Origin of the sequence: Pseudomonas sp. FP2254, from assembly GCF_030687695.1 — a bacterium.
In the GTDB taxonomy this organism is placed as follows: Bacteria; Pseudomonadota; Gammaproteobacteria; order Pseudomonadales; family Pseudomonadaceae; genus Aquipseudomonas; species Aquipseudomonas quebecensis.
On sequence record NZ_CP117444.1, the window covers coordinates 2,783,111 to 2,898,453 of the forward strand.

The 115,343-nt window shown below is 61.4% G+C and carries 97 protein-coding genes and 4 pseudogenes (2 of these 101 running past the window's edge); 61 read left to right on the plus strand and 40 right to left on the minus strand.

The window, feature by feature from the left end; translation table 11 throughout:
- The 4 genes and pseudogenes from PSH94_RS12795 to pgm all read left to right on the plus strand — a co-directional run.
- On the plus strand, window positions 1–344 hold the 3' portion of the coding sequence (locus PSH94_RS12795) for a zinc-dependent alcohol dehydrogenase family protein (RefSeq protein WP_181079495.1). The gene continues 679 nt to the left of window position 1, outside the view; only the last 344 of its 1,023 coding nucleotides appear in the window; the start codon falls outside the window, past its left edge; its stop codon occupies window positions 342–344.
- Between the two features lie 708 nt (window positions 345–1,052).
- Window positions 1,053–2,477 (plus strand): annotated as a pseudogene (locus PSH94_RS12800) (hypothetical protein).
- Window positions 2,474–3,880, plus strand: coding sequence for a PLP-dependent aminotransferase family protein (locus PSH94_RS12805; RefSeq protein ID WP_181079493.1), 1,407 nt, complete (start codon window positions 2,474–2,476; stop codon window positions 3,878–3,880). The pseudogene PSH94_RS12800 and the gene PSH94_RS12805 overlap by 4 nt, the downstream one beginning before the upstream one ends.
- A 97-nt stretch (window positions 3,881–3,977) precedes the next feature.
- Window positions 3,978–5,621: a phosphoglucomutase (alpha-D-glucose-1,6-bisphosphate-dependent) gene (pgm, locus tag PSH94_RS12810; protein ID WP_253507557.1), complete on the plus strand. Its 1,644-nt coding sequence runs from the start codon at window positions 3,978–3,980 to the stop codon at window positions 5,619–5,621.
- Between the two features lie 66 nt (window positions 5,622–5,687).
- Here the strand turns inward: pgm and PSH94_RS12815 are convergent, their stop codons facing one another.
- Window positions 5,688–6,383 carry a pirin family protein gene (locus tag PSH94_RS12815; RefSeq protein WP_305437700.1) on the minus strand — a complete coding sequence of 232 codons (696 nt, stop codon included), beginning with the start codon at window positions 6,381–6,383 and terminating at the stop codon, window positions 5,688–5,690.
- Between the two features lie 219 nt (window positions 6,384–6,602).
- Between PSH94_RS12815 and PSH94_RS12820 the strand changes: the two genes are divergently transcribed.
- Window positions 6,603–9,053: a UvrD-helicase domain-containing protein gene (locus tag PSH94_RS12820; protein WP_305437701.1), complete on the plus strand. Its 2,451-nt coding sequence runs from the start codon at window positions 6,603–6,605 to the stop codon at window positions 9,051–9,053.
- Between the two features lie 37 nt (window positions 9,054–9,090).
- Here PSH94_RS12820 and PSH94_RS12825 read toward each other — a convergent pair whose 3' ends face one another.
- Window positions 9,091–9,363, minus strand: coding sequence for a DUF1652 domain-containing protein (locus PSH94_RS12825; protein ID WP_181079489.1), 273 nt, complete (start codon window positions 9,361–9,363; stop codon window positions 9,091–9,093).
- A 256-nt stretch (window positions 9,364–9,619) separates the two neighbouring features.
- On the opposite strand from PSH94_RS12825, the gene PSH94_RS12830 reads away from it, so the two are divergent.
- From PSH94_RS12830 to PSH94_RS12885, 12 genes are all read left to right on the plus strand, one after another.
- On the plus strand, window positions 9,620–10,429 hold the full coding sequence (locus PSH94_RS12830) for an AraC family transcriptional regulator (protein WP_181079488.1): 810 nt from the start codon (window positions 9,620–9,622) through the stop codon (window positions 10,427–10,429).
- A gap of 51 nt (window positions 10,430–10,480) precedes the next feature.
- A complete protein-coding gene (locus PSH94_RS12835; RefSeq protein ID WP_253507569.1) occupies window positions 10,481–11,887 on the plus strand; it encodes an FAD-binding oxidoreductase in 1,407 nt (468 codons plus the stop codon).
- 25 nt (window positions 11,888–11,912) lie between these two features.
- Window positions 11,913–12,254 carry a cupin domain-containing protein gene (locus PSH94_RS12840; protein WP_305437702.1) on the plus strand — a complete coding sequence of 114 codons (342 nt, stop codon included), beginning with the start codon at window positions 11,913–11,915 and terminating at the stop codon, window positions 12,252–12,254.
- Window positions 12,255–12,314: 60 nt separating this feature from the next.
- Complete coding sequence (locus PSH94_RS12845; RefSeq protein WP_253507575.1) at window positions 12,315–13,394, plus strand: polyamine ABC transporter substrate-binding protein; 1,080 nt, start codon at window positions 12,315–12,317, stop codon at window positions 13,392–13,394.
- Between the two features lie 442 nt (window positions 13,395–13,836).
- Window positions 13,837–15,270 (plus strand): serralysin family metalloprotease, encoded by a 1,434-nt coding sequence (locus PSH94_RS12850; protein WP_181079484.1) that lies wholly within the window; start codon window positions 13,837–13,839, stop codon window positions 15,268–15,270.
- Between the two features lie 49 nt (window positions 15,271–15,319).
- On the plus strand, window positions 15,320–15,688 hold the full coding sequence (locus tag PSH94_RS12855) for a protease inhibitor Inh/omp19 family protein (protein WP_285428242.1): 369 nt from the start codon (window positions 15,320–15,322) through the stop codon (window positions 15,686–15,688).
- Window positions 15,689–15,792: 104 nt separating this feature from the next.
- A complete protein-coding gene (locus PSH94_RS12860; protein WP_305437703.1) occupies window positions 15,793–17,544 on the plus strand; it encodes a type I secretion system permease/ATPase in 1,752 nt (583 codons plus the stop codon).
- Window positions 17,541–18,842, plus strand: a complete 1,302-nt coding sequence (locus PSH94_RS12865) for an HlyD family type I secretion periplasmic adaptor subunit (RefSeq protein WP_181079481.1) — start codon at window positions 17,541–17,543, stop codon at window positions 18,840–18,842. Before PSH94_RS12860 ends, PSH94_RS12865 begins: the two co-directional genes overlap by 4 nt.
- A gap of 2 nt (window positions 18,843–18,844) precedes the next feature.
- A complete protein-coding gene (locus PSH94_RS12870) occupies window positions 18,845–20,188 on the plus strand; it encodes a TolC family outer membrane protein (protein ID WP_181079480.1) in 1,344 nt (447 codons plus the stop codon).
- An 18-nt stretch (window positions 20,189–20,206) separates the two neighbouring features.
- Window positions 20,207–23,164 carry an autotransporter serine protease gene (locus PSH94_RS12875; RefSeq protein WP_305437704.1) on the plus strand — a complete coding sequence of 986 codons (2,958 nt, stop codon included), beginning with the start codon at window positions 20,207–20,209 and terminating at the stop codon, window positions 23,162–23,164.
- A gap of 43 nt (window positions 23,165–23,207) precedes the next feature.
- On the plus strand, window positions 23,208–26,252 hold the full coding sequence (locus PSH94_RS12880; RefSeq protein WP_305437705.1) for an autotransporter serine protease: 3,045 nt from the start codon (window positions 23,208–23,210) through the stop codon (window positions 26,250–26,252).
- Window positions 26,253–26,354: 102 nt separating this feature from the next.
- Window positions 26,355–27,779 (plus strand): lipase, encoded by a 1,425-nt coding sequence (locus PSH94_RS12885; RefSeq protein WP_181079478.1) that lies wholly within the window; start codon window positions 26,355–26,357, stop codon window positions 27,777–27,779.
- An 89-nt stretch (window positions 27,780–27,868) separates the two neighbouring features.
- Here the strand turns inward: PSH94_RS12885 and PSH94_RS12890 are convergent, their stop codons facing one another.
- Window positions 27,869–28,093: a YgdI/YgdR family lipoprotein gene (locus PSH94_RS12890; RefSeq protein WP_181079477.1), complete on the minus strand. Its 225-nt coding sequence runs from the start codon at window positions 28,091–28,093 to the stop codon at window positions 27,869–27,871.
- Between the two features lie 187 nt (window positions 28,094–28,280).
- Between PSH94_RS12890 and PSH94_RS12895 the strand changes: the two genes are divergently transcribed.
- The gene (locus PSH94_RS12895; protein ID WP_181079476.1) at window positions 28,281–29,930 is read left to right on the plus strand and encodes a VRR-NUC domain-containing protein; all 1,650 of its coding nucleotides are present in this window, start codon (window positions 28,281–28,283) and stop codon (window positions 29,928–29,930) included.
- A complete protein-coding gene (locus tag PSH94_RS12900) occupies window positions 29,927–32,185 on the plus strand; it encodes an ATP-dependent DNA helicase (protein WP_305437706.1) in 2,259 nt (752 codons plus the stop codon). The genes PSH94_RS12895 and PSH94_RS12900 overlap by 4 nt, the downstream gene beginning before the upstream one ends.
- Window positions 32,186–32,267: 82 nt before the next feature.
- Here the strand turns inward: PSH94_RS12900 and PSH94_RS12905 are convergent, their stop codons facing one another.
- Together PSH94_RS12905 and PSH94_RS12910 are read right to left on the minus strand one after the other, a co-directional pair.
- Window positions 32,268–33,218, minus strand: a complete 951-nt coding sequence (locus PSH94_RS12905) for an alpha-E domain-containing protein (RefSeq protein WP_285428236.1) — start codon at window positions 33,216–33,218, stop codon at window positions 32,268–32,270.
- Between the two features lie 3 nt (window positions 33,219–33,221).
- A complete protein-coding gene (locus PSH94_RS12910) occupies window positions 33,222–34,631 on the minus strand; it encodes a circularly permuted type 2 ATP-grasp protein (RefSeq protein WP_285428235.1) in 1,410 nt (469 codons plus the stop codon).
- Between the two features lie 394 nt (window positions 34,632–35,025).
- Between PSH94_RS12910 and PSH94_RS12915 the strand changes: the two genes are divergently transcribed.
- The 3 genes from PSH94_RS12915 to PSH94_RS12925 all read left to right on the plus strand — a co-directional run bounded on the left by PSH94_RS12915 (window position 35,026) and on the right by PSH94_RS12925 (window position 36,021).
- Window positions 35,026–35,571: a hypothetical protein gene (locus tag PSH94_RS12915; RefSeq protein ID WP_181079472.1), complete on the plus strand. Its 546-nt coding sequence runs from the start codon at window positions 35,026–35,028 to the stop codon at window positions 35,569–35,571.
- Window positions 35,572–35,653: 82 nt separating this feature from the next.
- Entirely contained in the window at window positions 35,654–35,866 is a 213-nt protein-coding gene (locus tag PSH94_RS12920) for a hypothetical protein (RefSeq protein ID WP_181079471.1), read from the plus strand.
- Window positions 35,867–35,877: 11 nt separating this feature from the next.
- Window positions 35,878–36,021 carry a hypothetical protein gene (locus PSH94_RS12925; RefSeq protein ID WP_181079470.1) on the plus strand — a complete coding sequence of 48 codons (144 nt, stop codon included), beginning with the start codon at window positions 35,878–35,880 and terminating at the stop codon, window positions 36,019–36,021.
- Here the strand turns inward: PSH94_RS12925 and PSH94_RS12930 are convergent.
- The gene (locus PSH94_RS12930) at window positions 36,018–37,364 is read right to left on the minus strand and encodes a sodium:proton antiporter (protein ID WP_285428234.1); all 1,347 of its coding nucleotides are present in this window, start codon (window positions 37,362–37,364) and stop codon (window positions 36,018–36,020) included. The genes PSH94_RS12925 and PSH94_RS12930 overlap by 4 nt on opposite strands.
- An 85-nt stretch (window positions 37,365–37,449) precedes the next feature.
- Window positions 37,450–38,301, minus strand: a complete 852-nt coding sequence (locus PSH94_RS12935) for an AraC family transcriptional regulator (RefSeq protein WP_181079468.1) — start codon at window positions 38,299–38,301, stop codon at window positions 37,450–37,452.
- A gap of 142 nt (window positions 38,302–38,443) precedes the next feature.
- Here PSH94_RS12935 and PSH94_RS12940 point away from each other — a divergent pair, with 142 nt between their 5' ends.
- From PSH94_RS12940 to xylB, 6 genes are all read left to right on the plus strand, one after another.
- Entirely contained in the window at window positions 38,444–39,244 is an 801-nt protein-coding gene (locus tag PSH94_RS12940; RefSeq protein WP_253507605.1) for an alpha/beta fold hydrolase, read from the plus strand.
- A 240-nt stretch (window positions 39,245–39,484) separates the two neighbouring features.
- The gene (locus PSH94_RS12945) at window positions 39,485–41,017 is read left to right on the plus strand and encodes a sugar ABC transporter ATP-binding protein (RefSeq protein ID WP_305434660.1); all 1,533 of its coding nucleotides are present in this window, start codon (window positions 39,485–39,487) and stop codon (window positions 41,015–41,017) included.
- 13 nt (window positions 41,018–41,030) lie between these two features.
- The gene (locus PSH94_RS12950) at window positions 41,031–41,999 is read left to right on the plus strand and encodes a ribose ABC transporter permease (RefSeq protein WP_253511844.1); all 969 of its coding nucleotides are present in this window, start codon (window positions 41,031–41,033) and stop codon (window positions 41,997–41,999) included.
- Window positions 42,000–42,033: 34 nt separating this feature from the next.
- The gene (locus PSH94_RS12955; protein ID WP_181079465.1) at window positions 42,034–42,966 is read left to right on the plus strand and encodes an ABC transporter substrate-binding protein; all 933 of its coding nucleotides are present in this window, start codon (window positions 42,034–42,036) and stop codon (window positions 42,964–42,966) included.
- Window positions 42,967–42,987: 21 nt separating this feature from the next.
- Window positions 42,988–43,980, plus strand: a complete 993-nt coding sequence (locus tag PSH94_RS12960) for a LacI family DNA-binding transcriptional regulator (protein ID WP_305434662.1) — start codon at window positions 42,988–42,990, stop codon at window positions 43,978–43,980.
- A 16-nt stretch (window positions 43,981–43,996) separates the two neighbouring features.
- A complete protein-coding gene (xylB, locus tag PSH94_RS12965; RefSeq protein WP_253507613.1) occupies window positions 43,997–45,457 on the plus strand; it encodes a xylulokinase in 1,461 nt (486 codons plus the stop codon).
- 4 nt (window positions 45,458–45,461) lie between these two features.
- Here xylB and trxA read toward each other — a convergent pair whose 3' ends face one another.
- The 5 genes from trxA to fabF form a co-directional block, all read right to left on the minus strand.
- Entirely contained in the window at window positions 45,462–45,785 is a 324-nt protein-coding gene (gene trxA / locus PSH94_RS12970) for a thioredoxin (protein WP_253507616.1), read from the minus strand.
- Entirely contained in the window at window positions 45,782–46,042 is a 261-nt protein-coding gene (locus PSH94_RS12975; RefSeq protein WP_305434664.1) for a co-chaperone YbbN, read from the minus strand. Before PSH94_RS12975 ends, trxA begins: the two co-directional genes overlap by 4 nt.
- Before the next feature lie 277 nt (window positions 46,043–46,319).
- Entirely contained in the window at window positions 46,320–48,299 is a 1,980-nt protein-coding gene (locus PSH94_RS12980; RefSeq protein ID WP_305434665.1) for a U32 family peptidase, read from the minus strand.
- 70 nt (window positions 48,300–48,369) lie between these two features.
- On the minus strand, window positions 48,370–48,750 hold the full coding sequence (locus PSH94_RS12985; protein ID WP_034097850.1) for a RidA family protein: 381 nt from the start codon (window positions 48,748–48,750) through the stop codon (window positions 48,370–48,372).
- Between the two features lie 72 nt (window positions 48,751–48,822).
- Complete coding sequence (gene fabF, locus PSH94_RS12990; protein ID WP_305434667.1) at window positions 48,823–50,091, minus strand: beta-ketoacyl-ACP synthase II; 1,269 nt, start codon at window positions 50,089–50,091, stop codon at window positions 48,823–48,825.
- Window positions 50,092–50,200: 109 nt separating this feature from the next.
- On the opposite strand from fabF, the gene PSH94_RS12995 reads away from it, so the two are divergent.
- A complete protein-coding gene (locus PSH94_RS12995) occupies window positions 50,201–50,713 on the plus strand; it encodes a helix-turn-helix domain-containing protein (protein ID WP_305434669.1) in 513 nt (170 codons plus the stop codon).
- Between the two features lie 119 nt (window positions 50,714–50,832).
- Window positions 50,833–52,188 (plus strand): PAS domain-containing methyl-accepting chemotaxis protein, encoded by a 1,356-nt coding sequence (locus PSH94_RS13000; protein WP_305434671.1) that lies wholly within the window; start codon window positions 50,833–50,835, stop codon window positions 52,186–52,188.
- Window positions 52,189–52,248: 60 nt separating this feature from the next.
- Here PSH94_RS13000 and PSH94_RS13005 read toward each other — a convergent pair whose 3' ends face one another.
- Together PSH94_RS13005 and PSH94_RS13010 are read right to left on the minus strand one after the other, a co-directional pair.
- Window positions 52,249–53,118, minus strand: a complete 870-nt coding sequence (locus PSH94_RS13005; protein ID WP_305434672.1) for an oxaloacetate decarboxylase — start codon at window positions 53,116–53,118, stop codon at window positions 52,249–52,251.
- 154 nt (window positions 53,119–53,272) lie between these two features.
- Window positions 53,273–54,178 carry a membrane dipeptidase gene (locus PSH94_RS13010; protein ID WP_305434673.1) on the minus strand — a complete coding sequence of 302 codons (906 nt, stop codon included), beginning with the start codon at window positions 54,176–54,178 and terminating at the stop codon, window positions 53,273–53,275.
- Window positions 54,179–54,444: 266 nt separating this feature from the next.
- On the opposite strand from PSH94_RS13010, the gene PSH94_RS13015 reads away from it, so the two are divergent.
- On the plus strand, window positions 54,445–54,870 hold the full coding sequence (locus tag PSH94_RS13015) for a cupin domain-containing protein (protein WP_181079454.1): 426 nt from the start codon (window positions 54,445–54,447) through the stop codon (window positions 54,868–54,870).
- Between the two features lie 18 nt (window positions 54,871–54,888).
- On the opposite strand, the gene PSH94_RS13020 is transcribed toward PSH94_RS13015, so the two are convergent.
- The 7 genes and pseudogenes from PSH94_RS13020 to cyoA form a co-directional block, all read right to left on the minus strand.
- Window positions 54,889–55,440, minus strand: a complete 552-nt coding sequence (locus PSH94_RS13020; RefSeq protein WP_253507634.1) for an ATP-dependent Clp protease proteolytic subunit — start codon at window positions 55,438–55,440, stop codon at window positions 54,889–54,891.
- 84 nt (window positions 55,441–55,524) lie between these two features.
- Window positions 55,525–55,785 (minus strand): hypothetical protein, encoded by a 261-nt coding sequence (locus PSH94_RS13025; RefSeq protein WP_305434676.1) that lies wholly within the window; start codon window positions 55,783–55,785, stop codon window positions 55,525–55,527.
- 58 nt (window positions 55,786–55,843) lie between these two features.
- A pseudogene (locus PSH94_RS13030) lies at window positions 55,844–56,014 on the minus strand (general stress protein); the annotation flags it as partial.
- Window positions 56,015–56,243: 229 nt separating this feature from the next.
- Window positions 56,244–56,582 (minus strand): cytochrome o ubiquinol oxidase subunit IV, encoded by a 339-nt coding sequence (cyoD, locus tag PSH94_RS13035; RefSeq protein ID WP_266249366.1) that lies wholly within the window; start codon window positions 56,580–56,582, stop codon window positions 56,244–56,246.
- A gap of 1 nt (window position 56,583) precedes the next feature.
- Entirely contained in the window at window positions 56,584–57,198 is a 615-nt protein-coding gene (gene cyoC, locus PSH94_RS13040) for a cytochrome o ubiquinol oxidase subunit III (protein ID WP_094065695.1), read from the minus strand.
- A 2-nt stretch (window positions 57,199–57,200) separates the two neighbouring features.
- On the minus strand, window positions 57,201–59,174 hold the full coding sequence (gene cyoB / locus PSH94_RS13045) for a cytochrome o ubiquinol oxidase subunit I (protein WP_181079450.1): 1,974 nt from the start codon (window positions 59,172–59,174) through the stop codon (window positions 57,201–57,203).
- A gap of 2 nt (window positions 59,175–59,176) precedes the next feature.
- Window positions 59,177–60,106: a ubiquinol oxidase subunit II gene (gene cyoA / locus PSH94_RS13050; RefSeq protein WP_305434680.1), complete on the minus strand. Its 930-nt coding sequence runs from the start codon at window positions 60,104–60,106 to the stop codon at window positions 59,177–59,179.
- Window positions 60,107–60,419: 313 nt separating this feature from the next.
- Between cyoA and PSH94_RS13055 the strand changes: the two genes are divergently transcribed.
- Window positions 60,420–60,734: a hypothetical protein gene (locus tag PSH94_RS13055; RefSeq protein ID WP_094065698.1), complete on the plus strand. Its 315-nt coding sequence runs from the start codon at window positions 60,420–60,422 to the stop codon at window positions 60,732–60,734.
- A gap of 54 nt (window positions 60,735–60,788) precedes the next feature.
- Here the strand turns inward: PSH94_RS13055 and PSH94_RS13060 are convergent, their stop codons facing one another.
- Window positions 60,789–61,958, minus strand: coding sequence for a zinc-dependent alcohol dehydrogenase (locus tag PSH94_RS13060; protein WP_266249373.1), 1,170 nt, complete (start codon window positions 61,956–61,958; stop codon window positions 60,789–60,791).
- Window positions 61,958–62,791, minus strand: a complete 834-nt coding sequence (locus PSH94_RS13065) for an SRPBCC family protein (protein WP_305434684.1) — start codon at window positions 62,789–62,791, stop codon at window positions 61,958–61,960. The genes PSH94_RS13060 and PSH94_RS13065 overlap by 1 nt, the downstream gene beginning before the upstream one ends.
- A gap of 363 nt (window positions 62,792–63,154) precedes the next feature.
- On the opposite strand from PSH94_RS13065, the gene PSH94_RS13070 reads away from it, so the two are divergent.
- Window positions 63,155–65,338, plus strand: a complete 2,184-nt coding sequence (locus tag PSH94_RS13070) for a PAS domain S-box protein (protein ID WP_305434686.1) — start codon at window positions 63,155–63,157, stop codon at window positions 65,336–65,338.
- Window positions 65,335–65,697: a response regulator gene (locus PSH94_RS13075; protein ID WP_181079445.1), complete on the plus strand. Its 363-nt coding sequence runs from the start codon at window positions 65,335–65,337 to the stop codon at window positions 65,695–65,697. The genes PSH94_RS13070 and PSH94_RS13075 overlap by 4 nt, the downstream gene beginning before the upstream one ends.
- 130 nt (window positions 65,698–65,827) lie before the next feature.
- Here PSH94_RS13075 and PSH94_RS13080 read toward each other — a convergent pair whose 3' ends face one another.
- Window positions 65,828–66,577, minus strand: coding sequence for an SDR family NAD(P)-dependent oxidoreductase (locus tag PSH94_RS13080; RefSeq protein ID WP_253507682.1), 750 nt, complete (start codon window positions 66,575–66,577; stop codon window positions 65,828–65,830).
- Window positions 66,578–66,675: 98 nt separating this feature from the next.
- Between PSH94_RS13080 and PSH94_RS13085 the strand changes: the two genes are divergently transcribed.
- Window positions 66,676–67,035: a helix-turn-helix domain-containing protein gene (locus PSH94_RS13085; protein ID WP_285428222.1), complete on the plus strand. Its 360-nt coding sequence runs from the start codon at window positions 66,676–66,678 to the stop codon at window positions 67,033–67,035.
- 68 nt (window positions 67,036–67,103) lie between these two features.
- Here the strand turns inward: PSH94_RS13085 and PSH94_RS26135 are convergent, their stop codons facing one another.
- Together PSH94_RS26135 and PSH94_RS26140 are read right to left on the minus strand one after the other, a co-directional pair.
- Window positions 67,104–67,967, minus strand: a complete 864-nt coding sequence (locus PSH94_RS26135) for a methyl-accepting chemotaxis protein (RefSeq protein ID WP_370694776.1) — start codon at window positions 67,965–67,967, stop codon at window positions 67,104–67,106.
- Between the two features lie 42 nt (window positions 67,968–68,009).
- Window positions 68,010–68,717: pseudogene (locus PSH94_RS26140) on the minus strand (MCP four helix bundle domain-containing protein); the annotation flags it as partial.
- A gap of 158 nt (window positions 68,718–68,875) precedes the next feature.
- On the opposite strand from PSH94_RS26140, the gene PSH94_RS13095 reads away from it, so the two are divergent.
- A complete protein-coding gene (locus PSH94_RS13095; protein WP_305434693.1) occupies window positions 68,876–70,084 on the plus strand; it encodes a multidrug effflux MFS transporter in 1,209 nt (402 codons plus the stop codon).
- A gap of 100 nt (window positions 70,085–70,184) precedes the next feature.
- Window positions 70,185–71,042, plus strand: a complete 858-nt coding sequence (locus tag PSH94_RS13100) for an SDR family oxidoreductase (RefSeq protein WP_181079440.1) — start codon at window positions 70,185–70,187, stop codon at window positions 71,040–71,042.
- 6 nt (window positions 71,043–71,048) lie between these two features.
- Here the strand turns inward: PSH94_RS13100 and xerC are convergent, their stop codons facing one another.
- Entirely contained in the window at window positions 71,049–71,963 is a 915-nt protein-coding gene (xerC, locus tag PSH94_RS13105) for a tyrosine recombinase XerC (RefSeq protein WP_181079439.1), read from the minus strand.
- Window positions 71,964–72,071: 108 nt separating this feature from the next.
- Window positions 72,072–72,884 (minus strand): M949_RS01915 family surface polysaccharide biosynthesis protein, encoded by an 813-nt coding sequence (locus tag PSH94_RS13110; protein WP_181079437.1) that lies wholly within the window; start codon window positions 72,882–72,884, stop codon window positions 72,072–72,074.
- Between the two features lie 309 nt (window positions 72,885–73,193).
- Between PSH94_RS13110 and arnC the strand changes: the two genes are divergently transcribed.
- The 12 genes from arnC (at window position 73,194) to PSH94_RS13170 (ending at window position 86,238) form a co-directional block, all read left to right on the plus strand.
- Window positions 73,194–74,225 (plus strand): undecaprenyl-phosphate 4-deoxy-4-formamido-L-arabinose transferase, encoded by a 1,032-nt coding sequence (arnC, locus tag PSH94_RS13115; protein WP_305434697.1) that lies wholly within the window; start codon window positions 73,194–73,196, stop codon window positions 74,223–74,225.
- A complete protein-coding gene (arnA, locus tag PSH94_RS13120; RefSeq protein WP_305434700.1) occupies window positions 74,222–76,213 on the plus strand; it encodes a bifunctional UDP-4-amino-4-deoxy-L-arabinose formyltransferase/UDP-glucuronic acid oxidase ArnA in 1,992 nt (663 codons plus the stop codon). The genes arnC and arnA overlap by 4 nt, the downstream gene beginning before the upstream one ends.
- Complete coding sequence (arnD, locus tag PSH94_RS13125; protein WP_266249390.1) at window positions 76,213–77,097, plus strand: 4-deoxy-4-formamido-L-arabinose-phosphoundecaprenol deformylase; 885 nt, start codon at window positions 76,213–76,215, stop codon at window positions 77,095–77,097. The genes arnA and arnD overlap by 1 nt, the downstream gene beginning before the upstream one ends.
- Window positions 77,094–78,749, plus strand: a complete 1,656-nt coding sequence (arnT, locus tag PSH94_RS13130; protein ID WP_305434705.1) for a lipid IV(A) 4-amino-4-deoxy-L-arabinosyltransferase — start codon at window positions 77,094–77,096, stop codon at window positions 78,747–78,749. The genes arnD and arnT overlap by 4 nt, the downstream gene beginning before the upstream one ends.
- On the plus strand, window positions 78,746–79,093 hold the full coding sequence (gene arnE / locus PSH94_RS13135; protein WP_266249392.1) for a 4-amino-4-deoxy-L-arabinose-phosphoundecaprenol flippase subunit ArnE: 348 nt from the start codon (window positions 78,746–78,748) through the stop codon (window positions 79,091–79,093). Before arnT ends, arnE begins: the two co-directional genes overlap by 4 nt.
- Complete coding sequence (gene arnF / locus PSH94_RS13140) at window positions 79,090–79,491, plus strand: 4-amino-4-deoxy-L-arabinose-phosphoundecaprenol flippase subunit ArnF (protein WP_181079428.1); 402 nt, start codon at window positions 79,090–79,092, stop codon at window positions 79,489–79,491. The genes arnE and arnF overlap by 4 nt, the downstream gene beginning before the upstream one ends.
- A complete protein-coding gene (locus PSH94_RS13145; protein ID WP_181079426.1) occupies window positions 79,488–80,867 on the plus strand; it encodes a UDP-glucose/GDP-mannose dehydrogenase family protein in 1,380 nt (459 codons plus the stop codon). The genes arnF and PSH94_RS13145 overlap by 4 nt, the downstream gene beginning before the upstream one ends.
- A gap of 3 nt (window positions 80,868–80,870) precedes the next feature.
- Window positions 80,871–82,493: a glycosyltransferase family 39 protein gene (locus PSH94_RS13150; protein ID WP_305434709.1), complete on the plus strand. Its 1,623-nt coding sequence runs from the start codon at window positions 80,871–80,873 to the stop codon at window positions 82,491–82,493.
- Window positions 82,494–82,699: 206 nt separating this feature from the next.
- Window positions 82,700–82,933, plus strand: a complete 234-nt coding sequence (locus PSH94_RS13155) for a type VI secretion system contractile sheath small subunit (protein WP_370694729.1) — start codon at window positions 82,700–82,702, stop codon at window positions 82,931–82,933.
- Between the two features lie 170 nt (window positions 82,934–83,103).
- Window positions 83,104–83,814, plus strand: a complete 711-nt coding sequence (locus PSH94_RS13160; protein WP_253507713.1) for an HPP family protein — start codon at window positions 83,104–83,106, stop codon at window positions 83,812–83,814.
- 165 nt (window positions 83,815–83,979) lie between these two features.
- Window positions 83,980–85,083 (plus strand): enoyl-CoA hydratase/isomerase family protein, encoded by a 1,104-nt coding sequence (locus PSH94_RS13165; RefSeq protein ID WP_181079421.1) that lies wholly within the window; start codon window positions 83,980–83,982, stop codon window positions 85,081–85,083.
- 3 nt (window positions 85,084–85,086) lie between these two features.
- Complete coding sequence (locus tag PSH94_RS13170; protein ID WP_305434712.1) at window positions 85,087–86,238, plus strand: acyl-CoA dehydrogenase family protein; 1,152 nt, start codon at window positions 85,087–85,089, stop codon at window positions 86,236–86,238.
- Window positions 86,239–86,495: 257 nt separating this feature from the next.
- On the opposite strand, the gene PSH94_RS13175 is transcribed toward PSH94_RS13170, so the two are convergent.
- Genes PSH94_RS13175 through PSH94_RS13195 form a run of 5 tightly spaced genes read right to left on the minus strand, consistent with a single transcriptional unit; the run spans window position 86,496 to window position 92,056 of the window.
- Window positions 86,496–87,269 (minus strand): enoyl-CoA hydratase, encoded by a 774-nt coding sequence (locus PSH94_RS13175; protein WP_181077644.1) that lies wholly within the window; start codon window positions 87,267–87,269, stop codon window positions 86,496–86,498.
- Between the two features lie 11 nt (window positions 87,270–87,280).
- Window positions 87,281–88,408, minus strand: a complete 1,128-nt coding sequence (locus tag PSH94_RS13180) for an acyl-CoA dehydrogenase (RefSeq protein ID WP_181077646.1) — start codon at window positions 88,406–88,408, stop codon at window positions 87,281–87,283.
- A 12-nt stretch (window positions 88,409–88,420) separates the two neighbouring features.
- Window positions 88,421–89,605, minus strand: a complete 1,185-nt coding sequence (locus tag PSH94_RS13185; RefSeq protein WP_181077648.1) for an acetyl-CoA C-acyltransferase — start codon at window positions 89,603–89,605, stop codon at window positions 88,421–88,423.
- A 12-nt stretch (window positions 89,606–89,617) separates the two neighbouring features.
- Window positions 89,618–90,385, minus strand: a complete 768-nt coding sequence (locus PSH94_RS13190) for an SDR family NAD(P)-dependent oxidoreductase (RefSeq protein WP_266249398.1) — start codon at window positions 90,383–90,385, stop codon at window positions 89,618–89,620.
- Between the two features lie 21 nt (window positions 90,386–90,406).
- Window positions 90,407–92,056 (minus strand): AMP-binding protein, encoded by a 1,650-nt coding sequence (locus tag PSH94_RS13195; RefSeq protein ID WP_285428212.1) that lies wholly within the window; start codon window positions 92,054–92,056, stop codon window positions 90,407–90,409.
- A gap of 241 nt (window positions 92,057–92,297) precedes the next feature.
- Between PSH94_RS13195 and PSH94_RS13200 the strand changes: the two genes are divergently transcribed.
- The 5 genes from PSH94_RS13200 (at window position 92,298) to PSH94_RS13220 (ending at window position 101,618) form a co-directional block, all read left to right on the plus strand.
- Entirely contained in the window at window positions 92,298–93,191 is an 894-nt protein-coding gene (locus PSH94_RS13200; protein ID WP_305434716.1) for a bestrophin family protein, read from the plus strand.
- Window positions 93,192–93,267: 76 nt separating this feature from the next.
- Window positions 93,268–94,326, plus strand: coding sequence for a tetratricopeptide repeat protein (locus tag PSH94_RS13205; protein ID WP_181077656.1), 1,059 nt, complete (start codon window positions 93,268–93,270; stop codon window positions 94,324–94,326).
- Between the two features lie 146 nt (window positions 94,327–94,472).
- Window positions 94,473–95,975 (plus strand): ATPase domain-containing protein, encoded by a 1,503-nt coding sequence (locus tag PSH94_RS13210; protein WP_305434719.1) that lies wholly within the window; start codon window positions 94,473–94,475, stop codon window positions 95,973–95,975.
- Entirely contained in the window at window positions 95,972–97,642 is a 1,671-nt protein-coding gene (locus tag PSH94_RS13215) for an ATP-binding protein (protein WP_305434721.1), read from the plus strand. Before PSH94_RS13210 ends, PSH94_RS13215 begins: the two co-directional genes overlap by 4 nt.
- Window positions 97,643–97,913: 271 nt before the next feature.
- Window positions 97,914–101,618, plus strand: a complete 3,705-nt coding sequence (locus PSH94_RS13220; protein ID WP_305434723.1) for a hypothetical protein — start codon at window positions 97,914–97,916, stop codon at window positions 101,616–101,618.
- Between the two features lie 309 nt (window positions 101,619–101,927).
- Here PSH94_RS13220 and PSH94_RS13225 read toward each other — a convergent pair whose 3' ends face one another.
- The 5 genes from PSH94_RS13225 to PSH94_RS13245 form a co-directional block, all read right to left on the minus strand.
- On the minus strand, window positions 101,928–102,305 hold the full coding sequence (locus PSH94_RS13225; RefSeq protein WP_181077663.1) for a response regulator: 378 nt from the start codon (window positions 102,303–102,305) through the stop codon (window positions 101,928–101,930).
- A 79-nt stretch (window positions 102,306–102,384) separates the two neighbouring features.
- On the minus strand, window positions 102,385–103,578 hold the full coding sequence (locus PSH94_RS13230; RefSeq protein ID WP_181077665.1) for a hybrid sensor histidine kinase/response regulator: 1,194 nt from the start codon (window positions 103,576–103,578) through the stop codon (window positions 102,385–102,387).
- Window positions 103,572–104,171 carry a chemotaxis protein CheB gene (locus PSH94_RS13235; RefSeq protein ID WP_305434725.1) on the minus strand — a complete coding sequence of 200 codons (600 nt, stop codon included), beginning with the start codon at window positions 104,169–104,171 and terminating at the stop codon, window positions 103,572–103,574. The genes PSH94_RS13230 and PSH94_RS13235 overlap by 7 nt, the downstream gene beginning before the upstream one ends.
- Complete coding sequence (locus PSH94_RS13240; RefSeq protein WP_370694730.1) at window positions 104,168–104,998, minus strand: protein-glutamate O-methyltransferase CheR; 831 nt, start codon at window positions 104,996–104,998, stop codon at window positions 104,168–104,170. Before PSH94_RS13240 ends, PSH94_RS13235 begins: the two co-directional genes overlap by 4 nt.
- Window positions 104,999–108,496, minus strand: coding sequence for a response regulator (locus PSH94_RS13245; protein ID WP_266249409.1), 3,498 nt, complete (start codon window positions 108,494–108,496; stop codon window positions 104,999–105,001).
- Between the two features lie 135 nt (window positions 108,497–108,631).
- On the opposite strand from PSH94_RS13245, the gene PSH94_RS13250 reads away from it, so the two are divergent.
- The 6 genes from PSH94_RS13250 to PSH94_RS13275 all read left to right on the plus strand — a co-directional run bounded on the left by PSH94_RS13250 (window position 108,632) and on the right by PSH94_RS13275 (window position 113,637).
- A complete protein-coding gene (locus PSH94_RS13250) occupies window positions 108,632–108,835 on the plus strand; it encodes a hypothetical protein (protein ID WP_181077673.1) in 204 nt (67 codons plus the stop codon).
- Between the two features lie 147 nt (window positions 108,836–108,982).
- Entirely contained in the window at window positions 108,983–109,348 is a 366-nt protein-coding gene (locus PSH94_RS13255) for a response regulator (RefSeq protein ID WP_181077675.1), read from the plus strand.
- A 153-nt stretch (window positions 109,349–109,501) separates the two neighbouring features.
- On the plus strand, window positions 109,502–110,902 hold the full coding sequence (locus PSH94_RS13260) for a DUF1254 domain-containing protein (RefSeq protein ID WP_305434726.1): 1,401 nt from the start codon (window positions 109,502–109,504) through the stop codon (window positions 110,900–110,902).
- Between the two features lie 154 nt (window positions 110,903–111,056).
- Window positions 111,057–112,289, plus strand: coding sequence for a J domain-containing protein (locus PSH94_RS13265; RefSeq protein WP_305434727.1), 1,233 nt, complete (start codon window positions 111,057–111,059; stop codon window positions 112,287–112,289).
- Window positions 112,286–112,624 (plus strand): hypothetical protein, encoded by a 339-nt coding sequence (locus PSH94_RS13270; protein WP_258197648.1) that lies wholly within the window; start codon window positions 112,286–112,288, stop codon window positions 112,622–112,624. Before PSH94_RS13265 ends, PSH94_RS13270 begins: the two co-directional genes overlap by 4 nt.
- Entirely contained in the window at window positions 112,624–113,637 is a 1,014-nt protein-coding gene (locus PSH94_RS13275) for a DUF3829 domain-containing protein (RefSeq protein ID WP_305434731.1), read from the plus strand. Before PSH94_RS13270 ends, PSH94_RS13275 begins: the two co-directional genes overlap by 1 nt.
- Here the strand turns inward: PSH94_RS13275 and PSH94_RS13280 are convergent.
- Window positions 113,634–114,305 carry a DUF3313 domain-containing protein gene (locus PSH94_RS13280; protein WP_181077679.1) on the minus strand — a complete coding sequence of 224 codons (672 nt, stop codon included), beginning with the start codon at window positions 114,303–114,305 and terminating at the stop codon, window positions 113,634–113,636. The genes PSH94_RS13275 and PSH94_RS13280 overlap by 4 nt on opposite strands.
- A 161-nt stretch (window positions 114,306–114,466) precedes the next feature.
- On the opposite strand from PSH94_RS13280, the pseudogene PSH94_RS13285 reads away from it, so the two are divergent.
- Window positions 114,467–114,997, plus strand: a pseudogene (locus tag PSH94_RS13285) (tetratricopeptide repeat protein); the annotation flags it as partial.
- Window positions 114,998–115,001: 4 nt separating this feature from the next.
- On the opposite strand, the gene PSH94_RS13290 reads toward PSH94_RS13285, so the two are convergent.
- Window positions 115,002–115,343 carry the 3' portion of a hypothetical protein gene (locus PSH94_RS13290; RefSeq protein WP_181077681.1) on the minus strand. The gene runs 153 nt beyond the window's last position, so 342 of the gene's 495 nt are visible here — the last part of the coding sequence; its start codon lies beyond the right edge, outside the window — the gene reads right to left on this strand; it ends in the stop codon at window positions 115,002–115,004.

The following is a 115,343-nucleotide window of genomic DNA, read 5'->3' on the forward strand; positions in this document are numbered from 1 at the left end:
TGTCGTTGCTCGGCGATGTGCTGGCACCGCGCGGCAGCCTGGTTCTGTATGGCCTGCAGGGGGGCAATCAGACGCCGTTCCCGGCCTGTGCGGCGTTTCAGAAGAACATTCAGTTCTTTGTGCACTGCATCGGTAATTTCACCGGTAAGCCGGAACTCGGGATTACCCAGGACCACATTGCCCTGCAGCGTGCCCTGCGTGATATCAATCAGTTGACCGCCGACCGCGTGCTGGTACCGCTGAAAACCACGGTGTTCGCGTTCGATCAATTTGTGGAAGCGCACCGCTATATGGACGAATGCCCGTGCCGTGAACGTGTGGCGCTGCAGGTTGAAGCTGTTTAGCGCGTAGGAAGATTCGTAAACGGCTGGCACTGGCCAACGGCGCATGGGGCAAATGTGCCATTTGTGAGGGCTTAACCCGTGCCTCTCCTGAAGTGACCGCAATAGCGCTTCAGCCCCTGATTCCTGCCCTTGCCCCCCGACGCCGCGCTGATTTCCAGCGCGGCGTTGTCGTATCTGCGCGGTCGACTCGCTGTTTGTAGGCTATCTGCACTGGTTTTCGCCCAGCTTCTGTATCTATTAATCATTGTTCAAGCACTGATAATTGCGACTTCAAATGCATCTCAAGGATTGAGCAATGATTGAATTCATGAAGCGACAAACGAGGGTGGCAGAAACTAGGTGCGTGTTATTGGACGTGACTTTTGCACACGCGAGTTTTGATCAAAAGTCTCAGGCCGCTGCGGGATCAAGTTGCTTTGACTTGTTTGTCGGACGCTTCTTTAAATGTTCGGTTAAACATGCGTAGGACATTGTCAGAGTCTTCCTAAGACGAGCGCGGCCAGGTGGTTTTTCCACTGATTTCATAAGCTTGCAAGCGTGTGGAACAGCGTTAATTGCGCTGGGTGAGTCCTGTCATTTTGTCGCGCGGTGCTAGTGTCTATTCATCGGCGTACGGCGCGAAGTGCGAATTTCCTACACGCGCAGAGGGTCAAGCACACACTGTCGGCAGTTGCTTGAAACTGATATTTCAACTCAGGTAGTAGAACTATGAGCACTATTCACGAACAGGCTATGAATCATGTTTATCAGCAAGTTCTGCAACGATTGATCGGGCACTTTACGCGCTCGGGCAGGACGGCACTTCAGTTATTGGTCCAGCGCATTGTCGTGGCCGCCGGAGGCATGGAGCAGGTCGGTGACTACAAAGTGTTGGTGGCCCATGGAGGGGGTGAAGTCAGCAGTTACACCCTGGCACTGTTACGTGCCGCCCAGCTGACCATTGCCGGCCGCGCGCCGCGCACCTTTCAGTTGCGGGTCGCGACGTTGCGCCATGCTGGAATGACCGAGGGCCAGCTGGAAACCCTCAATCAGGGCTACAGCCGTCTGTTTCTCCACGACGACCCGCGTGTCGAATTGCTGATGGTGGAAAGCCAGGAAGTCCAGCCCTTCAATCACCTGCGCCCGGCGTCAGCCCTGGGCCGTGCGGTCAGCCAGCGCAACATGTTGATGGTGGGGCACTTGAGCTCCGGCGATTGCCGCGCAACCTTGTGCAATGACACCTATCTGGCCCTCGGTGATTTTTACCTGCGCGCTACCACGTGGGGCGGCGGCGTGCACGCGGTGGTCAGCGGCGACTCACCGCGCAAGCAAAGCCAGTTTCTCGCCTGGCTGAAAAAAACCGCAGAAGGGGCAGGGGTGGCCATGCCCAAAGCCCGCGCGCGCTCGCTCAACGAGTTGTTCGCGCGCATGGACGAGTGGAGCGCCGGCTATTATCGCGACGTGTACGGCGATCACTATGTGGTGCACGAGAACCCCAACCCGCCGGGGCACAGGCACCTGGCCTATATCGGTATCGCCGACCTGCTCAAGGATGTCGACCTGGAGTCGAGCACGCTGCTGACTGAATTCATGGCCTACACCCCCGATCCGTTGGGTTTTCATTTCAGTCATCCCAGCTATTCCAACCCGCTGCTGATGGCACATTTGCGCGGCCTGCAGGCCGAGTGCCTGCGCGACCTGCGCTATGAAGACGGCGTCGACGGGTTTATCCAGCAGGCCACCCAATACATGCAGCGTCTGCACATGCCCGAGCAATTGCTCGCCGAGGCAGGCTCCAGCGAAGGGCGCGTGCTGTCGAGCACCTTTGCCCAGCAATTCTTCGGGCTGGATGAAACCCAGCTGATCTGCCTGTTATTTTCGCCGTTTATCCATCACGGACAACGGTTGGAAGGGTATCTGCGCCAATGCCATCCAGGCATGCTGGTCGCACTGCCCGAGCTGCACAAGGCGCTGCAGGGCAAGCCCTGCGCCGAGATGCTGCAACAATGGGTCAGCGACACCAGTGGTTTACCGCTGCCCTTGCTGCAGCACCTGTACCGTAAGCGGCCGTTGACCGACGCCCACGGCTGACAGCGCAACGCGCGAGCCATGGCGCAAGGCGCGATACCGGCCTTTCAACTGTCCGGGCGATGACCCTGCGCAGCGAGCGCCAGGCCGACTTCGCGTACCAGGCGGTCTATCGCTACATGATCAACCTGATTAACGAAGTCAGCACCGACACGCGGGTCAAACTGCCGTCGCTGCGGCAGCTGGCGGCGCGCCTGAACGTATCGATCTCGACCATCCAGTACGCCTACTCGTTGCTGGAGAAGGAAGGACGCGTCTACTCCGTAGCCAAATCCGGCTATTACGCCTGGCCGATGTCGGCCAATCCCATGGCCTGGATGGGTGGCGACCTGCTCGACCGGCTGTACGCCGCCGCCCGGCGTCCGGACATGCTGGTGCTGAGCGGCGATGAGCCGGCTTTGCTGGGTGCTCTGGATGCCACCTTGCTGCGTCTGGAGCGCGAACTGGTGCGCCAGTACCCTGGTCATCTGCAGCCCTGGTCGCAGCCTTGCGGTGTCTGGGAACTGCGCGCGGCGCTGGCGGCACGCTACACCTCATCGCCCACCCATTGCTGGCACGCCGATGATGTCTATATCGGCGCCGATGTGCGCGGGGTGCTGGATATCCTGATCGAAGTGCTGGGCCTCAGAGGCACCGCCGTGGTGGTCGAATCGCCGTGTGACTGGCTGATCCTGCGCCTGCTGCAAGGCGCGGGGGTGCGTGTCATCGAGCTGCCCTGGACCGCGCAAGGGCGCCTTGACAGCGCGGCGCTTGAGCGACTGTTGCGCGAAGAGCCGGTGCACCTGGTAATGCTGTCGTCCACGGTCAGCCTGCCTTCGGGCGTGGCGATGCCGGTGGAAGATCGCCTGGATGTTGCGCAGCGACTGAACCAATACGGCTGCTGGCTGCTGGAGAACGACAGCCTGGGCGAGTTAAGTCTCGATGCAGCACCTGCTCCGTTGCGCGATCTGGTCAACCCGGAGCGGCTGATCGTATTTTCCTCGTTCGAGAAAACCCTCGGCTCGGAAGCCCCCTATGGCTATCTGTTGAGCCGGCGCATGGGTCGCGAATTGCAGCGCCAGTTCCTGCTGCGTTCGTTCCGCTTATCGTCGATCCGCCAGCGCGCCATTGCGCGGCTGTACCACAGCGGCCGTATCGACCAGCACCTGGTGGCCCTGCGCGAACACCTGCGCGCACAAGCCCTGCAGATGAGCCAACGCCTGACGCAGCACTTGGGCGGGCAGGTGACATATCAAATGCCCAGGGCCGGCGCCACGTTCTGGCTGGCGTCCACGCGAGCGGTGGACATGCGCAAAGTGTTCCAGCAAATGCTGGTGCGACAGGTCGTCATTGCCCCCGGCGAACTGTTCAGCGTCAGCGGGTTGCATCACCAGCATCTGCGCTTAAGCCATACCTTCCCCGGTCAGCCCAATCTGGACATCGCGTTGATAGCCCTGAGCGAAGCCCTGCGCCAAGCGAAGACTGGTTGAAATTTCTATTGCTGCTGTAGGATCGATCCCGTCGCGCAGTAGTCCAACTCTCAGTAAACTGGCATTTTTTCCGAATTCTTCTATCCGAGGTTTATGCATGACAATCAGTCCTTTTGCGGGCAAACCGGCGCCGGCGCAGTTGCTGGTGGATATCCCGCGACTGGTCACGGCCTATTACACCGGCCAGCCTGATGCAGCAATCTCCACCCAGCGCGTCGCGTTCGGCACCTCCGGGCACCGTGGTAACTCGTTTGAACTGAGCTTCAACGAGTGGCACGTGCTTGCGATCAGCCAGGCCATCTGCCTGTACCGCGAAGCCCAGGGTATCAATGGCCCGCTGTTCGTCGGCCTGGATACCCACGCGCTGTCCACTCCCGCCGGCGCGAGTGCCCTGGAAGTCCTGGCCGCCAACGGCGTGCACGTCATGCTGGCCGAAGGCGATGAATACACGCCGACCCCGGCGATTTCCCACGCCATCATCTGCTACAACCGCGGTCGCACCAGCGGCCTGGCTGACGGCATCGTGATCACGCCGTCCCACAACCCGCCGCAGAGTGGCGGCTACAAATACAACCCGCCCAACGGTGGCCCGGCGGACACCCACGTCACCAAGTGGATCGAGGCCAAGGCCAACGAGCTGTTGGCCAACGGGCTCGCCGGCGTCAAGCGCATCAGCCACGCCCAGGCGCTCAAGGCTGACACCACCCATCGCCATGACTACCTCAACAGCTACGTGGCCGACCTGGTCAATGTGATCGATATGGATGCCATTCGCAGCGCCGATCTGCGTCTGGGCGTCGATCCGCTGGGCGGAGCAGGGGTGCGCTATTGGTCGGCGATCGCCGAGCATTACCGCTTGAATCTGGAGGTGGTGAACACCGAAGTCGACGCCACCTTCCGTTTCATGAGCGTCGACTGGGACGGCCAGATTCGCATGGACCCGTCCTCCAGCTACGCCATGCAAGGCTTGATCGGCCTCAAGGAACGCTTCGACGTGGCCTTCGCCTGCGACCCGGACCACGATCGCCACGGCATCGTCACCCCGTCCGGCGGCCTGTTGGCGCCGAATAACTACCTGGCCGTGTCCATCGATTATCTGTTCCAGAACCGACCCGGCTGGCGCGCCGATGCGGCCGTAGGCAAGACCGTGGTCAGCAGTGGCCTGATCGACCGCGTGGCCGCGCGTATCGGTCGCCGCCTGTACGAAGTGCCGGTGGGCTTCAAATGGTTTGCCGACGGCCTGTTCGAAGGCTCCCTGGGCTTTGGCGGGGAAGAAAGCGCCGGGGCGTCGTTCCTGCGCAAGGACGGCACGGTCTGGAGCACCGACAAAGACGGCTTGATCCCGGCATTGCTCGCGGCGGAAATGACCTCGCGCAAAGGCCAGGACCCGAGCCAGATCTACCGTGGCCTGACCGACGCCTTGGGCGAACCGTTCGCGATTCGTGTCGATGCCAGGGCCACTCCAGCGCAGAAAGCGCTGCTGGGTAAGCTGTCGCCGGAACAGGTGACCTCCACCGAACTGGCCGGGGAGCGCATCCAGCAAATCCTCAGCCACGCGCCGGGCAACAACCAGGCGATCGGCGGTTTGAAGGTGATGACCGAAAACGGCTGGTTTGCCGCACGGCCATCGGGCACGGAGGATATCTACAAGATCTACGCCGAAAGCTTTGTGGGTGAAGACCACCTCAAGCAACTGGTCGAAGAAGCCCAGGTGCTGGTGGACGGCGCCATCGCCGAATAACAGTGCGCGTCCCTTGTGGAGGGGGCTTGCTGTGGCAAGCCCCTATGGTTACCGGAGGCTCGGTTCTCAAGCCAGATCGACCAGTACGATTTCGCTGTCCTCGACCGCCGTAACCCGCAGCACCTGTTCATCCTCGATCGCCACCCCGTCACGGGCGTGTGCACGCACACCATTGACCTCAATCACCCCGGTGGCCGGCACCAGGTAGGCACGGCGCCCGTGCTCCAGGCGGTACTCGGCGGTTTCTCCGGCTTTCAGGTTCGCCGCTACCAGGCGGGCGTCGGCACGAATGCGCAGGCTTTGGTTATCGCCCGCCTTACCGCTGGCCAAGGTCACGAAACCCTCACGCCCCCCTTTGGGAAACGGCTTGGCGCCCCAGGAAGGCGGCAGCCCGGCTTCATTCGGGATGATCCAGATCTGGAAAATCTTGGTCGGGGTAGCTTCCAGGTTGTATTCGCTGTGGGCGATCCCGGTGCCCGCGCTCATTACCTGCACATCGCCGGCCTCGGTGCGGCCTTTATTGCCCAGGTTGTCGGCATGGCTGATGGCACCCTCGCGCACGTAGGTGATGATTTCCATGTCGCGGTGCGCGTGCTGCGGGAATCCGGTACCGGGCGCGATGATGTCGTCGTTCCACACCCGCAGGTTGCCCCAATGCATGCGCTTGGGGTCGTGGTATTCGGCGAATGAGAAATGGTGATGAGCGTCGAGCCAGCCGTGGTGGGCGCCACCCAGGGCATTGAAAGGTCTGAGTTCAAGCATGATCGTCTCCTGTGGATGCGGCCCATGATCCCAATATGGATAATCGATAAAAAGCGTAAAAAGTGCCTTATTCCTATCGGTTTAGTCGATTGAAATGCTGCGACGCAACGTTCATTTCATCGCCTAACTGCCTGACGGCACAGCAATTGGCTGGCACTGTGCGGCGATTCCGGCGACCATGGTGCACTGCTCAAAACCCAGCCCACCGCAGGAGTCCGCGTGTCGCAACAACAGCCTGATCTGCCCCCTGAACTGCTACCCCTGGCCCAAATGCCCTGGCTGAAACGCCTGGCGGCGCGTCTGTTTGGCCATGGCCTGACCCGTCTGCGCGCCCAGCACCGGTTCTCGTGGTTGCATGGGCAAGCCGACGGGTTTCGCAGCGGGCATGAAGCGGGCGTCGAGTACGGTTACCGCGAAGGCAAGGCCGATGGACTCGAGGAAGGGCGCCAGGTCCTGTTGATTCGCGACTTTCGCACCGATGCTCACCGCGCTCCGGGCATTGACGACAACCTCTTCGATGACTGGCGCCTGCCGTTGACCGCTGACCTGAAAAAACGCATCAAGGCCGACGTGGCCCGCCTGCTGCCGGCGCATGCCCAGCCCAGCGCGGCGCAGTGGAAGATGATCTTCAGCGATACGCCTTCCACCTCAGTGATCGCCGGTGCCGGTGCGGGCAAATCCACGTCGCTGGTGCTGCGCATTCTGCTGCTCACCCATTACCTGGGCTTTGAACTCAGCTCCATCACCGTGGTGACGTTTACCCGTGAATCGCGCAAGGACTTCATCCACAAGCTCGTGGAAATCATGAGTCTGTGGGGGCAACCGCTTGATATCAAAGCGGCCCAGGCGGTGGTACGCACCTTCCACTCGCGCATCCTGCCGATGGTCCGCAGCCTGCCGGGCTTCGAGCGCCTGCAAGCGTTCGAGAACCTGCATACGGGCTTGGACGACGAGGCCGACACTAACCCCTTCGACCTGCGCATCAACGAGGCCCAGCGTCGGCAACTCAACGCCTGCTATCACCGGCTGTATGGCGAGCATCCACGTTTTCGCGAGCTGATCGCCCCGTTGATGCGCCATGGGTTGCAGCTCAAGGAGCTGGAGCGCGATCACCCTGACGTGCAAAAGCGCGTGGCGGTGACGGAGCTGGCGGCCCAGCGCGACGAAGAGCTGTGTGACCTGATCGAGGATTTGTGGTTTCGCGCCGGCGCCTGGCCGATCAAGGGCGTCGAGCCCGATCGCCGCACGGTGCAGATCAACGGCGCGCACTTTCATTGCCACGGCTATATTCCCGAGCTGGATGCGTGGGTGGTATTGGGTTTTGATTCAAGCGAAAACCCGCGGCTCAGCCGGCCGAATGCGAAGCTGTCGGTGCGCGCCGAATGCGCGGTTAAGCGAACTCTGTTTCAAGCTTTCTGCCGTAAACCGCTGATTTGGATTGATAATTACCAGGACTCAAAGCGCCTGCTCAGTAGCCTGGCCGGCGACGCCAGCGCCGGCCCTGGGTTTGAGTACAAGGTCAAAGGAGAGCTGGGATCGGCACCGCTGCTCGATTGTTTTGTCACGGCTGCCGGCTTCATCGAAAACCTGGGGCTGGACGTTCCCGACGCCGTGGGCCGCATGAGTTTCACCAAGGATGATCCGGATCGCCTGTTCTTCGAAGCCCTGAGCATTTTCTGGAAAGCCCTGGAAGACCATTTGCTCGACCAGAAGCCGCCGATCATGACCTATAACCGCATGTTCTCGCTGTTCGGCGAAAATACCCCGGAAAACCTCAAGCTGCTCAGCGACCCGTTGCTGCGGCCGATGTCGCACCTGATGATCGATGAGTTCCAGGATGTTTCGCCGCAGATCGTCTCGTGGCTCCGCGCCAGCCTGCGCGAGATCCGCAGCCGTGGCCCGGCCATGCATGTGGGGCGCGGCGCGCAGCATTCTTCGCTGCTGTGCGTGGGCGATGACTGGCAGTCGATTTATGGCTGGCGCGGCAGTTCACCGAAATACTTCATGGCCTTCGACAAAGAGTTCCCATCACCGGCAACCACGCGGGTGATGCTCGGGGAAAACTACCGCAGCCATCAACACATCATCGACGCCGCCGAACACATCGTGCGCGCCGCGCCGGCAATCGCCGGCAAAAAGGCCAAGGCCAGCGGTGCGCCAAAGGCATTGGTGCCAGTCAAGGTGATGGAGCGTGACGACGCCGCGCTGGGGCGGCAGTTGGTCGAGCATTACCAGAAAGGCGATTCGGTGTTAATGCTGTATCGAAAAGGTAGCGATAAGTTATTGATTCAAGAGCATATTCAGTCTGCAGTTAATGCGGATTCGAGCTTGCCTCCCGCTACGCGCAGGCTCAAGCAACTGACCTATCACAGTGCCAAGGGCTTGCAAGCCGACGCGGTGTTCCTGCTGGGCGATTGCCAGCACGTCACCAGCTCGCCCTATAAGAACCAGGTGTACCGCATGGCCGGCCTGGGCCAGGACGGCGACAGCGAGCCCTATGACACCGCGCAGAAAGAGGAAGTATTGCGCCTGGCCTACGTAGGGATCACCCGCGCGGTCAGTCATTGCTACTGGTACGTGGAAAAGCCCGAGGGCCAGGCGGTAAATATGCCCAGGGCGTCGGAGCGGGTGGATGGCAGGAAGGCGTTTTTCGACGATCAACGTCACTGATGGCCGAGCGATCGGCCTTCAGCGATGTCGAGCAACATCACGCCCGCAACGATAAGGGCGGCACAAAGGATGCCAGTTCGATTTCCACCGCCTCGATCATGCGCTCCACATCGGCGGCGTTCATCACGGTGGCGCAGGGAATGCCGGCAATGGCAATCAGAGTCTCGCCACTGGCACGGTCGAACAGGCGGGCGACCATACTGCCGGGAGCATCCATGCTGCCTTCAAAACCCATCGGGTGAAAGTGCCAGCGCATCAATTGGCACGCGTTGGGGAATGTCACTTTGTTCATGTTGCCCACCTGGTTCATTGAGCGCTTCCTTTAGCTCGCGGCAGGGTGCCGGGACCGTCACTGGTCGAGGCGTGTAGAGCTTAAAAATAGCATTCGTTCGCAACCGCAACGTGACTTTTTTCCGCCCGTTCGGCGGTTGTTTTCGATTCGATTGACCTGGGTCATCTCCTGTCGGGGAGTTGGCATAGTGCCATTACGCGACCGAAGTGATTGCGCGCATTGAACAGCGTGGCGAATTTCGTCAATCTCCAGGCTTTATCCGCCAGAGCCGCCCATGCCCGACATTGCTCCCGACTCCGACAGCCAGCTCACGCACGCCACTGGCGAGCTGGTGCTGCGCCACCACCTATGTTGGCGCCATCGCGACCTGGACGGGGTTATGGCCTACTACCATCCGGACATCCAGTACCACGATTTCTTTCAGAACCGTGTGATCCGGCATGCCGAGCTGCGTGAGTATCTGCGCGCGAGCATGCCACGCGCGGCGGATGAGGCGATTGAACACACCGATCGCATTCGTGCTGACGGCGACACTGCGTTTATCCAATACCGTATTACTTTGCGCGGTGGTCATGGGTTGGTGTCGTTCCGCACCAGCGAGGCCATCACCGTGCGTGACGGGTTGATCTGGCGCGTCAATGAGTACGCCTCACTGGTGCACGAACAACCCGCGCAAACCCTGCGCCCCACGGTGAGCCGCCTGGGGCTTTCGCCTCAGCAATTGGGGCATATGGCCAACGATCTGCAGCAGTATTTCGAAAGCCGGCAACCGTACCTGGACCCGGAACTGGACCTGCAGCGCGTTGCCAAGGAGTGCGGCTACAGCCGCAATCAGATTTCCTACCTGCTCAACCAGGTGCTGGGGCAAAGCTTCTACCGCTACGTCAACCAGGCCCGGCTCCGGCACCTGCTGGCCGCACTGAATACCGCGGCAGCGCCGATCAAGGTCGACGAACTGGCATTCGCCGCCGGTTTCAATTCGTTGTCGGCGTTCTATAGTGCATTTCGCCAGCACACGGGGCAGTCGCCCAAGGCCTACGTCAAACAAATTTCTCTGCGTGCACGCGCGCAAGACAACCCCTGATACGGCGCTCTAGGATCCCGTCTATCGAAACGCGGTAGAGGGAAACCTGGCATGGCGGCATGGCGCAACATCAGCTTGTGGATGGATCAGTTGGACGACCCGCTGATCGCGCGGCCCTGCCTGGAGCACGACCTGGATGTGGATGTGGCCATCATTGGCGCCGGCTATACCGGGTTGTGGACCGCTTATTACCTTAAACGTCAGGCGCCGCAACTGAACATTGCCCTTATCGAAGCGCAAACCGCCGGCTTCGGTGCTTCGGGCCGCAACGGCGGCTGGTTGATGGGCAACCTGTTGGGCGAAGACCGCCTGCTCGCCGGGCTGTCTGCCGAACAGCGCCGTGCTTCATTTGATTTACTGCATGGCATTCCGGACGAAGTGGCTCAGGTACTGGCCCGAGAGGGCATCGATTGCGACTATCGCAAGGGCGGCGCGCTGTATTGCGCCGCGCGCTACCCCGAGCAGGAAATCAGCCTGCGCCGCTATCTGAACAAACTCTACGCCCAGGGCCTTAGCGAAGCCGATTATCGTTGGCTGAGCCCGGAACGACTGGCCGAGCAACTGCGTATCGCCAAACCCTACGGCGCGATCTACGCCCCCCATGTGGCAACCATCCAACCCGCCAAACTGGTGCGCGGCCTGGCGCGCGTGGTTGAAGGCATGGGGGTAACGCTCTATGAAAACAGCCCAGTCACGCACTGGCAGTCCGGCAGCGTGCGCACCGATAAAGCCTGCGTACGGGCGACGTGGGTGGTGCCGGCGGTGGAAGGCTACGCTACTACCTTGCCCCCGCTGGGGCGCTACCAACTGCCGGTGCAAAGTTTGATCGTCGCGACCGAACCACTGCCGGCCAGCACCTGGGAGCAGATCGGTCTCAGCGAGGGTCAGGCGTTCGGCGAAAGCAGCCGCCAAGTCACCTACGGCCAGCGCTCCGCCGACAACCGGCTGGTATTCGGTGCTCGGGGTGGTTACCAGTTCGCCGGTAGGCTGCGCCATGACTTCGATTTGACCGACAGCGAAGTGCAACTGCGTCGCTACTTGTTCGGCGAACTCTTCCCACAGCTCAAGGACGTACGGATCACCCATTCCTGGGGCGGCAACCTGGGGATGTCGCGCCAGTTCCGACCGCACATGCTGTGCGATCGGCGCGCCGGCATCGCGGTATCCGGCGGTTACGGCGGGGAGGGCGTCGGTGCGACCAACCTGGGCGGGCGCACCTTGGCCGACCTGATCCTGGATCGTGATACCCCGCTGATCCACCAACCCTGGGTGATCCGCGAGGGGGGCTTGGACGCGCTCAAGGCCTGGGAGCCCGAGCCGTGCCGTTGGCTGGGTTACAACGCGATCATTCGTAGTTTTGTCCATGAAGACCAAGTATTGGCTAACCCCAATACCGCACCCTGGCGTCGCAAGCTCGCCACGGGGTTGGCGGGGTTCATGGAAGGTTTCATGCACTAAGTCGTTCACACATACGGGAGCTCCCATGAGCATCACTCAGTTCAAAGACACGCTGAATGCGCACTTGCCGGACTCGTCCCCGGTCGCTGCGCCCCTGGGCGAGCCGATCGCGGTGGCGTCCACCTTGAGCGTCGAGCGTAACGACGGCGTCGAGACGGGCATCTGGCAATGCACCCCGGGCCGCTGGCGGCGCCAGATCACCGCACAGGAGTTTTGCCACTTCATCCAGGGGCGCTGCACCTTCACCCCCGACGACGGTGAAACCTTGCACATCCAAGCCGGCGATGCACTGATGTTGCCGGCCAACAGCACCGGTATCTGGGATATCCAGGATACGGTGCGCAAGACCTACGTCTTGATGCTGTAACGCTTTGATCCTTGATCGCCTGCCATAACAACAGCCCTAAAACCGCCAGGAAATCGAACCATGAAAGCCATCGCCCTGTTGCCATTGCTGTGGGTGGCCTGCGCCAGCCACGCCGCCGAAACGGTGAAAATCTACAACTGGTCGGACTACATCGCACCGAACACCACCAAAGACTTCCAGAAAGAGACCGGCATCGGTTTTACCTACGACGTCTACGACAGCAACGAAACCCTGGACGGTAAGTTGATGACCGGTAAATCCGGCTATGACGTGGTGTTCCCGTCCAACCACTTCATGGCCCGGCAGATCCAGGGCGGGGCGCTGAAAAAACTCGACAAGAGCCAGTTGCCCAACTGGAAAAACCTCAACCCGGTGCTGCTCAAGGCCCTGGAAAACAACGATCCGGGCAATGCCCACGGGTTTCCCTACCTATGGGGCAGTACCGGTATCGGTTACAACATCGATAAGGTCAAGGCCGTGCTCGGAGAGGGCGCTCCCGTGGATTCCTGGGACCTGATCTTCAAGCCCGAAAATATGGCCAAGCTGCAGAAGTGCGGGGTGGCGATCCTCGACAACGGCCCGGAACTGCTGCCGGCGGCGTTGAATTACCTGGGCTTGCCGCACCACAGCAAAAAGCCCGAGGACTACAAACAGGCAGAGGCCCTGTTGATGAAAGTGCGACCGTATGTGGCTTACTTCCATTCCTCGAAGTACACCGCCGACCTGGCCAATGGCGATATCTGCGTGGCCGTCGGCTTCTCCGGCGACATCCTGCAGGCCGAAAGCCGCGCCAAGGAAGCCAGGAACGGCGTGAACATCGGCTACAACATCCCCAAGGAAGGCGCCGCGATCTGGTTCGACATGGTCGCCATGCCCGCCGACGCCCCCAACGAAAAAGCCGGCTACGCGTTCATGAACTACCTGTTGCGCCCTGACGTGATGGCCAGCATCACCAACTACGTTCACTACGCCAACGGCAACCAGGCGGCTGACAGCCTGGTCGACCCGGCGATCAAGGCCGACACCAAGGTTTACCCGAGCGCGGAAATGATGGGCAAGCTGTTTGCGCTTGAAGCGATGCCCCTGAACATCGACCGCGTGCGCACACGGGTCTGGAATACGGTTCGTACGGGTCGTTAAGGACGTGCTGTGGCGAGCGGGCTTGTTGTGGTGAGCAGGCCTGCTGGTTAAACCTGTTAGATCCCTGTCCCGGTAAAGGGGGACATATGAAATTATTTATCTAAGTAGTGGCTGTTTAATGTCGCCAATGACACCATGACAATATATTCCCTCGCCCTCTGAGTGCATGACGCTACTTGGGTGGAGTTAACACTATTTAATATTTAAATAACGCTGTACTGCTTTTTGTCCGACAAAATCCAATGCGGCCAGCAAACACGGCCTTCGACTTGCGCCGATTGTTTGACAGGCACTTATTCACCCGGCAAATAGATGTAGACGGAAGATTTCAAGTTGTGTCAGTTTTCTTACGCCTTCAAAAGAGGCGAGTGATAGGACGATCTCGCCAGCGGGGTTCCTATCGATCAAAGACTGATGCACTTGCAAACAAGGAAGTACGTTTATGTCAAAAGTAAAAGACAAGGCTATCGTGTCAGCGGCGCAAGCCAGCACCGCTTACTCGCAAATCGATAGCTTCAGCCATCTGTATGACCGTGGCGGCAACCTCACGGTCAACGGCAAACCGTCCTACTCCGTTGACCAGGCAGCCAACCAGCTGCTGCGCGACGGTGCCGCGTACCGCGACTTCGATGGTAACGGCAAGATCGATCTGACCTACACCTTCCTCACCTCGGCCTCCTCCAGCACCATGAACAAACATGGCATCTCGGGGTTCAGCCAGTTCAACACCCAGCAGAAAGCACAGGCCGTACTGGCCATGCAATCGTGGGCAGACGTGGCCAACGTCAACTTCACCGAGAAAGCCAGCGGTGGTGACGCCCACATGACCTTCGGCAATTACAGCGGTGGCCAGGACGGCGCGGCGGCCTTCGCCTACCTGCCCGGCACCGGCGCAGGCTACGACGGCACCTCGTGGTACTTGACCAACAGCAGCTACACGCCGAACAAAACCCCGGACCTGAACAACTACGGCCGGCAGACCCTGACCCACGAAATCGGCCACACCCTGGGCCTGGCCCACCCTGGCGACTACAACGCCGGGAACGGCAACCCGAGCTACAACGACGCGTCCTACGGACAGGACACGCGCGGCTACAGCGTCATGAGTTACTGGAGCGAAAGCAACACCAACCAGAACTTCAGCAAAGGCGGGGTAGAAGCCTATGCCTCCGGCCCGCTGATCGACGACATTGCCGCGATCCAGAAGCTCTATGGCGCCAACTACAGCACCCGTGCCGGCGATACCACCTACGGCTTCAACTCCAACACCGGGCGTGATTTCCTCAGCGCCAGTTCCAACGCCGACAAACTGGTGTTCTCGGTATGGGACGGTGGCGGTAACGACACCCTGGACTTCTCCGGTTTTACCCAAAACCAGAAGATCAACCTCAATGAGACCTCGTTCTCCGACGTTGGCGGCCTGGTGGGCAACGTGTCAATCGCCAAGGGCGTGACTGTCGAGAATGCGTTCGGCGGCTCGGGCAACGACCTGATCATCGGCAACAACGCGGCCAACCTCATCAAAGGTGGGGCCGGCAACGACCTGATCTACGGTGGTGGCGGCGCGGACCAGCTGTGGGGCGGCGCAGGCAGCGACACCTTTGTGTTCGGCGCCAGTTCCGATTCCAGGCCTGGCGCTGCGGACAAGATCTTTGACTTCGCCTCCGGCTCGGACAAGATCGACCTCAGCGGCATCACCAAAGGCGCGGGCCTGACCTTTGTCAATGCGTTCACCGGGCATGCCGGCGACGCGGTGCTGAGCTACGCGGCGGGCACCAACCTGGGTACTCTGGCGGTCGACTTCTCCGGGCACGGCGTGGCGGATTTCCTCGTCACCACCGTCGGCCAGGCAGCGGCCAGCGACATCGTGGCGTGATGCACGGGCGCGGCGTTTCGGCGCCGCGCCTCCAGGAGGAAGCGTAACGATGCAGCGTTTTGTTACTTTGATCGCCTGCGCTGTGCAGGTGATGTTCGTGTCGGCAGGAGCCCACGCAATGGCGAGCAGTCTTGTTTTACCCACGCATGCCCAGTTGGCCGGCCATTGGCAATTGCGCCAGCAGGACCGGGTATGCGCCTTGGACCTGTTGGAACAGGCCGGCGCCCTTGGCGGCGATGTGGCCTGTGTGACGCAGTGGCTGGGGGACAAGCCCCTGAGTTGGTCGCCGACACCGGACGGCATCTGGCTGATGAATGCCGAAGGCACCGGAATTACCCATTTGAACCGCCAGGCAAAAGACCGTTACGAAGGTAAAACGCCAAACGGCTCAGTGGTGATATTGCAACGTAAACCTTAGTTGCAGTTATAACGCTATAACCGGAACTTATTAGTTGGCCGTACGCCTGCGCAGGGAGCGGGTCAACTCGTGCATGCAGTTTGATTCAAGGAAGATCAGAAGATATGGCAAAGCCCCATGCCGTCGCGCCGTTATTCAAAGCGCTGGGTGAATATAAGAGCATCCTGATCAGCATCGGCTGTTTTACCGCGTTGATTAACCTGCTGATGCTGGTGCCGTCGATTTATATGCTGCAAGTGTATGACCGCGTACTGTCCTCCCAGAATGAAACCACTCTGGTGATGTTGACGCTGATGGTCGTCGGCTTCTTCGCGTTTATCGGCACCCTAGAAGTGATCCGCAGTTTTATCGTGATCCGTATCGGCAGCCAATTAGAGCGACGGTTCAACTTGCGCGTATATAAAGCAGCGTTCGAACGCAACCTGCAACGCGGCCAGGGACATGCCGGGCAATCCCTGGCGGATTTGACCCATATCCGCCAATTCATCACCGGACCCGCGCTGTTCGCGTTTTTCGATGCGCCATGGTTTCCCATTTACCTGTTCGTGATTTTCCTGTTCAACGTGTGGCTGGGGGTGCTGGCCAGCGCCGGGGCGCTGCTGTTGATCGGCCTGGCCTGCCTGAACGAATACCTGACCAAAAAACCCTTGGGCGAGGCCAGCGGCTTCTCTCAGCAATCGACCCAACTGGCTACCAGCCATTTGCACAACGCCGAAACCATCCAGGCCATGGGCATGCTGGGCGCGCTGCGTCACCGTTGGTTCGCCGTGCACGCGCAATTCCTGGGCCTGCAGAACAGTGCCAGCGATACCGGTTCGGTGATCACTTCCCTGAGCAAATCCCTGCGCCTGTGCCTGCAATCGCTGGTGCTGGGCCTGGGCGCGCTGTTGGTGATTCGAGGCGACATGACCGCCGGCATGATGATCGCCGGTTCCATTCTGATGGGCCGGGTGCTCAGCCCCATCGACCAGTTGATTGCGGTATGGAAGCAATGGAGTTCGGCCAAGCTGGCGTATCAGCGCCTGGACGAGTTGCTGCGCGAATTTCCGCCTGAGGTCGAGCAGATGGCCTTGCCGGCGCCCAAGGGTCAGGTGAGTTTCGAGCAGGTCAGCGCCGGCCCGCCGGGCAAACGCAATCCGATCCTGCATCACGTCAGTTTCACCCTCGGTGCCGGGGAGGTGCTGGGCGTGCTCGGTGCGTCGGGCTCCGGCAAATCGACCCTGGCCCGCGTGCTGGTGGGCGTGTGGCCGACCCTGGCCGGCACGGTGCGCCTGGACGGTGCGGATATCCATCGCTGGGACCGTGACGACCTTGGCCCGTATATCGGCTACTTGCCCCAGGATATCGAATTGTTCAGCGGCAGCATCGCCGACAACATCGCGCGCTTTCGCGAGGCCGACCCCGAGCAGGTGGTGCGTGCCGCACAACAGGCCGGTGTGCACGAGCTGATCCTGCGCTTGCCCCAGGGCTACGACACCGTGCTGGGTGACAACGGCGGCGGCCTGTCCGGCGGGCAAAAACAGCGCGTGGCCCTGGCGCGTGCCTTGTACGGCGGACCCCGGCTGATCGTGCTGGACGAACCCAATTCCAACCTCGACACCGTCGGCGAAGCGGCGCTGGCCAGCGCCATCATGCAAATGAAGGCACAGGGCAGCAGCGTGGTGCTGGTCACCCATCGCTCATCGGCGTTGGCCCAGGCCGACAAGTTGCTGGTGCTCAACGAAGGGCACCTGCAGGCGTTCGGTCCGAGCCAGGACGTGCTGCGCGCGTTGTCCGGGCAACAGGAAGCGCCGAAGGAAAAACCCGGCGTCAGTTTCAGTCGTCAATACCAGGCCGGAAGGAATCCAGGCGCATGAGCGGCATCACTCTAGAACAACGCGACGCACGTTTCTTTGTGCGCATGGGCTGGTTGCTGACGGTTGTCGGCGCCGGTGGTTTTTTCCTGTGGGCCAGCCTGGCGCCACTGGACCAGGGCATTCCGGTGCAGGGAACGGTGGTGGTATCCGGTAAACGCAAGGCCGTGCAAACCCTCAGCCCCGGTGTGGTCAGCCGGATCCTGGTGCGCGAGGGCGAGACCGTCAAACAAGGCCAGCCGCTGTTTCGCCTTGACCAGACCCAGAGCCAGGCTGACGTGCAGTCGTTGCAGGCCCAGTACCGAATGGCCTGGGCCAGTGTGGCGCGCTGGCAGAGCGAGCGCGATAACCTGCCTGGTATAACATTCCCGCCCGAGCTGAGCGCCAACCCCGACCCGGCCCTGGCGCTGGTGCTGGAAGGTCAGCGTCAACTGTTCAGCAGCCGCCGCGAAGCGTTTGCCCGCGAGCAGGCCGGCATTCGCGCCAATATCGACGGAGCCGTGGCGCAACTGGGCGGCATGCGCCGCGCGCGCAGCGACCTGACCGCCCAGGCACAGTCCCTGCGCGATCAATTGAGCAACCTGCAACCCCTGGCCGATAACGGCTACATCCCGCGTAACCGCTTGATGGAGTACCAACGACAGTTGTCCCAGGTACAACAGGACCTGGCGCAGAACAGCGGCGAAAGCGGCCGGGTGGAGCAGGGCATTGTTGAGTCGCGCCTCAAGCTGCAACAGCACCGCGAGGAATATCAGAAGGAAGTGCGCAGCCAGCTGGCCGACGCGCAATTGCGCAGCCTCACCCTGGAGCAGCAACTGACGTCCGCCGGTTTTGACCTGCAACACAGTGAAATCATCGCGCCGGCCGATGGCATCGCGGTGAATCTTGGCGTACACACCGAAGGCGCCGTGGTGCGTGCCGGCGAAACGCTGCTGGAAATCGTGCCCCAGGGCACGCGCCTGGAGGTGGAAGGGCACTTGCCCGTGCACCTGGTGGACAAAGTCGGCGCGCACTTGCCGGTGGACATCCTGTTCACCGCTTTCAACCAGAGCCGCACCCCGCGGGTGCCGGGGGAGGTCAGCCTGATCTCGGCCGACCAGATGCTCGATGAAAAAACCGGCGCCCCCTATTACGTGCTGCGCACCAGCGTAAGCGATGCGGCCCTGGAAAAACTCAACGGCCTGGTGATCAAGCCCGGCATGCCCGCCGAGATGTTCGTGCGCACCGGCGAGCGCTCGCTGCTCAACTACCTGTTCAAGCCATTGCTCGATCGTGCGGGCTCGGCGTTGACCGAGGAATGAGCATGAGAACGGTGTTGATCGCTCTGCTCTTGACCTGCGCCAACGCCCAGGCGGCCATGGGTCCATTCGATGTCTACGAGCAGGCTCTGCGCAACGACCCGGTCTTCCTGGGTGCAATCAAGGAGCGTGATGCCGGCCTGGAGAACCGCACCATCGGCCGCGCCGGGCTGCTGCCGCGCCTGTCTTATAACTACAACAAGGGGCGCAACAACTCCCAGGCCACGTTGCCCGACGGGCGCGGCGGCAATTATCACGACGACCGCAACTACAACAGCTACGGCTCGACCTTCAGCCTGCAACAGCCGCTGTTCGACTACGAGGCCTACGCCAACTACCGCAAGGGCGTGGCCCAAGCGCTGTTCGCCGATGAAAATTTCCGCGACAAAAGCCAGGCTTTGCTGGTGCGAGTGCTGACCTACTACACCCAGGCGCTGTTCGCTCAGGACCAGATCGACATCGCGCGAGCCAAGAAGAAGGCCTTCGAACAGCAGTTCCAGCAGAACCAGCACCTGTTCCAGCAAGGCGAAGGCACCCGTACCGACATCCTGGAAGCCGAATCGCGCTATGAGCTGGCCACAGCCGAGGAGATCCAGGCACTGGACGAGCAGGACGCCTCACTGCGCGAGCTGGGCGCGCTGATCGGTGTACAGAGCGTCAACATTCACGATCTGGCGCCGCTGAACCAAGGGTTCGCGGCCTTCACCCTGACGCCGGCCAATTACGACACCTGGCATGAACTGGCGATCAGCAATAACCCTTTGCTGGCGTCCCAGCGCCAGGCGCTGGAAGTGGCGCGTTACGAGGTGGAACGCAACCGCGCCGGGCACCTGCCCAAGATCACGGCCTATGCCAGTTCGCGCCAGCAGGAGTCCGACAGCGGCAACACCTACAACCAACGCTACGACACCAACACCATCGGTGTGGAGGTCAGCGTGCCGTTGTATGCCGGTGGCGCCGTTTCGGCGTCGACGCGCCAGGCCAGTCGCGCAATGGAACAGGCTGAATACGAGCTGGAAGGCAAGACCCGCGAAACCCTGATCGAACTGCGTCGTCAGTTCAGCGCGTGCCTGTCGGGCGTGAGCAAGCTGCGCGCCTACCAGAAGGCCTTGGCGTCGGCCGAGGCCCTGGTGGTGTCGACCAAGCAAAGCATCCTCGGTGGCGAACGGGTCAACCTCGACGCGCTGAACGCCGAGCAGCAGCTCTACAGCACGCGCCGCGACCTGGCCCAGGCGCGCTACGACTACCTGATGGCCTGGACCAAATTGCACTACTACGCGGGCAACTTGCGTGACACCGACCTGGCCAAAGTCGACGAGGCCTTCGGCCCTGTGAACCCACGCCCATAACAATAAGGACACCGTTTGATGAGCACCGATTCCTTGCGTTTCAAACCCTTCACCGCCGGTTCGCTGCTACTGCTGTCCATGACGGCCCAGGCGCAGTACCTGGAGGCCGGCCAGCCCGGCAACCCGGCCAGTTGGCGCTCGGCCGAGTACCTGAGCGACTGGGGCCTGGACCGCATGCGCGCCAACGAAGCCTACGCCGCCGGCATCGATGGCACTGGGGTGCGGATCGGCGCGCTGGACTCGGGCTTCGATGCCAGCCACCCGGAAGCCGACAAAGCGCGATTCCATCCGGTCATCGCCACGGGCAATTACGTCGATGGCAGCCCGTTCAGCACCACCGGCGCGCTGAATCCCAACAACGACTCCCACGGCACCCATGTCACCGGCACCTTGGGCGCGGCGCGCGATGGCGTGGGCATGCACGGCGTGGCGTACAACGCCCAGGTCTATGTGGGCAACACCAACGCCAATGACAGCTTCCTGTTCGGCCCGACGCCCGACCCCAAGTACTTCAAGGCGGTGTACAGCGCCCTGGTGGATTCCGGCGTGCGCGCGATCAATAACAGCTGGGGCAGCCAACCCAAGGATGTCAGCTACCAGACCCTCGGCGACCTGCATGCGGCCTACGCCCAGCACTACAACCGCAGCACCTGGCTGGACGCAGCCGCGGACGTCGCCAAGGCCGGCGTGATCAATGTGTTCAGCGCCGGCAACAGCGGTTACGCGAACGCCAGCGTGCGCTCGGCGCTGCCGTATTTTCAGCCGGAGCTGGAAGGGCACTGGTTGGCCGTCTCGGGGCTGGATAAAGCCAATAACCAGAAATACAACAAGTGCGGAATCGCCAAGTACTGGTGTATTTCCACGCCGGGCGCGCTGATCAACAGCACCATTCCCGACGGTGGCTACGGGGTCAAATCCGGCACATCGATGTCGGCGCCCCATGCCACCGGCGCCCTGGCGCTGGTGATGCAACGCTACCCCTATATGACCAATGAACAGGCGTTGCAGGTGCTGTTGACCACCGCCACCCAGCTCGACGGCTCGATCACCCAGGCGCCCAACACCACGGTCGGCTGGGGCGTGCCGGATCTCGGCCGGGCGATGCACGGACCGGGGCAATTGCTCGGGGTGATGGACGTCAACCTGGCGGCCGGGCAGGCCGATGTGTGGAGTAACGGCATCAGCGACCAGGCGCTGATCCAGCGCCAGGCCGAAGACCGCGCCGAACACGCCGCCTGGCAGCAGACACTGATCGATAAAGGCTGGCAGAACGGCGTGAGTGCCGGCGCCAGCCAGCAGGACCAGACCGACTACGCGGTCGGCAACGCCCGTGATCAGGCCGCCGCGACGCGTATCTATCAGGGCAGCCTGATCAAATCCGGCGCCGGCAGCCTGGTGCTCAGCGGCGACAGCACCTATCGCGGCGCGACCACCGTCAACGGTGGCCTGCTGGCGGTAAACGGCGCACTGGCCTCGGCCGTCAGCGTGAACGACAGCGGCACCCTCGGCGGCTCGGGGCGTATTGGCGCGCTGACGGTCAATCGTGGTGGCCGTGTAGCACCGGGCAATTCCGTGGGCACCCTGCAGGTGGCCGGCGACGTCACGCTGGGTGCCGGCTCCACCTATGCCGTGGAGCTGACGCCCGGCGGCAGCGACCGCATCGTGGCCGACGGCAAGGCACGGCTCGACGGCGGCACAGTGACGCTGGCGCTGGAGAACAGCCCGACGCTGCTCAGCGGTGCGCAGGCGCAGAGCTTGATCGGTCGCCAGTACACCATCCTGCAGGCCGCCGGCGGTGTCGAAGGCCAGTTCGGCCAGGTGCTGCCCAATTATCTGTTTTTGGGCGGCAGCCTCGATTACGCCGCCGGCGGTGTGCAACTGGCGGTGGTGCGTAACGACGCCACGTTTGCCAGCGTCGGCGCAACGCGCAACCAGCGCAGTGCGGCCAGCGCCGCCGAGCAATTGGGCGCGGGTAACGCGGTGTATGAAAGCCTTGTGCGTGCCGAGTCCCTGACGGCTGCGCAACAGGGGCTGCAGCAGCTGTCGGGCGAAGTCTACCCGGCAATCGGCGCGATGCTGATCAACGACACGCTGCAGTTGCGCGATGCCGTGGGCGAACGGCTGCGCCATGTACCGACCAACGGCGAGCGCAACCTGTGGTTCAAGGCGCTGGGCGCCTGGGGCAAAAGCGACGCGCGCAGCGAAACGGCGGGCGCGACCACCTCCCTTGGCGGGTTGCTGGCCGGTGTGGACGGCGCGCTGGACGAGCAGACCCGTGTCGGCCTGGTCGCCGGCTACAGCGACAGTTCCCTGAGCCTGGGCAGCGGCACGCATTCATCGGCCGCCATCGACAGCTACCACTTCGGCGCCTATATCGGGCGAGAGTGGGGCAACTGGCGAGTAACGGGCGGCGGCGCCTACAGCTGGCATCGCGGCGATGTGAAGCGTGACCTGCAATACGGCGACGTCAGCGGCAGGCAGAAGGCCAAGCTGCAAGCGCGCACGGCCCAGCTGTTCACCGAAGCGGCGTATCGCATTGAGTTGCAACCGCTGGCGCTGGAACCGTTCGCCAATCTGGCCTATGTGCATCTGGACAGCGATGGCGTGCACGAAAAAGGCGATGCCGCCGCCCTGCAACGCGGCAGCGACCGACGTGACGCCGTGCTCGGCACCCTGGGCGCGCGCGTGTTGAAAACCGTTGCGCTCAATGACCATCAGCAGCTGGAACTCTCCGGTTCGCTGGGCTGGCAACACAGCCTTACCGCCGTCGAATCCGAAGAGCACCTGGCGTTTGATGCGGGCGGACCTTCGTTCGCCGTGCGCAGTTCGCCGCTGTTACGCGATGCCGCGCTGGTGGGCGTGCAGGCCAGCCTCGCGCTGAGTGCATCGACGCGGGTCAACCTGGATTACCACGGCCAGTTGGCCGGGCGTGAGAACACCCAGGGCGTGGGCCTGAGTTTGAACTGGCAGTTCTGAAGCGATTTACACACGTGAAATAAAAAAACTAAGGAAGGTCACCGTGAACATACGCAAATCAGGGGTCATCACCGCCGTACTGGCCAGCCTGGGAACGGCCCAGGCCGCGCCCTACGTGGAGACCGGCAAGCTGGGCGACGCCGCCAGTTGGCGCAGCAACGAGTTCAAGGCCGACTGGGGCTTGGGCGCGGTACATGCCGACACCGCCTATGCCGCCGGTTACACGGGCAAAGGCGTCAAACTGGGCATCTTCGACCAGCCGGTGTACGCCCAGCACCCGGAGTTCGCCAGCCCCGGCAAAGTCGTGACGATTGTCACCGAGGGCATTCGCCAATACACCGACCCTTATATCCCGGTCAAAGCCGGCGATGCGTTTCGCTATGACGGCACCCCATCCCTGGGCTCCAACGGCAAACTGGGCAACCACGGCACCCACGTCGGTGGAATTGCCGCCGGCAACCGTGACGGCGGGCCGATGCACGGCGTGGCGTTCAATGCGCAGATCATCAGTGCCGAAAACGGCGACCCGGGGCCGGAGGACGGGATCATCCTGGGCAACGACGGCGCGGTCTACAAGGCCGGCTGGGACGCCCTGGTGGCCAGCGGCGCGCGCATTATCAACAACAGTTGGGGTATCGGCATCGGCGACCAATACGCCAAGGGCGGTCGCGATCCGGCGTTCCCCAACTTCACCGTCAACGAAGCGCGGGCGCAGTTCGACACCATCCGGCCGATCCTCGGCACCCTGGGCGGCGGTGCCTATGACGGTGCGATCAATGCCGCGCGCAGCGGGGTGCTGACCATCTTCGCTGCCGGCAACGATTACAACCGCAACAATCCGGACGCGATCTCGGGGCTGGCGTACTTTGTGCCGGACATCGCGCCCAACTGGCTGTCCGTGGCCGCGCTGCAGCAGAACCCGGATACCAGCAGCCCCAACCCGTATGTGATCAGCACGTTTTCGTCGCGCTGCGGTTATGCGGCGAGTTTCTGCGTGTCCGCACCGGGTACCAAAATCTACAGTTCGGTGATCAATGGCACCAGCCTGGAGAACCTCACCACCGACTACGCCAATTTCAACGGCACCTCCATGGCCGCGCCCCACGTGGCCGGCAGCGCGGCGGTGTTGATGGAACGCTTCCCGTACATGAGCGGCGACCAGATCTCCACGCTGTTGAAAACCACCGCCACTGATCTGGGCGCCCCGGGCATCGACTCGCTGTATGGCTGGGGCATGATCAACCTGGGCAAGGCGGTGAACGGGCCGGGGATGTTCATTACCGCCGAGGATATTCCTGCCGAATTCCGTATCGACGGGGCGTATGGCAGCGGTCAATTTGTTGCGGACCTGCCGGGGATCGGCGCGGTGGTGGACGCCGGCAAACCGACCCAGCGCGTATGCACCGACGTGCACTGCGGGCTGGATGTGTGGAGCAACGACATTGCCGGGCATGGTGGCCTGACCAAGCAGGGTATCGGTGCCCTGGTGCTGACCGGCACCAACACGTACAGCGGCCCGACTCTGGTGAATCAGGGACTGCTGGCAATCAACGGTTCGGTGACATCGGCTGTGACCGTTGGCCAGAGCGGTGTGCTCGGCGGCTCCGGTCGCGTCGGTTCGCTGCTGGCGACTCGCGGCGGCACGGTGGCGCCTGGCAATTCCATCGGTACGCTGAATGTGGCCGGTGACGTGACCTTTGAGCCCGGCTCGACCTATGCGGTGGAACTGTCACCTACCAGCAGCGACCGCATCGTGGCCGGCGGTACCGCCACCCTCAACGGCGGCACTGTGACCCTGGCCCTGGAAAACAGCCCGACCTTGCTCAGCGCGGCGCAGGCGCAAAGCCTGATCGGTCGCCAATACAACATCCTGCAGGCCGCCGGCGGTATCAATGGCAGTTTTGCTGCGGTACTGCCCGACTACCTGTTTATCGGCGGCACCCTGGACTATGCGGCCTCGGGCGTGCAACTGGACGTGGTGCGCAACGCCAACAGCTTCGCCAGTGCCGCCGCCACCGATAACCAGCGCGCCGTGGCTTCCGCCGCCGAGCGACTGGGAGCGGGCAATGCGGTGTATGAAAGCCTGCTGACCGCGCCGAATGCCGCTTCGGCGCAGGACGCGTTCCAACAGTTGTCCGGTGAAATCTACCCGGCGTTGCAGACGGCATTGCTCAATGACAGCCGCTACCTGCGCGAAGCCGTGGGCGAGCGCCTGCAGAACGGTGAGATGGGCACCGCCAGCCAGACTGTCGACAGCCGGGGCAATGTGTGGGTCAAGGCATTGGGGGCGTGGGGCAAGACCGACAGCCGCAGCGACACCGCGGGCTACACCACCTCCATCGGCGGCATGCTCGCCGGCGTCGACGGCGCGCTGGATGACGACACTCGTGTGGGTTTGGTCGCCGGCTACAGCGACACCTCGCTCAATATGGGCAGCGGCACCCACTCGCGGGCCGCGGTCGACAGCTACCACTTCGGTGCTTACGCCGGGCATGAAATCGGTGCCTGGCGCCTGAGCGGCGGCGCCACCTACAGCTGGCATCGCGCCGATGTGAAGCGCGACCTGCAATACGGTGAAGTGGCCGGCAAGCAGAAAGCCAAAGTCGATGCGCGCAGCACCCAGGTGTTCGGCGAAGCGGCTTACCGTGTCAACCTGCAACCCCTGGCGCTGGAGCCCTTCGCCAACCTGGCCTATGTGCACCTGGACACCGATGGCGTCACCGAAAAAGGCGACGCCGCCGCGCTGAAAACCCGCGACGACCGTCGTGACGTGGTGCTCAGCACCCTCGGCATGCGCGCCCTGAAAACCTTCAACGTCAATGACCACCAGACACTTGAGGTATCCGGCACCTTGGGCTGGCAGCACAACCTGAGCAGCGTGGATGCCGAACAGCACCTGGCCTTTGCCTCGGGCGGCCCGTCGTTCGCCGTGGAAAGTGCGCCAATGGCCCGTGATGCGGCGTTGGTGGGCGCTCGCGTGAGCCTGGCGTTGAGCAAGGAGGCGCGGGTGAATTTTGACTACAACGGTCTGCTGGCGAGCAAGGACAAAGTGCATGGCGTGGGCTTGAGCCTCGACTGGGCGTTCTGAGCCGAGAGCGGGCTTGCTGTGGCAAGCCCGCTCACTACCGTGACAAGCGTTTAGAGGGTGATGGACGTTCTCGATAAATTTAACAACAAGAGAGGCAATATCATGGGTGTGTTTGATTATAAGAACCTTGGAGCCGAGGGCTCCAAAGCGTTGTTTGCCGATGCCATGGCGATCACGTTGTACACCTACCACAACCTGGATAACGGCTTTGCCGTCGGCTACCAGCACAACGGCCTGGGCGTCGGCTTGCCGGCAACGCTGGTCGGCGCAGTGCTCGGCAGTACCGATTCCCAGGGCGTGATCCCAGGCATTCCCTGGAACCCGGATTCAGAGAAGGCCGCGCTCGAAGCGGTACAGAAGGCCGGCTGGACCCCCATCAGCGCCAGCACCCTTGGGTATGCCGGCAAAGTCGACGCGCGGGGAACATTCTTCGGCGAAAAGGCCGGCTACACCACGGCGCAGGTCGAGGTCCTGGGTAAGTACGATGGCGCGGGGCAGTTGCAGGAAATCGGCATCGGCTTTCGCGGCACGTCCGGCCCAAGGGAGAAGCTGGTCACCGACTCTATCGGCGACTTGGTCCACGACCTGCTCGCGGCGCTGGGCCCCAGGGACTACGCGAAGAACTACGCGGGTGAGGCATTCGGTGGCCTGCTCAAGAACGTCGCCGAGTACGCGGCGGCCCACGGCCTGAGCGGCAAGGACGTGGTGGTCAGCGGCCATAGCCTCGGTGGCCTGGCAGTCAACAGCATGGCCGATTTGAGCGATGCGAAGTGGTCCGGGTTCTACAAGGATGCCAACTACCTGGCCTACGCCTCACCCACCCAGAGCGCCGGCGACAAAGTGCTCAATGTCGGCTACGAAAACGACCCGGTGTTCCGCGCCCTGGACGGCTCGTCCGCCACCCTGTCGACACTCGGCGTGCACGATAAGCCCCACGAGTCGACCACCGATAACATCGTCAGTTTCAACGACCACTACGCCTCGACCTTGTGGAATGTGCTGCCGTTTTCAATCGCCAATCTGCCGACCTGGGTCTCCCACTTACCCACCGGCTACGGCGATGGCATGGGGCGCATTCTTGAGTCCGGGTTCTATGCGCAGATGAACCGGGACTCGACGATTATCGTCGCCAACCTGTCCGACCCGGCACGGGCGACCACATGGGTGCAGGACCTGAACCGCAACGCCGAACCGCATAAGGGCGATACCTTCATCATCGGCAGCCATGGCGATGACCTGATCCAGGGTGGCAAAGGCGCGGACTTTATCGAAGGCGGCAAGGGTAATGACACGATCCGCGACAGCAGCGGGCATAACACCTTTTTGTTCAGCGGGCAGTTTGGCCAGGATCGGATTATCGGTTATCAGGCCACGGACAAGCTGGTGTTCCAGAACGTGGCGAGCAGTGGGGATTACCGTGATCACGCCAAGGTGGTAGGTGCCGATACGGTGATCAGCTTTGGTGGGGACTCGGTGACGTTGGTGGGGGTTAGCGGGATGTTGGGGGAGGGGGTTGTGATCGGGTAAAGGGGCAGGGAGGGGAATGTTGTCGGTTGGCCGCTATCGCAGGCAAGCCGAACCGTCGCACCGCCCCTCCCGCAGGTTTTGGCAGTGGTTCAGTCTTCTTTGCGGACGGTGGCGACTTCATCGGCCTTGACGCGGATGCGCTTGCCGGCGATGTCGGTGAATTCGTAGAACCCGTCGGCGGTCTTGGTTTTCGGCGAATCCTTGGTCAAATACTGCGTGCCGTTTTGCAGCGTCACAACGGTTTGTGTGGAGCAGCCGGCCAATACCAGAAAAGTGAGTGCAACCAGCGGTAGACCCAAATTCTTCATGTTCATAACCCTTACCTTTCACCTTGAAAAACCCCGCGTCACAGGCAGCGGGGCATAAATGTTACGCCATTGGCTTTCCCATCTGATCACTTTTATACAAAAAGTTGCGTGCGCCATTTATCTATTACTGATTGCAACACGGCTTTGACGGCGTCACTCTGTATGCATAACCAGTATTTGATCCTTGCGCGCCATGCCCAGCCCTCTCGACGACCCCCTTTATTACCTGCATAACTTCCGTCAGGTCCTGCACTGGCTGGGGCAGCGCTATGCCGACCTGCTCGATGCGGACGAACAGCATTTCATTCAGCAATTCGACAGGTTGCCCCAGGCGTCCCAGGCCTTGCTGGTGCGCATGGTCATGCGCAAAGGCGTGCACTTTCGCGCAGGCAAGCTCAACTACGTAGAGATTGGCTGCCCGCACGCGGCCGCCAGGCCGTTGTTGGCGTTGGGGTGGGTTGACGCGCACAGTCTATTGGCCTTCGAAGCGCTGTTCGCTTTGCTGCAAAAGAGTGAGCTGCTGGCGACGTTCAAACCCTGGATCGAGCAACCCAAAGGCAAAAAAGCCGACTGGCTGGAGGGGTTGGCCGCTCGGTTTACCCAGCCGCGCAGCTTCGCGCACTGGTGCCCTGAGCTTGGCGATGCGCTGTACAGCCTCACCGTGATGGAGCTATGTGACCGCCTGCGCTTGATGTTTTTTGGCAACCTGCACCAGGACTGGTCCGAATTCGTGCTGGCGGATCTGGGCATCTACACCTATGAAAAAGTTGAGTTCTGCGCCGAATCCCGCGGCCTGCGCAGCCGTGACGACGTGCATGGCTTTCTGTTCCTGCACCAGTGCCAGCAAGCGTTTGAAAGCGGCGAGGCACTGGATGCGATATTGGCCCGTGTCGCCAGCCTGGGCACCGACAACCCATGGCTGGAAAAACGTCGGGCCAAGCTGTTGTTTCAGATAGGCCAATATTGCGAGCGCAGCGCCGAATTGGAGCTGGCGCAGCAGATCTATCGCGCGTGTACCTACCCCGGCGCGCGCGCGCGTTTGATCCGCGTGCTGGAGCGTCAGGAGGATTACGCCCAGGCGTTGGCCCTGGCCAGCGTCGCGCAACAGGCGCCCGAAAGTGCTGCCGAGCAGCAGCACCTGCTGCGCGTAGTGCCGCGCCTGCGACGCAAACTCGGTGAGCCGGCGCTGCCCAAACCCAGGGCTCGCCCCGTTACACGCCTGGATCTGGACCTGGCAGTGCCCGACGCGCTGATGTCGGTGGAATACTGCGTGCAGGCCCATCTCAGCGCGCCGGACGCGCCGGTGCATTACGTGGAAAACGGCCTGATCAACTCGCTGTTCGGCCTGCTGTGCTGGGAAGTCATTTTCGCGCCGTTACCGGGGGCGTTTTTCCATCCGTTCCAGCGCGGGCCGGTGGACCTGCACAGCGAAGATTTCCACCAACGCCGCGCGCCGCTGTTCGCCGCGTGTTTCGAGCAGCTGCAGGATGAGCGCTACAAGACCACCATCCGCCAGCGTTACCGCGATAAATGGGGTATCCAGTCACCGTTCGTGTTCTGGAACCTGCTCAACGAAGAGCTGTTGGAACAGGCCCTCGAATGCCTGCCTGCCACCCACCTGTGCCGCTGGTTCGAACGGCTGTTGCTGGACATCCGAGCCAATCGCACGGGCATGCCCGACCTGATCCAGTTCTGGCCCGCGCAAAAGACCTACCGCATGATCGAGGTCAAGGGCCCCGGCGATCGCCTCCAAGACAACCAACTGCGCTGGCTGGAATTCTGTGCTCAATACCAGATGCCCGTCACGGTCTGCTACGTGCGCTGGGCGGAGCAAACCGCTTGAGTTACAGCGTGGCGGTACGCGCCCTGTGTGAGTTCACCGCCAAGGTCGGCGACCTGGACCTGCGTTTTACGCCATCGCCCAGCGCTCAGGAAGGCATCGCCGGCCACCGCACCGTTGCGTCGCGCCGTAGTCCACACTACCAGAACGAAGTGGCCCTGGAAGGCGAGTACCAGCAACTCAAGGTGCGGGGCAGGGCGGACGGCTACGACCCGGACCACAATCGCCTGGAAGAAGTCAAAACCTACCGAGGCGACCTCGAGGCCCAACCGGCCAACCACCGCCAGCTGCACTGGGCTCAGGTCAAAGTGTATGGCTGGCTGATGTGCCAGAAGCTGGGCCTGACGCAGATTGATCTGGCGCTGGTCTACTTCGATATCGTCGGCGAGGGCGAGACGCTGCTCAGTCAGCGCTTCGAGGCCGAAGCGCTGCACCTGTTCTTCAACGCGCAATGTGCACGCTTCCTCCATTGGGCACAGCAGGAAATGCAGCACCGCGAAGCGCGTAACCGCACCGCGCAGACCCTGGCGTTCCCCCACGCCGACTTTCGCCCGGGCCAGCGCGCATTGGCCGAATCGGTCTACAAGGCGGTCAGTACCGGCCGTTGCCTGATGGCCCAGGCACCGACGGGCATCGGCAAGACCATCGGCACGATTTTTCCGCTGCTCAAGGCTCTGGCTCCGCGGCAACTGGACAAGGTGTTCTTTCTGACCGCCAAGACCCCTGGCCGCAAACTGGCCCTGGATGCGACCCAGGTGCTGTTTACCCATAGCCCCGACCTGCAATTACGCGTGCTGGAACTGGTGGCGCGGGACAAGGCCTGTGAACACCTGGATAAAGCCTGCCACGGCGAGTCCTGCCCCTTGGCCAGAGGGTTTTACGACCGCTTGCCCGCCGCTCGTCTGGCTGCGTCCCGCCTACGCCTGCTCGACCAGCGCGGTGTGCGCGAGGTGGCCCTGGCTCACGACGTCTGCCCGTATTACCTGAGCCAGGAAATGGCGCGTTGGGCTGACGTGGTGGTAGCGGACTACAACTATTATTTTGACGTCGGCGCCATGTTGTTCGGGCTGGCCCAGCTCAACCAATGGCGCGCCGCGGTGCTGGTGGATGAAGCCCATAACCTGGTGGAGCGTGCGCGTGGAATGTACAGCGCCAGCCTTGATCAGTACCGCCTCAAGACTTTGCGCGACTGCGCACCCGAGGCCCTGAAAAAACCCTTGCAGCGCCTGAACCGCGAGTGGAACGCGCTGCATAAGGCGCAAGTGGCGCCGTATCAGGCGTATGACGCCAGGCCCGACAAGCTGTTGAACGCCCTGAGCCTGTGTGCCAGCGCCATGGGCGATCATTTCAATGAGCATCCCGAGGCCCTGGCGGGTGACCTGCAGGCCTTTTACTTTGACGTGCTGCAATTTGGCAAAGTGGCCGAGCTGTTCAACGAGCACTTTATTTTCGACATCACTAAACGGTCCTTGGGCGGCAAACGCAGCAGCTCGACCCTGTGCCTGCGCAATGTAGTACCGGCCGAGTTCATCCGCCCACGGTTGACCGCTGCCCGCAGCAGCGTGCTGTTTTCCGCGACCTTGAGCCCACGTCATTACTACGCCGACTTGTTGGGCTTGCCTGCGGATACGGCGTGGATCGACGTGGCGTCACCGTTCAAGGCCGAGCAACTGCAGGTTCGCATTGTCGATGAAATCTCGACCCGATTTGCGCACCGCGAGGCTTCACTTGAACCCATCGTCGAGTTGATCGCCCGGCAATTCGCGCGCGCACCCGGCAATTACCTGGCGTTTTTTTCCAGCTTCGATTACCTGCAACAAGTGGCGCAGTGTCTGCTCGAGCGGCACCCGTACATCACGCTGTGGCAGCAGTCACGCGGCATGTCCGAGGCCGAGCGCCAGGGCTTTCTCGACCAGTTCACCGAACACAGCCAAGGGGTTGGCTTCGCCGTGCTCGGCGGCGCCTTTGGCGAGGGCATTGACTTGCCTGGCGCGCGGTTGATCGGCGCGTTTATCGCCACCCTGGGCTTGCCGCAATTGAACCCGATCAACGAAGAGATGAAGCGGCGCATGAGTGCGATTTTCGGCGCGGGTTACGACTACACCTACTTGTATCCAGGCCTGCAGAAGGTCGTGCAGGCGGCCGGCAGGGTTATCCGCAGCCAGCAGGACGAAGGTGTGGTGATGTTGATCGACGACCGTTTCGGCGAGGCGCGTGTGCGGTCATTGCTGCCGAGATGGTGGGCGATATCGTCATAAGAACACCTCCAACGACAGCGCCGCGTTCAAGCACCTGATGCACTGATCACCTCGCCATTATCGCGAGCGAACCCCTGCGTGATCACACCACTTCAAGGTACGAACGGTGGATTGCCCGCGCCAATTCGCGCACGGTGTCGATGAAATCCGTCAACCTGCTGTGCAGGCCGTCCTCAAGAATTTCGTCGATCCCGGTGTAGCGCAACCGCGCCTCAAACTCCGCCGCCAGCCGTTGCGCCGTGCGCCCGTAGCTGCCTGGCAGGTCCGCCAGGATCTGGCTCAGTTCCTCGATGCAGGCGTGCAACGAACGCGGTACGTCGCTGCGTAACAACAGCAACTCCGAGACCGAGCGGGCATTCAGCGCATTGGGGTACAGCTGCGTGTACGCCTCAAAAGACGACAACGCACGGAGCAGGGCGCTCCACTGGTAGTACCCGCGCGCCGACAGATCGCTGACCTCTTCGGACTCTTCGCCAAACATCTCATAGCGCGCATCCAGCAGGCGCAACGTGTTGTCTGCGCGCTCGACAAAGGTGCCCAGGCGAATGAAACGATAGGCGTCGTTGCGCATGATGGTGCCTGAGGTTGCGCCGCGAAACAGGTGCGAACGCTGCTTGACCCAGTCACAGAAATGGCTGATGCCGTGTCGGGCCAGGCCGCCGGCGGCGATGCTGCGCATTTCCAACCAGGTGGCGTTGAGGTTTTCCCACATGTCGGCAGTGATACGCCCGCGTACCGCATGGGCATTGCCGCGCGCGGCCCGGAGGCAGTTGTAGATACTGGCCGGGTTTTCCTCGTCGAGCGCGAAGAAGTGCAGCATGCGTTCGGCATCCAGTTGAGTGTGGCGTTCCAGATAGCTGTCCAGCGTGCCGCTGCTGAGCAACGACATGGCCAGTTCGTCCAGGCCGTCGCTGCGCCCGGCCTGGGGCATCAATGACAGCGAATAACTGACTTCGAGCATGCGCGCCAGGTTCTCGGCGCGCTCCAGGTAGCGCGACATCCAGTACAGGTCTGCGGCGGTTCTACTTAACATGATTCAGCCCTCCACCACCCATGTGTCCTTGGTTCCGCCGCCTTGCGACGAGTTGACGATCAACGAACCTTCCTTGAGGGCGACGCGGGTAAGCCCGCCCGGCACCAGGCGAGTCTCCTTGCCGGACAGCACGAACGGCCGCAGGTCGATATGCCTGGGAGCGATGCCATTTTCGACAAAGGTCGGGCAGGTCGACAGGCTCAGGGTCGGTTGGGCGATGTAAGCATGCGGGCGAGCCTTGATGCGCTGGCGGAAATCCTCGATCTCAGCAGCGGTGGACGCCGGGCCGACCAGCATGCCGTAGCCGCCGGAGCCCTGGGTCTCCTTGACCACCAGTTGCTCAAGGTTGGCCAGCACGTGGGACAGCTCCGCCGGTTTGCGGCACTGAAAGGTCGGCACGTTCTGCAGCACCGGTTCTTCTTCCAGGTAAAAACGGATCATGTCGGGCACATACGGGTAGATAGACTTGTCATCGGCAACGCCGGTACCGATAGCATTGGCGAGCACCACATTACCGGCGCAATAGGCCGCAACCAGGCCAGGTACGCCGAGCATTGATTCGGGGTTGAACGCCTGCGGGTCGAGGAACGCATCGTCGATGCGTCGGTAGATCACGTCGACAGCCTTGGGCCCGTCGGTGGTGCGCATGAACACCTTGAGGTCATGCACGAACAAGTCGGCGCCTTCTACCAGCTCAACCCCCATTTCCCGCGCGAGAAAGGCATGTTCGAAAAACGCGCTGTTGAAGCGGCCAGGGGTGAGCACCACCACGTTGGGGTTGTCCAGGCGGCTGGAACTCTTGAGGGTCTTGAGCAAAAGGTTGGGGTAATGATCCACCGGGGCGATACGTTGCCTGGCGAACACTTCCGGGAACAACCGCATCATCATCTTGCGGTCTTCGAGCATGTAGCTCACGCCGCTGGGCGTGCGCAGGTTGTCTTCCAGCACGTAATAAGTGCCATCGCCATCGCGAACCAGGTCGACACCGGAGATGTGCGAGTAGATATCGCGGTGCAGGTCCAGGCCGACCATCGCCTTCTGGTAACCCTCGTTGCCCAGTACCTGCTCCGCCGGAATAATACCGGCCTTGATGATGCGCTGATCGTGGTAGATATCGGCGAGAAACAGGTTCAGCGCATTGACGCGCTGGATACACCCGCGTTCGATCATGCTCCACTCAACCGCGGGAATGCTGCGGGGGATGATGTCGAAGGGGATCAGGCGCTCGGTGTCCTGCTCGTCGCCGTACAGAGTGAACGTGATCCCGGCGCGGTGAAACAGCAGATCGGCTTCACGACGACGCTGGGCCAGCAGTTCCGGCGGCGTATTGGCCAGCCAGCGGGAGAAATCCTGATAGTGCGCACGGCACACGCCGTTTGCATCATTCATTTCATCAAAGAAAGATCGAGCCATTCCAGTACCTTGTCAGTGCCCGTGGCTAAGCAAGCGGCACTGCCGTTTTAAAAAACGCATGTTTTTATGAGCCCGTGGCGTACAGCGGCAGCGGGCCTGGACCTTACTTTCCGAGGATGTAGGCTCTGGGTGGGGTAGTTACCAATGCTCCTGTTTGCAAACAGATGAATCCATAAAGCAATGCCTGTGCCGAAACCCCTCTGTCCGCCTGCCGCCCGCCCCGTAGTGAGCGAGCTTGATAGCGTCGAAGCCCCCCATCCACCCACCCACACCCCAACTCGGTGCAAGCCGACTCACCCGAAAAAAACGCGCACCACTCCAGTGCACAACAAACTTGAACTCCCTACCCACCCCTTTCGTCTAACTAGGCCTATACACCCCGTGGACCACCCCCGTGCCCAGAATTATCTCCCCCGATACCCCGGAAACGGCGTTGACCGACCACAGCGAACACAACGCCAAGATCTTCGGCTCGCCCAAGGACCGCCTGGACTTCTACCGTCGCGAGATCCAGTACGAAACGTCCATCCTGGCCAACCGTACCGACGCCTACCTCACCGCCCAATCGTTCCTGGTCATCGCCTTCGTGTCCGGCATGGGCAATCTCAACCCCGAGTGGGGCAAGCTGTTCACCCTGATCGTGCCGCTGTTCCTGGCACTGCTGGGCATCCTCAGCTCGCTCAATGCCTGGCCAGGCATTCGCGCCGCGTACGACATCATCGATCACTGGCACTTCAAGCAGAGCCAATTGCTGCACAGCGAGCCGGTAATGGGCCTGGCCTATGACGAGTCGCCGCTGTTTTCCGAGCGCGAGTCTTCCCATAAGGGCTATCGCAAATCCCTGCTGTTTTCCGTGCGGACACCTTGGATTTTCATGGTGTTCTGGATTCTGCTGGGGGCCTATGCGTTCTACATCCAAGTGGATAACCCTGGCTCGTAAGCAATTTGAACTTCAACGCCGCTCACGGAACCTTAGCTTTACGCAGCACGTGATTTTCCTGATAACTGCGAAGAGGTGAGCCATGAGTGACAGCAACGATCCCCAAGTCAGCGGCCGTAACGATCCCGCCATCGACGGTGGCGAACCCGCCCCGGCCACGGGTGCCGACGCGCCCAAAGACACCGATGCTCCCACCGATCCGAAGGCCAGGGACAACGACTTCAGCCCCGACTTCAAGCCGGAACCTGAGCACAAGCCCGACACCGACGCCGATATCGATACTCAGGGCGGCTAAAGGAGACAGTCATGTCAAAAGAACTGGAAGAAGAACTCAACGATCCAGGCAATGAAGATCCCGGCTCACTGATGGACGACGCCGAGGTGCCTTTGAACGATCTGGACGATGCCGCCGACGTCGGCAACACCGAACTGACGGACCCTGCGCCTTAAGCCCGCGCAGGGTTTTTTCGTTCATACCAGGCCAGCATGGGCTGGGTACTCAGCCCATGAACCACGATGCTCAATGCAATGACCGAGACTGTCAGGTTTACCGCCACCGCGCTGCTCGTACCCACCAACCCATGGTTGAGCGCATAGAACAGGTAGTAAATACTGCCGATCCCGCGGATCCCGAACCAGCCCATCAGGCCTCGCTGGCGCACATCGATCAGCCGGCCCCACGGCATCGCCAGTACGCTCAGTGGCCGCACCACACAAAACAGCAGCGCCGCCACCGGCAGTGCGCGCCAATCCCAGTGACTGATCAGCACGATCCCGAGCAGGGTCACCAGAAAGACTTCCATCGAACGTTCCACCAGGCTTCCGAAGGACAGCATGTCGCCCATCATCACGCCTGCGGCGATCTGCGTTTCCTCAAGCTCCGTGACGTCGCCCTGCAGGGCCCGCTCAGGCTCTACTTCCAGATGGCCCACCACCGGCAGAGCCAGGTGCTCCGAGGGCGTCGATGAATTGCCCGTGGACCTGAATTCAGCCTGGCGCAGGCCCAGCCCCGCCGCGAATACCGACAGGAAACCGTAGCCACCGACGGCCTCGGCCGCCACGTACGCCAAGGCAATCAGCGCCAGCGTCAGGTAGTCGTTGGGTGAAAGTGTGCTGTCTGAATGGGTGATACGCAGCCACAGGGTCACGCGGCCGATGCCCCGGCCCATCCAATAGCCGATCAGCAACCCGCTCGGCACGGCCCACAGCAAATTCTTCATCAGCCAGCCGCCGAGCCAGTCGCCTTCGAACCCGCCGTGCTGCATGAACATCAGCGCGAAGATCACAAACGGAAACGCCGTGCCATCGTTCAAACCCGCCTCGCCGGACAGGCCAAAGCGCAGCGCGTCATAGTCCTGTGCATCGTTCACCTGGACCAGCCCCGCCAATACCGGATCGGTCGGCGCAAGAATGGCGCCCACCAGCAGGGACACGCCCCAGGACAGATCGAACAGATAATGCAGCCCCAGGCACACGCCGAGGATAGTTAGCAGCATCACCGGACCCGCCATGCCAAAGGCGACGCGCCAGGTGCGATGTTTGAGCGGCAGGCGCAGCTTCAGGCCGCTGACGAACAGAGAGAACAGCACCGCGACTTCGGTCAGGTGCTCCATCCAGCGCGCAGAGCCTTTGATATCCAGGTCCAGCAGGTCGATGCCCAATGGGCCGATGGCGATCCCCAGCAACAGGCATACCGCCGAAGTCGTGACCGGCATCCAGCGCAGGTAGGAAGAGGTGAGGGCAAGGGTCAGTAACACTGCGCCCAATACGGCCATCCATAAAATAAACGTCATCAGCGTGTACCGGGCCGTGGTCTATCCAGGTTGGAGGACCCTGGCTCGGTACTGGTTCAAACTGGTTGGCCCAGGCCCCGATACGTTATCCGGGCGTTACGGCGGGCTGCTCCGGACCCTGCAGGTGCTGCTGTTGCCATTCGCGCGGGCTGGTGCCGATCTTGCGCCGGAACGCACGGGCCAACGCCGAGGGGCTTTCATAGCCGACTTCATCGGCGATCAGCGCAATGGGGCGCCCCTCGCGCAGGCGCTTCTGGGCCAGGCTCACACGCCAGCTCAGCACATAATCGGCAGGCGTCTGGCCCACCACTTTATGAAAATGCGCGGCGAAACTGGCGCGTGACATATTCGATTGCACCGCCATTTCCTGCACGGTCCATGCACGTTCCGGGTGGTTGTGCAGCAGCGTCATCGCCCGTGCCAGGCGCAGGTCGGCCAGCCCCGACATCATTCCGGTGGTCATGCTGTGATAGGCCATCATGTGGCGCAGGAACTGGATCACCATCAGCTCGAACAGGCGGTTCATCACGGCCTCGCGTCCGCAGTGTTCGGCGAAGGCTTCGCTGAACAGCCAGTCGAGTGTGCCGGCAATCATCGGGATGTCCTTGAGGGGCATGCTGATCGAATCGGTCAGCGCAACCGACAACGGGTTGTCCAGCCCACCATCGAAACGCAGCGAAGCGGCCACCACCTCGGCGCGGTCCGCTTTGGTAGCCACCAGCCGATGGGGCAGGGCCCGTGGTATCAGGATCAGGCTTGGCTCGTCCACGCGCTGTACACCGGCGGGCATTTCCAGGCAGGCCCGGCCTTCCTTGAGCAGGTAAACCCGTCCGCGTTGGTGTGCCTGCGTGCCTTCCAAGGCATCAAGCAGTGGCCCGCTATGAAAGGTATCGGCGCCGATGCCGAAGTGAACGAGCAAGGTGGATAAACGATCCATGGGTCACCTGACGAAGTGGAAGAATGCCTTTAGACGATCTGCACGATATCGTCGACTGTTAGCCTCCGTTTGTAAAATGCCTTCGGGCATCATGGCCTCACGTTCAACGCCTTGAGCGCCATCCCTAAAGGAGCAAATAGCCATGAAACTCTTCACGTTCTCCCGCGTTGCCGCCGCCCTGTTCTCTGGCGCACTGACATTGGGTGTAGCCACTGCAGGCTTCGCCGCCCCGCAGAAAGCCACCGTGGTTCTGGTGCACGGCGCTTTCGCCGACGCCTCCAGCTGGAATGGCGTGATCGCCGGGCTCAAGGCCGAAGGCTATCCGGTCATCGCCGTGGCCAACCCACTACGCAGTGTGAAGACCGATTCGGACTATGTCGCCGATATCGTTGAACATACTCAAGGGCCGGTCATCCTGGTGGGGCACTCCTATGGCGGTTCGGTAATCTCCAATGCCGTGCACGGCAGCAACAAGGTCAAGGCCCTGGTATACGTCGCCGCCTTCGCCCCGGAGAAGGGCGAGACAGCCTTTGAACTGTCCGGCCGTTACCCAGGCGGCACCCTCGGCCCGACCCTGGACAAGCCGGTGGTATCCAAGGACGGCGTGACCGACCTGTATATTCAGCAAGACAAATTCAACAGCCAGTTCGCCGCCGATGTGTCGCCACGCGAAGCTCAGCTGATGGCGGCCGGGCAACGTCCGATCACCGAGGCTGCGCTGAAAGAACCGTCGGGTGACCCGGCCTGGAAGACCGTGCCGTCCTATTTCATCTACGGCTCGGCGGACAAAAACATTCCCGAGGCTGCGCTCACTTTCATGGCCAACCGCGCGGGCTCGAAGGAAACCGTCGAGATCAAGGGCGCCTCCCACGTGGTGATGGTCTCCAACCCGGCGCGAGTGGTGGCGATCATCAACGATGCGGCGAAAGCGAACGCTCAGTAACCGCGCAAGGTGAGCAATCTGCAAGTGGCCAGCGAGCGAGTTACCTGGCCACGCTCACCGCGCTCGGCGTTGAATAAATTCGAGATCTAAGTGATTGTTGCGGTGAAGAAACGTTTCACCCAGCGATAAATGGACGACGCAAGCGCTTGCGTAAGCAAATGTATCTGATTAGAGTCGGTGGCAATCGGCTCCGATTCAAAAGGGCTGAACGACAAAAATAATAAAACCAGGAGCTCAGCCATGAGCCTTGAACCCTTGCTTGAGATGCAGGGCATCAGCAAGACCTTCAATGGTCTGCGCGTGCTCAAGAATGTCGGCCTGAAGGTTTACCCCGGCGAAATCCACGCGTTGATGGGGGAAAACGGCGCCGGCAAATCCACCCTGATGAAAATCCTCTCCGGCGCTTACCAGGCCGACCCCGGCGGAGAAATCCGCATTGGCGGCCAGCCCGTCGCGACCTTTACACCCGCTACCGCCAAAGCCCTCGGCATCGCCGTGATCTACCAGGAACTGAGCCTGTGCCCGAACCTGAGCGTGGCCGAGAATATTTACCTGGGCCGCGAACTGCGGCGTGGCTGGACCATCGATCGCAAAGGCATGCAGGACGGCTGCGTCGAGGTGCTGCAACGCTTGGGCGCCGAGTTCACTCCGGCCACACGGGTCAGCAGCCTGTCGATCGCCGAGCGCCAACTGGTGGAAATCGCCCGCGCCTTGCATGCCCACGCCAAGATCCTGGTGATGGACGAACCCACCACGCCGCTGTCGTCCCGCGAGACTGATCGCCTGTTCGCGCTGATCAAACACTTGCGCGGCCAGGGCCTGGCGATTATCTACATCAGCCACCGCATGGCCGAGATCTACGAGCTGTCGGACCGCGTATCGGTGCTGCGCGACGGCCAGTACATCGGCGAATTGACTCGCGAGGGGCTGTCGGCCGAGGTGCTGGTGAAAATGATGGTGGGGCGCGACCTGTCGGGCTTCTACAAAAAGGACCAAGCCGCGTACGACCCCGGCGCCGTGGTCATGCGCGTGCGCGACATGGCCGACGGCAAACGCGTGCGAAGGTGCAGTTTCGACCTGCACGCCGGTGAAGTGCTGGGCATCGCCGGGCTGGTGGGGGCAGGGCGCACTGAGCTGGCGCGGCTGATCTTCGCCGCCGACCCGCGCACCAGTGGCACCCTGGAAGTGGTGGGCAAGACCGTCACAGCACTGCGCACCCCGGCCGATGCGATCCGCGCCGGCGTGGTGTACCTCACCGAAGACCGCAAGGCCCAGGGCCTGTTCCTGGACATGAGTGTGGCCGACAACATCAACGTCTGCGCGTGTGTACCGGATGCCCGTGCCGGGGGCGTTCTTGACCGGGCGCACGCCGCGCAACGCTCGAATGACGCGATCAAGTCGCTGTCGATCCGCGTGGCGTCGGGCAAGGTCAATGTCGGCGCGTTGTCCGGAGGCAATCAGCAGAAGGTATTGCTGGCGCGCCTGCTGGAGGTCAAGCCTCATGTGCTGATCCTCGACGAACCCACGCGCGGCGTGGATATCGGTTCGAAGTCCGAGATCTACCGCATCATCAATCAGTTGGCACTGGCCGGAGTGGGCATTGTGGTGATTTCCAGCGAGCTGCCGGAAATCATCGGCACCTGCGACCGCGTGCTGATCATGCGCGAAGGCCAATTGGTGGCCGAAGTCGGCGGGGCTTCCGGCCACGCTATTTCCCAGGAACGTATTATCGACCTCGCCACCGGTGGCGATCAGGTGGCTGCCCATGGCTGACTCAAACAACACAATGACACTCCCCACGCCGGGCAGGGCCGAACGGGCCCGCGAGCTGATGCGCACGGTTGGCATGTTGCCCGTGCTGGTCCTGCTGCTGGTGGGCTTCGCCCTGGCCAGTGAAAACTTCCTGACGATGCAGAACCTGTCGATCATCACGCAGCAGGCCTCGGTAAACGTGGTGCTGGCGGCGGGCATGACCTTTGTGATTCTCACCGCCGGTATCGACCTGTCGGTGGGCGCGATCCTGGCGGCGTCGGCGGTGGTGGCGCTGCAGGCATCGATGTCGCCGCAGTTCGGTATGTTCGGGATCGCCGCCGGTATCGGCTTCGGCCTGTTGCTCGGTCTGGTCAACGGCGGCCTGATCGCCTTCATGCGCCTGCCGCCGTTTATCGTCACCCTCGGTGCGCTCACTGCCATGCGCGGCCTGGCGCGGCTATTGGCGGATGACAAGACCGTGTTCAATCCTGACCTGCCGTTTGCGTTTATCGGCAACGACTCGATCCTCGGCGTGCCGTGGCTGGTGGTGATTGCGGTAGCCGTGGTGGCCCTGTCGTGGTTCATCCTGCGGCGCACGGTGATGGGCGTGCAGATCTATTCGGTGGGCGGTAACCCGGAAGCGGCGCGGCTGTCGGGGATCAAGGTGTGGAAGGTGTTGCTGTTCGTCTATGCCATGTCCGGCGCGTTGGCCGGGCTGGGCGCGGTGATGAGCGCTTCACGCCTGTTTGCCGCCAATGGCCTGCAACTCGGGCAGTCCTACGAGCTGGACGCGATTGCCGCGGTGATCCTCGGCGGCACCAGCTTTACCGGCGGCGTCGGCACCATCGGTGGCACGCTGATCGGCGCGCTGATCATCGCCGTGCTCACCAACGGCCTGGTGCTGCTGGGGGTGTCGGATATCTGGCAATACATCATCAAAGGCATCGTGATCATTGGCGCGGTGGCGCTGGACCGTTATCGCCAGTCCGGCGCACGGACCTGAATGACCTTCTACAACAATCACAAGAGAGAAGCGCATGAACTTTAAACGTATCGTTCCCGTCATCGCCCTGGCTGCCCTGATGTCCCAGGCCGTACAGGCCCGTGAACTCAAAGCGGTGGGCATCAGCATGGGCTCGCTGGGCAATCCGTATTTCGTGACCCTGGCCGACGGTGCCACCGCGAGGGCCAAGGCGTTGAATCCCAACGTCAAGGTCACCTCGGTGTCCGCCGACTACGACTTGAGCAAACAGTTTTCCCAGATCGACAACTTCATTTCGTCCAAGGTCGACCTCATCCTGCTCAACGCCGTCGACCCATCGGCCATGGCCTCGGCCATCAAGAAAGCGCGTGACGCCGGTATCGTCGTAGTCGCCGTGGATGTGGACGCCAAAGGCGTGAACGCCACCGTGCAGACCGACAACGTCGAAGCCGGCAAGCTGGCCTGCCAATACCTGGTGGACAAGCTCTCGGGCAAAGGCAATGTGATTATCCAGAACGGCCCGCAGGTCACCGCCGTGACCGACCGCGTCAAGGGCTGCAAGACTGCGCTGGCGGCTGCGCCGGACATCAAGGTGCTGTCCGACGATCAGGACGGCAAAGGTTCGCGCGAAGGCGGCCTGAATGTGATGCAGGGTTACCTCACCCGCTTCCCGAAAATCGACGGCCTGTTTGCGATCAACGATCCGCAAGCCATCGGCAGCGACCTGGCGGCCAGGCAGCTCAAGCGCAGCGGCATCATCATCACCTCCGTCGACGGCGCGCCGGATATCGAGAACGCGTTGAAGACCGACACCCAGATCCAGGCCTCCGCCAGCCAGGACCCGTGGGCCATGGCCCAGACCGCCGTGGACGTAGGTAACGCCATTCTCAATGACAACGCCCCGGCCGACGCGGTGACGTTGCTCACGCCGAAACTGATCACCCGTGACAACGTCGGCACCTACAGCGGCTGGTCGAGCAAACACTGAGTTCGCCGGAGGAAGCGCGCCATGGTCACCATGGACGATGTGGCAAGCCGCGCCGGGGTGTCGACTTCAACCGTGTCCCATGTGGTGAACGGCACCCGTAAAGTCAGCGAGGCGACGGTGCTGGCGGTGCAGCGCGCGATCCAGGATCTGGGTTATATCCCCAACACCCTGGCGCGCTCGCTGGCCCGCTCCAGCACCAGCACCATTGGCGTGGCGATTTCGGCGCTGTCCAATCACTACTTCAGCGAAACCGTGCACGCGATTGAAACCGAGTGCGCCAAGCACGGCTACATGATGCTGTTTGTCGACACCCACGATGACCCGGAACAAGAGTTGCGGGTCGTGACCGCTCTGCATCATCGGCGGGTCGACGGTATCGTGCTGGCGCCGTCGAATGGGTCTCTGGCCCTGGAATACCTGCGTGCCAATGAGATTCCGGCGGTGCTGGTGGATCGGATGATGAGCGCGCAGTTCGACCAGGTCGGGGTGGAAAACGCGCGGTCCACGCAAACCCTGATCGAACACCTGATAAGCCACGGTCACCGTCGTATCGGCTTTATCGCCGGGCGCGCGGGGTTCAGTACCACGGATGAGCGGGTGGCCGGGTACACGGCCGCGTTGCAGGCGGCGGGGTTGGCCTTTGATCCGCAGCTGTTGGTCAACGGCGGTTCCAGTACCGAACCTGCTCGTCAGGCCACGGTGCAACTGTTGGGCCTGGCGTCGCCACCGACGGCGATCATGGCCGGTAATAACTTGATGACCCTGGGCGCCATGCACGCTCTGCGTGATGCGCAACTGGAGGTCCCGGCGCAGATGGCGTTGGTGGGGTTTGATGATTTTGACTGGGCGGACATTTTTGTGCCGCGATTGACCCTGATCGCCCAGCCCGTGCAGGCATTGGGCGCCCAGGCGGTCAACCTGCTGCTGCAACGCATGGCGTCGCCCGCCGCGCCCACTCAGTGCGCGCGTCTGGCACCGACCCTGCGACTGCGCAATTCCTGTGGCTGTCACTGATTGGAATCACATACGTATGAACAGTCCGGTTTCCCTCGGCATCGATCTGGGCACTTCTGAACTCAAGGCCATCCTGATGGACCTCGACGGCAACGTACTGGCCCATGCCGGTGTGCGTTTGAGCGTGTCGCGCCGGCAGAGCGGCTGGTCCGAGCAGGCCCCGCAGGATTGGTGGCAGGCCTGCGTGCAGGCGCTGACCCAACTGCGCGGCCATCCGGCGTATGCCCAGGTGACCTGTATCGGCCTGTCCGGGCAGATGCATGGCGCGGTGCTGTTGGGTGCGGACGACCAGGTGCTGTATCCGGCAATCCTGTGGGATGACTCCCGTGCCGTGGCCGAGGCAGAACGCCTGGGCGCCGAGTTTGCCGATGTCACCGGCAGCCTGCCGATGGCCGGGCTTACCGCGCCGAAGTTAGTGTGGCTGCAAGAGCACGAGCCCGAGGTGTTCAAGGCCATTGATTGTGTGTTGTCGCCCAAGGACTACCTGCGCTTGCGCCTGACCGGCGAACGCATCAGCGAGATGTCCGATGCCGCCGGTACACTGTGGCTGGATGTCGCCCGGCGCGAGTGGTTCACGCCAATGCTGCGCGCTACAGGCCTGGCGCCGTGGCAGATGCCCCGCCTGGTAGAGGGCGGGGCGGCGAGTGCACGGTTGACTGCGATGGACCTGGGGCTGTCGCCCGACGTGGTGATTGCCGGCGGTGGCGGCGATAACCCGGTGGCGGCGGTGGGCATCGGTGCCATTCACGCCGGTGACGGGTTCATTACTCTGGGCACCAGCGCGGCCATCGTCGCGATCACCGATCACGCCGCCGGCAACCCGGCCAGCGCGGTGCATAGCTTCTGCCATGCGCTGCCGGATCGCTGGTACACCATGGGCGCCATGCTCGCCGGCGCCAGTTGCCTACGCTGGGTTACGCGGCTGCTGGGCATGCCCGACGAGCAGGCCTTGCTGGATCAGGTGCAGGCACACTTGCCGATGGGCCAGGTGGTGCCGCTGTGCACGCCGTTATTCCTGCCGTACCTGGCCGGTGAACGCACGCCCCACAACGACCCCCTGTTACGCGGCGGCTTTATGGGCCTGGGCCATGACTGCACGCCGGCGATGCTCGGTTATGCGGTGATGGAAGGCGTCGGCTTCGGCCTGCTGGATGCGCTGCACGCGGTGCAATCGGCCGGCGCACAGGTCGGCGCCTGCGCTTTGGTAGGCGGCGGCGCGCGCAGCGAGTATTGGGCGCAGTTGCTGGCCAACATCCTGCAACGAGAGATCTACACGTTGCACGGCAGTGAACTGAGCGCCTGCATCGGCGCGGCGAAGCTCGGGTTCATGGCAGTGGGCGAGGGCGCAGCCTTGCTGGCGGCAGGTATGCCGATCAAGGCGCGCTACTTGCCGGATGCGACGCAGCGGGCGGTGCTGGATGAGCGTTATCGGCGGTTTCAGGGACTCTTGGAGGCGGCGAAAGGCTTGCGGGCCTGAGCAATCAGAGCTTGCCGTCCAGAAAGCTGATCAGTCCCGACTTTGTGATAGCGCCGATTTTCGTGCCTACTACATGACCGCCACTGAACAGCATCAGCGTAGGCATGCTATCTATGCCATATGTTTGCGGCGTGGCTGGATTCTCGTCGACATTGAGTGTGGCAACCTGCAACCGATCTGCGTATTCCTCGGCGATCTGTTCGATAGACACCGCAAGCATTTTGCACGGGCCGCACCATTCGGCCCAGAAGTCGACCAGTACAGGTTTGGTGCTGTGGATAACGTCGTCCTCGAACGAATCGTCAGTGATGGCTTTGATCTGACTCATAAATGCCTCCTGTGGTCTTTGAACAGCATCAGCGTGGGCACCTCGTGCACCCCGTACCGGGCCGGTGTGACGCAATGGTCGTCGACATTCAGCGTCACAATGGTCAAGCGGCCCAGGTAATCCTCAGCCATTTGTTCGAGGTAGGACAGATGGCCACAGCTATTGTTCCAGTAATACACCAACACCGGGCCTAGGGCGTGCAACACCTGCCGATCAAAATTGGCATCGCTGACTTCTTTGATAAGTGAGCGCGTCATGGGCAACCCTCCGACCACAGCACCGACGCTAACGCAACGAGGCGCTGAAGGCACCTGTGAAAAATGACAGGGTGTTAGATCGATTGGCGATAGCCCAAGGCGGTGCCTGTATGAGCGGGCTTGCGCAGCACTGGGCCGCGAGGCGGCCCGCGATCAAACTGCGGCGCAGTGTCAGACCGAATGGGGACAGCCGGTTCCAGGGCTGCTTGTGCAGCCCGGCGCGGGGCAAGCCCGCTCACCACAAAACAGTATTAGCCGTTGACGAAGTGCAACAGCATCAGTGCGTGCCCTGATAGATAAGTTTGTCCGGGTTGAAGTGTTCGACCACGCTGCCCGGTTGCGGCAAGCCCAGGATGTGGCCCTTGATCTTGCCCACCACATGCATTTCACAAGGCTTGCAGTCGAACTTCAGGGTCAGTACTTCGTCGCCGTGGATCAACTGCATCGGCGCCACCTTGGTCTTCACGCCCGTGACACCCTTGGCCTGTTTCGGGCACAGGTTGAACGAGAAACGCAGGCAGTGCTTGGTGATCATCACCGGCACTTCGCCGGTTTCTTCGTGGGCCTCAAAGGCCGCATCGATCAACTTCACCCCGTGACGATGGTAAAAGTCGCGGGCTTTCTGGTTGTAGACGTTGGCCAGGAACGACAGGTGCGCTTCCGGATAGACCGGCGGCGGCGTGGTTTCAGCCTTGCGCCCGCCACGCGGATGAGCCGCGACACGGGCAGCGGTCAGCGCTTCGATCACTTCGCGGCGCAGGGCCTTGAGCTGTGAGTTGGGGATGAAGAATGCCTGCGGCGCATCCAGCTCGATGGCGGTAGCGTGATATTCGGTGGTGCCCAATTGGCCGAGCAGATCGCGCAAGGTATCCAGCGCCTGTTCCGGCTTGTTGGCCACGCCGAACGGGCCGGGCAGGGTAACGCTGGCACTGATGCCTTCTTCGCTGATTGCGGTGACTACCAACTGCTCTTCACGCAGGCGCGCGACCCACGACAGGCCGATACGGCGCTCGGCCGAGGTCTTGAGCAAAGCCTGTTGCCAGTTATGGTCGAGGTTGCGGTTCAGTGGATGGTTCGGGCGCAGCTGGTGCAGGCCGGCCGGCATTTCATTCGGCTCGACGCGATAGCGGTAGCGCTTCTGGCCGTCTTCCTCGAATTCGCCCTTGGGCTCGGCGATGTTGGCGCGAAACCCCACGACCTCTCGCTTGACCAGCACGTTCAGGCCATCGCCGTTGGACAGCGGCTCATGGGTGACCACTTGCAGGTCGCGCTTACCGGCCTGTTCCACCACACCCACCGGCAGGCCGGTGAAGGTCGGGGTGTCGAAGGCGCCGATATCGATCTTGCGGTCGCTGACGAAATAGTCGGTGCTGCCACGGTGGAAGGTTTTTTCCGGGTCCGGCACGAAGAAATGCGCGGTGCGACCGCTGGAGGCGCGAGCCAGGTCCGGGCGGTCTTCGAGAATCTCGTCCAGGCGCTGGCGGTAATAGGCGGTGATATTCTTCACATAGCCCATGTCTTTGTAGCGGCCCTCGATCTTGAACGAACGCACACCGGCTTCGACCAGCGCGCGCAGGTTGGCGCTCTGGTTGTTGTCTTTCATCGACAGCAGGTGCTTTTCAAAGGCTACCACCCGGCCCTGGTCGTCTTTCAAGGTATACGGCAGACGGCAGGCCTGGGAGCAATCACCACGGTTGGCGCTGCGGCCGTTCTGCGCATGGGAAATATTGCACTGCCCGGAAAATGCCACGCACAACGCGCCATGGATAAAGAACTCGACGGCGGCCTCGGTCTCGTCGGCGATGGTGCGGATTTCCTGCAGGTTCAGTTCGCGCGCCAATACCAACTGGGAGAATCCGGCCTGGTCGAGGAACTTGGCGCGGGCCAGCGTGCGGATATCGGTCTGGGTGCTGGCGTGCAGCTCGATGGGCGGGATATCCAGCTCCATCACGCCCAGGTCCTGCACGATCAGCGCATCGACGCCGGCATCGTAGAGCTGGTGGATCAGCTTGCGCGCCGGTTCCAGCTCGTTGTCATGCAGGATTGTGTTGATGGTGGTGAACACGCGGGCGTGGTAACGACGGGCGAACTCGACCAGTTGAGCGATATCGCTGACGTCGTTGCACGCGTTATGGCGGGCGCCGAAGCTTGGGCCGCCAATATAAATGGCGTCGGCGCCGTGCAGGATAGCCTCGCGCGCAATGGCGACATCGCGGGCAGGGCTGAGCAATTCCAGGTGGTGCTTGGGCAAGGACATAGTTTTTTTAGTCAGGCTTGTCACGGTTGAGGCGCGCATTGTAGCCGTGAAATGCCTGCCCGGCATCACTTCACGCCTTGGCTGCCATTGCGGTGACTTCCACGCGCATGCCTTCCACCGCCAGCGCGGCCACGCCAACCGCCGCGCGCACGGGCCATGGCTTGGCGAAGAAGCGTTTGTACACTTCGTTGAAGGCTGCGCGATCGGCCATGTCCGTCAGATAAATGGTCAGGTGCATCACGCGATCCATGGAACTGCCGGCCTTTTCCAGAGCGACTTTCAGCGCTTGCAGGGTGCACTCGCTTTGCAGGGTGATATCCCCCAGCTCCAGGCTGCCGTCGGCGCGGGTCGGGATCTGGGTCGATACCAGGATGCCGTTGAAGCCGACAACGTCGGAAGAAATGGACTCGGCGTCCGGGTCGGGGGTGTAGGACAGATCGTGGTTGGCCATGGGCGCCTCTCGTTGGCAAAAAACACAAAGGCGCCATGGTCCTCGAAATCCACCCCTGGGGCAAACCCAGGCTTAGTGCCAGCGGCGGAACAGCACGCTGGCATTCACGCCGCCAAAGCCGAAGCCATTGGACAACGCGTACTCGATCGGCATGGGCCGGGCCTCGCCGCGCAGCAAGTGCATGCCCTCGGCCAGTTCGTCCGGGGTGTCCAGGTTAAGGGTGACCGGAGCGATCTGGTCGCGCAGGGCGAGCACTGTGAAAATCGCTTCGATGCCTCCGGCAGCGCCGAGCAAGTGACCGGTGGCGGATTTGGTCGAGCTGATGGCCAGATTGCTATCGGCGCCGAACACACGCCTGATCGCGGCCAGTTCGCCTTTGTCGCCCACCGGCGTCGAGGTGGCGTGGGCGTTCAGGTACTGCACCTGGGAGGCATCGACGCCGGCCTGCCGCAGTGCCTGGGTCATGGCACGGCGCGCGCCGTCGCCGTCTTCCGGGCCTGCGGTCATGTGATAGGCGTCGGCACTGGTGCCATAACCGACCAATTCGGCAATCGGTTGCGCACCTCGCGCCAGAGCGTGCTGCAGCTCTTCGATCACCAGGATGCCCGCGCCTTCGCCCATCACGAAGCCATCGCGGGCCTGATCGAAGGGCCGCGAGGCGAGCGCCGGGTCGTCGTTGAAAGCGCTGGACAAGGCCCGCGCCGCCGCGAACCCGGCCAGGCTGACGCGATGGATGGCGGCTTCGGCTCCGCCACACACGGCCACGTCGACTTCACCGGCGCGGATCATCCGCGCGGCGTCGCCAATCGCTTGCACGCCCGCCGCGCAGGCAGTCACCGGCGCCCCCAGTGGGCCTTTCAAGCCATAGTTGATTGAGACGTGCCCGGCGGCCATGTTGCTCAGGAATGACGGAATGGTGAACGGTGACAATCGCCGCGGCCCCTTGCTGTCTGTGGTACGTACCGCGTCGGCGATCGCCGGAAAACCACCGACGCCCGAGGCGATGATGGTGGCGGTGCGTTCCTGTTGTTCGGCGTTGGCGGGGGCCCAGCCGGCCTGCTGCAACGCTTCATCGGCGGCGGCGAGGGCGAACAGGATGAAACGGTCCATTTTGCGCTGTTCCTTGGCCGCCAGCAGGCGATCAGGGTCGAAACCGGCCTGCGGATCCTGCGCCAGGGTTTGTACCTGGCCGCCGATACTGATCGCCAGGTCACCGATCAATGCCTGCGGTAGATGACGGATGCCGGATTGTCCGGCCAGCAGGCGCCGCCAGGTCGGCTCGACGCCACAGGCCAGCGGCGTCAGCGCGCCCATGCCGGTCACAACGATACGTTTATTCATGCTTAATCGACTCCAGGTGTGTTGGGGAATGCAGACCCTGTGGACGTTACTATCATCATGAAAGTAACATGGCATCCTGCAACTTTGCACCGCTCTTACAGGAAAACCCATGCAACGCACGTCTCTTACCAGCGATGAATGCCCGATAGCCCGTAGCCTCGACCAGGTCGGGGAGTGGTGGAGCATCTTGATCATGCGCGACGCCTTGCACGGTCTGCGGCGCTTCGACGAATTTTCGCGCAGCCTGGGCATCGCGCCGAACATGTTGACCCGTCGTCTCAATGCACTGGTGGAGGCGGGCATGCTTGAGCGCCGGCCTTACAGCGAACGCCCGCCGCGTTATGAATACGTACCCACGGCCAAGGGCGAGGATTTTCGCGTGGTGCTGCTGTCCTTGGTGGCCTGGGGCAACTGGCATTACGCCAAGGAGGGCGCCAGCGTGGAGATTGTGGAGCGCGACACGGCGCGGCCATTGGTGCCGATGATGGTCGATGCCGTCGACGGCCGGGTGGTGCCCTGGGACGCCTGCACCTTGCAGGCCGGCCCGGCGGCCAGCCCTGGTATGCGCCAGCGCATGGGCGCGATGGTGCATCCCGACACGTCGGGTGCCGAGGGTAGTTAAGTCCGATTTTTCGCGTTTTTTTGACGCCAGAAAATAAAAATTAAAGCCGCGTAAAGTCGCGAATTGCGCCGCCGATAGCTACTTTACAAGCAGGTTCTCCGCACGGCAGAGGGTTCGTCATGTTCAATAACGCATTAAAAACAGAACTGGCGGCCAGGAAGGCCGAAGTCACCGAATACAAAGGGCTGAACGCAGCGTTGGAGCGCTCCATGGCGGTGGTCGAATTCGACCTGAACGGCAAGGTGCTGCGGGCCAACGATAACTTCCTGAAAACCATGGGCTACAGCGCCGATCAGTTGGCCAGCAAATCCCATCGCGACTTCTGTTTACCTTCACTGACCAGCAGCCCGGCCTACAGCGAGTTCTGGGCGGACCTGCGCGCCGGCAAGTTCGTCTCCGGCACCTTCAAACGGGTGAATGCCAGCGGCAAGACTGTCTGGCTGGAGGCCAGCTACAACCCGGTGCTGGACGAGCGTGGCCAGCCGGTCAAAGTGGTCAAGTACGCCTTGGACGTCACCAGCAAAGTCGAGCAGGAGGCTGCGACCCGCAGCAAACTGTCGGCACTGGACCGCGCCATGGCGGTGATCGAATTCGATCTGGGCGGCCACGTACTCGATGCCAACCCCAATTTCCTGAATGTCATGGGCTACTCCCTGACCGAACTCAAGGGCAAGCATCACCGCATGTTCTGCGAACCGAGCCTGGTCAACAGTAGCGAGTACGCCGACTTCTGGCGTCGCTTGAACAACGGCGAATTCTTCACCGGGCAATTCAAGCGCATCGGCAAGCATGGTCGTCCGGTGTGGTTGGAAGCCAGCTACAACCCGGTGTATGACGTTGATGGCACGCTGCTCAAAATCGTCAAATTTGCGAGTGACATCACCGAACGGGTGGAGAAATTCGAAGAGGACTCCCGTGGTGCCTCGCGGGCCTACCATATCTCATCGGAAACCGAACGTTTCGCCGAGCACGGCACCCAGGTTATCCACGACACCGCCACGGAAATGCGCCGGATTGCTGAAAACATCGGGGCGTCCGCGCGGCTGGTGGGGCAACTGGGCGATCGGTCGGAGCAGATTACCGCCATCGTCAACACCATCCGCGGCATAGCCGACCAGACCAACCTGCTGGCACTCAACGCTGCCATCGAAGCGGCCCGCGCCGGCGACCAGGGCCGCGGCTTTGCGGTCGTGGCCGACGAGGTTCGCCAATTGGCCGGCCGCACCAGCCGTTCCACGGCGGAAATCGCCGAGATGATCGGCATGATCCTGTCGGAAACCCGTGACGCGGTGAGCAGCATGAATGCCACTCAGGAAGGCGCGCAGCGTGGCGTCAACCTGGCGGATCAGGCAGGCTCGGTGATCCTGCAGATACGCACCAGCACCAGCGATGCGGTGCAGGCGGTGAGTATGTTTGCGTCGAAGCTGGATGAGTCCGAGGTCATTCCGAAAACAGCGGTGGGCTGGGTCGGATAACCCGCGACAGGTTGATGTTGTAGGAGGGGGCGGCGGCTGCCCCCTCGATCCACGCGATGATTACTCTTTTACGTCCATGAATTCTTTGGCCCAGGCCACGTAGCTTTCAGGCAGCGTGTAGGTGTGGGTCAACTCGGTGGCGCTCAGGTTGGAGGTGCTGTGGGTCAGCTGGCGTTGGGCGCGCAGGCTGTCGTACGTGGCTTTGATCGCCGCGAAGTAAGCCCCATGGCCAGCCACTATCACGCGTACGCCGAGGTCCGCCAGACGCTGCGCGTCGTTGAGCTTAGGGTTGCCGTACGTCACCAGCATCAACGGTATGGTGAGATTTTCCGCGATCTTTTCCAGGTGCTCGAAATCGCTGACGCCGACCATGCAGATGCCATCGGCACCGGCCTTCTGGTAGGCGCGGGTGCGTTCGATCACCGCATCGGTTGGCAATACGCCGGCATTGGTGCGAGCAATGATCGACAGTTCCGGGTCAACCCGCGCTTCCAGCGCAGCGCGGACTTTACCGATGCCTTCTTCAATCGAAATCAAGTCCGTGGACTTGCGCCCGAATTGCGCCGGCAGCAACGTGTCTTCGATGGTCAGCGCAGCGACGCCGGCGCGTTCCAGCTCTTCGACGGTACGCATCACATTGAGCGCGTTGCCGTAGCCGTGGTCGGCATCGGCGATAAAAGGCAACTGCGCGACGCGGCCGATGCGGGTGGCCTGCTCAACGAACTCACTCAGCGTAATCAAGGCAAAATCGGGAGCCGCCAACACCTGCAATGAGGCCACCGACCCCCCCAGAATGCCGACCTCATAGCCCAGGTCGGCGGCGATCCTTGCCGACATTGGATCAAACACGGAGGCGGTTTCAACGCACGCGGGCGTCGCCAGCAATTCACGGAAATGACGGCGCAGGGCTGAGTGAGACTTTTTTGGCATGATCTTTCCTGGTTGGGGCCATTGTCGACATACGATCAATGCCTATTGGTAGATGTGTGAGATTACCATGTAGGAAAACGGAGGATTATGACGTTTAAGAATGGGGTATGCGCGCCGCACATAAGTGCGGTGACACGAGCGGAGTGGCGTTGCCTCACGGTAGCCACGTGGCCTCGGCGACGCGCACGAAGTTCTCGCCAAATATGGCGTTGATTTCCGCATTCTTGTAGCCAAGGCGCTCAAGCTCACGCGCGATATCCGGCAGCGCTTCGGGCTGTAATTGATCCTGACCGCTGATCCCGCCGTAAAAAGCATCTGGCCACCACGTCTCCTCGCTGACGCCCACTGGCAGGTCAACGGCACCTCGGACGAGCTCGGTATCCAGGCCCAGGCCGATATGCGCGGTCCCCACCAACGCCGCCAGGTAGTCGATCTGGCGCACGAAAGAGCGCGCCGAGGCCCGTGGATCGCCCAGGAACAGCCCCAGCCCCGTCAGGCCGATGACGCCACCCGAGCCGGCGCAGGCGAGGATTTGTTCGTCGTCAATGGTGCGAGGATGGTCGAAGAGTGCCTTGACGTTGGTGTGGGAGAAGACCACGGGGCGACTCGAACACTCGATGATCTCCAGGCTGGAACGCTTGCCGGCATGTGAGCAGTCCATCACCACACCGGCGTTATGTATCGCCGCCACCACCTCGCGTCCCACCCTGGACAACCCGATATCCGCGCCATGGCAGCCTCCGGCGCAGGCATTGTCGCGGTTGTAAGCCAGCAGAATCTGCCGGACCCCCAGCGCGGCGAACAACTCGACCATCGCAGGGTCCTGGAGCAGCATGCTGGAACCTTCGAGGTCGAACGAAATGGCCAATTTGCCTTGGTCGCGGGCGCTGCGGATGTCGGCAAGCGTGTGTGCGAGCACCAATACGTCGCCATGCCGCGACACCCAGCTCCTGAACCCGGCAATTACCCGCATCACGGTGTCCAGTGGCGTCATGTCCATGCCCACGTTTACCGAGACATGGTGAAACCCCGCTTGTCGATAGCGCAGCAACGCCGACATGTCCTGGTTTGCCAGAAGCGGAAGACACGCATGCGCCTCCCATCTGATCGCCGATGGGGCAGGGGATTCTGATGCGCTTGCAGGAAGATTCATGCGGTCACCCCAGTGTCGGTTTGCAGGCAGTGTACAACCGCCTTTGTATGAACATGTATCCAGCCCACCGATGGATACAAAAGCGCTGACAAACACCCGCTGCGTGACACATTCCCGATACCCGCCGCGCCCACAGTAATGACCACCCCATCATTGCTCAAGAGGGCAACACCATGCGCCACCCACTGTTGATGACCGCCGCTGCATTGATCGTTTCGCTGAGCGGCTTGGCTCATGCCGCCGATGCGCACTCTACAACCCCGGCGCAGAGCTGGCAGCAAGGGCTGAGCCGCACAGACCTGGTACACCAGGACCTGGGGGCCGACCAGCGTGAGGTGATCCAGGCGCGCGTCGATTTCGAACCGGGTGTGACCTCACCCAGGCATGCGCATCCCGGTGTGGAAATCGCCTATGTGATCAGCGGCACATTCGAATACCGTCTCGAAGGCCAGCAGCCGGTCACGCTTATGGCGGGCGATTCGCTGTTCATTCCTGCCGGTGTGGCACATATCGCCAGGAACGTCGGTCGGGAACGCGGCTCGGAGCTGGCAACCTATGTCGTCAAGAAGGGCGAGCCGCTGTTGATTCTCAAGAAGTGATTCGGTCCGGCCTGGCTGTCAGGAGTAAATGCAGCAGGTGACGTAGTCGGGCTTTATCCGAGGCAACTCAATGGTCTCGATAAGGCCCGTGGCTATTGCCTCCTGAGGATTGAGAATGCGAGGCGCGGCAATCAGGTATTTTTCCGTTTCCATCTGCTCCTTGGCATTGGCGGTTCGCTCGGCAACGATTTTCGCGTACAGCTGCAGGTCATAGTCCAGACTCATCGCATATTCCGACATGCGCGAATGATCGACCGCACCTTGCAGGTGCCAGTGGAAAGGGTGAAAGAGAAACTTGCTATGGACGCAGGCAGTACGGCGTTGCCCGGCCAGGAAGACGATATTGCCCATGGATTCGACAGTACCCATGTTATGGGTATGCACTGCTATAGGCAGAGATATCAGGAAGTTATACATGGTGAAGCCGTAACTGCATTCTCCACCCATGGTGGCGATATTTACCAAGAGACAGCTCGCATCTTTCTGCACGGCTAAAGAGGCTTTTTCAATCAGTTGGCCGCAGGTGGAGGCGTTGATCGGGCCGGTGAAGTTAATAACATGCGTAGTCATACCTTGCCACCTTTTTAATTGCTAGTGATAAGACTCGGCAATATAAACAATCAGCGCTCAGTTGGCGCGCAACAACAGTAATGCTCAAGAACTGCGTTCACACACCGGCAGCATTCTGGATTCTCTTATGTTCGTTTCAGCCTGTGCTGGAGTTTGCAGACGCTCATAACAACCGCGCACCGATTCTTCACGTTTGGCGGGATCGGTTTGTTGTCGTTCAACGTTCGGCTGGGCCGCAGTGGGCAGCGCCGGATGCAAATGCGGGTTGATGAATGTTTCCGGTTGCGCCTCGGCAGGTTTGAGGCACTGCAGCTCGTCTTGCCGCGAATCGGTAGCCGCGTTCATGACGGTTCCTCGGTGGGGAGAATGAAACGGGGCAGCCAGGCTGCCCCCCAGCGCTGTGTCACGAAGACTGGCGGCCACCGCCGTGGCTGCTCTGACCGCCTTTGCGGCCGGCTTCGGACGCTTTCTCACGATCATTGGCGAAGTTACCGCCCGAGTTCTGGCCGCCTTTTTTGCCGGCTTCGGCAGCCTTCTCGCGATCGTTGGCGAAGTTGCCTTGGTTTTTATTACCTGTAGTCATGATAGCTCTCCTGTATCAAATAACTTTCGGTTTGATTGCCCATTGCTGTAACGGACATATATTCCGATAACCTCGAAGCGCCAAATGCTCTAAAAATTTCAAAGTGTCCCGATGAGTGGTTAATGGCTCGATAAAACTTGTACAAATATCGAATTGTTAAGCCGCTTCGTATAACTTTCCTGGCCGGATGATGGCTATTTAATAGATGTTATCCACTGCTTCAGTGCGCCAGCATGTTGTGGTGAATGCTGTTCATGATCCATAGCGACAGCCCCACCAGCAGAACAATGATGATCACCGAAAAGATCAGCGCAATAAGGTTCCAGCGCTGTTCCTGAGCTGTATCCAGGTGCAGGAAATACTTGAGATGGGCGAAGACCTGTACCACGCCCAGGGCGATTACCGCCCATGCGGTTATGTGGCGGGGCAGTGACGGGTACATCACCAGAGCGAAGGGAATGACGGTCAGGACCACCGAGACGATGAACCCGATCATGTACGACCGGCTACTGCCATGGCTGGTGCCGGCGCTGCTGTGAATCTGACTTTGTTTGTACATGTCACACCACTCCCAGCAGATAAACGACGGTAAATACGCAGATCCACACCACATCGAGGAAGTGCCAGAACAGGCTCAGGCAACTCAGGCGTGTGGTGTTGGTGCTGGTCAGCCCGCGCTGCCAGACCTGGGCCATCAGTACGGCCATCCAGACCAGACCGGTCAGGACGTGCGCACCGTGAGTGCCGACCAGCGTAAAGAACGCCGTCAGGAACCCGCTGCGACTCGGCCCATAGCCTTGTGCGATCAGGTGATGGAACTCGTTGATCTCCATGCCGATGAATCCGCAGCCCAGCACAAAGGTCACCGCCAGCCATCGCAGCACGTGCGCGGGGTCGTTGCGGTTCATGGCCAGCATGGCGTAGCCATAGGTGATGCTGCTTACCAGCAGCAAGGCCGTTTCAGCGAGCACATAGGGCAGTTCAAAAATATCCACCGTGGAAGGGCCGCCCGCGACGCTGTCGCGCAGCACCGCGTAGCCCGCGAACAGCGTTGCAAACAGGATGCAGTCGGTCATCAGGTAGATCCAGAAGCCGAAGACACTCAGCGAGCCGGCGTCCTCGTGCCCTTGCTCATGGTTATGAGCAATGTCTTTTTCGATCACGATGTTGGACATGATCAAGCCTCCGCCAAGTCTTTGAGACGCGCTTTCTCGATACGCGCCACTTCTTCGGCCGGCACGAAATAATCGATGTCATCGTCATAGCTGCGCACAATCACCGCGACGATCGACGCAACCAGCCCGACGATCGCCATCCACCAGATATGCCACACCAGGGCGAAGCTGCAGATCAGGGCAAATACGCTGATCACCAGGCCCGACGAGGTGTTGCGCGGCATGTGAATGCTGCGGTAGTCGGTGTGTTTGAGCGTGCTCACGGCGCGTTCTTTCATGCCCCAGTACGCATCCAGGTCGTCGACCTTGGGCTGTTCGGCAAAGTTATAGAACGGAGGAGGGGAGGCAGTGGCCCATTCCAGCGTGCGGGCGTCCCAGGGGTCGCCGGAGAGGTCGCGGTAGGCGTGGCGGTTGCGAATGCTCACATACAGTTGCAGCGCCTGCGCCGCCACGCCGCAGAGGATGATGCCCACGCCGACCAATTCCAGCATCAGCCAGGGGCGCCATTCCGGGTTGTTGAAGTGGTTGAGCCGGCGCGTCATGCCCATGAAACCCAGCACATAGGACGGCATGAACGCGAAGTAGAAACCGGTCAGCCAGCACCAGAAGGCGATGCGTCCGAGCCTGTCGTTGAGCCTGAAGCCAAAGGCCTTGGGGAACCAGTACGTCAGGCCGGCCATGTAGCCGAACACCGCGCCGCCGATGATCACGTTATGGAAGTGCGCGATCAGGAACAGGCTGTTATGCAGCAGGAAGTCGGCACCGGGCACCGCCAGCAATACACCGGTCATCCCGCCGATGCTGAACGTGACGATGAACCCGAGCGTCCACAGCATCGGCGTCTCGAAGCGCACGCGCCCGCGATACATAGTGAACAGCCAGGTGAAAATCTTTACCCCGGTCGGCACGGCGATGATCATCGTCATGATGCCGAAGAACGCATTGACGTTCGCTCCCGCGCCCATGGTGAAGAAATGGTGCAGCCAGACGATGAATGACAGGATCGTGATCGCAATCGTCGCCCACACCAGCGAGGCATAGCCGAACAGCCGCTTGCTGCTGAAGGTGGCGGCGATTTCCGAGAAAATCCCGAACGCAGGCAGGATAAGGATGTACACCTCCGGGTGGCCCCACGCCCAGATCAGGTTCACGTACATCATCGGGTTGCCGCCGGCCTCGTTGGTGAAAAAGTGCATGTCGAGGTAGCGGTCCAGGGAGAGCATAAACAGGGTCGCGGTGAGGATCGGGAAGGCGGCCAGGATTAGGATCGAGGTGCACAGTGCGGTCCAGGTGAATACCGGCATCTTGAACAGGCTCATGCCTTCGGTGCGCATCTTGAGGATGGTCACGAAGAAGTTCAGCCCGGTCAGCAGCGTGCCGATCCCCGATATCTGCAGTGACCATATGTAGTAATCGACGCCGACCCCGGGGCTGTAGGCGAGCCCGGACAAGGGTGGGTAGGCGACCCAGCCGGTGCGGGCGAATTCGCCCACGCCCAGCGAAATGTTGACCAGCGCCGCGCCAACCACGAACAGCCAGAAGCTCAGCGCATTGAGAAACGGGTACGCCACATCGCGCGCGCCGATCTGCAGCGGCACGACGATGTTCATCAGGCCGACCACGAACGGCATCGCCATGAAGAAAATCATGATGACGCCGTGGGCGGTGAAGATCTGGTCATAGTGGTCCGGCGGCAGGTAGCCGGGGCCGCCGCTCGCGGCCATGGCCTGCTGGGTGCGCATCATGATGGCATCGGAGAAACCGCGCAGCAGCATCACCAGGGCCACGATGATGTACATGCAGCCGATCTTCTTGTGATCCACCGAGGTGAACCATTCGCGCCACAGGTAGCCCCACTTGCGCTTCCAGGTGATCGAGCCGACCAGTGCCAGGCCGATCAGGCCGACGACGGCCAGGGTGTACATGACGATGGGTTCGGTGGTGGGAATGGCGTCCCATGACAGTTTTCCAAACATTATTAACGCTCCTCAGCCGCCAAACCGGGTTGTTGATCGGTACGCACGCCAGTGCCGTCCCGTTGCGCCTGACTGCGCGGGGTCCTGTTGGCTTTGTTCATGCCTTCATATTTGTCGACGATGTCCAGGAACATGCGCTCCTGTACCTGCGAGTAATAACTGACCGGATGCCGGGTCGAGGGCTTGGCCAATGCCGCGTAGCTGGCCTGGTCCAGCCGTTGCGGGGCTTTCCTCACCTTCGCCACCCACTGCTCGAAATCGGACGGGTTGAGCGACAGCGTCGAGAAGTGCATGTCGGAGAACCCTTCGCCGTTATAGTTGGCGGCGATACCACGGAACTCCCCGACCTCGTTGGCAATCAGGTGCAATTTAGTCTGCATCCCCGCCATGGCGTAGATCTGGCCGCCCAGCGCGGGGATAAAGAACGAGGTCATGGCCGCGTCGGAGGTGACCGTGAAGCTCACGGGGGTATTCACCGGCATCGCCAGTTCATTGACCGACGCGATACCGAGGTCGGGGTAGATGAACAGCCATTTCCAATCGGTGGCCACCACTTGCACGTTCATGTGCGGCACATCCGAATCGAGCGGGCGATACGGGTCGAGTGTGTGGGTGGTGACCCAGGTGACCCAGCCCAGCAGACAGATAATGACGAACGGCACGCCCCAGACTACCGCCTCGATCTTGTGAGAACTGGCCCAGCGCGGCGAGTAACGCGCCTTCTTGTTGGTGGCGCGATAGCGATAGGCGAACACGAAGGTCATGACGATGACCGGCACCACGACCAGCAGCATGAGGCCGGTGGCCAGGATGATGAGGTCCCGCTCATCCCGCGCAACGGCGCCCTTGGGGTTGAAGATGATCAGGTTGCAGCCCGCAAGTAAAAAACTGGTCGCGAGATACACCAGGCAATACCCAATAGTTCGCTTCATACATGCTCCTTTACTGACGTCGATCCTTGTGTGATGCGAGCACTACGGCGTGCCAAGTTGAAAACCACGCGAGCAAAATGCCGTCGCCGCCAGCGGTCGGCGACGCAAGAGAGGCCATTAGCGTCGGCCTCGATTTTTTTGAATAAGGGCTCCCACGTTGGTTTAACAAAATGTTACGCAAGCTGACGAACGGTTGAACGAGCGAAACGGCGGGGCGCCTGGGCCGGGCTATGCTCAAGTGGCCCTCAATAAATACCGGGCCCTCCAGCCGATATTCGGGTCTTCGGGTGGGCATTCAGTACGGGAGAACGACATGTTTATTCGTGGCGAGACTTATAAAACCTGGGCGGCCCAGGACCGGGCCGAGACGTGCTTCACTCAGGAAGTCGAAAACGGCTGTCACATCGACGTTCGCGCGCGGGAAGCGCAGACGGGGGATATCGAGGTGTTTATCAGTGTCTACACGGCCACCGGCGAAGCGGTGCAGGAGCGGATAAAACGGCTGCCCGGCAGCGAATGGGCGATTGACGATGCACTCAAGCGCGGTATCGACCAGGCCGAACGCATTGCCGGCGGCGAGTCAGGTCGGTTGCCGTGTGCCGATGCCCACGTTCATGCCGACGAATAGGGCTGCGCATAACCGTGCGCAGGCGGCGGTCGCCTGCGCCCCGGCCGTTACGCGTTAAGGCTTGAACACTGCACGCAGGCACTGATCGGTCTTTTCCTTGAACCATTGATAGCCTTGCGCGCCGTCTTCCAGGCTCATGGGGTGCGTAAGCAGATAGGACGGATCCAGCTCGCCTTTCTGGATGTGTTCGAACAGGGTTGGCGCGTAGCGCTGGCCCGGCTGCTGGCCCGATTTCAACGTCAGCGCCTTGTTGACGATGGCGCCCATCGGGAATTTGTCGAGCAAGCCGCCGTAGACACCCACCACCGACACCGTGCCGCCTTTGCGGCAGGCGCGAATCGCTTGTCTGAGCACCGTGCCTCGCTCGGTGTGCAGCCTGAGCATCTGCTTGGCCTTGTCGTATGCGTAGTCGATCTCGGTACCGTGCGCCTCCATGCCAACGCAATCAATGCAACGATCCGGACCGCGCCCGCCGGTGAGTTCCAGCAGTGCTTCATGCACGTTGGTCTTTTCGTAATTGATCGTGACGGCCTTGCCGTGCTCCTGGGCCAAACGCAGGCGATCCGGGAAACGGTCGATGGCGATCACCCGTTCAGCGCCCAACAGATAGGCGCTGCAGATGGCCATCTGGCCGACGCCGCCACAGCCCCAGACGGCGACGGTATCGCCTGGCTGGATGCCGGCATTGTCGGCGGCGAAATACCCGGTCGGCGCAGCGTCGGAAACGAACACGGCCTGTTCGTCGCTGACGCCCTCGGGCACCTTGAACAGGTTGACGTCGGCGAACGGCACCCGGATGTAAGTGGCATGGCTGCCGGGATAACCGCCGAAGGCATGGCTGTAACCGATGATGCCGCAGCATGGCTGGCCGTACATCAGGTCGGTGGCCGAGGGGTTGGGGTTGGAGTTGTCGCAGCAGGAGAAATCGCTGCGCTGGCACGGCTCGCAGTTGCCGCAGCCGATGATGGAGATGGTGATGACCTTGTCACCCTTGCGCAGGCCAGTGACGCCCGGGCCCACCTCGACGATTTCGCCCATGAATTCATGACCGATGATATCGCCCGGTTTCATCGCCGGAACGTAGCCGCCGAGCAGGTGCAGGTCGGAGCCGCACACGGACGACAGGGTGACACGAATGATCGCATCGCGCGGGTTGAGGATCGACGGATCGGGGACGTTGTCGATCTGCAGTTTGTTCGGGCCTTGCCAAGTCAGTGCGCGCATCAGTGAATCCCTCCTTCGATTGCCACGCCGGTTTTCACCGTCGCGTGATCGGTGGCCACCTGCTCGGTGCTGCCGTGCACATAAAAGAAACCATCGTCGTCCTGGGGGCGCAGCCGGTTAGTACTGACCTCGCCGGTTTCCAGCTGCTGCTTTAGCGCCTGCAGGGCATTGAGCAATGCCTTGTCGCTGAACATGCTGAATGCGCGCGCCAGGCCATAGCCCACGCGCCCCATGGTCGGCTTGCAAACGACGATAGCCTTGACTTGAGTGCCTCGGCCCGCGGGCGCAGGTGTCAGCGAAACTGTGACGTCGTGCTCCCAAAGGGCGGTTCCGGAAGTCTTCCAGTGCAGCTTATCGGTCTCGGCGGTTTCGGTCTGGATCAGCGTCCAGTGCAGGCGTCGACCGCCAGGCGCGCGGATCGTCCAGCGCGTGGTGCCGGGGGCTATCAACTCGACGCTGTCGATCCAACGCAGCAGCGGCCCGAGATTTTCGGGGCCGCTGATAAACGTGCGAATGTCATCCAGCGGTCGATTGATGGTAATGCTGCGCGTAATCGCCGCGCTGATCGGCCAGTGATATTCGGCGCTCCATTGCTGCTCCAGGGGAGTTGGCGTCAACGCCTGCTTGAGCGCGCAATGACCGACGGCGCCGCGATAGACGCCATAGGCACCCGCCGCGGCCTCCAGAACGCCGGGCAAGCCTCCCGTGCGCCAGCCATGAAACAGTAGCGCGGCGCCGGTCGTGAACGAGAGCGCGCGTTCGACCGTGTTCATCGCACCGCGTTGGTCGATGTCCCGGTGTGTGTGAGTCGCTATGAGCGGATCGTCTGCCATGATGCGGTCCTCCATCGGTGTGTTTTCGATAGAAAAATGCAGGCCGTTCGAGGTTCAACTGTATTGAGTTGCGGCTGGATGAAAGGTACGGGGCGGGGCAGAGGCGCAGGGAAGCGCGCAATCATGCGCGCTATTAGTATTTACCGCCATGCTGACCCGTAATCCTCAAGCTTGAAAGGATGCGTGCGATACAGGCCGCGCCACTAAGCTTTACTTAACTAACGCAACCCATAGCGATCCAGTGTCTGTTAGCCTCAGGAAAATGAAATTAATCCAAGGCATGCCGTTCCAGGACATACACTCCGTGGAGCGCCAATGGTGGTGACACCCGACGCGTCAATACAGGTGCATTGAGGATCAAGCATGTTGAAGGTCGACGAGTCCCCCGCAGACACTTGCGAACCCAGCGAGTACGACAGCCTCCTCGCGATGGGGACACGCTCGCTCGATGCCATTCCGGGGGCTATTTACCTCTGTGACCGCGATGGTTGGCTCGTCAGGTTCAACAGCGAGGCGGCCACTCTGTGGGGGAGAACGCCTGTTCTGGGTGAACAGGGAGACCGCTTCTGCGGCTCGTATCGGCTTTACACCACCAGCGGCATGCCATTGGCGGTTGACGAGTGCCCGATGGCTTCAACGCTCAGCGCGGGCTTGTGTGCGCGCAATCAGGAAGTCTTGATTGAGCGCCCGGACGGTTCGCGATTCGTAGCACTCATGAGCATTCGCACGCTGCGAGACGGGCATGGCCATATCCAGGGCGCAATCAATTGCTTTCAGGACGTGTCGGCGCACCACGCATTAGCCGAAGAACTGCGGCGCAAAAGCGCCGACCTTGAAGACTTTTTCGAAAACAGTGCCGTTGGCCTTCATATTGTCAGCGGCGAGGGCGTTATCCTGCGCGCCAACAAAGCGGAGTTGGCGCTGCTGGGCTACTCAGCGGAGGAATACATCGGTCGCCACATCACCGAATTCCATGTGGATGAGCCCGTCATCGGCGACATCCTCAACAAGCTTGGCAGTGGCGATTGCCTGAACAGTTACCCGGCGCGTCTGAGGGCCAAGGACGGCAGCATCAAACATGTCGCGATTACCTCCAACGGGCGATTTGAGGAGGGGAAATTCTTCAATACCCGTTGCTTCACCATTGACGTTACCCGTGTGTATCACGCCGAAACCGAGCGTCAGGAGAGTGATGACCGGTTGGCGGCGACTTACGAGGCGGCCACCATCGGCATTGCCGAAGCGGGAGAGGGCGGCCGCCTGCTGCGGGTCAACGACGCGTTGTGCAACATGCTCGGTCGAACTCGCGAGCAACTGCTGGCGATGACCTTTCTGGACTATACCCACCCTGACAGTGTGGAGCAGGACGCGGCTTTATATGCACGCCAGGTGGCGGGGGAACTGGACCACTACGTGTTGCGCAAGCGGGCCGTTAAGCTCGATGGCCAGCCGCTTTATCTGGATGTCTACAGCTCGTCGGTAAGAGCACCGGATGGCAGGTTCCGCTATGGCGTGCGGGTTGTCCAGGACGTCACGCTCACCCGCGAGATGGAGAATCGGATACGTGACAGCGAGCGGCACATGCGCAATCTGCTGGAGGCGTTGCCGGCGGCTGTCTATACCACCGACGCCGAAGGGCGCATTACCTTCTATAACCGCGCGGCCGTCGAGTTGTCGGGGCGCACGCCTCAACTGGGCGACCTTTGGTGCGTCACCTGGAAATTATTCAATACCGACGGCACCTATCTGCCTCACGACCAATGCCCGATGGCCGTGGCACTCAAGGAAAACCGGGCCATACGCGGCGTGGAGGCCATCGCGGAGCGGCCGGACGGCACCCGCGTGCCGTTTGCGCCTTATCCAACCCCTCTGCACGATGCGGACGGAAACCTGATCGGCGCTATCAATATGCTGGTGGATATCAGCGAACGGAAGCAGGCGCAAGAGCGCCAGAAAACCCTGATTGATGAGCTCAATCACCGGGTCAAGAACACCCTGGCCACGGTCCAGTCCCTGGCGGCCCAGACTGCACGCAATGCGCAGGATGCCAGGGAAGGGTACACGCGGTTCGAAGCCCGGCTGCTGGCATTGTCGCGGGCCCACGACCTGCTGACGAAGCAGCATTGGGGCCTGACTCCGCTCAGCGCGCTGGCCCATGACGTACTAATGCCAGTATTGGGCCAGGAGCCCGAGCGCATCCTGATCGCCGGCGATGCCATCCACGTTGATACCCGTGTCGCCCTGAACTTAACCATGACCCTCAACGAACTGGCGATCAACGCGCTTAAATACGGCGCAATGTCCACCGAGACGGGAACACTGTCAGTGCGCTGGAGCATTCAAGCGCAACCGAGTGGCGCGCTGCTGACCGTGGACTGGCGCGAACAGAATGGCCCTTCGGTCGCCACGCCGGAACGCGAAGGCCTGGGCTCTCGCCTGATGAAGCGCTGCATCGAGCGCGATTTAGGTGGTTCTTTTGAACTCGACTTCGCCCCTGAGGGCGTGCGCTGCCGCTTTTCCTTTAGGGTTGCCGAGGCTAAACCATGACCGTGTTTTCCGGAATCAGCGTGCTGCTGGTCGAAGACGAGAGTGCCATTGCCATGTTGATCGAAGAGATGCTCGAAGACTTGGGCTGCACGGTGGTTGCCTCCGTGGCCCAGCTTGCGAAAGCGCTGCAGATTGCAAAGGTATTGGAGGTCGACCTGGCGATTCTCGATGTGAACCTGGCTGGAGAACGGGTTTTTCCGGTGGCCCAGGTCCTGCGTGAGCGACACATTCCGTTCCTGTTCAGTACCGGATACGGCGCCAGCGGCGTGCCGGGGGAGTTTGCCGATTGCCCAGTGTTGCATAAGCCGTTTGCGCAGAACGACTTGGAGTTGCAAATGGCGGTGGCGTTGAAGCGTTAGGGGGCAGGTTTGTTTGATGAGCCTCTGTAGCGTGATACATGATTTAACATAATATACATTATGCGTAATACGATGTTACATAATTAGAGGCAGTGCCCGTCACATTTCAACGGGCAAAACCCTTGCAGTGTCAAACCTGAGCAAATCCTCCATCCACGAACATCTCGCTGCCGGTCATGAAACTGCTCTCGTCCGACGCCAGGAATAATGCCGCCGCCGCAACTTCTTCAGCCTGGCCAATGCGGCCCAGCGGAATCTGCCCGGTCATGTCGTCGATGATCGCGTCCTTCTGGCCGGTGCCGCTCAATGCCAGGTCCAGGCCGGGTGTCGAGATCGGTCCGGGTGAAATGACATTGACGCGAATGCCGGTGCCTTTGAGGTCCAGCGCCCAGCTCCGGGCGAAATTGCGCAGCGCGGCCTTGGTTGCGCTGTAGACGCTGAATGCCTGTGTGCCCATGGTGCCCGTCGTCGAACCGGTCAAGATCACCGAGCCGCCGGCGCTCATCAGTGGCAGCGCGTTCTGCACCGTGAACAGCGTGCCTTTGACGTTGATGCCGAATGTGCGGTCGAACGATGCTTCCGTAATCGAACCAATAGGCTCGAAATCGCCCAGGCCCGCATTGGCGAACAACACATCAATCCGACCCTTGGTGGCCTTGATCTGCGTGAAGATGCGTTCCAGGTCATCCAGTTTCGAAATATCACCCTGGATGGCGATAGCGTTCGGGCCGATCAGGCCCAGCGCCTTGTCCAGCTCTTCCTGCCTGCGTCCAACGATGACTACCTGCGCGCCTTCCTTTGCAAAACGAATCGCACTTGCCAGGCCGATGCCGCTGTTGCCGCCGGTGATTACCGCAATCTTGCCGTTAAGCCTGCTCATGGTGAACTCCCAGATGTGTGGAAACACAACTGTAGATCCGGGCTATTCTTTTGAATAGTATGCACCTTTTGGTAAGTACCCTATGGAGTGCCCGAATCATGGCTAATACGTCGTTCAACTGCGGCCTTGAGGCTGCGCTCGCCGTGATCGGCGGCAAATGGAAACCGCTGGTGCTCTACAACCTGGCGAAAAATGTCCATCGCTACGGCGAATTGCGCCGCGCCATCGGTGGCGTGACTGACAAAGTGCTGATTCAGCAACTCAAGGAGTTGGAACGCGACGAGATCATCGTGCGGATCGACTTTCAGGAAATACCGCCCAAGGTCGAATATTCCCTGACGCCGTTCGGCGAATCCCTCGCAAACGCGCTGGGCACCTTGTGTGTCTGGGGCACCGAACACATGCAGACGGTGGAACGTATCAGTCGGCGCCGCGCCACCGCCCTCGCCCATTCTTGAGCGCAAGACACCGATAGCCAACTCAACTAAATGACTATTTAGTTGAGTTATATCAATAGGTTACGATCCTATAGCTGAAACCGGTCCACCGACTGCGACAGTTTGCCCGCCAGGTTCGACAGCTCGTCCGTCGTCGACGCGGTCTGGCCGATCACTCGACTGTTGTTCTCCGACATGCCGGCAATCATCTCCACCTGGTGGGAGATTTCATTGCTGGCCAGGCTCTGCTCACTGATGGTGCGCGAAATGTCGTGCACCAATTCCGTCGTATTGAGAGTCGCCTGCAGGATCTCGCGAATGGCGCGCTCCACATCGGCGGTGACGGCCATGCCTTTATCCACTTGAGCGACGCCCTCCTCCATGCTGGTAACCGCTTCCCGCGTGCTTTGCTGGATGCGCCCGACCATGCTGGCGATTTCCTGGGTCGACGCACTGGTACGCCCCGCCAGGCTGCGCACTTCATCGGCCACCACCGCAAAACCGCGCCCTTGCTCCCCGGCCCGCGCCGCTTCGATCGCAGCGTTGAGCGCCAGCAGGTTGGTCTGATCGGCGATGCCTTTGATCACCTGGATGATGCTGTAGATCGCCTCGGAGTCTTTGTCGAGGGTGCGGATCACCTGGGCCGATTGCTGGGCGGAACGGGCGATACCGTCCATGTCACTGACGACTTGATGTATGACTCGCCCACCGTCCTTGGCCAGGGCCTCGGCCTGGTTGGCCATGTCCAGTGCGTGCCCGGCGTGCCGGGTGATTTCTTCGATACTGGCGGTCATTTCACTGGCGGCGGCGGCCATGGTGCTGGCGGCTAGACTTTGTTGCTGGCTGCTGTTGGCGACTTCATGGCAACCGTGACTCAGTTGCTCGGTGACGCCCGTGATGCCATGGGCATTGCTGCGCACCACATCGATCATGCCGCGCAGGTCACGCTGCATGGTCGCCAGGCTGCGGATAAGTGAACTGGCTTCGTCATTGCGCCGCGGCTCGGCGATGGTTTCGCTCAAGTTGCCCCGCGCGATGCCGGCGGCAATCCGGCTGGCGGACTGCAATGGGCCCATGATGCTCAGCATCACCCAACGGCCTTGTGCCAGGAGCAGCAACAAGCTGGCGAGCAGTACGATGCCCAGGGTGAAATTGGCGTTGCGGATGGTCTGTTGCGTGCTGGCGCCGGTCTGCTGGGTATTGCTTTCGATCAGCTCGCTCAGCGTCGCCAGTTGATCTTCCAGTTGAGTGAACGCCTTATTGAACGTCTCCAATTCACCGCGAGCGGCTTCCGGGTTATCCAGGGCCAGCGCGACGATACGTTCGGCGGCGCTGATGTAGGTATCGAGCGCGGGCTTGGTGCTTTCCAACTTGGTCCGAAGCGTCTCGTCCAACGGCAGCTTGAGGTTCTCCGCCAGCATCTGGCGAAAATGCTCCGCGTGCTCCTTGAGCGAACTGCTGACCTCGTCCTTGCTGCTGGTGCTCTTGCCCAGTCCCACCAGCATGGCGGACAACACATCGGCGCGCAGTGCGTCGTGCATCATGTCCGCTTCCATGTGGTTACGCAGCACCGTCATGCTGACTTCATTGTCGCGCACAGCGTCGCTCATCCGTGCGTTCCCCAGATAACTGACCAGGCTCATGAGTATGGCGGTCAACAATCCGGTCCCAATCAACAGCATCAAGCGTAGTTTGATCGTCATGCGGGTATCCCTGTGCCTGGAACGCCGGTTGAAATGCCAACCGCCTGAGCGTCGTTAGTACCGTTATCGGCATCTCGTTCCTGTTATTGAAGCCTAAGTTTGCGTATCTGCGCGGATACCTTAAGCTGGCCGGCCTTTGCTCGGCCCGGAACCGCCCCATGTCTCGTCGTATTGCCCATCTCGCCCTGCTGCTTGGATTGATTACCGCCATCGGCCCATTCGCCATCGACAGCTACCTTCCCGCCCTGCCCACCCTCGGCGCCAGCCTGCAGGCGTCACCGGCGGCGGTGCAGATGAGCCTGACGGTGTTCTTTATCGTGATCGGCGTGTGCCAGCTGTTTTATGGGCCGATCAGCGATGTGTTCGGGCGCAAACCGCCGATTTACGCCGGCCTGGTGATTTTTGCCGTGGGCAGCGTTGGTTGCGCGCTGGCGCCGACGATCGAAGTGCTGATCGCGTTTCGCGCAGTACAGGCGTTCGGTGCCTGCGCCGGCATGGTGGTGCCGCGTGCCATCGTGCGTGACTTGTACACCGGCCACGAAGCGGCGCGGCTGATGTCGCTGCTGATGCTGGTGATGAGTGTTTCACCGATCCTTGCGCCGTTGGCCGGCAGCCTGGTGATTGCGCTTTGGAGCTGGCGTGAAGTGTTCGCCGTGCTCGCGGTGGTGGCTGTGCTGTGCCTGGTGATGACCGCTGTACAACTGCCTGAAACTCACCCGGCCGAGCGGCGCCTTGGCAAGACCCTGGCCGGTGCGTTCAGCAGTTACGGCGCCTTACTGCGCGATCCGGTGTTCATGGGGTTATCGGTGGTATGCGGCTTCGGGCTGGCCACATTCTTTGTGTTTATCGGCAGCGCACCGTTCGTGTACATAGAACACTTCGGCCTGACGCCGACCCAATTCAGCCTGGCATTCGCCCTCAACGCCGCGTCGTTCTTCGCCATGAGCCAACTGACTGCGCGCCTCAGCGCACGCTTTGGCCTGGCCCCGTTGATTCGCGGCTCGGTCATCGGCGTGGCGGTGGTGATGAGCCTGCTGGCAGTTACCACACTGTGGTCCGGCAGCCTGGCGTTGATGATGTCGCTGCTGTTTATCGGCTTCGGTTTTCTCGGCCTGCTGCTGCCGGCGGCCGGCGTGCTGTCCATGGAAGACCACGGCGCCGTGGCGGGTTCGGCCTCGGCGTTGCTCGGCGCGATTCAGATGATCACGGGCGCAGTGTGCATGAGCCTGGTAGGCGTGTTCGCCGATCACACCCCGGCGCCGATGCTGATCGGCATTGCGCTGTGTGCGGTTGCGGCGCTGACCACCGTATTGTGGACCTTGCGCCGCTTGCCGCCGCACTTGGCGAGCGCCCCACCCTCCCCCTGAGCGCTACCATTCGTCGGGCATGGCCGGCATCCATTACAACTATCGCCGGCCATGAAACTACTAATCCCATAGCACCTTTGGAAACCTATGGAGATTGGAAATGACTGACTATCCACGCCCACCTTTCGCTCCCCAGGCGCAAAACGTGCCCGGCACTCAGAAGAAAATGGACCCGTACCCGGACTGCGGTGAACAGAGCTACAAGGGCTCCGGCCGCCTGGCCAACAAGATCGCCCTGATTACCGGTGCCGACAGCGGCATCGGCCGTGCGGTCGCTATCGCATTTGCCCGAGAAGGCGCCGACGTCGCCATCGCCTACCTGGATGAGCATGACGACGCCAAGGAAACCGCGCGTTGGGTCGAAGAATCCGGCCGCCAGTGCCTGCTGCTGCCCGGTGATATCGCGCAAAGAGCCACGTGCCAGGCGCTGGTGGACAAAACCGTCGAACAGTTCGGCCGTATCGACGTGCTGGTCAACAACGCAGCGTTCCAAATGAGCCATGAAACCCTCGAGGAAATCGAGGACGAGGAATGGGTCAAGACTTTCGATATCAACATCACCGCGATGTTTCGCATCTGCAAGGCCGCGCTGCCGCATATGAAGGCCGGCAGTTCGATTATCAACACCACGTCGGTCAACTCCGACATGCCCAAGCCGACGTTGCTGCCCTACGCCGCCACCAAAGGGGCAATTGCCAACTTCACCGGCGGCCTGGCGCAGATGCTCGGCAGCAAGGGGATTCGCGTCAACAGTGTCGCCCCTGGCCCGATCTGGACCCCGTTGATCGTGGCGACCATGACCGATGAGGACGTGCAGAACTTCGGCAGCGAAACCCCGCTGGGCCGCCCCGGGCAGCCGGTGGAAGTGGCACCGATCTACGTGCTGCTGGCCTCGGACGAAGCCAGCTACATTTCCGGCTCGCGCTATGCCGTCACAGGCGGCAAACCGATTCTGTGACCGCCGCTACAGGTCAAAGCGATCCACCGCCCGCCGCCGCTCATTGTCGTCGCGCACGTCATAGCTGGCGGTGGTCTGGATATTGGTGTGGTGCGCCAGTTTCTGTGCGATTGACAGGTCATGCTCCTCAATCACTCGCGTGATGAATGAACGACGAAAGTCGTGGGGCATGATCTTCACCCCCACCTGCTCCCCGCGCTGACGGGCAATGTAGTAAATCGCATGCTTGGTGATACGTTCCCGAGTGATATGGCTGCCTCGGCGAATACGGTTGAACAGGAAGTCGTCGTCCTGCTCGCCCGGTTTGAGTTGCTGGCGGCGAAAGTCCAGCCATGCCTGCAATTTGGCAAAGGCCCAGTCCGGTGCGTATTTGACCAGTTCTCTGTTGCCTTTGCCGATCACCCGCAAACTGCGCTCGGTAAAGTCGATCTGCGCAAGGTCGAGGTTGACCGATTCCGACTTGCGCATGCCTGAACCGTAGAGAATCCCGATCACCGCGGCATCACGCAGGCCCTGCGGGCGTGGGTCGGCGGCGCAGACTTCCATCAGTTCACGGATCAACGTGCGCCGCAGGTTGCGTCCCTGGCCCAGGCGCGTACCGGCGGCGGCCTTGACCGTGCGCATCTTCAACAGGTGTTCCTGGGTAATCAGGCTCATGCGCCAGGCTTCATTCATCACTCCGCGCACCGCGTTCACGTACAGTGACGATGTATTCGGGGCGTAGCCGTCCTCGCGCAACGCTGCCACCAGGGCGATGACGTGCTCGGGCTGCAGCAGGTGCCAGTCGATGTCTTCCAGGTTGATGTCCTCGAAGCCCAAGCGGTCGGCGGCATCCTGCAGCACATAGCGCATGGTCAGTTGGCTCGAAGGTGCCAGGCGGGTGAGGTAGAGGGTCAGAGGGTTGCGCAGCGACTCAGTCAAAACTAATCAGCCTTTGGATTAAATAACGCGAGCAAACCATTGTTTGTTCGAGCTATTCAGTGAATTGGCGAGGGCTGAGTCTAGCGCAGGACTCGCCCTCGCACAAAATCACGGGACGGTTTCTTCATCCTCGGTCGGCTCCGGCGCCTGTGTCTGGGCCTGGCTCCACTCGCTGTCCTGTTTTTGCATCAGCGCGAACCAGTGCTTGCGCATGTAGGGCAAGTAGGCGTCCGGCGCCTTGGCGAAATCGTCCTCATCGCGGTAACAGCCCGGCAATGGCAGCTCGGTGCCCTGCTCCTTGTACTGGCTGACCAACGCCTGCTGCGCGGCCACGCTGCAGTCCTTGGGCAAGGGCATGCCACGCAATGCGCCGGCCTCTTCGTCCCACCAGGCCGCGCCGTAACGGTCGACGCCGCGCAGGCGGAATTTCTGCGACTTGCCCACGCGCATGATCAACTTGAATTCATTCGGGCTGACATCGCTGGTGCAGGTGAGCGAGTAACCGACGATGGTCTGGGTGAGGCCGTCACCGTTCAAGTCGGTAACCCGGGTGGCAGTCCGATCAAAGCGCAGGGCCGCGTCGAACTGGCAGCGCTGCACATCGTCGTAGAGCATCCATATGCGTTTGGGGCGCTTGCCGTCGATCAGGTACTGGGCCGCGTAGACAAAAGCCGTCTGGGTGCCATCGTCGTCTCGCTCATTGACCTGTTCGGCCAGCACCAGGAGGTTTTTTCCCTGCTGGTCATCCCAGGTATAGGCAGCGATCTGCTTGCCGCGCACTTCGACGCCATCCGGCACCTGGTCGATGCTGGTGAGCGCCACGCCGTCATCGGCCCGCACTGTGGCGATACAGGCCACGCTCAATAACAACCCCATCAACACTGGCCGCAATTGGCCGCGTAAAAGCTGCACGCTATTCATCCGAGTACCCTGGCAAGAGATGGCTTACTTTACCGGCACTTGAGCGTTGATGCAGAGAAGATTGTTTATCCAGCGGGGCTAGCTGAACCCTGGCTGTCTACCTGTCAAATAAACGAGTTTTTCATCCGGCTTTCATATTCGTTCCACATTTTTCCGCTTAACCTTAAACGCAGTACTTCATGGCAATCCGTGGTTTGCCAGTTAACCTGTTGATTGTGCTTAAGCTTTAGCTGTGCGCTAAAGCGCGCCCGTCGTGCTTCGTTGCTGTTTTCACGCTCCAAGCCGCTCTAACCCCGAGGTCATGAATCTTTGAAACCCTACCCTATTCAGTGCGTGTCGATCGTTATCCCGGTCTACAACGAACAAGACAGCCTGCCTGAGCTGCTGCGCCGCACCACGGCAGCCTGCAAGCAACTGGCCTACGCATACGAAATCATCCTGGTCGATGACGGTAGCCGCGACAACTCCGCGCAATTGCTCGAAGACGCCGCCGCAGAGGATGGCAGCAACGTGGTCGCGGTGATCCTCAACCGTAATTACGGCCAACATGCGGCAATCATGGCCGGGTTCGAGCAATGCCGGGGCGATGTGGTGATCACCCTTGACGCCGACCTGCAGAACCCGCCCGAAGAAATCCCGCGCCTGGTGGAACAAGCGGCCCTGGGCTACGACGTGGTTGCCACCGTGCGCAATAATCGCCAGGACTCGGCCTTTCGCCGCTGGCCTTCGCGCCTGATCAATCTGGCCGTGCAACGCTCCACCGGCGTGGCCATGACCGACTACGGCTGCATGCTGCGCGCCTATCGCCGCACCATCGTCGATGCCATGCTGGCCTGCCGCGAGCGCAGCACCTTCATCCCGATCCTGGCCAACGGCTTTGCCCGCCACACCACCGAGATCCTGGTGCACCACGCCGAGCGCGAGCACGGCGAATCCAAATACAGCGCCATGCGCCTGATCAGCCTGATGTTCGACCTGCTGACCTGCATGACCACCACCCCGCTGCGCCTGCTGTCCATCGTCGGTTTCAGCCTGGCGGCCCTGGGCATGCTGTTCGCCTTTGCCCTGATCATCATGCGCCTGGCCTTCGGCGCCGATTGGGCCGGCGACGGGCTGTTCGTGCTGTTTGCCGTGCTGTTCGTGTTTACCGGTGGCCAGTTCATCGGCATGGGCCTGCTGGGTGAATACCTGGGCCGTATGTACAGCGATGTGCGCGCCCGCCCGCGTTTCTTTATTGAAAAAGTGCTGCGCAACCAACCGGCGGCACCGGCACCCGTGGTCGTCGTCGACGGCCTGGCGTCTTCCCACACTTCCACTTCTTCCGATCAGGTCCAGTCATGAGTTCAAAAGCCGTTGTATTCGCGTACCACGATATTGGTTGTGCAGGCATCGAAGCGCTGCTCGCTGCCGGTTACGACATCGCTGCCGTGTTCACCCATGCCGATGACCCCAAGGAAAACAACTTCTACGGCTCCGTGGCCCAATTGTGCGCGCGTAACGGCATCTCCGTGCACGCTCCGGAAGACGCCAACCACCCGCTGTGGGTCGAGCGCATCGCCAAACTCAATCCGGACTACATTTTCTCGTTCTACTACCGCAACCTGCTGAGCGAAGCGCTGCTGGCCACCGCGAGCAAAGGCGCGTTCAACCTGCACGGCTCGCTGCTGCCCAAGTACCGCGGCCGCGCGCCTGCCAACTGGGTGCTGGTCAACGGCGAAACCGAAACTGGCGTGACCCTGCACCGCATGGTCAAACGTGCCGACGCCGGCGCGATCCTGGCTCAGCACAAAGTTGTGATCGAGCGCAGCGACACTGGCCTGACCCTGCACGCCAAGCTGCGTGACGCCGCCACCCACCTGCTGCGCGATGCGCTGCCGCAACTGGCCGCGGGCAAGCTGACTGAAACGGCCCAGGATGAAAGCCAGGCCACCTGCTTTGGTCGCCGCACGGCCGCCGACGGCAAGCTGGAGTGGAACAAACCGGCTGAAGAACTGTTCAACCTCGTGCGTGCGGTCACTCAGCCATACCCGGGCGCCTTCTGCGCCGTGGGCGAGCACAAGCTGATCGTCTGGCAGGCCGACGTGGTCAAGGGCAACGAAGGCCTGGCGCCCGGCCGCGTGATCAGCGTCAACCCGCTGCGCATCGCCTGCGGTGAAGACTCCCTGGTGATCAAGTTCGGCCAGCGCAACGACAACGGCCTGTACCTGGCCGGGCCTTCCCTGGCCAACGAACTGGGCCTGGTGGACGGCTCCGTGCTGCGTGGCGCCGAGTCCGGCCGCAAGCCACGCCGTACCCGCGTGCTGATCCTCGGTGTGAACGGCTTTATCGGTAACCACCTCTCCGAGCGCCTGCTGCGCGACGACCGTTATGAAGTCTATGGCCTGGACATCGGTTCCGACGCCATCGAGCGCCTGCGCAGCCACCCCAACTTCCATTATGTGGAAGGCGATATCAGCATCCACACCGAGTGGATCGAGTACCACATCAAGAAGTGCGACGTGGTCCTGCCGCTGGTGGCCATTGCCACGCCAATCGAATACACCCGCAACCCGCTGCGCGTGTTCGAACTGGACTTCGAGGAAAACCTCAAGCTGGTGCGCTACTGCGTCAAGTACAACAAGCGCGTGATCTTCCCGTCGACCTCCGAAGTCTATGGCATGTGCCAGGACCAGTATTTCGACGAAGACACCTCCAACCTGGTGGTCGGCCCGGTCAACAAGCAACGCTGGATCTACTCGGTTTCCAAGCAACTGCTGGACCGCGTGATCTGGGCCTACGGTGCCAAGGGCCTGAATTTCACCCTGTTCCGTCCGTTCAACTGGATGGGCCCGCGCCTCGACCGCCTGGATTCGGCGCGTATCGGCAGCTCCCGAGCAATTACCCAACTGATCCTGAACCTGGTGGAAGGCACGCCGATCCGCCTGTTCGACGGCGGCGAGCAGAAACGCTGCTTCACCGACATCGCCGACGGTATCGAAGCCCTGGCGCGCATCATCGATAACGACAATGACGCGTGCAACGGCCAGATCATCAACATCGGCAACCCGGAAAACGAAGCCAGCATTCGCCAACTAGGCGAAGAGCTGCTGCGCCAGTTCGAAGCGCACCCACTGCGCGGCAACTTCCCGCCGTTCGCCGGGTTCCGCGATGTGGAGAGCAAGGCGTTCTACGGCACCGGTTACCAGGATGTGGCGCACCGCAAGCCAAGCATCGAAAACGCCAAGCGCCTGCTGAACTGGGCACCGACCGTGGAAATGAGCGAAACCATCGGCAACACGCTGGATTTCTTCCTGCGTGAAGCGATGCTCGAACAGGCGGACAAGCACTGATGCAGGCAGGTCTTCGCATCGACGTCGATACCTACCGTGGCACCCGCGAAGGCGTGCCACGGTTGCTCGAATCCCTGGATGAAGCCGGGGTGAAAGCGACGTTCTTCTTCAGTGTCGGGCCGGACAACATGGGGCGCCACCTGTGGCGCCTGATCCGCCCGCAATTTCTGTGGAAGATGCTGCGCTCCAATGCCGCCGGCCTGTATGGCTGGGACATCCTGCTGGCGGGCACTGCCTGGCCGGGCAAGCCCATCGGCCGCGACCTGGGGCACTTGATGCGCCAGGCCAAGGCCGCCGGGCATGAAGTCGGCCTGCACGCCTGGGATCACCATGGCTGGCAGGCCAACACCGGGCGCTGGAGCGAGGCGCAGTTGATCGAGCAGATTCGACGTGGCGTGGACACCCTGAGCGACATCCTCGGCGCGCGCATCGACTGCTCAGCGGCGGCCGGCTGGCGTGCAGATGAGCGCGTCGTGCAAGCCAAACAAGGTTTCAACTTTCGCTACAACAGCGATTGCCGGGGCACCAGCCTGTTTCGGCCGACATTGGCTGACGGCAGCGCGGGGACGCCCCAAATTCCGGTGGACCTGCCGACGTTCGACGAAGTGGTCGGGCCGGTGGTCGCCGCCAAGGATTTCAATAACTTCATTCTTGACCGCTTCACGGCGTCGAAGCTCAACGTCTATACCATCCATGCAGAAGTAGAAGGGATTCTGATGGCTCAAGATTTTCGCCGGTTGCTCGCCCAGGCAGGGCAGCGCGGCATCGATTTCACACCGCTGGGCGACTTGTTGCCCACGGACCTCACCACCCTGCCCCAGCAACACCTGGTGCGCGGTGCGTTGAGTGGCCGCGAGGGTTGGCTGGGAGTGCAGCAGGCATGACGCGCCGTTGGGCATTGCCCTTGCTCCTGCTGGCGTTTGGCGTGTTTTACCTGTTACCGCTGGCCACCCACGGCCTGTGGATTCCGGATGAAACCCGCTATGCGCAGATCAGCCAGGAAATGCTGCTGACCGGCAAGTGGGCCGCGCCGCACTTTATGGGTATCCGCTATTTCGAGAAACCTGCCGCCGGTTACTGGATGATTGCGCTCGGTCAGGCCATGTTCGGGCAGAACCTGTTCGGCGTGCGTTTTGCGTCGGCCTTGAGCACCGGCTTGAGTATCCTGCTGGTTTACCTGATGGCCCGCCGGTTGTGGAACGACCCGCAGAAAAGCCTGGTCAGCACTGTGCTGTACATGAGTTTCGTCAGCGTGGCGATGCTCGGTGGCTACGCCAATCTGGACCCGCAGTTCACCTTCTGGGTCAACCTGACGGGCGTAGCCCTGTGGTTCTGCTTCGCCAGCCGCACGCCGCGTGCCAGGCTGTGGTCCTGGGCCTTGCTGGGCGTGGCCTGTGGCATGGGTTTCATGACCAAGGGCTTTCTGGCCTGGTTACTGCCGGTATTGATCGCCCTGCCCTACGCCGTCTGGCAGAAACGCTCGATGGAATTGTTCAAGTTCGGCCCAGTGGCCGTGGCTGCGGCGATGCTGGTCAGCCTGCCATGGGCCTTGACCGTGCACCTGCAAGAGCCGGATTACTGGCACTTTTTCTTTTGGCATGAGCATATCCAACGCTTTGCCGGCGAAGACGCGCAGCACGCCGAGCCGTTCTGGTATTACCTGCCCTTGCTGGTGGCGTTCACGCTGCCCTGGGTTGCCCTGCTGCCGTCCAGCCTCAAACAGGCGTGGCAGGACCGGCGCCTGCCGGACACCGCGTACTTGCTGCTATGGCTATTGATGCCCCTGGCATTCTTCAGTCTGGCCAAAGGCAAACTGCCTGCGTACATCATGCCGTGCCTGCTGCCCCTGGCTTTGCTGATGGGCTCTACCTTGAGCGACAAACTCGCTCAAGGCCGTGACCGCGTGGTACGCATCAACGGGTGGCTGAACCTGGTGATCGGCGTGCTTGCCCTATTGGCGCTCGGTTGGTTCCAACTGAAGAAGTCGGTGTACGTACAGGGTGATGAAGCCCTTAGCCTGGTGCTGGTATTCACCTGCCTGGCCGGCTGGGTCCTGGTTAACCTGCTGCAAGCGGTACGCCCGGCGACGCTGTGGGCCGCACCGCTGATCGGCAGCGGCCTGCTGGTTGCGCTGGTGCCCGCCGCATTGCCCCATTCGGTGGTTTATAACAAGACCCCGGACCAGTTCATCATCGATCATGCCGAAGAACTCAAGCCTTCCATTGCGCTGTTGAGCAACGACCTGGGCGCCTCCGCGGCGCTGTCATGGCGACTGAAACGGCCCGACATCACGCTGTACAACACCTCTGGCGAGGTGAAATACGGCCTGGCTTATGCGGACACCGCTCACCGTCTGGTCGACCGCAATCAGATCCAGGCCTGGATGGCCCAAACCCGTCGCAGCGGCCCCGTGGGCGTGGTGATGCGCGTCAATAGCCAGGGTGAGAAGGAAGAACTCGCCCTGCTGCCCGCAGACGGCCAGCGGTATGCGCAGGGCAATATCGTGATCCTGATCTTCCCGCAGGTCGCGCAATGATCACCCTGCTTCTGTTACTCAGCGCCTGCCTGCTCACCTGCATGGGCCAGGTCTCGCAGAAGTTTGCCGTGGAAAGCTGGCGAGAATTGCCCGACGGCTGGGCGCTGAAGCTACGTTCGCCGTGGCTGTGGTCGGCCCTGCTGTGCCTGGGCTTCGGACTGTTGGTATGGCTGCTCGTATTGCAGCGCCTTGAGGTGGGCATCGCTTACCCGATGCTCAGCCTGAATTTTGTCTTGGTCACCCTGGTGGCGCGCTTTGTGTTCAAAGAGCCCATCGATGCGCGGCATTGGCTGGGCGTCGCGCTGGTGATTGCCGGCGTAGTGTTGCTGGGGCGTCAGGTATGAGCCGGGCGCGCGGGTTTGCCCTGGCCTTGGGCAGCGTCGGCCTGGTCAGCGCGGCGCAGTTGGGCATGCGTTGGAGCATGACGCGTTTACCGTTGCCCCATGAATGGCTCAATGCGCAGATCGATCTTGCAGCCCTCGGGGTGGTGTTTCTGGCGATCTGTGCCTACGCCCTGTCGATGCTTTGCTGGTTGGTGGCCCTCAAGCACCTGCCGCTGGGTCGGGCCTATTCGCTGCTGAGCATCAGCTACGCGCTGGTGTACCTGCTGGCGGCCGGCCTGCCGGTGTTCAACGAACATTTTTCGCTTTCGAAAACTCTCGGGGTGGCATTTGTCATCCTGGGTGTGCTGGTTATCAACTCTCGTCGTGCTCGCTCTACAAGTCCCAGGAATGCCCCATGAAAATCAGCGTATTTGGTAGTGGTTACGTCGGCCTGGTACAGGCCACCGTATTGGCCGAAGTCGGTCACGATGTCATCTGCATGGATGTCGATCAAAACAAGGTCAAGCTGCTGCAGCAGGGCCATGTGAGTATCTTCGAGCCGGGGCTGGCCGCCATGGTCAAGGAGAACCTCGAAAGCGGGCGATTGCACTTTACCTATGACGAGAAACTCGCCGTCGAGCACGGTGAGGTGCTCTTCATCGCGGTGGGCACGCCGTCGGATGAAGACGGTTCGGCGGATCTGAAATACGTGCTGTCGGTCGGCGATGCCGTGGCTCGCCATCGGATCGAGCCGGTCATTCTGGTGGAAAAATCCACCGTGCCCGTGGGCACCGGCGACACCCTGCGCGCTCATATCGACAAAGCCTTGCACCTGGCCGGCCGCAGCCTGGCGTTCGATATCGTCTCCAACCCCGAATTCCTCAAGGAAGGCTCGGCGGTTGCCGACTGCCGCCGGCCGGACCGCATCATCATCGGCTGCGAGCGCGAAGAAGTGCGCGAGGTCATGCGCGATCTGTACGCACCGTTCAACCGCAACCATGACCGCATTATCTTCATGGACCTGCGCAGCGCCGAGCTGACCAAATACGCCGCCAACTGCATGCTGGCCACCAAGATCAGCTTTATCAACCAGATCGCCGAGCTGGCCGAACACTTGGGCGCCGACATTGAAGCCGTGCGCCTGGGCATCGGCGCCGATTCGCGCATCGGCTACCACTTTATCTATCCCGGTTGCGGCTATGGAGGCTCGTGCTTCCCCAAAGACATGCGCGCGCTGATCCACAGTGCCAAGCAGGCCAACTGCTCCAGCGACCTGCTGGAAGCCGTCGAAGCGATCAACCAGCGTCAGAAGAGCAAGCTGTTCGAGCGCATCAACGCGTTCTTCAAAGGCAACCTGCGCGGCAAGACCTTCGCCCTGTGGGGCCTGGCCTTCAAACCCAACACCGATGACATGCGCGACGCCCCCAGCCGCGTATTGATGGAAGCCCTGTGGGACGCCGGGGCCGACGTGCGCGCCTTCGACCCCGAGGCCATGCAGGAAACCCAGCGCATCTATGCCGATGAGACACGCCTGATGCTGATGGGCACGCCTGAATCCACCCTGGTGGGCGCCGATGCGCTGATCGTGTGCACCGAGTGGCAGCAATTCAAGGCGCCGGACTTCGACCTGATCCACCAGCGCCTGAAAACGCCGGTGATTTTCGACGGCCGCAACCTCTACGACGGTGAGCGCCTGGCGCGCAAAGGCTTCCAATACTTCCCGATGGGCCGTGGCGACTCCTGCCAATTGCCGATTCCCCAGCAACAGTGGGTGCCGCAGGTCGTGGAAGCCTGAGACGTGAACAAAACCCGATCGCCCCTGCTCAATGCCACGGTTCGCCGCCAATCCCTGGTGTTGGGGCTGTTGGGCCTGCTGTTGTTCATTGCCGGTAACTGGAACCAGGCGATCATCGGTTTCGATTCGCGCTTTGTGGTGTTTGCCCAGGAAATGCTGCGGCATGGGCCGAGCTTTTTTCCCACCACCTATGGCCAGCCCTACGCCGATTACCTGGCGACGTCGACGCTGCTCACGTGGCTGCTGTCGTTGCCGCTGGGACACGTCAGCAGCTTTACCGCCTGGCTGCCCACGGCGATGGCCTCGGCGCTGATTGTGACCCTGATCTATCGCTTGACCGCCCCGTACTCCCAACGTTGGGGTTTGCTGAGCGTTGCGCTGTTGCTGCTCAGCAGCACCTTTATCAGCGAAACCCGCGCGGTGTCCCTGGACCAGATGCTCGCCGCAGTCACATTGGCAGTGTTCTACCTCGGTTACGCCCATGATCACTTCGACGCGGGCAAGCGCCTGCACTGGGTGTACCTGCTTTTGATCGTGGGGTTTGCAGTGCGCGGGCCGATCGGCCTGGTGGTGCCCACAGGCGTACTCTGCAGTTACTACCTGATCAATCGCCAATGGCGTCAGCTGTTCAGCTTTGGCTTTCTGGCGCTGGCGTTGCTGGTGGCCTGCGTGGGCCTGTTGCTGTTGCTGGCCAAGCTCAGCGGCGGCGAGACCTTCATGCAGGACGTGATCCGCATGCAGTTTCTGGGGCGCATGGATGGCAGCGAAGGGTCCAGCGGTGCGTTGTATTACTTCTCCAGCTCGCTGGGCAATTACGCCCTGGCCTACCCGATGGCATTGCTGGTACTGCTGGCGGTAGCCCTGGGCGGCAGGCAGACGCCGCAGCCGGGCTTGAAACTGGTGGGTTATTGCGCCGCCGCCGCCCTGCTGGTGCTGCTGGGCTTGTCGATTCCCCAGGCGAAAAAGGCGCGCTACGTGCTGCCTATGTTGCCCATGGCGGCGATTATCGCGGCGTACCCTTTTTACGTGACCCAAGGGCGGGCGTTTGCCTGGTTGCGGGGCTTCATGCTGGGTCTCTGGACGCTGTTGCCCGTGCTGCTGATCGCCGGGCTGGTGTTCATGTGTGCGCGCTACCCCGAGCCATTGAGCCATCTGATGCCGATAATCAGCTTACTGGCGGCATTGCAGGTGCTGGCGGTGCTGGGCTTGCTCAAGGCGCGCCTGCGCGCGACGGGTCCGGCACTGACCGCCGTGCTGGCGGTGTGGGCCACGTATATCCTGGTGGTCGAGCCGTTGGAGCGCAGCCTCTACGACACGCGCACCTTTACCCTCCAGGTGCACGAGCAGGTGATGCAAGCGCATGCGCCGGTGGTATTGCACGGCCTGGGCAAAGACGCCAAAGCGATCAAGTACATGGTTAACCTTGATTGCGACCAAGTGCCATTGTTTACCCAGCAAGCCTCCGACCTGGCGCCGCTGCAGGGGCCGGCCTGGCTGGTGATGAGCCAGGCGGACTTCGAAGGGTTGCAGGACCCGCGTTTTCGCGGTCTTACCCCGACGCTCACCGGGGAGTTCGACCGCAACCCTTATGTGCTGTTGCACCTGAGTAAACCGTCGGCATTGTGAACCTTTACACAAAGGCCGCGAGTGCAGAAACGTCCTACGCAGCTATGCGTAATGACTGCTGTCTTTTCCCTTTCCCGCGCCTGAAACGCGACTGTAAACTCCGTGACCAATGGCGGTAATCATTTACCGCCACAGGCCATGGATAACAACAAGGACGCTATGGGCCGCAACCACTGCCGTGGTTTACTTCATGAGAGGAAAATGCCGTGCCATACGATATTTGCAATGAACTGCATGTCGGCCCCCTGCCCGTGCCGCCCCTGGATCGACTGATGGAACTGCGCGACGCCCTCGTCGCCCTCAAAGGCCCTCTGGCCAGTGAACCCGCCCTGCAGGAATGTCTGCGCAAACGGCTCTTCAACGAAGAAACCGACAGCCGCGTACTGGGTGAACGCAATACGCCGCTGGCCAGTGTCATCTGTTCGATTCCGTTCGGCTGACACCGCTTCAATCCAATTTTTTTGTATTTAACCCTCATTAATATGCATTGGCGCTGAACGAAGCCCCACGGCACACTGCTCGCGTTCCTGCCCAGCGGCAGGAGCGTCCAAAGACTTTTCCGGGTGACCAGACGAGTCTTTTTTTTGCCCGCCGTTTATGGATCTCATCAATGCTTGCTCGCTGGTTCCCCGCTGCTATCAACACCCGCCCTTCGGAATGGAGCCGCGCCGCCATCGGCATGGCGCTGGGCACCCTGTTCAGTGTCTGGCTGTGCGCCCAAGTCTTTGGCATGGATGTCGCGTTGCACCTGCTCGGCCCGTTGGGGGCGTCAGCGGTGCTGCTGTTCGCCGTGTCGTCCGGTGCGTTGGCGCAACCCTGGTCGATCATCGGCAGTTACCTGTGCGCCGGCGTGGTCGCCTTATTAGTAGCCAGGGTACTGGGCCGCACCCTCGGCGGCGCCTGCCTGGCGGCCGGCATGAGCGTGGTGCTGATGTGCTGGTTGCGCTGCCTGCACCCGCCGGCGGGTGGCCTGGCCATGACGCTGGTGCTGGCGGATCCGGCCTCTGCGGCACTTGGCTGGCAGGAGCTCGGCGCGGTGCTGATGGGCGCCGGTGCCTTGCTCTGCTGCGCGCTGGCCTACAATAACGCCACGCGCACGCGTTATCCCAAGGGTGCGGTGGAGGCACCCGCAGCGATCCTGCCCGACCCGAATGCCACACGCGATGCCGCCGTCACCGCTGCCGACCTGAAGCTGGCACTGGCTGAAATGGAGCAATTCTATGACGTGGCTCCCACCGAGCTGGAGCAGTTGATTCACGCTGCGCAAGTTCACGCACGGCGCCGCAGCATCGGCCAGGTACTGGCCAGCCGTGTGCCCTGACGGGCATAACGTCGGGCGGGCTGTCCCGCCCTCCCGGCGTGTGCATAAATGCAGGAACGACCTGCAGGATTCACGGTTGTACTGGGCAAATTTGCGCTGGTAGGATCGCGGGATGGTCCGTCTGCGGACCTCTTGATAAAGAACAATAAAAGCAGGGAGTTAGAGATGACTGCTCAGGTTTCATCCGAAGCAAGCCGGGCTGATGCGCCTCAGGACGAGGTGCTCGCCGAGGTTCGTAACCATATCGGGCACCTTACCCTCAACCGTCCCGCCGGTCTCAATGCCATTACCCTCGACATGGTCCGCCACATGACCCGGCAATTGCAGGCCTGGGCGGACGATCCCGAGGTCCATGCCGTGGTCCTGCGCGGCGCTGGCGACAAAGCCTTCTGTGCCGGCGGCGATATTCGCTCCCTCTACGACAGTTTCAAAAGCGGCGACACCCTGCACCAGGATTTTTTCGTCGAAGAATATGCACTCGACCTGGCCATCCACCATTACCGCAAACCGGTGTTGGCCTTAATGGATGGCTTTGTGTTGGGCGGCGGCATGGGGCTGGTGCAAGGCGCAGACCTGCGCGTAGTCACCGAGCGCAGCCGCCTGGCAATGCCGGAGGTGGCGATCGGTTACTTCCCGGATGTGGGCGGCAGCTACTTTCTGCCGCGTATTCCCGGGGAGCTGGGCATTTACCTCGGCGTGACCGGGGTGCAGATCCGCGCGGCGGATGCACTCTACTGCGGCCTGGCAAATTGGTACCTGGACAGCGCCAGGCTTGCCGAGCTCGACCAGAAACTCGACCGCCTGCAATGGCATGACGCGCCGCTCAAAGACCTGCAAGGCGTGTTAGCCAAGCTTGCCGTGCAACGGCTGCCGGACGCGCCGCTGGCGGCGCTGCGTCCGGCCATTGACCATTTCTTCGCCCTGCCCGATATCCCAAGCATCGTCGAGCAATTGCAGGCCGTCACCGTGGCCGACAGCCACGAGTGGGCGTTGAACACCGTGCACCTGATGCAGACCCGATCCCCCCTGGCCATGGCCGTAACCCTGCAGATGCTGCGCCGTGGCCGCCGTCTGCGGTTGGAACAGTGCTTCGCGCTGGAGTTGCACCTGGACCGTCAGTGGTTCGAGCGTGGTGACCTGATCGAGGGCGTGCGTGCCCTGATCATCGATAAGGACAAGTCCCCGCGCTGGCATCCGCCGACGCTTCAGGCGTTGGATGCCGCGCATGTCGACAGCTTCTTCCACGACTTCGAGCAGGTTGCGAAATAACTCATGCAAAACATTGAATACACAGAAGAACAAGTGATGATCCGCGACATGGCGCGCGACTTTGCCCGCGGCGAAATCGCCCCCCACGCCCAGGCCTGGGAGAAAGCCGGCTGGATCGACGATGGCCTCGTGGCGAAAATGGGCGAATTGGGCCTGCTCGGCATGGTCGTGCCCGAAGAATGGGGCGGCACCTACGTCGATTACGTGGCCTACGCCCTGGCCGTGGAAGAGATATCGGCAGGGGATGGCGCCACTGGCGCACTGATGAGTATTCACAATTCAGTGGGTTGCGGGCCGATCCTCAACTACGGCAGCGAGCAGCAGAAACAAACCTGGCTCGCCCAACTGGCCAGCGGCCAGGCGATTGGCTGCTTTTGCCTGACCGAACCCCAGGCCGGCTCGGAAGCGCACAACCTGCGTACCCGTGCCGAGCTGCGCGACGGCCAATGGGTGATCAATGGCGCCAAGCAATTCGTCAGCAACGGCAAGCGGGCCAAATTGGCCATCGTGTTTGCGGTGACCGACCCGGCGCTGGGCAAAAAAGGCATTTCCGCGTTCCTGGTGCCTACCGACACGCCGGGCTTCGTGGTGGACCGCACCGAGCACAAAATGGGCATACGCGCCTCCGATACCTGCGCCGTCACCCTCAACCACTGCAGCGTGCCCGAAGCCAACCTGCTCGGCGAGCGCGGCAAAGGCCTGGCCATTGCGTTGTCCAACCTCGAAGGCGGCCGTATCGGCATCGCCGCCCAGGCCCTGGGCATCGCCCGTGCGGCATTCGAAGCGGCGCTGACTTACGCCCGTGAGCGCGTGCAGTTCGACAAGGCAATTATCGAGCACCAGAGCGTGGCCAATCTGCTGGCGGACATGCAGACCCGCCTCAACGCCGCGCGCCTGTTGATCCTGCACGCCGCGCGCCTGCGCAGCGCCGGCAAGCCCTGCCTGTCGGAAGCGTCCCAGGCCAAGCTATTCGCCTCGGAAATGGCCGAAAAGGTCTGTTCCCAGGCCATGCAGATCCATGGCGGGTACGGTTACCTGGAGGATTACCCGGTGGAGCGCTACTACCGGGATGCGCGAATCACGCAGATTTATGAAGGGACCAGTGAGATTCAACGGATGGTCATCGCCCGCGAACTGAAAAACTACCCGTTCTAAATACGCCATGTGGGAGGGGGCAAGCCCCAATGCCAGTCAGTTAAGGAGGAACACTGTAACTGTGGCGAGCGGGCTTGCCCCGCGTTGGGCTGCGCAGCAGCCCCAATAGGAGCGTCGCAGTATGCCAGGCAGCTCCGGGACTATGTTTTGGGGCTGCTTCGCAGCCCAACGCGGGGCAAGCCCGCTCGCCACAGGTTACTGGTTGCCCGTTCCGTCTCTTAACTGACCGGCATTGGGGCAAGCCCCCTCCCACATTTTTACTGGTCCTTGAATTGCGGCGCGCGTTTGGCCACAAATGCCGCCATGCCTTCCTTCTGATCCTGCGTCGCGAAGGCCGCATGGAATACCCGTCGCTCAAAGCGCACGCCTTCGGACAGGCTCACTTCGAATGCACGGTTCACGCTTTCCTTGACCATCATGCTGATCGGCACCGATTTGCCCGCAATCAGCGTCGCGACTTTCAAGGCCTCATCCAGCAAATCGTCGGCCGGCACGATACGTGCGACGATGCCACAGCGCTCGGCCTCCACTGCATCGATAAAACGCCCGGTCAGGCACATTTCCATGGCCTTGGCCTTGCCCACCGCGCGGGTCAGGCGTTGAGTACCACCCATACCCGGCAGCACACCCAGATTGATTTCCGGCTGGCCGAACTTGGCACCGTCACCGGCCAGGATAAAGTCGCACATCAACGCCAGCTCACAGCCACCACCCAGGGCAAAGCCGTTAACGGCGGCGATGATCGGCTTGCGGCGGTTGGCCACGCGGTCGCTGTCGCTGAACAGGTCGTCCATATAAATCTGCGGGTAGGTCAGCTCGGCCATTTCCTTGATATCGGCGCCGGCGGCGAAGGCCTTTTTCGAACCGGTCAGCACGATGCAGCCGATTTCCGGATTGGCTTCCAGGCCATCCAGGGCCTGGTTCAACTCGCTTACCAACTGTGCGTTCAGCGCGTTCAGCGCCTGCGGGCGGTTCAGGGTGATCAAACCGACCCGGCCTTGAACCTCAAGCAAAATAGTCTCGTAACTCATGTATCGGCTCCTTAGAGATTGCGTGAGATGACCATGCGTTGAATATCGCTGGTGCCTTCGTAAATCTGGCAGACCCGCACATCGCGATAGATGCGCTCCAGGGGAAAGTCGCTCAGGTAACCGTAACCGCCGAGGGTTTGCAAGGCGGCCGAACAGACTTTCTCAGCCATTTCCGAGGCGAACAGCTTAGCCATCGAGGCCTCCACCAGCGCCGGCTTGCCGCTGTCACGCAGGGCGGCGGCGTAATGCACCATCTGCCGCGCCACCGCGATCTGCGTGGCCATGTCCGCCAGGCGAAACGCTACGGCCTGATGCTCGATCAGCGCCTTGCCGAAGCTTTCGCGCTCGCGGGCATAGTCGCGGGCCGCCTCAAACGCAGCGCGGGCCATGCCCACCGCTTGTGCGGCGATACCTACGCGGCCGCCTTCAAGATTGGCCAGGGCGATTTTATAGCCCTCGCCCTCCTCCCCCAGGCGATTGGCCAGCGGCACCTTCAGGTCTTCGAACAGAATCTGGCAGGTGTCGGAAGCATGCTGGCCGAGCTTGTCCTCGACTCGCGCCACGCTGTAGCCCGGTGAGTCCGTCGGCACGATAAACGCGCTGATGCCACGCTTGCCCGCCGCCGGGTCGGTTACGGCAAACACAATCACCACCCCGGCGTTCTGCCCGGAGGTGATGAACTGTTTGCAGCCATTGAGCACGTAGTGATCGCCCTCCAGGCGCGCGCGGGTTTTCAGGCTGCTGGCATCCGAGCCGGCCTGGGGTTCGGTCAGGGCGAACGCGCCGAGCATGGCGCCGCTGGCCAGAGGCGTGAGGAACCGGGCCTTTTGCTGATCGTTGCCGAACTTGAGGATCGGCACGCAGCCCACCGAGTTATGCACGCTCATGATGGTGGAACAGGCGCCGTCACCGGCGGCGATTTCTTCCAGGGCCATGGCGTAGGCCAGGTAACCGGTGTCGCAACCGCCCCACTGTTCCGGCACCAGCATGCCGAAAAAGCCCAACTCGGCCATCTCGCCGATGGCTTCTTTGGGAAAGCGGTGCTCGCGGTCCCACTCGGCGGCGAAGGGTTTGAGGCGTTCCTGGGCAAATTGCCGGGCCGCATCGCTGATTTGCAGGTGTTCGTCATTGGGCAGCATGGTGCAGAGTCCTTAATACAGGCATTCGACGGCCATGGCCGTGGCTTCGCCACCGCCGATGCAGATAGCGGCCACGCCGCGCTTGAGGCCTTTTTGGCGCAGGGCTGCGAGCAGGGTCACGAGGATGCGCGCGCCGGACGCGCCGATCGGGTGCCCCAACGCGCAGGCACCGCCGTGGATATTGACCTTGGCATGCGCAATCTGCAGCTTGCTCATGGTCACCAGGGTCACCACGGCAAAGGCTTCGTTGATTTCAAACAGATCGACTTCGTCCAGAGTCCAGCCGGTCTTGCTCATCAGCTTGCGAATCGCCCCCACCGGCGCCACCGGGAACAATCCAGGCTCATCGGCAAAGGCCGCGTGCCCGTGGATCACCGCCAACGGCTTGAGGCCACGCTTGAGCGCCTCGGACTCGCGCATCAGCATTAGCGCCGCCGCGCCGTCGGAGATCGAGCTGGAGTTGGCCGCCGTCACCGTGCCGCCTTCGCGGAACGCCGGTTTCAACTGGGCGATCTTGTCCAATTTGGCCTTCGGCGGTTGCTCGTCGTGCAGGATGGTTTTCTGTTCCTTGCCCACCGTGACCTGGACCGGCACGATCTCGGCGGCAAAGTGCCCGTGGCTGATCGCCTCCTGGGCGCGGCCCAGGGACGCGATGGCGAAGGCGTCCTGGGCTTCACGGGTAAAGCCGTTATGCAGGGCGCACTCTTCGGCGAAGGTGCCCATCAGGCGGCCTTTGTCGTAGGCATCCTCCAGGCCGTCGAGGAACATATGGTCGAGCACACGGCCATGGCCCATGCGGTAACCGCTGCGGGCGCGGTCCAGCAGATACGGCGCATTGGACATGCTCTCCATGCCCCCCGCGATCACCACGTCGACGCTTCCGGCCGCCAGCGAGTCGTGGGCCAGGATGGTCGCCTCCATGCCCGAGCCGCACATCTTGTTGAGGGTGGTGCAGCGAGTGCCCTTGTCCAGCCCGGCGCCCAGTGCCGCCTGGCGCGCCGGCGCCTGACCGAGGCCGGCGGGCAACACGCAACCGAACAGCACTTCATCCACGGCATCGGTGGCGATGCCGGCGCGCTCGACCACTGCGCGGATCGCCGCAGAGCCCAGCTGCGGCGCGGTCAGGCCCTTGAGGTCGCCCTGAAACCCGCCCATGGGCGTACGTGCGGCGCTGACAATCACAATCGGATCGTTCATCGGTTGTCCTCCTTACTTGGCCGCCATGCGCAAGGCGCCGTCGAGACGGATCACCTCGCCATTGAGCATGCTGTTTTCAATGATGTGCCGCACCAGCGCGGCGTACTCGGCGGGTTTGCCCAGGCGCGGCGGGAATGGCACGCCGGCGGCCAGGGAGTCGCGTACTTCGGGGGGCATGCCGGCCATCATAGGGGTCTCGAAGATGCCGGGGGCGATGGTCATCACACGGATGCCAAAGCGTGCCAGTTCTCGGGCGGCGGGCAAGGTGAGGCTGGCAATCGCGCCTTTGGACGCCGCGTATGCAGCCTGGCCGATCTGCCCGTCGAATGCGGCGACCGACGCGGTATTAATGATCACGCCGCGCTCGCCCTCGGCATTGGCCTCGGTTTCAGCGATGGCCGCCGCCGCCAGGCGCAGCAGGTTGAAGCTGCCGATCAGGTTGACGTTGATGACCTGCGCAAAACTCGCCAGCCCATGAGGGCCGTTCTTGCCGAGGATCTTCTCGCCACGCACCACACCGGCGCAATTGACCAGCCCGTGCAGCCCGCCAAACGCCGCCACCGTGGCCTGCACCGCCGCTTCAGCCGCCGCTTCCTGGCTGATATCGGCGACCGTGCTGCGGGCGTTGTCGCCCAAGTGCCGGGCCTTGGCCGCCACGGCGTCGGCATTCAAATCCACCAGCATCACCTTGGCGCCGGCACCGACCAACATGTCGGCGGTGGCCGCGCCGAGGCCCGAAGCGCCGCCGCTGACCAGGAATACCTTGTTTTCAATCTGCATCGTTGTGTCCTTAAAAAGGGATCACGCCACCGCTGCTTGAGCTTTGGCGATTTCCTGATTACGCAAGATAAAACGTTGCAACTTGCCGCTGGGGGTCTTGGGCAAGTCACTGACGAATTCGATTTCCCGTGGATAGGCATGCGCGGCCAGGCGCTGGCGCACATGCAGGCGCAGTTCTTCGGCCAGTTCCGGCGTGGCGCGGTATTGCTCGTTGATCACCACGAACGCTTTGACCAACTCGGTGCGCTCCGGGTCGGGTTTGCCGACCACCGCCGCCTCGATCACCGCCGGGTGCTCGACCAGCGCACTTTCCACGTCGAACGGGCCCACGCGATAACCGGAAGTGGTAATCACGTCGTCACTGCGTCCGACAAAACTGATGCTGCCGTCCGGGTTCAGCTCCACGGTGTCGCCGCTGAGGTAGTACTTGCCGACAAAGGCCTTGGTCTTGACGCCTTCGTAGCCGGCGAACCAGCACATCGGCGACTGCTCGCGGTCGATGGCCAGGATGCCGGGCTGGCCGGCGGGTAATTCCTGGTACGCCTCGTCCAGCACCACGATTCGGTGCCCCGGCGACGCGAACCCGGCGGAGCCGACGTGCACCGGATGAGCCAGGCCATGGTGATTGCACAGCACCATGCCCAACTCGGTCTGGCCATAGTGGTCGTGGATGGTCACGCCGAGGTTGTCGGCGAACCAGCGGATCACCTCCGGGTTCAGCGGCTCGCCGGCACTGCTGACAATGCGCAGTTTGCCCTTGATCGACCGGGCGAACTGCTCGCCGCCGGCAATCAGCAAACGGTAGGCGGTGGGAGAACCGGTGAGGTTGGTGATCCCGTATTTGTTGATCACCCGGCAGGTACTCTCCAGGGTGAACGGGCCGTCGTAGAAGGTAATCGGGTGGCCCATGGACAGCGGCCCGGTCACGCCGAAATAGATGCCGTAGGCCCAGCCCGGATCGGCGACGTTCCAGAACGCGTCTTCGGGCCGCAGGTCGACGGCGTCGCGGGTGTAGCTCTGGAATGCGACAATCGCCTTGAGCGGCACCGACAGTGCTTTGGACGGGCCGGTGGTGCCCGACGTAAACATCAGCAGGAACGGTTCCTCCGCGCTCAGCAGCACCGGCTCGCAGAGGTTGGAATACGTGGGGAGCTCGGCCCAGAAACTGAAGTCGCCGCGCACGATGCCTTCGCCCTTGGGGCCGGCGACCGTGACGATAAGGGGGCAACCCTGCACCTCGGCGAGCTTGGGCCGGTTTACCGCGTCGGTAACCACCAGCGCCGCGCCGGAGCTGTTCAAACGGTGTTCAATGGCCTTGGGGCCGAACGCGGTGAACAGCGGCTGGTACACCGCGCCGATGCGCCAGGTGGCCAGCACCACCACCAGCAACTCCGCCGTGCGTGGCAGCAGACCGGCGACCTTGTCGCCGCGCTTCACACCTTGGGCCAGGAGGAAATTGGCGAAGCGTGCCGCCTGGTCCTGCAGGTCGGTAAAAGTGACGGTGGCGCTGCGCCCGTCCTTGCCCTCCCAGAACAGCGCGATGCGCCCCGGCAACGCGTAACGGTCGCAGCATTCGACGCAGGCGTTCAGGCCCTGCAGGCTGCCGGCCAGAGTGGCCTCGACGGTGAGCGGATAATCAAATTCGGTGGTGGCGGCCAAATAGTCACGCATCGCTTGGAATCCTTCGGTCGTTTTTATTTTCAGGACGTTTTTTTACGACAAGCACCGCGGAAATAGTCGCTCCAGCGCGCTTCACCAGCAATGGTCAAAGCTTTCAACATGGCTGACTGTTTTGGCCAATGCCGCGTTTGATCATAGACCGCGCCGATGAAGCGGTCGGCCCAAGCGATTGGACGCCCTGCCCGTCAGCTTCTACCCTGACGAGCTGCGCCACCTGAGAAGCTCCCGCCCGATGATCGTGCGTCCCAAGCCCAACCTGCTGGGTATCCTGTTTTCCCTCAAGGGGTCGCTTGCCAAGCGCATTGCCTTGCGCAGCCTGCTGGTGACGTTGCTCGCGTCGGTGATCGTGCTGGTGGAAACCCTGCACCCGGCGTACTTCTCCAAGGTCAATGCCACCCCCTTCACCTTGCTCGGGCTGTCGCTGTCGATCTTCATGAGTTTTCGCAACAACGCCTGCTACGACCGCTGGTGGGAAGGCCGCAAGCAACTGGGTCAAATGGTGATCGAAGTGCGCTCGCTGATTCGGCAAACCCAGGTGCTGACCGATACGTCTGAGCGAGCGCACGTGTTGCGCGCTGTGTGTGGCTTCGCCCACGGCTTGATCGCGCGTCTGCGCCATGAAGACGAAGCCTCGGCCATACAACCGTGGACGCAGGCGCAGGCCGACCACCCGAACCTGCCCGATCAAGTGCTGCAGCAGGTGGGCGCGCGCTTCAGCGAACTGGCCGGGCGCGGCGCAATCAGCGAATGGCGCTACACCCAGTGGGAAACTCGCCTGGTCAGCCTGAGCCAGGTGCAGGCCGCGTGTGAGCGGATCAAGCACACGCCGCTGCCCTTCCCTTACACGCTGCTGCTGCACCGCACCATCTACCTGTTCTGCATCCTGCTGCCCTTCGCCATGGCCGAACCCCTCGGCTGGCTGACGCCGGTATTCACCGCCATTGTCAGCTACACCTTTTTCGGCCTCGACGAAATCGGCGATGACCTGGAAGACCCGTTTGGCTTTGACGAGAACGATCTGCCCTGCAACGCGATCCTGCGCACCCTGGAGCGCGAGGTGCTGGCCGCCCTCGGTGTGACGCAGCTGCCGCCGGCCTTGGAGCCGGTGGAATACGTGCTCACCTGATGCGGGTTTGACACCTGCCGTGGTCTGGTCGAAGCTTGCGGCTTTAAACGAGCTGCCCACGCTTTCGGACGCCTGCATGTCAAAGTCACGCCGTTACGCCCTCGTCGGCCTGTGCGCCCTGTTGTTTATCGGACTGATCATTGGGTATTTCACCCACACCCCCCAAGTGGCCGTGCCGCCTGCCATTGCCAAAGGCTATTCGAAAGCGTTGAAACAGGCGCATAACGGCGAGCCCGGCGCAGCGCGCGTGCTGTACCAGCAACTCGCGCGCCCGGACCTGTCGCCGGAACGCCGTGCCGCGTTGCATGCCGAATTGCCCAACTACCCCAGCCCCCAGGCGCTGAAGCTGGCGGATAAGGACCTGGCTCACGAGGCACCGCTGGTGCGCGAGGCGGCGATCCACAGCATCGTCGGCCTGGTGCCCAGCGGCCAGCGCACCCTGTTGCTCGGTCCGCTGCTGGATGACCCGGAGCAACGCGTTCGTTTTGCCGCCGCCAATGCCCTGCTCGGCCTGTCGCCCGACGCCCTGGGCCTGTATTTCGGCCCGCTGCAACAGGTGCTGGACGAATACGTCAAACACCTTAAGGCCCAGCCCGAAACCGCTGAAGGCTGGATTCAATTGGCGCGCCTGTACATCCACAGCGCGCTGCTGCCCGAGGCGCAGAATGCGCTGGAACAGGCCACACGCCTGCAGCCGGACAATCTGCCGGCGGTGGTGGCGCAGATCGAGTTGCTCGACAAACAGGGCAAGACCGACGAATCGCGGCAACTGTTGGCCCGGCAATTGGCGGCGCATCCGGAGTCGGCTTACCTGCAGCACGCCCTCGGCCTGTGGCTGCTGCACCATGGCGAGCGCACGTATGCGTTGCTCGGCCTGTCCAAAGCGGTAGAGCTGGAACCGGATAATCAGGATTACCGCTACGACCTGGCCACCACTCTGCACGCCCAGCAGGAACTGGAAGCTGCCCAGCGCCAGTTGGAAGAAATCGTCCAGCGCCACCCGGCCAACCGCAAGGCGCGCGTGTTGCTGATCAACTACTGGAAAGAGAGCGGCCAGTTGCAGAACGTGCAGGTATTGCTGGCCCAGCTCGAACAACAGAACCCGGATGACCCGGCGCTGCAGCAAGGCCTGTAAGGCTTATACAAAAAGTTGGAAAAAAAGCCGCAGTCGCGCACAAACCCGCGCAAAACGTTGAACCCCCGCAACAGCCAACGGTCAAGTGCTTAAGGCGCGCCCGAACGGGTGCGCACATCTCCTCGTATGTGACCTGAGGGCACTTCTTGTCTACATCTAAAGCGTTGTTAACCGAAAAAGCAGCCATCGGCATTGAAGGTCTCGACGACATTCTTTCCGGTGGGTTGTCCCGCAGCCATTTGTTTCTGCTCGAAGGTGAGCCAGGGACCGGCAAAACCACCGTAGCCTTGCATTTTCTGCAGGCCGGCGCGAAAAACGGTGAAACATCGTTGTACATCACCCTGTCCGAAACCGAGCGTGAGCTGCGCCAGGGTGCCAAGTCCCACGGTTGGGACCTGGACGACAATATCCATATCTTCGAATTGACCCCGCCCGAGAGCCTGCTCAACGCCGAGCACCAGCAGAGCCTGCTGTACTCCTCGGACCTGGAACTGGGTGAAGCGACCCGGCAGATTTTCGAAGTGGTCGAGCGTGTCAAGCCAACCCGCGTGGTGATCGACAGCCTGTCCGAGATCCGCCTGCTTGCCCAGAGTTCGCTGCGTTATCGCCGGCAAATCCTGGCCATCAAGCATTACTTCGTGCGCTATGACGCCACGGTGCTGCTGTTGGACGACCTGACCACCGAATCCCTGGACAAGACCGTGCACAGCGTCGCCCACGGCGTGATCCGCCTGGAAGAACTGACCCCCAACTATGGCGCCGAACGCCGCCGCGTGCGCGTGGTGAAGTACCGCGGCCAGAAATACCGCGGTGGGTTCCACGATTTCACCATCATGGGCGACGGCATTCATGTGTTCCCGCGCCTGGTGGCGGCCGAGCATCGTGGCGGTTATGTGCGCCAGACCCTGAGCAGCGGCATCCACGAACTGGATGCGTTGATGGGCGGCGGTGTCGAGACCGGCTCCAGCAGCCTGATTCTGGGTCCGGCGGGCACCGGCAAATCGCTGATTTCGATGATCTTCGCCGCCGCCGCGGTAGAGCGTGGGGAAAAGGCCGCGCTGTTTATCTTCGACGAAGAGCTGGGGCTGCTGTTCGAACGCATGCGCAATATGGGCATTGACCTTGTCGCGCTGCAAGCGACCGGAAACCTGCTGATCGAACAGGTGGACGCCGCCGAGCTGTCGCCTGGTGAGTTTTCCCACCGCGTGCGACGTTGCGTGGATGAGCGCGGGATCAAGACCGTGGTGATCGACAGCATCAACGGCTATCAGGCCGCGATGCCTGAAGAAAACGCCTTGATCCTGCATATGCACGAGCTGTTGCTGTACCTCAACCGGCGTGGCGCGGCGACGTTCATGACCGTCGCGCAACATGGCCTGGTTGGCGACATGCAGGCGCCGGTCGACATTACTTACCTGGCCGACACCGTGATCCTGCTGCGTTACTTCGAAGCACAGGGCAAAGTGCGTCGCGCCATCTCCATCATCAAGAAACGCACGGGCACCCATGAGTCGACCATTCGCGAGTATCGCATCAGTCACCAGGGCATGACCGTCGGTGAACCGCTGGCCAACTTCCAGGGCGTCCTGCGTGGCATTCCTACCTACATGGGCGCCGGTTCGCCTTTGTTGAAGGAAGAGGGAGAGTGACGGCCCTGGCACCCGCCTCCGAGCGCGCTATCGTTCTGGCGCCTCTGGGCCGCGACGGCACCTTGGCGCTGATGATGCTCAACGAAGCCGGCTACAGCGGCATCATTGCCAGCAATCTCATGGCGCTGTGCGAGGCCCTGGAAGAAGGTGCCGGCCTGTTGATCATCGCCGCCGAAGCCTTGCGGGGGGTCGATCTGGAGCCATTGCTGGAGCACTTGCATCGTCAACCGGCGTGGTCGGACCTGCCCATCGTACTGCTGACTCACCACGGCGGCAGCGAGCAGAACGGTTCGTCGGACCTCAGTGGCTTGCTGGGTAACGTGACCTTCCTCGAGCGGCCGTTCCATCCGGTAACGTTGATCAGCCTGGTCAGCGCAGCCCTGCGTGGGCGACGCCGCCAGTACGAGGCCCGCGATCGCTTGATCGACCTCAGCGCCAGCGAACTGCGCCTGCAGCGCACCCTGGAAACGCTTGAGCAACAGGTCGAAGAACGTACCGCGCAGTTGCGCAGCAATGAAGAGGCGTTGCGCCAGTCCCAGAAGATGGAAGCGGTCGGTCAGTTGACCGGCGGCATCGCCCATGACTTCAACAACATGCTCACCGGTATTATCGGCAGCCTGGAATTGCTGCGCCGGCGCGTGGCCCGCGGCAAGCTCGACGACCTTGACAGCCTGATCGACCTGGGCGTGACTTCCGCCAACCGGGCGGCGGGGCTGACCCACCGGCTCCTGGCGTTTTCCCGCCGCCAGTCCCTGGATTCCAAACCGGTGCAGATCAATCGACTGGTCACCTCCATGGGCGAGTTGCTGCAACGCAGCATTAACGAAAGCATCAGCCTGGACATGCGCTTGAGCGAGCAACTATGGACCGCCGAAGCCGACCCCAACCAGCTGGAGAGCGCCCTGCTCAACCTGGTGATCAATGCGCGGGATGCCATGCCCAATGGCGGCCGACTGACGGTGGAAACCAGCAACCGCCACCTCGACAGCGTGTTCACCGCCGCCTACGGCTCACTCACGCCCGGCAACTACGTGGAGTTGAGCGTCAGCGACACCGGGTGCGGCATCCCCGAAAGTGTCATGGGCCGGGTGTTCGATCCGTTCTTCACCACCAAGCCGATTGGCCAAGGCACCGGGCTCGGGCTGTCGATGATCTACGGCTTTGCCCGCCAATCCCGGGGTCACGTGATCATTCACAGCGAAGTCGACAAAGGCACCACAGTCAGCCTGTTCCTGCCACGCTTCGTCGGCGAAGTGGTCGCCGATGAAGCGAGCAATCCGACGCTGCTGCCGTTCGCCAACGAAGGCGAAACGGTACTGATCGTCGAGGACGACGCCGCAGTGCGCGTGCTGGTCAGTGCGGTACTCAAGGAACTGGGCTATGCCTACGTCGAGGCCGGCGATGCCAACACCGCCGTGCCGATCATCGAGTCGGACCAGCGTATCGACCTGCTGATCAGCGACGTTGGCCTGCCCGGCATGAACGGCCGGCAACTGGCCGAAATCGGCCGGCAGATCAGGCCAGACCTCAAGGTGCTGTTCATTACCGGTTATGCCGAGCATGCGGCGGTGCGCGGCGGGTTCCTGGAGCCTGGGATGCAACTGATCGCCAAGCCCTTCACGTTTGATCTGTTGACGGCCAAGGTGCGGGAGATGATCCGGGCGTAATCGACGCAGCGTCAACATGCCGCAACATTCGACCCGTGGCATCGTGGAACGGTCCTACAAGTAACGGTTACTCAGCAATAGGTCCGCGCGCTCTGCGCTGAGTTATTTCTGAACGCCAGCGAGTTACTTGCCTATGATGATCTCTTCCCTTCGAACGTTACTCACCCAGCCCGTCGAGGCTCAAGCCCCAACGCAGCTCGCTGTACGCGAGCCACCGGTCGGGCGCGCGGCCCAGGTGAACCTTGGGCAACCGCCCCAAGGGGTGCAGGGCATGTCCGGCGACAACGAAATGGCCTTTCGTTATGCCAAAACGCTGCTACAGATCACCGGCGAACTGGAGAAGGACGATGCGATCATGGTCGAAGCAATGCCCATGCACTCGACGTTCGGACAATGGTGGAAGCAATTGGGAAGCGCGATGCAGTCCCCCGAAGTGCTCGATTGGATAAGACGCGTGGGCGCAGACCCTGACAGCATCAGGATCAAGACGGATACCGGTCAGGTGTTCTACCAGCCGAAAAATCGCGGACCTAAGCCGCCACAGCGCGTAGTAGTCGGTCCGGAAAATAAGGATTGGGCAACGGTCAGCGGGCCGCTGATGATGGCAGGACGTGCCATTTCCAACTTCTTCGTTTTCAAACCACCGTTGACCGAGCACAGCGACAGCGCGCCGCTGAAGCTGGTGCGCAACTTCTACTCACAACCGGGCACCAACTACCCGACGCAAGCGCAAGAGCAAGCCGTGCAGCTGGAACGTGATCTGACCTTCGTCAGAGATTGGGACCGCGACCCGGCTGTCGATGCCGCACGCAGCGACGAGGCGCTCAATGAACAGAAACGGGTACTGGGCGACAACAGTAACCTTTACTTCCTGCAGGGCGAGTTGCGCCACCTCAGCAGTGGCCTCGACTCCGGCAGTGTTTTGAGTGACGAAGTTGTTGATTATCTGCAGCGCACCCGACTTGATATCCATCCCGACTCTACCTGGGGGCAGGCCTTCGCCCCGCAGACTGGCGCGAAGGTCAGCCTCAACGATTACATCCTGAAAAATGGCTGGGACCTTCCCACCAACGCCGAGCAATTGCAAAACCTCTTGGACGCGCTGCCCAAGACGCTGGAGAAAGGCCCGGCGCTTGGTGACTACAGCGGCGCGTTGTCCTGGCCCATGCCTCTTGACGAACAGAGCCAACTGACACTGCGCAGTATGCTGCGGCACGCTACCGTGGGTGATCTGGATGTAAGCCCCTACAAGAACGTTCTTGAGTACTTGCTGCACGGCGCTTCATTGGAACCCTCGCAACTGGCCAATCCCCGCCGAGTTCTCGACAGACTGATTCAATCGCCCAAGGGACAGGCGCTTGGCCTGGCTATCCAAGCCAGGTTCGAGGCCAACTCGATCAAAGGCAGCGTTAATGACTGGCTATTGGCGGCCTTGAGCCAGGATACGGACGCCCCCGCGCCCAACGCGCCGTCAACCCGAACCCGGGTGGCCGGTTTCAACCTGGCCGGCGACCAACACTGGGGCAGGCCCGCTTCACAGGTCGTCACGCGCCTGGCCGAACACCTGGAAACCACCGGCCGCTCGTCCTCGCCCGAGAAGGCGCGCTTACAGGCGCATCTGTTGCTGTCATCAAGGGCCCCGGAGTTTCTGGTCAAGGGGCTGCCCGAGCAACTGCTCTACGGCTCACATGGCTGGGTCAGTTTCGCCACCGCCGTGGCGCGTATCGAATCTGCAACGCCCGGTGCAACAGCAGACATGTCCCACTCCCAGGTGATGACTTGGGCGAGCACGGCGCCTGTCACGCAAACGCAACGCAAGGTCGAATGGGAGGCGCAGAACACTGCGCTCAAGGACTGGGGCGTGGCCAATGGCGTGATCGAATCGAACCCGCACGATGTGTATAACGATGGGCAGATGCAACGGGTGCGCAGCGCCTTCAATGAGCAGATCCGAGCATTGAAGCAGGCGTCCGAGGCCCGTAGCAGCGATATGCCTGATTTACACAAACGAACGGATGACTATTTGAGAGCGACATTAGGCCCGGATGTCGACCTGGAAGCGAAGGTCATCCAGCTCTCCCCGGCACATGTGGATTTTCCGGGGCCATACTCAATCAAGGACCTCTATCTGAAGGAGCGGTTGTTCTCGTTGCCCGGAAAATCTTCCGGGCTCGATAACTTCAAGGGTGGTCGTTTCTATCCGTTCATTTCGGCTCAGCAGACAATTACTCAAACGTCGGGCTCCGACTACCGCTGGGTCTCGCTCAGCGACAAGCTGGATATTGCTGACGTGGCCAGTAAGTTGAAGGAGGGGCCTGACCTCATCGGCGCGTTCAGGCAGGACATTTCAACTTATGCGAAGGCAATGGAAAAAAGCGTCGAAGTCGGTATCAACTTCAACCTCTCGCAATTGCCGCTCGAGGAACAAAAAGACCTTCAATATGGCGCGCTGAGCGTATTCCGGGAGGTCGGCGTCAGGCGGGACAACTTCGGCGGGACTACCCGGCGAGTAGGTAACGGCGCTTCGAACGAACCCGAACCCACGGAGTTGATCTTCCGTACTACACGCAATGCGCACACCCGGCACTACCAGATCAACGTAGATGGGACAATCAAACAGCGCCCCGACTTGGGATTGTTCGAGCCTGGACGGCAACCCCCGGTCCACACGCACTTTCATTACGACATGGTGTCGGTAGAGCTATCGGCCGATGGCCTCGACAGCGCTCCAGGCCTGACCGAGGAAACCCCGCCTGACGAGCGAACGCCACAGAGTTTTAACAGTGACCGAACCAAGGCGATTGCGCGCACGGTCACGCAGGAACTGGATCTGGTCAATAAAATCCAGCAACAAGGCCAGGTGCTGACCACCTTTGACCAGGAAGTGCCTACCTACAAACAAATCCAGGAAGTTGTACTTAACCTGATCCCCTTTTATTCGGCGATCGTCAGTTTTTCAAAAGGTGACATCGGCGGCGGAATCACGGACCTGGCCTTTGATGCGTTGGGCTTTTTGACGGCCGGCGCCGGCGTTGTAGGCAAGGGCGCAAAAGTGCTGCGTAGTGCGGCCAGTGGGTTGAGCAAAGCGTCCAGACTCACCGGAATTATCGGCCGCGCGGCTATCGGGGCGATCAACCCGCTGGACGGCGTGGCAGATCTGGCCCGAGGAGCAGTCAAATCGGTGCGACGTGGATACGACGCCACACGCGCAGGCTTCAAGCAAGTGCGCGGGGCCCTAACCAAAGTTGACGCCTTGGCCCTCGCGAAGACGCCGGGGATCGCCCAGGGTGGGATCAAGTCGTCCAACGCAATCGACGAGCTGGCGTTATTTGCCCGGCTGGATGAAAAGACGGGCAACTGGCATGCCATTAACACAGCAACGCGGCAGCCGTTCGGCCCGGCACTCAAGGGTTTCGAACCCAAAGTGCTTTCCAGTGCAGAGCTGAGTGACAATCTGGTCGCGTTGTTCAAAAAGTTGGATAAAGAGCCTCAGTTGGATATCTGTTACGCCACCGCCTTGCGCACTGCTCAAGCCGACAAAAAAATCACCGACACCGCATTCAACAAGATCATCCCCGAAGTCCTCAATGGCGGATCGGAGCGCTATAACCAGGTCATGAAAATTGGCCCCGGCACGCGCAAAACTAGTTTCAATGCCGCCGATATCACCGAATCAGGCGTCATGACCTTTGTGAGTCGAGGCGGCTACAACAAAGATAAAATTGTTCATGCCGTCTACCTTCAGAAAGCCCCGGACGGCCAACTGCACCTCTATCAGTCAAACTCACATGCACTGGATCACGCCCTTGGTGGTACAAAACAGGTGCCCAACACCGCAGGTAAAGCCAACGTCTACCCACTTGGCGCGGAGCAACAGGCGGGCATTCAAGAGTTCATGGACACGGGCGCGGGCTTTGACATAGTGTTCACACCCTCCAGCACCCTGGAATCCAGTATCAGGGGCGTGCTTGCCTGAGCATAGGTATACCTATCTTCAGTGATACCTAACCTGGGGAAATGAGGGTTTTGTGGTGGTGAACCGGCTTGCTCACCACCAAAAACTGTCAGGCGCGCAACGTTTTTGCAGCGCCCGGGAGCCCTTGAAATTTGCAATGGTGTGCTTGTAGCACAGTGCGCTGCCATGCAGCGTGTAGAGGTCTCGTTGCAGGATATTGGCCAGCAACCGCGCCGAATTTCAGCAGAAGAAATCCGTCGGCCGATTTTCAATCGTCTTGAATTTACTGAACCGTTGGCATTCAGCGGCGCCTGACAAGCGCCGCGCCACTCACGCCAGCAGGCGCTGGATATGTTCCTGCAGCGTATCCAGATCGAACGGCTTGGCCAGCACCGGCGCATTGCGCGTGATCGGGCTGTTGCAGTCGTGGATTTCCTGGGGGTAGCCGCTGATGAAGATGACTTTCAACTCCGGCCGCAGCTTTAACGCCGGCTCGGCGATCTGCACACCGGAAATGCCACCCGGCAGGCGGTAATCGGTGACCATCAGGTCCAAGTGCGGTTTGGTGGCCAGGATTTCGAAGGCCTGTTCACCATTGATCGCCTTCAAGACCCGATAACCCAGGCCCGCCAGGTACTCACCCAACACAAACATAATGGATTCGTCGTCTTCGACGATCAGTACGACATCTTGTGCATCTTCACTCATGGGAAGCCTTTGTCCGGTCAATTGCTGCAACTACGACCATAGGGTCACGCAGAAGGTTGCGTCGAGGTGACGATTGATTTCACGCCGTGGGTTCAAGGGGCAGGCACACCCGAAACAGGGCGCCCTCGCCTATCCGGCTCTCGACTTCGATGGTGCCGCCATGGGCCGCGACGATCTGCTCTGAGATGAACAATCCAAGGCCCAGCCCCGCCGCTACCTGGCTGGCGGAGACGCGCTCGAACTGCTGGAAGATGCGCTTCTGGTTTTCCTCGCTGATGCCGATCCCACGGTCGCGCACTTCGACCCGCGCTTCGCCGTGTTCGCGATACACCCGCACATCCACCGGGCTCTTGGCCCCGTAGCGCAGCGCATTGGTGAGCAGATTGGTGATCACCTGCTCGATACGGAACTCATCCCAGTTGCCCACCACCGGCCCTTCGGCCGACAGCTGCATGGACGATTCGGCGGCGGCCACTTGCGGCGCGAAGTTTTCCACCAGGTTGCTGACCAGTTGCGCCAGGTCGAAACGCGCCGGGCGGATCGACAACTTGCCGGTGCGAATGCGCGATACATCGAGCATGTCTTCGATCAAACGGATCAGGCTGCGGATCTGACGCTCATCGCGGTCGACCATGGCGTGCATCTTGTCCAGGGTGAATGCGGCCGCGTTGTCCCGCGCCAGGTGCATCTTGCGCAGCTGGGTCTCCAGGATCAGCCCGTTGAGCGGGGTGCGTACCTCATGGGCGACGATCGACATAAAGTCATCGCGCATGCGCACCGCCTGCTCCAGCTCGGCCTGGGTGGCCTGCAGACGGTTGAGCAACAGCTCCTGCTCGCGGCGGCTGCGCTCCAGCTCTTCAACCTGCAGTTTCATCGCCTTGCTCTGGCGATACAGGTCGACAAACACGTTGACCTTGCTCTTGACCGCATGGATATCCAGCGGTTTGTGCAAAAAGTCCACGGCGCCGCTTTCATAGCCCTTGAACGCGTAGTTCAGTTCGCGCCCGGCGGCACTCACAAACACGATGGGAATGTTCTTGGTCTTCTCGGTGCCGCGCATCAGCTCGGCCAATTCAAAACCATTCATGCCGGGCATCTGTACATCGAGAATCGCCATGGCGAACTCATGCTCGAGCAACAGGGACAACGCTTCGTCGGCGCTCAATGCCTTGAAGACCTGGCGATCCTCGCGTTTGATCAACGCTTCGAGGGCGAGCAGGTTTTCCGGCAGATCGTCGACGATCAGCAGCTTGGCCTGGACGGTACTTAACATGGGGTAGATTCCAGCAAAACCAGCAATGAGCCAATCCGGCCCAGAGTCAGAATATGGTCAGGTGTCTGCAACGCCAGGGCTGCACGGGGCATGACGTCCACGCGTGCTTCCTCAGGGTCCTGTACAACGGTGATGCCGTGCTGCTGTTTAACGTAGGCCAGGCCGCGTGCGCCGTCCTGGTTGGCGCCGGTGAGCAGGATCGCCAGCAGGCCGGAGCCATACGCGTCCGCCGCCGAGGTGAACAGAAAATCGATGGACGGGCGCGAGTGATGCACGCGTTCTTCCTGGCTCAGGGACAGGCTGCGGTCCTGCTCCACCGACAGGTGGTAGCCGGGACCGGCGAAGTACAACGTGCCGGGCTCGATGGCTTCTTTGTCGCGGGCCTCGCGCACCGGGATACGCAGCCGCCGCGCGAACACTTCCGCCAGTTGACTGCGGCGCTCATCCGGCAAGTGCAGCACCGCAATGATGGGCAGCGCGAAGCCTTGGGGCAGCTCGCCGAAAATACTCAGCAACGCCTCCACGCCACCGGCAGACGCGCCGACGACAATGGCTTCAATCCCGCGAATCGGGCTGGCTGCGGCGTCGTTCATGATTTGCGGTAGATCCGTTCCTGCTTGACCAAGGGTTCGAAGTGCTTGCTGTAGCCAGAAAAATCCAGGGTTTCCTTGCTGCCGAGCACCAGGAAGCCGCGATGGCACAGCGACTCATGAAACAACCCAAACGCCCGGTCCTGCAATTTTTTATTGAAATAAATCAGTACGTTGCGACAAGAAATTAATTGAGTTTCTGAAAATACGCTGTCGGTGGCCAGGCTGTGGTCGGCGAACGTCACGTTCTCCCGCAGCGTTTTATCGAAGATCGCGTAATCGTAAGCCGCGGTGTAGTAGTCGGCAAACGAACGCTGCCCTCCGGCCTGTTGATAATTGCTGGTGTAGGCCCGCACGTTCTCCAGGGAGAAAATGCCCTGTTTGGCTTTATCCAGGGACGCCGGGTTGATGTCGGTGGCGTAGATAATCGTACGCTCCAGCAGGCCCTCTTCACGCAACAGGATAGCCATGGAGTACACCTCCTCCCCCGTGCTGCAACCGGCGATCCAGATCTTGATCGACGGGTAAGTCTTGAGCAGCGGCACCACTTCCTGGCGGATCGCCAGGAAGTGCGACGGGTCGCGAAACATCTCGCTCACCGGGATCGTCAGGAACTGCAATAACTGCATGAACGCCGCCGGGTCATGCAGCACCCGCTCCTGCAGCGCGGAAATGGTGGCGCAGTCGAACTGGCGCATGGCATGGGCCACGCGTCGTTTGACCGACGCCCCGGAGTAGTCGCGAAAGTCATAGCTGTACTTGAGGTAAATCGCCTCGATCAGCAGGCGCAGCTCAATATCGCTGCTTTTTTCCAAAAAACTTCGCTCCACTTAAATGCGTTCCATCTTCGGCAGCCATACGCGAATCAACGAGAACAGACGATCCAGGTCGATCGGTTTGGCCAGGTAATCATTGGAGCCCGCCGCGAGGCAGCGCTCCTGGTCATCTTTCATGGCCTTAGCGGTCACGGCGATGATCGGCAGCTTTTTCCAGCGTGGGTCCTGGCGAATCAACGCCGTGGCCTCGTAACCGTCCATCTCCGGCATCATGACGTCCATCAGCACCAGATCGATGTCCTCGACTTCATTGAGACGGTCGATGGCTTCACGGCCGTTACGCCCGATCACCACCACCGCGCCTTTGTGCTCCAGGGCGCTGGTCAGGGCGAAGATGTTACGCACATCGTCGTCCACCAACAGAATCTTGCGACCCTCGAACACCTTGTCGCGGCTGCGGGCGGTCTTGAGCATCTTCTGGCGCTCATGGGACAGCTGGGATTCGACTTTGTGCAGAAAGAGTGTGACTTCGTCCAACAGACGCTCCGGCGAGCGCGCGCCCTTGATGATGATCGAGCGCGAATATTTACGCAGCTCGGCTTCTTCATCGCGAGTCAGGTTGCGCCCGGTGTAGACGATTACCGGCGGGAACGAACAAATGTCCTCGGTGGCCATGCGCTTGAGCAGCTCGTTGCCCAGCATGTCCGGCAGCTTGAGATCGATGATCATGCAGTCGTAGACGTTGTTGCGCAGCAGTTCCAGGGCTTCCTGGGCGAAGCCGACGGCGGTGATTTCGATGTCATCGTCGCCGATCAGGCGGGCGATGCTGTCGCGCTGCAGGTCGTCGTCCTCCACCAGCAGCACACGCTTGACCTTTTGCGTCAGTTTGGCTTCCAGGCGCGCAAACACGTCCTTGAGCTCTTCACGGGTGGTGGGCTTGACGGCATAACCGATGGCGCCCATGTGCATGGCGGCTTCGACACGGTCTTCCACGGAAATGACGTGCACCGGGATATGGCGGGTATTGGCGTGTTCCTTCAGACGCTGCAGCACGGTCAAGCCGGAATGGTCCGGCAGGCGCATGTCGAGCAGGATCGCATCGGGAATGTACTGCTCGGCCAGGTTGTAGCCTTCGTCGGCCCCGTGGGCGACCAGGCACTGATAGCCCAGCTCGTGGGCCAGGTCGAACAGAATCCGCGCGAAGTTCGGCTCGTCTTCTACGACCAGGATGCAGCGCGTGGTGAACGGGGCCTTGTCGCGGTCGTCGGCAAAGCGTGGGATCTGCTCCGCATCGGCCACCGGCAACGGCGAGACCTTGACGGGGGCCGGTGCGGGCGCTGCAACCACTGGGCGCGGCGCCTCCTCGGTGGCGGCGTCCCGCGGGCGCTCTTCATACTGCTCCGGCAGTACCAGGGTAAACACGCTGCCCTTGCCAGGCTCACTGGTCACCTGGATCGAGCCGCCGAGCAGGGTCGCCAGGTCGCGGGAGATCGACAGCCCCAGGCCGGTACCGCCGTAACGTCGATTGGTGGTGCCGTCGGCCTGGCGGAAGGCTTCAAAGATGCTTTCCTGCTGGTCCAGGGCAATGCCGATGCCGGAATCGCGCACGCTGAACACAATGCCGCCTTCGGCGGCGCCGGACACCGACAGGCTTACCTGGCCCTGCTCGGTAAACTTGATTGCGTTGGACAGCAGGTTCTTGAGGATCTGCTCCAGGCGCTGGCGGTCGGTGAACAGCATGGCGGGAGCGCCCTCCTGCACCTCCACCTGGAAGCCCAGCTTGCGATCGGCCGCCAGCGGTTCGAACATCCCCCGCAGACCGTCCACCAGGCGCGCCACGCTGGAGGTTTCCGGGCGCACTTCCAGTTTGCCGGCTTCGACCTTGGAAATATCGAGGATGTCATTGATCAGATTGAGCAGGTCGTTGCCCGCCGAATAGATCGACTCGGCAAATTTGACCTGCTCGGCGCTCAGGTTGTCCTGGGGGTTTTCCGCCAGCAGTTTGGCCAGGATCAGCGAGCTGTTGAGCGGCGTGCGCAGCTCATGGGACATGTTGGCGAGGAACTCGGATTTGTACTTGCTTGAACGCTGCAGTTCTTCGGCGCGGTCTTCCAGTTCCAGTTGGGCCTGGTTGAGCTCGATGTTCTTGCGGTCCATGGCGTCGCGCTGCTCGGCCAGGGTCTGGGTCTGTTCGGCCAGTTGCTCGTTGGTCTGCTCCAGTTCGGCCTGCTGGGTTTCCAGATGGGCCTGGGACTCCTTGAGGATGCGCGACTGTTCTTCGAGCTCTTCGTTGGCGGTCTTGAGTTCTTCCTGCTGCACTTGCAGCTCTTCGTTGAGCTGCTGCGTCTCGGCCAGCACTTCCTGCAGGCGCTGGCGATAACGCGCGGCCTCGATGGAGGTGCCGATGTTGCCGGCGATCAGTTCCACCAGTTCCACGTCGCGCTCCTGCAGCGGACGCAGGAAGCCCAGCTCGACGACGCCGTTGACGCGATCATCGTCGCTGGTGGGCATCACCAGCACACTGCGGGTGGTGCCTTCACCCAGGCCCGAGCTGACCTTGAAGTAGTCCACCGGCACATCGTCCAGACGGATCAAGCGATCGAGCTGCGCGGCCTGGCCGACGATGCCCTCGTCGCTGTAGATCGCTTGCTCCTGCTGCTCCTGCTCGCGGGAAAAGCCGTAGGTTGCAATGCGCTTCAGACCGCCGTGCTCTTCGCGCACATACAGTGCCCCGACCGCCGAGCCCATGTATTGGGCGAAAAACTGCAGGATATTGCGACCCAGCATGTTCAAGGTCAGTTGGCCCAACACCTGCTCGGCCAGTTCGGTCTGGCCATTGCGCAGCCATGCTTGCTGTTCCAGACGCCGTGCGATCTTCTGTTGTGACGCGAGGTTTGCGCTGTAACTTACTGAAAGTGAGACTAGATTTTTTCTGCCGATATACGCGAGAAAGGCGCTCAGGCCCAGCACGAATACCAGGTAAAGGCCTACGCTTGCCACCGTGGTGCGGGTGACGTCGGCGTTACGGGCGATGCGGAACTGTTGCTCCATGGCCACCGCATCGTCGTATTCCTTGCGAATCTCGTCGGTCAAGCGTTTGCCCCGCCCGGCCTTTACCGCGCTGCGGTAGTCGCCGCTCTGGCGCTGCATATCAATCATCGACTGGGCGTACTTGTTCCACTCCAGTTGCAACGCTTCCAGGCGCTTGAGGCGGTCGACCTGCTGCGGGTTGTCGGCCACCAGCTCCTGCAGGTTATGCAGGTCCGCAATGATGCGCGGCTTGGCCACTTCGTACGGGTCGAGGAAATGCTCGTCCCCGGTGATCAGGAAGCCGCGCATGCCGGTTTCCAGATCGACCGTCAGCTTTGACGTCTCATTGAGGTTGTTGATGACCCGGTCGGTGTGCTCCACCCACTGGATCACCGAGAGCAAATAGGTGATCAGGCACACAAAAAACACCGCGCTGAGCACGCCCACACCCAGGGGCAATGCCACGTTTCTGCTCAGCAGGGTACGGAAGCTCTTTTCATCGACGGACGAAGCGGGAGTCATGGGCATGCCTTGGCCAAATACGGAAAAACCGGGAGTTTGCCCCAAAGTTGCGCTTGAACGCCATTTTTCTGATGGCATCGGTTCACCAAGGCGCGGCCAGTGCCGTAAAAACGCCTGTCGGAACCCAACTCCGGAATGGCCAAATTCACCACCTTGCAGTCAATGCAGGAGGGGATGGAAAAGGTCCTTAACAGCGGAGGCATTGCCGCTACGCTATCGCCTTACGGCAGCAAGCGCGGGGCGCGGGAGTTTTACGTCAGTACGTTTGATGTGGCCGACTTGAGCGCAGCCAACGTCAAGAAACCCGCGTTACAAGCGATCCTGGACGAGGCTTTGTAAAACCTGCGTACCTGAGCAGGAGACATTACTGGCCGGTATCGTCACAATGCGCCGGCCAGGGGAACTTGCCTGGATCAAAAAGACTCACTAGTGACGCGTCTTGTTGAATTCTATGACCTGCTTTCTTTCTTCTCAGGAACTTCCACTATGCCCCTACCCCCGTCCACCATCCTGGTTGTCGAAGACGACAACATCGTGCGCATGCTGATTGTCGATGTGCTCGAAGAACTGGAGTACGTGGTGATCGAGGCGGCGGATGCGGCGGCAGCACTCAAGGTGGTCAGCGACAAGGGCCAGGTCATCGACCTGATGATGAGCGATGTGGGCCTGCCGGACATGGACGGCAAGGAGTTGGCCAAAGAGGTCCGCGCACTGCGCCCTGGTCTGCCGATCCTGTTTGCCAGCGGCTATGCCGAACATATCGGCGCCCCCGCCGATATGCACGTGATTGGCAAACCGTTTTCCATCGATCAATTGCGTGACAAGGTCAAATCAATCCTTTCTTCTGTTTGAGCTGGCTTCTCCATTGAATGCCGCCCTTTCGGGCGGCATTTTTGTATCGGGCAACGAGAGATTTACGTGACCTTGGGCAAATAAAATCGGAAACTCTGCGCGTTCCCATATCCTTTGAAAAAATCGTCAAGAGCCTCAAAAGGACGCGACAACATGATCAGAAAACCGACGCGCCTGCTGTTGGCGAGCCTCTCGATACTCCTGAGCAGCGGCGCCTGGGCCGATTTCACCGCCACCCCGAGCGAAGCGCGGGCCATCGCCAAGGAAGCCTACCTGTACGGGTTCCCGGTGGTGGAAATGTACAAGACGCTCTACACCCAGGCCGTTGACAAAGGCGGCGCCAACTTCAAGGCGCCGTTCAACCATATCGGCAATACAGCCCAGGTGTTCACGCCCAAGGACACCGCATTCGTCACCCCGAACTCCGACACGCCCTACTCGTTCGTGTGGATGGACCTGCGCCGCGAACCGTTGGTGCTGACCCTGCCCAAGATCGACGACAACCGTTACTACTCGGTGCAGTTGATCGACCTCTATACGCAGAACTTCGCGTACCTGGGCACGCGCAGCACCGGCAACAACGGTGGCCACTACATGATCGCCGGGCCGGATTGGAAAGGTCAGCAACCGGTGGACATCGACCGTGTGGTCTACAGCGAGAGCAACATCGCTTATGCGCTGTACCGCACGCAGTTGTTCGACGAAAAAGACCTGAGCAAGGTCAAGCAGATTCAGAGCGGCTATAAAGTCCAGCCGCTGAGCAGCTACGTCAAGCAACCTGCACCGGCCAGCGCGCCGAAGGTCGAGTGGCCCAAACCCACCGCCACCATGAGCGACAGCCCGCAACTGTTCCGCTACCTGAATTTCATGCTGGCGTTCGCCGCGCCCCAGGACAGCGAGAAAGACCTGCTGGCGCGCTTCGCCAAAATCGGCATCGCCCCCGGCGCGCCGTTCAAGCTCAACCAGCTCAGCGCCGAACAGCGCAAGGCCCTGGAAGACGGGATTGCCGACGGCAAGGCTGAGTTTGCCGCGTTCAAGAAAGACAAAATAGACACCCGCCAAGTGCCAAGCGGCGACCTGTTCGGTAGTCGTGATCGCTTGCAGAACAACTACCTGTACCGCTACGCCGGTGCGAATCTGAGCATTTTTGGCAATTCAACCGATGAAGCCGCGTACCTGGAGTATCTGGTCGACAGCGAAGGCAAGCCCGCCAATGGCGCCCGCCATAGCTATACCGTGCACTTCAACAAGGATCAACTGCCGCCGGCGGATGCGTTCTGGTCGCTGACCATGTACGACGCCAGGACAAAGCTACTGGTACCCAACCACAAGAAGCGCTACCTGATCAACTCGCGCATGTTGCCTGGTCTCAAGCTCGACGCTGATGGAGGTCTGACCCTGGCCCTGCAGCATCACGAACCGCCCAAAGCCGAACAGAGCAATTGGTTGCCGGCTCCCCCCGGGCCTTTTTATGCCGTACTGCGAATCTACCTGCCCAAGCCTGAGGTGGGTAGCGGTCAGTGGAAATTGCCGCCGTTGACACCGCTCAAGTGATACCGCGCGCGGTCCAGCCAGGGGCGGGCCGCGCGCGCCGATTTGCAGCGATCCGGCACACTACAAAGCGTTAAGCAGTGTCCTTACTACTGCTGGCTTACTGGCCAATGAAACAGGTAAGGTGCGCGCGATTCTTCACGGAGCTGCACCGCACATGACTTGCTGGGAAGTTCTTGATCTGCCCCCGGATGCCGATAGCCGCACCATCAAGCGCACCTACGCGGCGCTGCTGAAGAAAACCCGGCCGGATGCTGATCCCGAGGGTTTCCAGCGCCTGCGTGAAGCGTATGAAGCGGCCATGAGTGGGCAAGAATCGGCGCTGGATGACGCGTTTGCCGCCACGGCGGTCGAGATGGCCGCGCCAGAACCGGTGGACGCCACCCTACCCCAGCGCTATCAGCAAGCCTTGGCCCAAGGCAACGGCCCGGCATTCGAGGTGGCGCTGCTCGAACGCTGTATCAGCGACGACACCGTGAGCGATGAGGAGCGTCGCTGGGCGTTTGATACCTTCCACTGGCTCAGCGCCTGGCAGCGCCTGGAGCTGCCTGCGCAATGGCTGGATGCCCTGACCTCTCAATGCAGGCAGGCGTTGCACAGCCGATTGGCGCTGGCCCTTGCACAACGTAACGAAGCAGATTTCCTTGATGCGTACGCTCGGCGTGACGATCACGCCTGGTTGCGCCAGCCGGCGCACGCTCAATGGCTCAACCAGACACTTGCCACGCTGCTATGCGACAGCCACTTCTGGTTTCCTGCTTTGTTCGAGGCCGTCCGCGCCGGGCAGAGCTGGCCTCTCGGTGGCGAAAACCCCTGCCCCAAAAATGAATGGCAGCATCTGTTGCGGCGTGAGCAAGGGCCGGCGTTCATTGCCCACCAGCGTGTGCTGGCTGTTGTGCCGCCGCACACTGCGCAGCAGCGCGCCGCTCGTTTGTTGTTGGCACCGATGACACTGGGGCAGCGACGTGCATTCGCCCAGCGCTTGAGCGAGGCCGACTGGGATGCGTGCCGAACGCTGGCCGCGCGTATTAAAACCGATCATCCCGACGTTGCGCTGTCCCTACCGGGCGGTACGGTTTATTTCTGGCAGGAGTGGGAAACTGCTGTCGACACTTGGCCGCTGGCGCTGGCAACAGTGCTGGGCTGTGTGACCGGTGCGCTGTTCCAGGCACCATGGTTTTCAGGGGGCCTGGTCAGCACACTGGGCCACGCGTTGGCATGGTCGATGGCCTATGTCGTGGTCGGCGCCCTGGCCTGGCACTGTGGCGCCCGCTGGTACATCGGGTTCGCGTCCTGGATGAACGCCTCGCCGTCCGCCTACCGACGCGACTCTGCCCTACCCGCCTGCCGTTATTGCCGCTGCGCGATCTGCTGCCGGGGGCGATCATGAGTGTTGCCATCAGTGTTCAATTCGGCCCGGTTGCGGGCCTGATGATGGTGGCGACCCTGGCCGTGATCGGAGCGGGTAAACGTCAAGCACGCACGGGTTACAAAGAATGGTCCAGCCTCCATCCGCGCAAGACCATCGGCGCATTTGGCCTTATCACGTTGCTCATGGCAGTGATGTTCGCAGCGCTCAAAAGCATTGACAGTCATTATCAGGTAGATCGCAATCAAGGCCTACAACAGTGGACAGAGCGCGTGTGCAGCCGCATGCCGAGAACCGCACAGCCCTGCCAGGCACCCGCGACCCAGGCACAGTGGTACGGCCAGGAGGCTGAGTGATGAAGCCAATCATGTTGTACCCCGTTGGGGTGGTGTTGATCCTGTGCCTATTCAGCCTGGCCGGCGCCAGCAAACAACTGCAGATTGTCGAGTGGTGGCTCAACCAACTGGACAGCCCCCAGACCGCAACGGCCGGCGCGCTTGCGCCGATCATCGATTGCGTTAACCGCGTTGACCGCGATACTCGGCTGGCCTACTACTTGCTGACTCAGGGCGACGCCTCAGTCCGGACGTCTGAGCGCTCCGGCGCCGCGAACGTGCCTCGGGAAGAATTTGGCGACAACGCAGAGCCCCAAGCCCGCCTGATCCAAAAGCAACTATGCACTCCTGCAATCACCCTCCAGCTGGAACGCCAAGCCCCCGGCAGTCCATTGATTACGACTACGCAACAGTACGTGCAGGCCCTTCGCAGAATCAGCGATGTCGGTACGCTGCTCAGCCCCAGTCAAACTCCCGGCACGAAAACGCCGCAGCAGCAATTATTTGGCAACGTCATGCTTGACCAATTGAAAGCAGAACTAAGCCGTAACGGTGGCGACTACCTGTCGGCATCCGCGGCTCTGCGTGACGATCTGACGCGTGAGGAGCAGCGTTTGCGCCCCGTACAGCTGGATTTGCTGGAAGCACGTCTGGGCCGAGATCTGCATTGGCAGCTGCTCAACTACATGATCGTGGCGCGCCAGGCGGTCGATCGGATCGACCAAGGGGTACGCGCTGCCGACCTGACACCCCAAGCCCTGGCGGCGTTGACCGCTTCGGTTCAGCGTGCGCAGCAAAGTGCCGCAGCCTTTGTCGATCGGATGCCGGATAAAGAACTCAGCGAAGAAACGCTGCACCTTTGGTACACCCTGAGAAGCCCCGCCGATGCGTACCTTGCTGCCCTGCAAGGCCTGCTTCAAGACTGGCTCAACCACGCCAACCCGCATCAGCTGAGTGACGACTATGACCTCGTCACCCGCCGTTACGACGCCCTGCTCAGCTATCACAACCGACCGGCCCGCAATGCGTTTTAGTGTTGCTTGAATTTCAGATAGGAGTGATGCAGGTCCGACGCCCAGCCGTCGATCACGCTTTTCACGTCGTCGGCCTTCATCACCTGGGCGTCGTTCTCCAAAGGCTTGCCGGTGCCTTTGCGCACCACCTGGGCGAGCACCTTGCCGTTGGCGCCGTCGAGGAACTGTGCCTCGGTGGCCAGGGTGGTTTCCTGATCGCGGATGCCGGTGCCGGTGCTGACCGCCGCCGCCACCAATGCCACCGGGATGAACTCATAGGGCTTGAGCCCTTCGGTCTTGCTGCTGACGGCGGTGATGGCCGCGCGCACCACGATCACGCCCGGGCCGGGGCCGTTGGCCAATGGCAAGGATTTGCCCAGCTCACGCTTGAGCGCCTGGTTGTAGTAGGTGTTGATGCCGTTGAGGGTGCTGTCCGGGATTTTCGCGGTGGCCTGGGGCTTGGGATAGAACTGGGTCGGCTCGATGTACACCGCGTTGTAGCGGCTCAGGTCCAGCTGGGGATCGACCCAGCGCATCACCTCGGCGCCTGACGGTGACTTGGCTTGCTTGAGTTGGCTGTAGTTGGAGAGGAAGCCTGAATATTCATCCGGTTGCGTGACCTTGCTGGCACAGCCCGCCAACCCGAGCGAAGCCACGCACAACGTACTGATCATTAGCCTTAGTTTCATCATTGAACTCCCTGGCGGTCATCATCGAAAGACGGAGCTCTAGGTATAGCCAACTCTGGGGAAATAGCCTCTATTTTGCGCTGCCGGTTTGACAGGCCGAGGGCCAACGTTAAAGCTGCACGCAGCCCGCCATGCCGCAGACCGTCCCTGCGGATTTCAACGACCGCGCCGAGGCCAACCTCAACCTGGCCATGCTTTACCAGGCCAGCGGCCGGCAAGACAAAGTCGAGTCCCAGCTACGCACTGCCCTGCTGCGCGATCCTGATTTTTTTCCCGCGCTGGTCACCCTGGCACAATGGCTGGAAGCCCATGAACGCGGCGAAGAAGCACGCGCCCTGATCGCCGGGCAGCTGGCCGAGCATCCTGACGCTGCGCTGTTGCAACACACCCAGGGCTTGATGCTGATACGCAGCGACGCTGCCGCCGAAGCGATGGGCTATCTGCGCAACGCCGCGCGTCTGGACCCGGCCAACGCCCAGTATGGCTTTGTGCTGGCGGTGGTGCTGCATGACGGCGGCCAGGTCGAACAGGCCTGCCAGCAGTTGGAAGCGGTGCTCCAGCGTCAGCCGTATCATCGCAATGCGCGGCTGTCGCTGATCCAGTACTACCTGGAGAGTGGCCAGGAGCCGAAGGCGCAACGGGTCTTGCAGAGCTGGAAACAACTCAACCCTGGCGACCCGGCGTTGAAGTAGAGCCTTAGCCGCGTTCGCGTGGAATCAGACTCTGCAACTGCGAGGCCAGGAAGTTGGCGTCGAAGCCAAAGGTGTCCGGGTCTTTGAGGCCATTGGTTTTCTTCCATAGCCAGTCATTTTTGTCGGCCGGCAGCACCAGCGACACGCTGCCGTGACGGGCAGCGGTCAAGCCCATCACCGATACCGAGATCAAGCCGCCCATGGCCATGACGTCAGGCACAAACTCCACGGTTTTACCGGTGATCTGTACCAATAGCTTTTCAGTCTTGAAGGTTGATGTTTCCACCGGCACGCTCGGCCCGCTGGCGACATAGGTTTGACGTTGGACCTCCAGCAAGCCGACGCG

Bases quoted from the DNA above. Each gene is read 5' to 3' on its own strand.
- PSH94_RS13170 (WP_305434712.1), top strand. From the start codon at position 85,087: ATGCAAAACATTGAATACACAGAAGAACAAGTGATGATCCGCGACATG.
- PSH94_RS13255 (WP_181077675.1), top strand. From the start codon at position 108,983: ATGCCCCTACCCCCGTCCACCATCCTGGTTGTCGAAGACGACAACATC.
- PSH94_RS12895 (WP_181079476.1), top strand. From the start codon at position 28,281: ATGCCCAGCCCTCTCGACGACCCCCTTTATTACCTGCATAACTTCCGT.
- PSH94_RS12930 (WP_285428234.1), bottom strand. From the start codon at position 37,364: ATGACGTTTATTTTATGGATGGCCGTATTGGGCGCAGTGTTACTGACC.
- PSH94_RS13280 (WP_181077679.1), bottom strand. From the start codon at position 114,305: ATGAAACTAAGGCTAATGATCAGTACGTTGTGCGTGGCTTCGCTCGGG.
- cyoB (WP_181079450.1), bottom strand. From the start codon at position 59,174: ATGTTTGGAAAACTGTCATGGGACGCCATTCCCACCACCGAACCCATC.
- PSH94_RS12955 (WP_181079465.1), top strand. From the start codon at position 42,034: ATGAACTTTAAACGTATCGTTCCCGTCATCGCCCTGGCTGCCCTGATG.
- PSH94_RS13100 (WP_181079440.1), top strand. From the start codon at position 70,185: ATGACTGACTATCCACGCCCACCTTTCGCTCCCCAGGCGCAAAACGTG.
- PSH94_RS12910 (WP_285428235.1), bottom strand. From the start codon at position 34,631: ATGGCTCGATCTTTCTTTGATGAAATGAATGATGCAAACGGCGTGTGC.
- PSH94_RS13025 (WP_305434676.1), bottom strand. From the start codon at position 55,785: ATGAACGCGGCTACCGATTCGCGGCAAGACGAGCTGCAGTGCCTCAAA.
- PSH94_RS13180 (WP_181077646.1), bottom strand. From the start codon at position 88,408: ATGCTGCCCAATGACGAACACCTGCAAATCAGCGATGCGGCCCGGCAA.
- PSH94_RS13020 (WP_253507634.1), bottom strand. From the start codon at position 55,440: ATGACTACGCATGTTATTAACTTCACCGGCCCGATCAACGCCTCCACC.
- PSH94_RS12960 (WP_305434662.1), top strand. From the start codon at position 42,988: ATGGTCACCATGGACGATGTGGCAAGCCGCGCCGGGGTGTCGACTTCA.
- PSH94_RS12890 (WP_181079477.1), bottom strand. From the start codon at position 28,093: ATGAACATGAAGAATTTGGGTCTACCGCTGGTTGCACTCACTTTTCTG.
- PSH94_RS12935 (WP_181079468.1), bottom strand. From the start codon at position 38,301: ATGGATCGTTTATCCACCTTGCTCGTTCACTTCGGCATCGGCGCCGAT.
- PSH94_RS12845 (WP_253507575.1), top strand. From the start codon at position 12,315: ATGAAAGCCATCGCCCTGTTGCCATTGCTGTGGGTGGCCTGCGCCAGC.
- PSH94_RS12875 (WP_305437704.1), top strand. From the start codon at position 20,207: ATGAGCACCGATTCCTTGCGTTTCAAACCCTTCACCGCCGGTTCGCTG.
- PSH94_RS13260 (WP_305434726.1), top strand. From the start codon at position 109,502: ATGATCAGAAAACCGACGCGCCTGCTGTTGGCGAGCCTCTCGATACTC.
- arnF (WP_181079428.1), top strand. From the start codon at position 79,090: ATGAGCCGGGCGCGCGGGTTTGCCCTGGCCTTGGGCAGCGTCGGCCTG.
- PSH94_RS13075 (WP_181079445.1), top strand. From the start codon at position 65,335: ATGACCGTGTTTTCCGGAATCAGCGTGCTGCTGGTCGAAGACGAGAGT.
- PSH94_RS13185 (WP_181077648.1), bottom strand. From the start codon at position 89,605: ATGAACGATCCGATTGTGATTGTCAGCGCCGCACGTACGCCCATGGGC.
- fabF (WP_305434667.1), bottom strand. From the start codon at position 50,091: ATGAATAAACGTATCGTTGTGACCGGCATGGGCGCGCTGACGCCGCTG.
- PSH94_RS12940 (WP_253507605.1), top strand. From the start codon at position 38,444: ATGAAACTCTTCACGTTCTCCCGCGTTGCCGCCGCCCTGTTCTCTGGC.
- PSH94_RS13145 (WP_181079426.1), top strand. From the start codon at position 79,488: ATGAAAATCAGCGTATTTGGTAGTGGTTACGTCGGCCTGGTACAGGCC.
- PSH94_RS13195 (WP_285428212.1), bottom strand. From the start codon at position 92,056: ATGCGTGACTATTTGGCCGCCACCACCGAATTTGATTATCCGCTCACC.
- PSH94_RS12925 (WP_181079470.1), top strand. From the start codon at position 35,878: ATGTCAAAAGAACTGGAAGAAGAACTCAACGATCCAGGCAATGAAGAT.
- PSH94_RS13200 (WP_305434716.1), top strand. From the start codon at position 92,298: ATGATCGTGCGTCCCAAGCCCAACCTGCTGGGTATCCTGTTTTCCCTC.
- PSH94_RS13010 (WP_305434673.1), bottom strand. From the start codon at position 54,178: ATGTCGGCGTTGCTGCGCTATCGACAAGCGGGGTTTCACCATGTCTCG.
- PSH94_RS12840 (WP_305437702.1), top strand. From the start codon at position 11,913: ATGAGCATCACTCAGTTCAAAGACACGCTGAATGCGCACTTGCCGGAC.
- PSH94_RS12865 (WP_181079481.1), top strand. From the start codon at position 17,541: ATGAGCGGCATCACTCTAGAACAACGCGACGCACGTTTCTTTGTGCGC.
- PSH94_RS13055 (WP_094065698.1), top strand. From the start codon at position 60,420: ATGTTTATTCGTGGCGAGACTTATAAAACCTGGGCGGCCCAGGACCGG.
- PSH94_RS13245 (WP_266249409.1), bottom strand. From the start codon at position 108,496: ATGACTCCCGCTTCGTCCGTCGATGAAAAGAGCTTCCGTACCCTGCTG.
- PSH94_RS13110 (WP_181079437.1), bottom strand. From the start codon at position 72,884: ATGAATAGCGTGCAGCTTTTACGCGGCCAATTGCGGCCAGTGTTGATG.
- arnA (WP_305434700.1), top strand. From the start codon at position 74,222: ATGAGTTCAAAAGCCGTTGTATTCGCGTACCACGATATTGGTTGTGCA.
- PSH94_RS13095 (WP_305434693.1), top strand. From the start codon at position 68,876: ATGTCTCGTCGTATTGCCCATCTCGCCCTGCTGCTTGGATTGATTACC.
- PSH94_RS12855 (WP_285428242.1), top strand. From the start codon at position 15,320: ATGCAGCGTTTTGTTACTTTGATCGCCTGCGCTGTGCAGGTGATGTTC.
- xylB (WP_253507613.1), top strand. From the start codon at position 43,997: ATGAACAGTCCGGTTTCCCTCGGCATCGATCTGGGCACTTCTGAACTC.
- cyoD (WP_266249366.1), bottom strand. From the start codon at position 56,582: ATGTACAAACAAAGTCAGATTCACAGCAGCGCCGGCACCAGCCATGGC.
- arnD (WP_266249390.1), top strand. From the start codon at position 76,213: ATGCAGGCAGGTCTTCGCATCGACGTCGATACCTACCGTGGCACCCGC.
- PSH94_RS12945 (WP_305434660.1), top strand. From the start codon at position 39,485: ATGAGCCTTGAACCCTTGCTTGAGATGCAGGGCATCAGCAAGACCTTC.
- cyoA (WP_305434680.1), bottom strand. From the start codon at position 60,106: ATGAAGCGAACTATTGGGTATTGCCTGGTGTATCTCGCGACCAGTTTT.
- arnE (WP_266249392.1), top strand. From the start codon at position 78,746: ATGATCACCCTGCTTCTGTTACTCAGCGCCTGCCTGCTCACCTGCATG.
- PSH94_RS12995 (WP_305434669.1), top strand. From the start codon at position 50,201: ATGCAACGCACGTCTCTTACCAGCGATGAATGCCCGATAGCCCGTAGC.
- PSH94_RS12905 (WP_285428236.1), bottom strand. From the start codon at position 33,218: ATGTTAAGTAGAACCGCCGCAGACCTGTACTGGATGTCGCGCTACCTG.
- PSH94_RS13225 (WP_181077663.1), bottom strand. From the start codon at position 102,305: ATGAGTGAAGATGCACAAGATGTCGTACTGATCGTCGAAGACGACGAA.
- PSH94_RS13070 (WP_305434686.1), top strand. From the start codon at position 63,155: ATGTTGAAGGTCGACGAGTCCCCCGCAGACACTTGCGAACCCAGCGAG.
- PSH94_RS12805 (WP_181079493.1), top strand. From the start codon at position 2,474: ATGACCCTGCGCAGCGAGCGCCAGGCCGACTTCGCGTACCAGGCGGTC.
- PSH94_RS12850 (WP_181079484.1), top strand. From the start codon at position 13,837: ATGTCAAAAGTAAAAGACAAGGCTATCGTGTCAGCGGCGCAAGCCAGC.
- PSH94_RS13265 (WP_305434727.1), top strand. From the start codon at position 111,057: ATGACTTGCTGGGAAGTTCTTGATCTGCCCCCGGATGCCGATAGCCGC.
- PSH94_RS12885 (WP_181079478.1), top strand. From the start codon at position 26,355: ATGGGTGTGTTTGATTATAAGAACCTTGGAGCCGAGGGCTCCAAAGCG.
- arnT (WP_305434705.1), top strand. From the start codon at position 77,094: ATGACGCGCCGTTGGGCATTGCCCTTGCTCCTGCTGGCGTTTGGCGTG.
- PSH94_RS26135 (WP_370694776.1), bottom strand. From the start codon at position 67,967: ATGCAGCGTGACCTGCGCGGCATGATCGATGTGGTGCGCAGCAATGCC.
- PSH94_RS13015 (WP_181079454.1), top strand. From the start codon at position 54,445: ATGCGCCACCCACTGTTGATGACCGCCGCTGCATTGATCGTTTCGCTG.
- pgm (WP_253507557.1), top strand. From the start codon at position 3,978: ATGACAATCAGTCCTTTTGCGGGCAAACCGGCGCCGGCGCAGTTGCTG.
- PSH94_RS12980 (WP_305434665.1), bottom strand. From the start codon at position 48,299: ATGTCCTTGCCCAAGCACCACCTGGAATTGCTCAGCCCTGCCCGCGAT.
- PSH94_RS13000 (WP_305434671.1), top strand. From the start codon at position 50,833: ATGTTCAATAACGCATTAAAAACAGAACTGGCGGCCAGGAAGGCCGAA.
- PSH94_RS13080 (WP_253507682.1), bottom strand. From the start codon at position 66,577: ATGAGCAGGCTTAACGGCAAGATTGCGGTAATCACCGGCGGCAACAGC.
- PSH94_RS13275 (WP_305434731.1), top strand. From the start codon at position 112,624: ATGAAGCCAATCATGTTGTACCCCGTTGGGGTGGTGTTGATCCTGTGC.
- PSH94_RS12870 (WP_181079480.1), top strand. From the start codon at position 18,845: ATGAGAACGGTGTTGATCGCTCTGCTCTTGACCTGCGCCAACGCCCAG.
- PSH94_RS12920 (WP_181079471.1), top strand. From the start codon at position 35,654: ATGAGTGACAGCAACGATCCCCAAGTCAGCGGCCGTAACGATCCCGCC.
- PSH94_RS12825 (WP_181079489.1), bottom strand. From the start codon at position 9,363: ATGAACCAGGTGGGCAACATGAACAAAGTGACATTCCCCAACGCGTGC.
- PSH94_RS13165 (WP_181079421.1), top strand. From the start codon at position 83,980: ATGACTGCTCAGGTTTCATCCGAAGCAAGCCGGGCTGATGCGCCTCAG.
- PSH94_RS13175 (WP_181077644.1), bottom strand. From the start codon at position 87,269: ATGAGTTACGAGACTATTTTGCTTGAGGTTCAAGGCCGGGTCGGTTTG.
- PSH94_RS12950 (WP_253511844.1), top strand. From the start codon at position 41,031: ATGACACTCCCCACGCCGGGCAGGGCCGAACGGGCCCGCGAGCTGATG.
- PSH94_RS13085 (WP_285428222.1), top strand. From the start codon at position 66,676: ATGGCTAATACGTCGTTCAACTGCGGCCTTGAGGCTGCGCTCGCCGTG.
- PSH94_RS12835 (WP_253507569.1), top strand. From the start codon at position 10,481: ATGGCGGCATGGCGCAACATCAGCTTGTGGATGGATCAGTTGGACGAC.
- PSH94_RS12860 (WP_305437703.1), top strand. From the start codon at position 15,793: ATGGCAAAGCCCCATGCCGTCGCGCCGTTATTCAAAGCGCTGGGTGAA.
- PSH94_RS13160 (WP_253507713.1), top strand. From the start codon at position 83,104: ATGCTTGCTCGCTGGTTCCCCGCTGCTATCAACACCCGCCCTTCGGAA.
- PSH94_RS13065 (WP_305434684.1), bottom strand. From the start codon at position 62,791: ATGGCAGACGATCCGCTCATAGCGACTCACACACACCGGGACATCGAC.
- PSH94_RS12975 (WP_305434664.1), bottom strand. From the start codon at position 46,042: ATGACGCGCTCACTTATCAAAGAAGTCAGCGATGCCAATTTTGATCGG.
- PSH94_RS13190 (WP_266249398.1), bottom strand. From the start codon at position 90,385: ATGCAGATTGAAAACAAGGTATTCCTGGTCAGCGGCGGCGCTTCGGGC.
- cyoC (WP_094065695.1), bottom strand. From the start codon at position 57,198: ATGTCCAACATCGTGATCGAAAAAGACATTGCTCATAACCATGAGCAA.
- trxA (WP_253507616.1), bottom strand. From the start codon at position 45,785: ATGAGTCAGATCAAAGCCATCACTGACGATTCGTTCGAGGACGACGTT.
- PSH94_RS12830 (WP_181079488.1), top strand. From the start codon at position 9,620: ATGCCCGACATTGCTCCCGACTCCGACAGCCAGCTCACGCACGCCACT.
- PSH94_RS13230 (WP_181077665.1), bottom strand. From the start codon at position 103,578: ATGTTAAGTACCGTCCAGGCCAAGCTGCTGATCGTCGACGATCTGCCG.
- PSH94_RS12815 (WP_305437700.1), bottom strand. From the start codon at position 6,383: ATGCTTGAACTCAGACCTTTCAATGCCCTGGGTGGCGCCCACCACGGC.
- PSH94_RS13270 (WP_258197648.1), top strand. From the start codon at position 112,286: ATGAGTGTTGCCATCAGTGTTCAATTCGGCCCGGTTGCGGGCCTGATG.
- PSH94_RS13205 (WP_181077656.1), top strand. From the start codon at position 93,268: ATGTCAAAGTCACGCCGTTACGCCCTCGTCGGCCTGTGCGCCCTGTTG.
- PSH94_RS13060 (WP_266249373.1), bottom strand. From the start codon at position 61,958: ATGCGCGCACTGACTTGGCAAGGCCCGAACAAACTGCAGATCGACAAC.
- PSH94_RS13250 (WP_181077673.1), top strand. From the start codon at position 108,632: ATGGCCAAATTCACCACCTTGCAGTCAATGCAGGAGGGGATGGAAAAG.
- PSH94_RS13005 (WP_305434672.1), bottom strand. From the start codon at position 53,118: ATGCCAAAAAAGTCTCACTCAGCCCTGCGCCGTCATTTCCGTGAATTG.
- PSH94_RS13220 (WP_305434723.1), top strand. From the start codon at position 97,914: ATGTCCGGCGACAACGAAATGGCCTTTCGTTATGCCAAAACGCTGCTA.
- PSH94_RS12985 (WP_034097850.1), bottom strand. From the start codon at position 48,750: ATGGCCAACCACGATCTGTCCTACACCCCCGACCCGGACGCCGAGTCC.
- PSH94_RS13235 (WP_305434725.1), bottom strand. From the start codon at position 104,171: ATGAACGACGCCGCAGCCAGCCCGATTCGCGGGATTGAAGCCATTGTC.